We start from the raw sequence: 115,343 nt of genomic DNA on the forward strand, positions 1-115,343 counted from the left end.
AGAAATTTATTTATAATGATTTTTAAAAGAATATTTAGAGATGATAAGGTCGTATCAGAAGCTTTAATGAGAAACATGATGTATTCCATTTCTACAATAGAAAGGTTAAATCATAATCTTTATAAAGATGTCAGTAAAGAAAAATTCATTCCATTAATTGCAGATGCTGTGGATGATAACTTTGAAAGATTATTTCGAGTCCTTTACTACAAACCAGAACTATGGCAATTAGCAGATGACGCGATAAAAAATAGGCTTGAACAATTATTAAAAAATATGAATGTAAACAGCTTATTAGAAAATAAAGTTAATGCTATTGTTGATTTAACTTCAGATATGACTAGTTCGTTTTTATACAATATAAATAGACTTGATTTTAATAACAAAAAGCTTATTTATAAAGCTCTTCCCTGCAAAGCATTGGCTTTAAATGTTGTTGATTTATTTATAGAATCAAGCAGCTTCAATGAGGCATTTAATAACGGTTTAATTTTATTGGAATATAGCCAATACTTTACAGATGAACTTCTAAATAAAACTTTAAATGGGACACTTGATAATTCAGCTTTTGCTGGTATTAACCAAATAATATGGGCTACAGGAATAGATGATATATTATCTAATTTATATAACAAAACAAAGAAAAGTAATGTTTCTAATCACTCAAGTATTTGGATAAAGTTCAGAGGTGAACTTGAAGAAAAAGGAGCTAACACAACCAAAATTGATCAATTAATGACTGATGATGGTTTGATCACTATATCCGAGTAATTATTCATCATTTTAATTCTACCTTCTAAGTACAAAGCGTGATTATAAATTCCACGGATGGAATTTTTATCAACATGAGCAAGCTGTAATTCAATCCATGCACTATTAAAGCCTTTCTCATGCAAAATTGTGCTCATCATATGCCTAAACCCATGACCTGTTAGTCTACCTTTGTAGCCAATTTTAGCGATAACCTTATTTATGCTAGCTTCGCTAATAGGTTTTCTAGCATCATTCCGACCCGGAAAAAGTATTGGATAGTTACCCGTAATCACTTGTAGCTTGCCAAGGATCTCTATAGCTTGTGGTGACAGGGGCACTAGGTGAGGTCGACGCTTTTTCATGCGCTCTTTAGGTATTTCCCAAATTGCATTTTCAAAATCAAATTCTGACCATTCAGCGAGCCTCAATTCTACAGTTCTAACACCAGTAAGCATTAATAGCTGGGTAGCATATTTAGTTACTTTGCTGCCTTGGTAGTTATTCAGCGCTTTGACAAATTCAGGAATTTCATTTTCACGTAGGAACGGAAAGTGTTTAGTTTCTGGCTTGTTCATAGCTCCGGCTAAATCGGGAGCAGGATTATATTTTACTCTTCCTGTAATGACTGCATATCTAAATACTTCACCACAACGGCGACGAATCTTGCTTGCTTGTTCAAGTGCGCCACGCTTTTCTATCTTCTGTAGAACGGCAAGTAATTCTAATGGCGCTATTTGGTCTATCGGTCTACTTCCAATATAAGGAAAAACGTCATTTTCAAAGCAACGCAATATTTCACTTGCATAGCCTTTTGTCCAAGTAGAACATTTGGAGGAGTGCCATTCCATTGCAACAGCTTGGAATGTATTCTCTGTGGCATATTTAAGGGCTATCTTTTCTGATTTACGTGCATCACTAGGATTGATGTTTTCTGATAGCTGTTTTTTTGCTTCGTCTCTTTTTCTTCTGGCATCAGCTAAAGATACTTGGTCATAAGTACCTAAAGAGATCATCTTGGGTTTGCCTGCAAATCGATAACGAAAACGCCAGCCTTTAGAGCCATTTGGCTCAATAAGCATTGATAAGCCGTTACCATCATTCAAGGTATACGCCTTATCTTTAGGCTTTGCTTTACGAATTTGGATGTCTGTTAGCAGCATAATGTGTATAGTTTTCCCATTGAACCTAGACCTATACTCAATAATATACACATTAGCACTTAGATTCCACTAAACAATACAAGACAACACTAGACAATGAAAGTGTTTAACTTACTGGTTTTAATGTGAAAATTAGATGTTATAAGATATTTTTAGAAGTAGTCATGGTGTCCCCTGCAGGAATCGAACCTGCAACTAGCCCTTAGGAGGGGCTCGTTATATCCATTTAACTAAGGGGACTTTTGGTGTCAAAATTACGACAGCGAGGGCATTTTACTGTTCAGACCTAATTGAATCAAGTTGTTACGGGCAAATAATCGAATTTATCTGCCATAAATGTTTTTTTGACTGTTTTTTATTCGAAAGTAGGGGGGTTGTCATTTTTAAAATTGAGTGAGGGAGTATTTCTGTTTTGTACTAATTGTTCAATTTTCTTATAATAAGAATATGATTAAATGGCTTATAATTAGTCTTTAAGATAATCAAATAACTCAAAAGGATTAACATAATTCTTTTTTTAGCCTTACTATAAGCAAAATATTTATTACAGTGGAAAGTACCGTAGTAGGACGGTGCAGGGAATGGAGAAATGTTATGAAGTTTCGCATGACGGGTGTTTTTCTGGCAGGGGTGCTGATTGCAGGTTGTGCTAGTAGCATTGACCCAGAAACACATGAGCGTTCAGACCCTTTAGAGGGGTTCAACCGAGCAATGTTTAATTTCAACTATAACGTCCTTGACCCTTATGTCTTGAGGCCTGTAGCGGTTGCTTGGAATGATTATGTCCCGATGCCTGCCCGAAATGGATTAACCAATTTTTTCGTTAACCTTGAAGAACCTGCAAGTATGTTAAATAGTTTTTTGCGTGGTGAAGTGACTCAAGGTTTCAAACATTTTAACCGCTTTTTCCTTAATACCGTCTTTGGTATGGGAGGCTTGATTGATGTTGCATCAATGGCCAATCCTCAGCTAGTTAAAGAAGAACCCAAACGCTTTGGTAATACCTTGGGTTATTACGATGTGGGCTATGGTCCCTATGTGGTGCTACCGGGATATGGTAGTGCAACACCAAGGGAACAAGGTGGTGATTTAGTTGATGATTTATATCCAATGTTAAGTTATCTCACATTCTGGATGTCAGCAGGTAAGTGGGCACTGGAAGGAATTGAAACTCGTGCAAGGTTGTTAGATTCAGATGGATTGCTGAAAAACTCTTCAGATCCGTACTTAATGATGCGAGAAGCCTATTTCCAACGTAATGACTTCTTATCAAGTGGTGGTGCGTTAAAAGCAACAGAAAACCCAAATGCAGCAGCGATTGAAGACCAGCTTGATTCGATAGATTAGTAAATTGAATTGTTTTGGAAGGTTTATCACTCTCTTGCATTAGAACAATACTAGAGAGTGATAAATAGAAAGCTAATCATTGTCTCTTTTTCCTCGTTGGGAGATAGTGTCAATCAGGGCGATTACCCCTAATACACCAATAAAACCTACAGTAAACAGTGTTCCCATAAAACCTCCTAAGTTTTCGTCATTGTTGCCTCTTTTACATGCCTTTACGGCCGTAGCCAATAATAGAATATAGCGTGATTAATACAGTTTGATGAAAAGCCATATATTAGTGGGTGTCATCAGTATAAATTATGCTATTGGGTTGTAGTTGCAAATAAGAACATTCAGAGAATGAATGATAATCTAATGAAATATAAAGCAAATTATCTCAAAAATGAGGTTGTATCTATTTTATAAAGAAATGGTAAAGTGAATTATATGCTTAACATTTAATTTACATATGATGTGGGTTAGGGTCAAGAAAATTTATGTTAAGTTTTGAAAATTAGTGGGATGAGATAGTTGAAGTTGAAAATAGTATCAGGGAGGGAACTCCCTGATACTGAAAATTCAATTAATTAGAATGTATAGTTGAAGTTCACACCATATAACCAAGCAGAACCTTCAGATTTGAAATGATATGCAGGAAGAACACTTTCAGGAACATCTTCACTTAACCGTTCCTTGATATCAACTTTCTTACCGTGCATGTAGGAGATACCGACATCAACAGAAGCATTTTCATTGAATGCATAAGTGGTACCAGCACTTAACCAGTAACGATCTTGGTCAGGTATAGAAATTGAACGGTAATCAGAGCGTACAGGTGTTTGGTCGTAGGCAATACCTGTACGGAATGTCCAGTTTTCATCATAGAAATAAGTGGTACCCAGTGCTAAACGCCATGCATCTTTAAAGTGTTCAGGTTTATGGAATAACTGCTCACCGTCACTTTTTCTGTAGGCGGTTAATTCTTTAAATTCACTCCAGCCAGTATAGGCAACGCTGTAGTGTAGAGCCCACTTAGGTGCAACTTTATGGTAGCCAGAGAATTCCCAGATATCAGGTAAATTAAGGTCTAACTTACCTTTGATTTTTTCACCACCTGTACCATTTAATTGAGTTATTGCTTTTGGTATGTCATTGGAATATTTGCCATCTTCAAACTTAACTTTAACTTTTGAACGGTAACTTAGGCTTAAACGGTTATCATCATTGATTTCATATAAAATACCCGCATTCCAACCATAACCCCAGTCATCGCCTGTTAATTTGGCCATGGTAGTGCTAGCTGGGAATTGAGGTAAACCTAATTTAGGCGCTAAAGTACCTAGATCTCCCGCATGACGGGTAATTTCAGCATCGGCATACACGGCATTCACGCCCAAGCCAAAACTAAAATTATTATTTACACGGTATGCTCCACTTAAGTTTAGATTAACTGTTTTTAAGTCTGTCTTACCGCCTATAGGGCCTGCTGCATAATTTTTATTAAAATCAGTGGCTAAACCAAAGTTGGTGGTCATTGACGTACCGACTGCCCATTTGTCATTAACTGGGAATATAAAGTGTGCATTGGGTACAACAGCACTTGGCGCAATGTCATTTGCGGTGGTATTGCTACCGAGAAGTGAACCGCCTTTGCCTTTAATATCAACACTTGGGTCAATATAAACGGCACCAATAGAAAGAGAAGGGCGATCAAACAACATCATGGCAGCAGGGTTTCGACTTCCCTCACTTGCGTTGTCGCCCATCGCACCAGCTCCCGAAAACGCGCGTCCCAGTGCGGATGTAGAATATTCATTAAGCAAAAAACCAGCCGCGCCTGCGTTGGATGATACAATTGCCACTGCTATTGCTAAAGCTGATCTAGAGAACAGGTTTTTCTGGCTCATGACCAAAACCCTCTTATGTTTTATTTTGAATAAAGCGACTTCTATCGCAAGAAGCGCAGAATTGTAGGGTCCCTTGCCGTTATGACAAATCAGACCAGTTACTAGAGTATAGGTCTGACCACCTGATATGTTGCAAGCTTGTTTTGCTATTATTGTGATATTGTTTTCAAAAATGCGACATATTTAACAAAATAGCAACATGAGCGGATAAATTGAGAACAATAAGTATGCGAATACGGGGTAAGATCAAACTTATGTTTAATTATTAGCGATATATTTTGATACACACTAGTTTTTAGCACTTTTTCAGCGTTATGATAGCGACTTAACAGTTTGTTTATTTGGAGAGTAAAATGACTGATGCGATTAACCGTTGTAGCGCGGATGAAACCGCAGCCTGCTGCTGTGTAGATGTGGGAACAGTATTGGATAATAAAGACTGTACTGCGTCGTATCAGCATGTTTTCGCTACACAAGGTGAAGCTGAAACCATGCTGAAAACACTCACAGAAAAAGCAAAATCTGTTGAGTCTGATCCTTGTGTCATAACCCATTCTATTAAGCCTGTAGAGGGTGGTGTTGAGCTGACGGCTGAATTTAGTTTTAGCTGTGAAGCAGAAAGCTTAATTTTTCAGTTAGGCCTTCGTTAATCAAACGTTTGAATTTGCTCTGATTTGCCTTTTATCGCTAAAACAGTGGTCTGATTAACACTCAGTGATAAAAGGCTTCCTTCATCCCCCTCGTTTTCCCTTACTGCAATTTGTTGCATTTTTACTCTATGTTGCGTACCTGCTCGCATTTTTTATTAATACCCATTGATAATTGTGAATTTTATGTTAACAATCATTACAGGTCAGACCTCTTTATCCGGTTAGTGAGTGAGTTAACTATAATTTTCATTTTTGCTTTAGCAGGAGCGACCATGAATCAACATCTCCACCATGGTGAAAATACAGATAAAACAAATGAAAGGATCGCCATTGTCAGTGGTCTACGCTTGCCTTTTGCAAAGCAATCTACGGCATATGCAGGAATTCCAGCAGTCGATTTAGGTAAAGCGGTAGTTGCTGAGTTATTAGCCCGTAGTGATTTAGACAAAAACCTCATTGAGCAACTGGTATTTGGGCAAGTGGTACAAATGCCAGAAGCGCCTAATATTGCGAGGGAAATTGTTCTCGGAACAGGTATGAGCGTTTCGACGGATGCTTATAGTGTATCTCGAGCGTGTGCAACTAGTTTTCAAGCAATTGTTAATGTTGCACAAAGCATGATGGTAGGTGATATTTCTATCGGTATTGCTGGCGGGGCGGATTCATCTTCTGTGCTTCCTATTGGCGTATCAAAAAAATTGGCAGAGACATTGTTAGCTTTAAGTAAAGCAAAGTCTGTTGGACAAAAATTATCACTGTTAACGAAATTACGCTTGAAGGATTTAGCGCCTGTCGCACCGGGTGTTGCGGAATACTCTACGGGGCTACGCATGGGGGATACCGCGGAGCAAATGGCGAAAAGTTATCAGATCAGCCGAGCCCAGCAAGATGAACTCGCTCATCGTTCGCATATGTTAGCGGCAAAAGCTTGGGAAAATGGCGCTTTAAATGATGAAGTTATGACTGCCTATATGCCTCCCTTTAAGCAAGCATTTTCCCAAGATAACAATGTGCGTACAAACTCAGTTTTGTCTTCTTATGCGAAATTAAAACCCGCATTTGACCGCAAGCACGGTAGCGTTACTGCAGCAAACAGCACGCCGTTGACGGATGGCGCCGCTGCGGTATTGATGATGACAGAGTCTCGAGCGAAATCACTGGGTTATACACCGCTTGGCTATATTCGAAGTTATGCGTTTTCCGCAATAGACGTATGGGAAGATATGCTATTAGGGCCTTCTTATGCCACTCCACTCGCTTTAAAACGTGCAGGGTTATCGTTGCAAGATCTATCCCTGATTGACATGCATGAGGCCTTTGCTGCGCAAACACTTGCTAATTTACACATGTTTGGTAGCCGTAAATTCGCACAAGAGAAACTGGGAATGGATCACGCCATTGGCGAAGTGGATATGGACAAATTTAATGTCTTAGGCGGTTCTATTGCTTATGGGCACCCATTTGCGGCTACAGGCGCACGAATGGTGACACAAACTTTAAATGAGTTACGTAGACGCGGTGGTGGGTTTGGGTTAACAACAGCTTGTGCTGCGGGTGGTTTAGGTGCAGCAATGATTTTAGAGGTGGAATAATGGCTCAAAATTCTGCTATAGAAGTTACAAGAGAAAAAACACAACAGGCCTTTAGCTTAAAAATTTATGACGAAAATGTGGGGGTTATCTTCATTGATGTCCCCAATGAAAAAGTAAATACACTAAAAGCGGAGTTTGCGGAACAATTTTTGGCGATTTTACAACAAGCGCAGTCTACTTCAGGTTTGAAAGGGCTAGTTATTACCTCAGGAAAAAAAGACAATTTTATTGCAGGCGCTGACATTAGCATGATAGCAGGCTGTGAAAATAAGTCCCAAGCCAGTGAATTGTCAAAAGCAGGTCATGTACTGTTTGATAAAATCGATAACTACCCATTGCCTATTATTGCTGCGATACATGGTGCGTGTTTAGGGGGTGGGCTAGAGCTTGCTTTGGCATGTCATGCGCGGGTTTGCTCCAATGATGATAAAACGAAATTAGGCTTGCCTGAAGTACAATTGGGGCTATTACCTGGCTCCGGGGGAACTCAGCGTTTACCTCGGTTGATTGGTATTCCGCATGCATTGGATTTAATGCTGACAGGCCGCCAGCTAAAAGCTAAACAGGCGCTGAAAATAGGGTTGGTTGATGATGTGGTTCCAGAGCCTATTTTACTCGACGTTGCGGTGAAAATGGTGAAAAAAGGGGGCGTTCAGCGTCCAGCTATCCATTGGCAACAGCGTTTATTAAGCAGCAAATTACTACGTAATAAAGTGTTTGAGAGTGCCAAACAAAAAACACTCAGCAAAACTAAAGGCCATTATCCAGCCCCAGAAAAAATTATTCATGTCGTAAAAACAGGTATGAATAAAGGTTTGCAAGCAGGCTATGCGGAAGAAGCGAAAGCTTTCGGTGAGCTCGTGATGACACCAGAGTCTACTGCATTACGTAATTTATTTTTTGCGGTTACCGCATTAAAAAATGACACAGGGGCACAAGCAACGCCATTGAAGATTAATCAAGTTGGTGTGCTTGGTGGCGGGTTGATGGGCGGTGGAATTGCTTATGTCACCGCTTTTCAAGGTAAATTACCCGTCCGCATAAAAGATATTTCAGACAAAGGCGTCACACAGGCCTTGCGCTATAGCTGGGATCTACTGACCCAGCGAGTTATCAAGCGGCGGTTATTAGCCCGAGAACGTGCAGCTGTTATGGCTAAGGTATCAGGCACATTAAATTATCAAGGGCTTGAAAATGCGGACATCGTGATTGAAGCGGTATTTGAAGATTTAGCACTGAAACAAAAAATGGTTGCTGAAGTTGAGAAGATGTCGAAACAGCAAGTTATTTTTGCTTCTAATACATCATCTTTACCTATTCACCAAATTGCACAGAAAGCAATTCATCCCGAAAAAGTGATTGGCTTACACTATTTTAGTCCCGTCGATAAAATGCCTTTAGTTGAAGTGATCCCTCATCAACAAACAGATGAAACTACAATTGCGACAGTGGTTGCTTTAGCAAAACGCCAAGGTAAAACAGCGATTGTTGTGGGGGATGATGCAGGTTTCTATGTAAATCGCATTTTAGCGCCATTCTTATGTGAAGCAGCGCAATGCCTTGTTGAAGGTGAATCAATAGAACACATTGATCGTGCTTTAGTTGAATTTGGCTTCCCTGTTGGGCCATTTAATTTGTTGGATGAAGTGGGCATTGATGTAGGAACAAAAATTTTACCGATTTTAGTTGAACGTTTTGGTGAGCGTTTTAAGGCGCCTGATATCCTCGACAAAGTGGTTAAAGATGACCGTAAAGGTAAGAAAAACGGCAAAGGTTTTTATGAATATGGTCATCACACCAATAAGTTGTGGTTTTGGAAAAAAGCCAGTAAACGTCAAGTTGATAAAACCATTTATTCACTAATTGAAATGGTTCCCAACAATAAACTGACTAAAGCGGATATTGCACAGCGCTGTGTCATGATGATGCTTAACGAAGCTGCCCGCTGCCTTGATGAAAACATCATTAGAAATGCTCGTGATGGGGATGTGGGAGCGGTATTTGGTATCGGTTTCCCGCCCTTCTTTGGTGGTCCGTTTAGGTATATGGATAGCCTAGGGATTGCAAAAACGGTGGAAACTCTGAATAACCTCGCCGTGAAATATGGTGATAAATTCCAGCCTTGTGAATTGCTATGTGACATGGCAGAGAATAATCGAACCTTTTTTTCTACCAATGTAGAAGGTGGGGTTGATGTAATAAAACCAAGTAATGAACAATAATGGCGCGGTAAGCTAGCCTATTAGCTGTTTGTTGCTTTTTTAATAAAACCAATCAATGCCTGATACCAAACATATTTTTGGTTATCAGGCTCTTTTACGTAAAGCTCGTATGATTAGAATAAATCATTATATTAAATTTAACTAATTGATAATAAATACTAAAATTTAACATGCGACATGGACTGCTAAAAAAACATACACAAAAATTTACTCAAATCATTTTCTTTGTTGATCATTTCATGCAGAATCACATTTCACCCCAACTGATGGTTACTTTTACAACAATTAGCTTAACAACAAAAGAATAACCTCCTTAATCAGGTAGGTTACTCAGATGGTGGATTATGCAAGTTTATATTATGCGTCACGGTGATGCAGCGATACACGCGCCTAGCGATGCTGAGCGCCCATTGACACAAAAGGGAAAAGACGACTCAGTATTGATGGCTCAATGGCTACAGAATCAAGGTATTAAAATTGATTCGGTGTTAGTGAGCCCCTATTTAAGAGCAGAACAAACTCGGCAAGTTGTGAGCCAGCACCTTGATTTGCCAGCAAAGTCAGAAGTTTTAGGGCAATTAACGCCAGGAGGGAATGCCGCATTTGTGGCTGACCATATTCGGGATATTGCTGTGCTAGGCGCAAATGCGATATTGGTTGTATCTCATTTGCCACTGGTTGGCTATTTAGTGTCGGAGTTGTGCCCACATAAAGAACCACCGATGTTCACGACATCAACAGTGGCATGTGTTGACATTGATGTGGCTCATCAAAAAAGTCAGTTTGAATGGATGTTGAGCCCATCTCAATTGCTATTTGCTAAATAATACAGAACAAGATGAGCGCTTAGCGGCGAGCGCTCTCAGCAGTTTCTATAAGCAGCAATAAGGCTGCATTACCGCCCCATTCTTTAGGTGCTTGGTGAAAAGCAATAATATCAGGATGTTGGGCAAGCCAAAGTGGTGTTTGCTGCTTTAAAACATGTTTACCATGGCCGTGCATAATGCAGGCGCAATAGACATTTTCTCGCTTACAGGCCGCAATGAGCGCGCCAATTTCTTGCTTTGCTTCCATTTGTGTTAAGCCATGTAAATCTAAAAACAACTCCGGAGCGTAATCACCGCGGCGAAGTTTTTTTAATTCATAAGGGTTAGCATCGGGCCTTAAATAACGCGTTGGGCCTTCATTTTCAAGTTGAGGTTGAAATTCATCTGAAAAATAAAAGGAGGCGTCAACCTGTTCCTGTATGACTTTTTTATTAGATGGTTGTGTCACTTTGGCGCGGACAGGTGCGTGCAGGACTTGGTCCTGACGGATTTTTTTTGCTCCATTAATGGCTTCTTTGAAAAGACGAATATCTTCATCTTCTAGACCAAATTTTTTCTTCATAATTTTACTAATATGTTTTTGTGATTAATTTTTCTGGTTGGTAGTGTAACTCATTTTTGATGAATGGTCATAATCGTAGATTGTTCGTGCGAAGTAACATATTTATAACCTTTTTACAGGTAAGCATTGACAAAAGGGGACTTGCTAGTCTAATTGTATATACATATCTATACGATTTATTAATGCAATGAATAAAACTGAATTCAACAACAATAGGAAAAACGATGGTATTCAAAACACACTCTCGGGATGTCGTTTGGCGTAATGGCCGTATTGCCACTATGGACCCAGTACTATCAGCTCCTTATGGACTGATTAATCACCATGATTTAGTTGTTCGTGATAATAAAATAGTTGCAATTGTTCCTACTCAAAATATTGAATTGAATGACTGCGAACTTATTGATGTTGAAGGTAAATTAATAACCCCTGGATTAATCGATTGCCATACACATTTAGTTTTTGGCGGTGACCGAGCTTCTGAATGGGAACAGCGAATGAATGGGGTTTCTTATGAAACTATTAGTGCGCAAGGTGGCGGAATTAATTCGACTGTACGTGAAACCCGCAAAATGAGCGAGAACGAATTATTTGAGCGGGCAAAGCCAAGGCTCGAAGCATTAATTCAAGAAGGTGTCACAAGTATTGAAATGAAATCAGGCTATGGGCTCGACTATGAAAATGAAGAGAAACAATTATTAGTCGCAAAGCAGTTATCTGCACAATATCCTATTTCAGTCAGTTCAACATTGCTTTCTGCTCACACCGTCCCCGCTGAATATAAAGATAAACCTGATGAATATATTGATTTGATTTGCCAAAAAATCATGCCTGAATTATGGGAAAAAGGCTTGTTTGAGGCAGTAGATGTCTTCTGTGAAAGTGTGGGGTTTTCCCTCGCTCAAAGTGAAAAGTTATTTTCAGCGGCTCAGAAATTAGGGATCCCAGTAAAAGGGCATGTGGAGCAGTTATCAAACTTAGGTGGGAGCGAACTGGTTGCCCGCTACAAAGGTTTGTCGGTTGACCATATTGAATATTTGGACCTAGAAGGGATTAAAGCACTTAAAGCGAGCGGAACCGTAGCCGTCTTATTACCGGGGGCATTTTATTTTTTACGGGAAACCAAACTACCACCAATTGAGCTGTTACGGGAACATGACGTTCCTATGGCGGTTTCAACAGATTTTAACCCAGGAACCAGTCCTTTTGCCTCATTGCGTATTATTATGAATATGGCGGCCGTATTATTTAAACTGACACCTGAAGAGATATGGGCTGGGGTGACACGTAACGCGGCTAAAGCGTTAGGCCGTGAAAATAGCCATGGACAATTGAAAGCGGGCTTTATTGCAGATTTTGTTGTGTGGAATGCGCAAGAGCCCGTAGAAATGATTTATGAACAAGGGAGTAACCCACTGTTCATCAGAGTACATGAAGGCAAAATTACCCATCGTAATGGGTGAAATGGGTGAGTCGCAGTTTTAACTATAACAATAATGAATAGCGGTGAATGAGGTTGTTTGCCGCTTTTGACCCTAAAAGTTTGCTGTTTTTTGTTTGTTTTTATTAAAATTGCATCGTTTAATTATGTTAATGCTTAATAATTAAGCATGATGTTTTTATTCGCGACTGTCAGGATAAAAAATGTCCGATAGCACTAAGGTCGTGTTGTATGCTATTCAACGAATAGCATATTAATACTTAAGATTTTAATCATTAAATTGGAAATGACTGTGACAGCCGATAAAAAGGATAAACAAGGGGCACCGCTCCCGCTATATTTGCAAGTAAAACAATCAATAATTGAAAAGATCCACACCGCAGAATGGCAAGCAAATGACCGTATTCCATCCGAGTCTGAGCTCGTGACACAGTTTCAATGTAGTCGAATGACGGCTAACCGGGCACTACGTGAATTAACCGCTGAAGGGTTATTGGTTCGCTTGCAAGGTGTGGGAACCTTTGTGGCTGAGCCAAAAGGGCAATCTGCACTATTTGAAATACACAGTATTGAAGCGGAAATACTGGCAAGAAACCACAAATACAGCTGTAGGATAATTAAGCTCGAAGAAATTCAAGCGTCACCTGCGCTCGCAAATGAGTTAAATATCAGCCCAGATACCATGGTGTTTCATTCGATTATTGTCCATTTAGAGAATGATGTTCCTGTTCAAATTGAAGACAGATATGTCAATGCGTTAGCGGCTCCGGATTACTTACAGCAAAATTTTTTATCGATTACACCACATGATTATTTGTCTCAAGTTGCTCCTTTAACACAAGGGGAGCATATTGTGGAGGCCGTGGAGGCAGATGAACGTTCCGCGAGGTTATTGCAAATTAATACAGGTGCATCTTGCTTGTTAATTACAAGACGTACTTGGTCTCAGTCCTTTACGGTGACAAGTACAAAATTATTGTTCCCGGGTCATCGATATAAGCTGAAAGGCAGTTTCACGTCATAAGTTTTTTTCACCACGTCAAAGTATGGGCGGAACGATATAAAGCATATTTTCCGCTTATCATCTCGAGTGCATGCCTTCTTTACCTATTTTGTGTGAATTTATTGTAAATCAAATGTGATCTGGCATGCAGATTTAGAATAAAGAAAATACAGCAAAATATCAGGTGATTTATTTATTCCATTGTTTTATTTGATTAAAAATATTTTTATATCATATTTTTTTAATCTTTATGTTAAAAGATTAATTGATCGTACATGTATATACAACTATATCTATAGGAACAAGAAAGGTAGCTAATGGACAGATAAAAGAGGGTATACAAGTGACAGCATTGAATAATAAATATCGAAATATCGAAATTAGGGCACCGAGAGGGAATACATTAAATGCCAAAAGTTGGCTGACAGAAGCCCCATTACGCATGTTAATGAATAACCTTGACCCAGATGTTGCAGAAAACCCTCATGAATTAGTGGTATATGGCGGTATTGGGCGTGCAGCACGTAATTGGCAATGCTATGACCAAATTGTCGAGTCCCTGAAGCAGCTCGAGAGCGATGAAACACTACTGGTTCAGTCAGGTAAGCCTGTCGGTGTTTTCAAAACCCATGAAAATGCGCCACGTGTTTTAATCGCCAATTCAAATCTGGTACCACATTGGGCAAACTGGGAGCATTTCAATGAATTAGATGCGAAAGGCCTTGCCATGTATGGGCAAATGACAGCAGGTAGCTGGATCTATATCGGCAGCCAAGGCATTGTTCAAGGGACGTATGAGACCTTTGTGGAAGCCGCTCGCCAGCACTTTAACGGTGATTTAACTGGGCGTTGGGTCTTAACTGCAGGGCTTGGTGGAATGGGGGGAGCCCAACCTCTTGCTGCCACACTGGCGGGGGCCTGCTCATTGAACATTGAGTGCCAACAAAGCCGTATCGATTTCCGTTTAAGAACTCACTATGTGGATGAACAAGCGACTGACCTTGATGATGCGTTAGCGCGTCTGAAAAAATACACATCGGAAGGAAAAGCCATTTCTATTGCACTATGCGCCAATGCCGCTGAAATTCTTCCTGAGCTTGTCAAACGTGGGGTGAAACCGGATATGGTGACCGATCAGACAAGTGCTCATGACCCTTTGAATGGTTACTTACCCATTGGTATGAGCTGGGAAGAGTACCGTGAACGCAGTGTTCAAGACCCGCAAGCCACTGCATTGGCTGCAAAAAAATCTATGGCTGAACATGTTAAAGCGATGCTGGCATTTAAACAGCAAGGCATTCCCACCTTTGATTATGGAAACAATATCCGCCAAATGGCACTGGAAATGGGCGTAGAAAATGCGTTTGATTTCCCCGGTTTTGTACCTGCTTATATCCGCCCGCTATTTTGTCGCGGTGTTGGTCCATTCCGCTGGGTTGCGTTATCAGGAGATCCTGAAGATATCTATAAAACAGATGCGAAAGTGAAAGAGCTGCTGCCGGATGATAAGCACTTGCATCGCTGGTTGGATATGGCTCGTGAACGTATTAGTTTCCAAGGTTTGCCAGCGCGTATTTGCTGGGTTGGCCTTGGGGATCGCGCTAAATTAGGTTTGGCATTCAATGAGATGGTAAGAAGCGGTGAGGTTTCAGCGCCGATTGTTATCGGCCGTGATCACCTAGATTCAGGTTCAGTGGCCAGCCCAAATCGTGAAACGGAATCAATGAAAGATGGTTCTGATGCAGTTTCAGACTGGCCATTACTCAATGCGTTATTAAACACAGCCAGTGGGGCGACGTGGGTATCTTTACATCACGGTGGTGGCGTAGGTATGGGCTTCTCTCAGCATTCTGGAGTGGTAATTGTGTGTGATGGAACGGATGAAGCAGCAGAGCGCATTGCCCGAGTACTGCACAATGACCCTGCAACTGGTGTCATGCGCCATGCCGATGCAGGCTATGACATAGCTATCGCATGTGCGCAGGAAAAAAATCTTAATTTACCGATGATTAAAACACGTTAAGGAGTGCCATTAATGACTAAGTTAACTATTCACCCAGGAAAAATGACACTCGAAGACCTGCGTATTGTTTTCCAACAATCGGTAACAGTGGCATTAGATAAACGCGCTCACGGTGCTATCGAGAAAAGTGTTGCGACGGTCAATAAAATTATTGAAGAAGATAGAACCGCTTATGGTATCAATACCGGCTTTGGTTTACTTGCTAATACGCGTATTGCGACTAAAGATTTGCAATCATTACAACGATCTATTGTGATGTCTCACGCTGCTGGTGTGGGTGAACCGTTAGATGATGACCTCGTGCGCTTAATCATGGTACTCAAAATTAATAGCTTAGCTCGTGGTTTTTCAGGGATCCGCCTTGAAGTTATTAATGCCTTGATCGCATTAGTGAATGCGCAAGTTTATCCATTTATTCCTGCGAAGGGGTCAGTGGGGGCTTCTGGCGACTTAGCACCATTGGCTCATATGAGTTTAATTCTGTTAGGCGAAGGAAAGGCGCGTTATGAAGGCAAATGGATTTCAGCGAAAAAAGCGTTAGAAAAAGCGGGGTTAGCACCTCTAAAATTGGAAGCCAAAGAAGGTTTAGCCTTATTAAACGGCACGCAAACATCGACGGCTTTCGCGTTGAAAGGGTTATTTGAGGCAGAAAAATTGCTGCTATCTGGCATTGTTTGTGGTGCGCTGAGTGTTGAAGCCACACTGGGCTCTCGCAAACCCTTCGATGCTCGAGTTCAAGAGGTTCGAGGACAAAAAGGGCAAATTGATGTTGCGGCGATGTTCCGTGATGTTTTATCACCGACCAGTGAATTGGCGAAGTCCCATGAAAACTGTGTGAAAGTGCAAGACCCCTATTCATTACGTTGTCAGCCGCAAGTGATGGGCGCTTGTTTAACCCAAATTCGCCAAGCTGCTGAAGTGATATTAATTGAATCGAATGCTGTGTCGGATAACCCGTTAGTCTTTACTGATAATGGCGATATTATTTCAGGCGGTAACTTCCATGCAGAACCTGTTGCTATGGCAGCCGATAATATTGCGCTGGCATTAGCAGAAATCGGTGCGTTATCCGAACGTCGCATTGCATTACTGATGGATACCCATATGTCACAGTTGCCACCTTTCTTAGTGAATAACGGAGGGGTTAACTCAGGATTTATGATAGCTCAAGTCACTGCGGCTGCATTAGCGAGTGAAAACAAAGCATTAGCCCACCCTTCGAGTGTTGATAGCCTGCCGACATCAGCCAACCAAGAAGACCACGTATCGATGGCGCCTGCGGCGGGTCGTCGTTTATGGGAAATGGCAAAAAATGTCACGGGTATTTTAGCTATTGAATGGCTTTCAGCGTGTCAGGGAATGGATTTCCGTGAAGGTTTGAAGTCGAGTGAAACCTTGGAGAAGGCACGTAAAACACTGCGTGACCAAGTGGCTTACTATGATAAAGACCGTTATTTTGCCCCTGATATTGAAGCGGCAATTAATTTAATTAACCAATATAAACTGTCTGCGCTGTTCAAGGCTGGCGCTGTTTTCCCTAACTAGTTTATCAAGCAAATAAAAGGTGGTCGGCAATGTACTGGCCACCTGAAGTATTTATCTGCACGACAATAAAATAATACGAAGGATAAATCATGCAAAGCACATCACAACTTGCGCGAGGGCTTTCTGCGCGTCACATTCGATTTATGGCTTTAGGTTCTGCGATTGGTACAGGTTTATTTTATGGTTCAGCTAAAGCAATAGAAACCGCTGGGCCTGCGGTATTACTCGCTTATATTATCGGCGGTGCCGCTGTATTTATGGTCATGAGAGCACTGGGTGAAATGGCCGTCCACCGGCCACTTGCGGGATCGTTCTCACAGTACGCTAGCCATTATTTAGGGGCTAGAGCCGGTTTTTTTGCGGGTTGGACTTATGTTTTTGAAATGCTCATTGTTTGCTTGGCGGACGTGACAGCATTTGGTGTGTATATGAAACTGTGGTTTCCTGAGGTTGCGCAGTGGATCTGGGTATTGAGCATTATTTTCTTTATTGGTGCAATAAACTTATGCCATGTGAAAACTTTCGGCGAAATGGAATTTTGGCTGTCAATCATTAAAGTTATCGCGATTATTGCGATGATTGTTGGTGGTGCCGCTATTATGATGTTTGGTTTTGGCCAAGCGGCTGATCATGCGGTTGGGGTATCAAACTTATTTATTCACGATGGGTTTATGCCAAATGGTATTGGTGGGGTGATTGCGTCCTTTGCCGTGGTGATGTTTGCGTTCGGGGGAATTGAAGTTATTGGCATTACAGCGAGTGAAGCGAAAAACCCTGAAACCACGATTCCAAGAGCGATTAATGCCGTGCCAATTCGTATCTTACTGTTTTATGTCCTGACTTTATTTGTCTTGATGTGCATTTACCCATGGAACCAAATTGGGCAGCAAGGTAGCCCGTTTGTGCAAATTTTCGATAGCTTAGGTATTCAATCTGCAGCGAATATCTTAAATATTGTGGTGATCACTGCGGCAATTTCGGCAATTAACAGCGATATCTTTGGTGCTGGGCGTATGATGTATGGCATGGCACATGAAGGACAAGCACCGAAAGCCTTTACTAAGCTGACAAAAAATGGTGTGCCTTGGATGACGGTATTAGTGATGGTCGCGGTATTGCTGGTGGGTGTGGTATTGAACTATGTCATCCCTGATGATGTGTTTGTGGTGATTGCGTCAATTGCGACTTTTGCAACGATTTGGGTATGGTTGATGATCTTACTGTCGCAGTTTGCAATGCGCAAAAAAATGTCGCCAGAAGAAATTAGCCAATTAAAATTTCCTGTACCTATGTGGCCTGTTGCTCCTATTTTAGCCATCGCATTTATGGTATTTGTTTTTGGTGTTTTGGGATATTTTGAATCGACACGAATTGCATTATATGTCGGCGTTGTTTGGTTAGTATTGCTGACTATCGCCTATGCACTTTGGGTAAAAAAGCCAGCGAAAGAGGCGGAAGTGGTACTGCAAAACGAAAGTTAGTATCGTGACTTCTTTACTGAACTGGTTATTTTTCTTCACGCCCTTTAGCTAAAATAAAGGGCGTTTTTACGACCAAAGATGCTTCAATAAGCGCGATAACCAGATTTCCTCAGCAAATTTTATTACATTAATCTGCTGATTTGTCTTTCACTTCGTGGCAAACTTTAGCTATTCATATATTCCCTTTCAAAATACAGGCTGGAGAACCCCTTCTTGGAAAAGATTTTCGTTGATGAAGCCGTTGCAGAACTTCATACCATTCAAGATATTTTACGTTGGACAATGAGCCGCTTTAATGCTGCCAATGTGTACTATGGTCACGGTACAGATAACCCATGGGATGAGGCGCTACAATTGGTGTTACCAACACTTTACTTGCCTCTAGACCTGCCCGATGAGCTATTAACATCCCGCTTAACGCCAACAGAACGCCACCGCATTATTGAGCGTGTCTTGCGACGTATTAATGATCGTATTCCGGTTGCATATCTGACTAATCGCTCATGGTTCTGTGGCCATGAATTTTATGTTGATGAACGAGTGCTTATCCCTCGCTCGCCAATTGGTGAATTAATCAATAATCACTTTGTTGGCTTAGTGGCGGATGAACCTCAAACTATTCTTGATTTATGTACCGGAAGTGGTTGTATTGCGATTGCTTGTGCTTATGAATTCCCTGATGCAGAAGTCGATGCGGTTGATATTTCAAGTGATGTGCTAAGCGTTGCTGAGCAAAATATTGCTAATCATGGTTTAGATCACCGGGTGATACCGATTCGCTCTGACTTATTCCGTGATATGCCAGAGGTCAAATATGACCTGATCGTGACAAATCCACCGTATGTTGATGCGGAAGATATGGACGATTTACCAGAAGAGTTTCGTGTCGAACCTGAATTAGCACTTGCTGCCGGAAGTGATGGTTTGAAACTGGTGCGTCGTATTTTAGCGAATGCACCGCGTTTTCTGACGGAAGAAGGGGTGTTAGTGTGCGAAGTGGGTAACAGCATGGTTCATCTGATTGAACAATATCCTGAAATTCCATTTATTTGGCTGGACTTCGAATACGGCGGTGATGGTGTGTTTATGTTAACTCGTGAACAACTTGTTGAGCATCACGCACATTTTGAGCTTTATATCGATTAATCAACAGTTGCGTGATGTTCTAAGATCATGTAATCAATAATAACGACACAACGATATAATAATTAACAACCAAAATTCTTGATAAAACAAGAATGGCTTAGAATAGGAAACTCCGATGGCAGGAAATTCAATTGGGCAACTGTTTCGTGTGACCACATTTGGCGAGTCACATGGCATTGCATTAGGTTGCATCGTCGATGGGGTTCCCCCAGGTTTAGCATTGACAGAAGCCGATTTACAAAAAGATTTAGACCGTCGTCGCCCGGGAACATCACGTTATACGACTGCGCGCCGTGAACCTGATCAAGTGAAGATTTTATCGGGTGTCTTTAATGGTGTGACAACCGGAACTAGCATTGGCTTACTCATTGAAAACACTGACCAACGTTCGCAAGATTATGGTGCAATCAAAGACGTGTTTAGGCCCGGCCATGCAGATTACACATATGAACAAAAGTATGGTCAGCGTGATTATCGTGGTGGTGGTCGCTCATCAGCACGTGAAACGGCAATGCGTGTTGCAGCAGGTGCGATTGCGAAAAAGTATTTACAAGAAAAGCTTGGCGTGCAAATTCATGGATGCTTAACACAAATGGGATCAGTCGCATGTGAAATTAAAGACTGGTCAACTGTCGAAGAAAATCCATTCTTTTGTCCAGATCCTAGCAAATTAGAGGCTCTTGACGAGTTATTGCGCGGTTTAAAGAAAGAAGGTGATTCGATTGGCGCTAAAATTACCGTTATTGCAGAGCATGTGCCTGCGGGCTTAGGTGAGCCGGTATTTGACCGTTTAGATGCCGATCTCGCTCACGCGTTGATGAGTATTAACGCAGTGAAAGGTGTGGAAATTGGTGATGGCTTCGGTGTTATTGCGCTCAAAGGCAGTGAAAACCGTGATGAAATTACCCGTAATGGTTTCACATCAAACCATGCAGGCGGTATCTTAGGCGGTATTAGCAGTAGCCAGCCTATTATTGCGCATATTGCGTTAAAACCGACATCCAGTATTACCGTTTCAGGTAAAACACTCAACCGTGATGGCGAAGAAGTTGAAATGATCACCAAAGGGCGTCATGACCCTTGTGTGGGAATTCGTGCAGTGCCGATAGCAGAAGCAATGATGGCGATTGTTCTAATGGACCACTATTTACGTCATCGTGGTCAGTGCTCGGATGTAACGCCAGCAATGAAACCGTTTGAATAATCGGTTTTACTGTGTTTTATGTAGTGACAACGGAGCGGCCTAGTAGGTCGCTTTGTTGATGATGAAGGTTCGGATGAAGCCTCCTAAAAATACCTCATCTAGGTTGTGATATTACCAAAGCTGTTTGGCGATATATTCACATCAACATCATGATATTTCTTCTCTTTGGATAGTAAAATGGATTGGCTAACAGCCGTTGCTCCTGAAGTTTACGCTTTACTCTTCTTTGTTGCGCTATTTGCAGGGTTTATTGACTCCATCGCGGGTGGTGGTGGGCTATTAACGATCCCAGCTCTGTTATCCGTGGGAATCACACCAGTTGAAGCGTTAGCAACCAATAAATTGCAAGCTGTTGGCGGTTCGTTTTCTTCAACACTCTATTTTGTCAGGCGCAAAGCCATAGATTTACGAGAACAATTGTTTCCGTTCATTATGACCATGATTGGTGCCATGTTGGGTGCGATTGTCATTCAAATGATTGATACCGCGTTCTTAAAACAACTGTTGCCTATCTTGGTGATTTGTGTCGGTTTATACTTTTTATTAACGCCATCAATCGGTGTGCAAGACCGCCAACAACGTATCAGCATGCCATTTTTCGGGGTGGCAATTGGGATGACACTGGGTTTTTATGATGGTGCATTTGGCCCCGGAACCGGTTCATTTTTGGCGTTAGGCTATGTTCTGCTGCTCGGCTATAATCTTGCTAAAGCCACCGCCCACGCGAAGTTACTTAATTTTGCCTCTAATTTTGGCTCTTTAGTATTCTTTATTATCGGGGGTCATGTTCTTTGGGCCTTAGGTTTTGTTATGCTAATCGGCCAAATGGTTGGCGCTCGTTTAGGTGCGCGTTTGGTCTTAACCAAAGGACAAAAACTGATCAGGCCAATGATCGTGGTGATTTCGTTACTGATGAGTATTAAGTTACTCCATGATAGCCATGGTGACGTGATTAAAGCTTGGTTTCTCTCATTATTTTAAGATGATTTAAATTATTCATGAGTACACATAATTATCAGGATCTAATCAATATCTTTGATGAATGTTTTGGTGTGACATATAACACCAGGCTGGTAAAAGGGGATGATGAACCCATTTATTTACCTGCTGATGAGGCTGTGCCTTATCACCGTATCGTATTTGCACACGGTTTTTTCACCAGTGCGCTGCATGAAATCTCACATTGGTGTATCGCAGGGGAAGCAAGGCGCCAGCAAGTCGATTACGGCTATTGGTATTGCCCAGACGGTCGAGATGAAAAAACACAGTGTGAGTTTGAAGTGGTAGAGATTAAACCTCAAGCGCTAGATTGGCTGTTTTGTGTTGCTGTTGGCATTCCATTTAATGTCAGTTGTGACAACTTAGAAGGGGATTTTGAGCCTGACCGCATTGCGTTTATGCGCAAAGTTCATGCGCAAGTGATGCTTTATTTAGAAAATGGTATCCCTGAACGCCCATTACGCTTTATTAATGCGTTACAATTGTTTTACAATACGCCACCTCTTTGTGCAGAAGCTTTTCCTTATCCGGAAGATATTTTTGCCTAATGAACACATTTAAGTAAGGATTAAGCATGCTTGCGGATTTAGAAACACGCATACTAACGAAGATTGATGATATGGTTGAGCACGCGAGTGATGATGAACTCTTCGCTGGCGGCTATTTGCGTGGTCACTTAACCCTTGCTGTGGCTGAGCTGGAAGAAGAAAACGAAACCAGCTCTGAAGCATTATATCAACGTGTCGAAGTCAGTATTCAAAATGCCATCAAAGCTGGCGAATTGACACCACCAGACCAAGTACTGGTATTAGATATGTGGAAAAACTTATTAAATAACGCAATTTAATTTGTAATGTTATACATTGAAAGCGGGGAAACCCGCTTTTTTGTTAGCTAAATTTTGTTGTGAGTAAAAATTATGGCGAATATTCGTTTAGCAACCCCCTTCGATGCCAAACATCTTCCTGCCGTGGAAATTTCTGCAGGGCAGACATTCACGAGTATCGAAAAATATCAATGGCTTGCCGAAGGTGATGGGCAAACAGAGCAAGACCACCTCGATTTTATTTCCGAGCAATTAGAATGGGTTGCGGTGAATGATTGCGATGAACCAATTGGTTTTATCAATGCTGAAGATCATCATACTAGCCTACATATTTGTGAGGTTTCTGTCTGCCAGCAATGGCAAGGGCAGGGTTTGGGTAAAAAGCTGATTAAGCAGGTTCTTGATGCCGCTTTGGCACGGAATATCACGGTAGTGACATTGACCACTTGCCGTGATGTGCCTTGGAATGCACCTTATTACCAACGCTTAGGTTTTAAAATTCTTGCAATTAATGAGTTAACCACCGAGTTACAGGCTATTTTACAGTCTGAAGTCGAGGCGGGGTTTGCCGCTGAAGACCGTTGTGCAATGGCTATCTCATTAACATAAGGTATTAATAAGGGAGTTTAATAGGGCGACCTAATAATAATTTCCTTACCCAAAAACGGTTTGGGTTCAATTCTGCAAGGGTTTCATCGTCGAGCGGGAGTATTTGCCCAAAAATTTGAGCAGCCAGCAATTCCGCACAAAGGGGGGCAGTGGATAACCCTCTTGACCCTAATGCCCCAAAAATAAATAAATTTGGGTGCACAGGCGCTAGTGCAATAGGCTGCTCTTTGGCAATTTTGCTGGGTAAATCATGGTAATGCGCCAGATGTTGTTCAAAATCAGGCACATTGCCTAATAAGGGAAAGTGGTCGCGAATAACACAACGAATACCTTGGCGTGAATGTTGTTGTGAGATGTCGATATCCCTAGGCCAAGTTACATCAGGTAGGTTATCAATCAGTTTTTGGCGGTTTCCTTGTTGCTCTTCCTCACTATAATCTAAATCGAGTCGCTCACGTTGGTAGCTAGCACCTAAGCAATGTTGTGTACCAGAGGCATCGGCAGGGGTTAAATACCCTTCAAAGCACAGAACATTTTTCAGTTGTTGTAGGGTGTGATTGGTAGGAATGTGGCTCACTTGCCCACGCACAGGTGAGATAGGTAAATTGATGGTTTGAGCAAATTGGCGCAGTTTGTGCCCATTGGCAATAATGACAGTTGAGTGAACACGTGTTAGCTCTTTTTGCGGCGCTGTTTCAATCAATAATTGCCAATCTTGTTCAGTTTGTTTTAATTCCACCACATTATGTTCAAAACAGAAGGTAACGCCTTTCTGCTGCAAATATTGCTGCAAACTCTCACAAAATTGGGCAGGGCAAAGCCATCCTCCAGACGCATAATGAATGCCATCATGGTTGACATCAACACCGCAAATATCACTCAGTTGTAGACGATTCTTACCAATAGCAAAATCGTCAGGCCACTCAGTTTCTAACATTCCCGCTATTTTACGAGCTACTTTGTCGTTATACGCTAATTGGCTGACACCGCACCATTGCCCCTCAAATACGATCCCCTGTTTCGCCAATTGATGGTAAAAGCGAGAAGCAAAAGGGAAAGCGCTGACAAAAAAGCGCTCAAGTGGATCGTTATTGCCTGTGAGTAAGGGATAAATAGCCCCTTGGCGATTGCCTGAAGCATTTTGTGCAACTTGGGCATCTTGGCAGTATAAGGTGACTTTAGCACCGCGCTTATGAAGTGCGTAGGCTGCCGTTAAACTGGCGAGCCCACCGCCAATGATAGCAACATCCGTTGGGTTGTCTGCTTTTCGTCTTGCGAACCAAGGGGTTGGGATATTAATTTCTTTTTCAGCTAATACTCCGGTTAACATTTCTCGCTTGTTACCAAAGCCTTTGACTTTTTTAAGGGTGAAACCAGCTTGTTGCAGGCCTCTCTTGACCGCACCTGCCACGGTAAATGTCGCAAAAGTCCCATTAAGGCGAGCTAATGTTGCCATGTTAGTGAACAGCTGTTCACTCCACATTTCGGGATTTTTTGAGGGTGCGAAACCATCTAAAAACCAAGCATCTATCTTATTGTTTAAATTGCTTTTTAGTAAAGATATTTGCTCATTAACATCGCCAAACCATAAATCTAATATGATATGGCCATTTTCTAAAATGATCCGCTGATTACCCGGTAAGGCTTGTGGCCAACTTTCACAAAGGATTTGCGATAAACTAGCAAGTTCAGGCCAGCAGCGATGTGCAGCGATTAAATCTGTTTTTGTTAAAGGGTATTTTTCGAAACTGATGAAATGTAATTGCTGTAATGTTGCGTTTGGGTTTTCGGTTTTAAACTGCTTAAAAGATTGCCACAATGCTAAAAAATTCAAACCCGTACCAAACCCTGTTTCGGCAATCACACAGGTTGCAAGAGGGTGCGTCGCAAAGCGGTCAGGAAAATGATTTCCTTGCAAAAAAACATGGCGAGCTTCTTCTAAGCCATTTTGGTTAGAAAAATAGATATCTGCAAACTGTTCAGACATAGGAGTGCCTTCGTCATTCCAACTTAGGCGTGCGGTTTGTACAGCGTTCTTTTTCACGATAAGCCTACATTGTTTATATAATTCCTAAATTTTACCGCTGATATCGGTGTAAGGCTACCGTCATAAAAAAGACTCATTCCCGTCACAAAGAAAAAAATACAAATATTTACCCTGATCGGACTTGTTCAGCGTACAAGTGTAAGCTAAAGTGACAACCTGTAATCCCGCAATCATATAATTATAGTCATGAGGTAACGAATGAAGCGTGCAGTCATCACTGGTCTAGGTATTGTTTCCAGCCTTGGTAATAACCAGGAAGAAGTACTGGCTTCTTTGAAGGAAGGTCGTTCCGGGATCACTTTCTCAGAAGAATTCAAAGAGGCAGGGCTACGTAGCCATGTCTGGGGTAATGTCAAAAATTTAGACCCGAAAGACTTAATCGACCGTAAAATTTTCCGTTTTATGAGTGATTGCTCCGCCTATGCTTATTTATCAATGGAACAAGCGGTTGCGGATTCAGGTTTAACAGAAGAACAAGTTTCAAATTTACGTACAGGTATCGTTGTTGGTTCCGGTGGTGGTTCTCCACGTAATCAAGTTGCGGGTTCTGACGGTATGCGTGCTAAAGGTTTACGTGGTGTAGGCCCATATATGGTGACTCGTGCAATGGCATCGGGTATTTCTGCTTGTTTAGCAACACCGTTTAAAATCAAAGGCGTAAACTACTCAATTAGTTCTGCTTGTTCAACATCAGCGCACTGCATCGGCCATGCCGTTGAATTGATCCAATTAGGCAAACAGGATGTGGTTTTTGCGGGTGGTGGTGAAGAACTGAGCTGGGAAATGACCTGTGAGTTTGATGCGATGGGCGCATTGTCCACAAAGTATAATGAAACGCCAGACAAAGCATCAAGAACTTACGATAAAGACCGTGATGGTTTCGTTATCGCAGGTGGTGGCGGTATCGTCGTCGTTGAAGAGTTAGAGCATGCGTTAGCACGTGGTGCGCATATCTATGCTGAAATCGTTGGCTATGGTGCTACATCTGACGGTGCAGACATGGTTGCGCCATCAGGAGAAGGTGCTGTGCGCTGTATGCAAATGGCAATGCAAGGTGTCGATAAAATTGATTATATCAATACACACGGTACATCAACGCCAGTGGGTGACACCAAAGAGTTAGAAGCTATCCAGGAAGTGTTTGGTGCTAACTCTCCTGCAATTTCTGCAACGAAAGCGATGAGCGGTCACTCATTAGGTGCTGCGGGTGTCCACGAAGCAATTTACAGCTTGCTGATGTTAGAACACGGCTTTATTGCACCAAGCATTAACGTCGAAAATCTAGATGAGAAAGCTGCGGGGCTGAATATCGTGACTAAACCAACGGAGCAAGCGCTGGAAACAGTCATGTCTAACAGTTTCGGTTTCGGTGGAACTAACGCCACATTAGTGATGAGCAAATACAAAGCATAATTTGTATCAGATTAACTAATTGAATAAACGAGAACTTCGGTTCTCGTTTTTTTGTTTAATCACTACCTCCGCCATCACCTCCCCCTGAATCGGATGATGAACAATCAGAACTTGAGTTATCATTAGAACAATAATGGCTACTTGAGCGGTGGTTATCATCACTGGATGCGCTGTCATAATAAGGGGGCTTGTAGCTTGAACTCGAATTATTTGAATTCACTCGATATGCAGTTTCTTTCACATTTTTACGCACTTCAAATATTTGACTTTTGCCTTTCGACCAACCAATAGTCACCAAAGTGGTATTTTTCTTTACGCTGATATGCAGCATTTTACCACAAAAAATATGCATTTTACCCAGCGCTTTTATTTGGATATAACCGCTGTCTTTTTCCGTGATAGTTACGGGTTTTTGGCTATGAATGGTGTAACGGTCGCCATAGACATCAATGGTACGCGTATACGCTAACGGTTTCGGCTGGATATTAAAAAGGGCGAAAAGTAATCTATCGAACATTGTGTTTTATGTTTTAATAAATGAGATGACTAAAATAATTGATTGACGCTATTCAATATATCGTCATTATCTTAATCAATGATTTATTAATGACTGAGTGAATATACATCATTTTATTAAATTTTTTTATCCAAAACAGTGACATGATATTAGCTCAATTTTTAGTTGAATAGAGGAAATTATATGAGTGTAACAAGGTTTCATGCGGCTATTTGGATGCAGGATTTTAAAATTTTAGGCAAGGCATTATCTCGTTATATCCGCAGTAAATTTAGTGGGATGATTAGTAAAATACATAATACTGAAAAAATATTTCCACTGCATAGTTATGACCAAAAGAGAACGAACACAACCACTAGTTTGCAATCAAAACATGTCTATTATGGCGCAGGAGCTCATGATAAATCAGTAGTTTTATTAAGTTATATAAAGCTCCCTATTTATTAATAAAAAATGCCCCAAAATCACACTGGGGCAAAGTGTTACAGAGGTTGTATGAACAACAGATATCGTATGAACAACCGTGAATTATGAAATAGTGGAATGTTTACGTTTACGAATGCGTTTTACAATAGGTGGAAGAATTAGCACTAATACCGCCAGTGTTAATAAACTTTGAGAAATCGTACTGCTCCAAAGAATATCGAAATTTCCATTACTGATGGATAATGAACGGCGTAAGTTTTGTTCTAGCATTTCACCTAATACAAACCCTAAGATTAATGGCGACAATGGGAAGTTCATTTTTCGTAGAATAAACCCAAATACGCCAAGCCCCATCATGAGTAACAAATCAAATGTCGTACTGTGAACGGCATATACCCCGACAGCAGAAATGCAAGCAATAGCAGGGACTAAAAACCACAGCGGAACCGTTAGCATACGCGTGAATAAGCCAATTAATGGAATATTCATGATGAGCAGAACTACGTTAGCAATTAATAAAGCCGCAATTAACCCCCACACAATATCAGGTTGCTCAGTAAACATACCTGGGCCTGGGGTGATATTATAGAGCGTTAGCGCCCCCATCATTACTGCAGTTGTCCCCGACCCCGGAACGCCAAGGGTTAACATTGGGATAAATGAGCCACAGGCAGAGGCATTATTGGCTGCTTCTGGTGCAGCGACACCGCGAACATCGCCATTACCAAAATCGCCTTTTTCGCCACTGATTTTCTTTTCAGTCATATAGGTTATGGCACTGGCAATGGTGGCGCCGGCACCTGGTAAGACGCCAACAAAGAACCCAATAAAAGAGGAGCGTAAAGCAGGGCCAGCACACGCTTTGGCCTCTTTGCGATTAAACAGCATTCTGCCTGTTTTACGGATCAGCCCTTGTCCTGTTGCCGTGCCTTCGAGCATCAATAAAATTTCGCTAACAGAGAACAAACCAATAACCACGACGATAAATTGCACGCCATCCGATAAATGTACGCTATCAAAGGTAAAACGATATTCCCCAGAGTTGGCATCTACGCCCACAGTAGCAAGTGATAAGCCAATTAATGCCGCCAATAGTGATTTGATTGGGTTTTGGCTCATCATACTGCCCAAACAGGCAATAGCAAAAACCATCAAAGCGAAATACTCAGCAGGCCCGAAAGCCAAAGACCATTGCGCTAATAAAGGAGCAAATAAAATAATACCCACAATCGCAATCGTTGAGCCAAGGAATGAACTCACTGCAGAAATTGACAGTGCAACACCACCTTTACCTTGTTTTGCCATTGGGTAACCATCTAGCGTGGTCATGATTGCAGCGGCATCACCAGGGACATTGAGTAATATGGATGAGATACGTCCACCATATTCACAACCTAAATAAACTGTGGCGAGTAAGATTAATGCAGACTCGGCCGGTAATTTAAGTGCAAAGGCCAGCGGTAGCAAAATAGCGACACCATTAATTGGGCCGAGGCCGGGAAGCATCCCAACGATAGTACCGATAAAACAGCCAATTAAGGCGATCAAGATATTTTGAGGAACAAGAGCAACCTCAAAACCTTGTGATAGGTACATCCAAGTTTCCATGATTTCGTTCCTTAATTAAGCAAGCTACCAATAGGTAAGGTTACATCTAGCCATTTATCAAAGGCATAGAATAGAAAGATACCTAAGACGGGGCCGGAAATAACCGCGGCGATAGGTGTTGCGCCAAATAGCAGGGCAATACTAATGGTGAGCAAACTGGTGGCAATCGGGAACCCCAACCATTCAAAAGCCCATGCATAGATAACAAGTGCAACGACTAATAAAACTAAACGACGTAATACATAGGGTTTTGGCCACTCAACGGCTTCTTGCTTGCCAAATAATAAGGCAAGGGCACAAAGCGCCATTAAAGAGAGTATGACAACCGGAAAAGGGCGGGGGCCCAGTGGTTCATAACTAAACTCACTCTGGATCCCCCAACCAATATAAATTCCGATAGCACACAGTATTAGCCAAACTATGGCAAATATGCGTTGGCTCATCGTTCACCCCATTATTTGGCTAAACCGAAGGCACGGGCTTGTTCACGGTATTGCTCGATTTCTTTTTTGACATAACTATCGAGTTCTTGCCCGGTTAAGTTGTATTCAAATAAGCCGCGGAGTTCGCGTTGTTTTTTGAATTCGTCGGTTTGTTGCAGTTTTTGGAAGGCTTCAACCCATTGGTTATAATCGGCATCAGACACTTTGGGGCCCATATAGAAGCCGCGGATGATTGGCCAGACAATGTCATAGCCTTGTTCTTTGGCTGTTGGGATGTCAGATAAACCATCTTCAAGGCGTTTATCTGAGTAGACAGCAAGGATACGAATTTTACCTTCATTGATATATGGCGTCATTTCGCTGATATCCCCTGAAAGGACTTGAATATGGTTGCCCAGTAGTGCCGTTAAGGTTTCACCGCCCCCTTCAAAAGCTACGTAACGCATTTTGCGAGGGTCAATATCAATGGCTTTGGCTAACAAGGCCGTTTTCATCCAATCTTGGCTACCAATCGACCCTCCAGCACCAAAGACGATGCTGTTCGGATCCTTTTTGAAGGTATCCATTAAATCTTTCAGAGTCTTATAAGGTGAATCTGCACGCACGGCAATCATACCGTAATCGCTTCCTACACTAGCCAGCCAACGCACATCGTTTTCGTTATAGCGACCAAACTTACCTTGAGCAAGATTGAGTAAAGAACCGCCGGAGAAAGCAACAATGGTGCCGGGTTCAGCAGGGCGTTGAGCGACTATGGCGTTATAAGCGACCGCGCCAATACCGCCAGGCATGTAGGTCACTCGCATTGGTTTTTCGATTTCTTTGGTTTCTAATAGGGAAACTTGGACTAATTTACAGGTTAAATCAAAACCACCGCCGGGTTTGGCGGGAGCAATACATTCGGTGCGCTCAGGTAGGGCATTTGCTTGGTTGATGCCAACTAAAAATATTGCTGTTGCTAAGGCCTTCAGTGTGAATTTTTTCATTCTTTTTTCCTTACTAAGACAATAATTAGAGGTATATATTGTTTACTTCTTGTTTTGTTGGTATGGCATCATTGACCGACGAAGCTTTCATTTACCTTTCATTAACAAATATTATTATTTTTATGTGATATATATCAGATTGTTTTGTATTTTTGCTTTTTTGTTATGTTAACTTAATGTTGAATTAATCACGTTAATAGTGTTTATTAACAATAGTTGTGATGAACACAGTAAATATGCGCACATTTGCTTTCCATTCATTCAATGGAATGCCAACGTATACTGATAAATAATTATAATGAGTATGCGGAATGAGAATTTTATTGGTTGAAGATCATGACGAATTGTCATTATGGTTACAGAAGGCTTTGTCGTCATCTGGGTTTGCAGTTGATGTTGCTAGTGATGGCGCGATAGCAGACCAGCTATTACAAACTGAGCACTATGAATTAGTCGTGTTAGATGTATCACTTCCGAGAATGAGTGGGCTTGAGGTATTAGCGCAAATGCGCAAACGTCATCAAGAAACCCCAGTCTTGTTATTAACGGCGAATTCAGACGTGGCCGATCGAGTTCAAGGGCTAAATGCAGGGGCTGATGACTACCTGACTAAACCTTTTGATATTGCGGAATTAGAAGCACGTCTTCGCGCTTTATTGCGACGTAGTCAAGGGCAAGTGAATGAATCACAACAGTTTGGTTTGCTTAGTTACCATGAGGACGGTTATTTCTTATTAGGACAAGAACCACTTGGCTTGACGCCAAGAGAATATGCGGTGTTAAACACCTTATTTCATCGACGAGGGCGCCCTGTTTCTAAAATGCAATTATTTGAGCAGGTGTTTTCGTTGTCAGATGAAGCCAATTTACAAAGTATTGAGTTATATGTTCACCGTGTTAGAAAAAAACTTGCTGGTTCGGATGTTAATATCAATACCTTACGCGGATTGGGATACCGATTAGAGCAGTGTAGTGTATGAAATTAGTCTCTCATCCACGCTCTCTCTTTCATCAGTTGCTGCTCTTTTTCGGTATCCCCCTCATTTTATTGGGGAGTTTTTCGGTTTATACGCACTACTACAGTGCAAAAAATGCCGCAAACTTAGCCTATGACCGCACATTATTAGCTTCAGCTCGAACCGTCGCGGAGCGCTTGCAAGTTGTCGATGGGCACCTCTCAGTCAGTGTGCCTTATGTGGTGCTTGATAGCTTCGAGCTAAATAATAATGACCGAATTTTTTATCAAGTTATTTCTCCCGGTGGTGAAACTATTTCTGGTTATGATGACTTACCGCCGATTCCCCCGTATTGGATGCGCTCACAGCATTATACTGCGCTAGTTTATTTTTATGATGCGCAGTACAAAGGCTTGCCTATCCGTATTGCTGCATTTTATCAACCGATTAATGAAGGCGGTATCACTGGGATGGTTGAAATCCGTGTGGCGGAAACAGTTTATTCGCGACAAGATCTTGCTAATCAATTATTAATTTCTGCCCTGATGAGCCAAGGTACTGTGGTGTTTTTAACTTTGGTACTTGCCTATATTTTACTTAGTAAGTTATTGGCACCGCTAAAAAAATTGTCCCATTTAATGTTAAGCCGTTCCGCTAATGATTTAACCCCTTTGCCTGATTTGCTGCCGTGGTCTGATTTATCACCATTAATTGATGCATTAAACCGCTATATTTCCCGCCTAAAGCGGATGGTTCGACGGCAAGAACGGTTTAGTGCGGATGCCTCTCACCAACTTAAAACGCCACTAACTGTCCTCAAAACACAGGTTTCTGTTGCGATTAATAGTCAGGATGAAACCCAACGGCAACAGAGTTTACAAGCTATCGATAAAACTCTTGATAACACGATCAATTTGACGGATAGGCTTTTGCAGTTATCACGTTTAAAAGCCCATGAGAAAGAAGCCATTATACAGTATCGTGCTATAAACTTAGTGGATATTGTTCACCAGGCTTGTTTTACTCGGTTACCCCAAGCAGAAAGCCAAAATATTGACTTAGGTTATGAAGGCGCGGAAACAGCATGGATTAAAGGTGAACCTATTTTATTAGCAGAGATGTGTGCAAATTTAATTGATAATGCTATTAAATATACCCCTGCAAATGGGGTGGTCACCGTTCGGGTGGTCAGCAGTGATGACCATCTTCATTGGGTTTTGGAGGTCGAAGATTCAGGCCCTGGGATCCCAGACGCTAAAATTAGCCGTTCTATGGAAGCTTTTACTCGATTAAATAACGCGTTAGGAAAGGAAGGTGCAGGACTAGGTCTCGCTTTAGTGAAAGATATTGCCAGTTATCATGGTTCTGAACCACAGTTATTAAAAAGTGAGTTACTTAATGGATTGTTGGTTAAAATTGCATTTAAAGCAAGCCAAGCGCCACACTGAAAAGAACGCCCTAATTAGGGCGTTCCATTAGTGACAAAGTTTAAGAATAATAAAACTTGATGCACTTAGTTTCGTATTGGTACTAACACCTGTGGTAGTGTGTTATTTGAAGTCTCCGGATTAAAATTACTGCTTATCATTTGTTGTGAGAATCCGGCTATGAATCGGACTAATGTATCTGCTAGATTATAATAATCGTTAGTATTTGTAAGTCCGTTATGTATGCCCAGTAGGTGTATTTTTCCTTTTTGTTCCATAAGTAATTTTTTTTCTCTTATTTTTGAGTCAGTTTGGTATATTTCCTTAACCAAAGAAAGTGTGTCTCTATGGGGCCACTTTCTATCGCTATAGTCCAAATTCTGATAAATAAATTCTGTTAGATTTATTTCTTCATCTTTTTGTTGAATTATTAGTGTATTTCGTTTATCAATGTCTATTGACATATCTGGGTTTTGTTTCAAGTCAATCTTTTCATTAAGGGATTCAATTAAAGCAGTAGTATTTCGTAATGCATTTATTTTATCGCTAATCGTTTGGTAATAATTTCTCTCACTGGTTTCAGAGGAAACTGATTTTAATGGAACAAAATTATGAATCTGCGAAATATAAGTATCTGCTTTCATATTTAGATTTTCATATTCTATTGCTATATTAACGTCTTCTTCATTAAAATTAATAATGAAAGGCATCGGACTAGAAGATTGAGAAGATAAATATAAATTATTATTTAATTCTAAATTAATGAGTCTCAGGGAAACCTTTGTTTTTATTAGTAAATCATAATGCTGAGATATTAAATATTCAATGTCTTTACGGATTTTTTTTGGGTTTTTCAGTATTGTATTTTCAGCGAGATAATTAGATAAATTATCCTTTATGATAGACATGTCGTTTTCTAATTTATCTATTTCGTATAAGAATATCTGTTTATTTTTATATAGACCCGCTTCATTTTTTAATTCAATTTGAATTCGTTGGTAAATTAGGTTAAATAATTCGTCTAATTTATTATCGATGTTTTCATGATGTCTGTCTTTATCAACATAAATAAATGGAGGCATTAGTTCGGAAGTTAATATTTGATTTTTTATTGTTAATTCAATGTTCATTTTAAATCTATCAAACGATTTTAATGACTCAGTAAGCAAACTAAAATTATTATTATTTGATTGGCTTTCGATAAAAGCATTCCTGTCGAATTCTTTATAATTTTCAAAGTGTTCAATGGTATGATTTAAGTTTTTGTGTTTTTTTATTTTTTTCATATTTAAAATCAAATATTGAATTTCTGCGTTATCAATATTTAGTTCTGAAATATATTTACTTATTTTATTAATAGTGTTTTCATCTTTATGATAATTAGAGTTCTCATTATTTAGGCTTTCTAGTAATTCTTTGATTTTATTTGTTGTATCCCTGTGGGTTATAGCTAATTGTTTTGCTTTTAATTCAAGTTGGTACGTTTTATCTATAATAGATAATCTTTTATCTTGAATATCGACTGTTTTTTTTAAGTATTCTTTGAATAAAACATCGATATCATCTGAAACGCTATTAAAATTATTGACTTCTATATTTATAGATTTTAAAAGGTCATCGATTTCTTGAGGTGTTTTTTGTTCTTTTGAAGTAAATGTGTTGCGTACCTGAACATTTAGCTCTAATAACCTTGCAAAATCTAAATTCGATACCTCTGTAGCATTAAATTGAGATAATTTTTTTTTTAATTGGCTGGTTAATTCTAAAATGAGTTCTTTATCACCTATCGAAGAATCTTTAGTTGTATTGTTTTGGGGGCTTTTCTTATATTCATTATTTAATTTATTTAGTATATCTAATTTATCCATTTGTTTTATTAATAGGCTTCTAACTTCAGTTTCTATATATTGTAAATTAAACCATTCTACGCTTGTATATTTCACGTGAGTTTGTAGTTTGCCAATTTTATTTAGTAGTTTAATATAAATATTATTGTTTTCTTTTAAGTTTTCATGGGAATCTTTGACCATCTTTTCTAAAAGAGATGCGTCATTGAATGGTTTTTCAAAAATTGATAGGGTTGCAGAATGATTAGTTTCCTGAGATATATTGTGGTTGTTTATGTTACCTTGTGGTTTTTCTTTTTTGTTTAAAGTTGATATTTGGTTTGCATTCATAGTAAACACTCCATGTTAATGATTATTAGACCTGCATGTAAACAGGTTTAATATAATCTAACAAAAGGAGAGGGACTAATTTTTATTTTATATGAAAATACGATTAATATAATTTAAATTATTAGCCAATAATTTTTTAAATTATATTATAGATGGGTGCTATGAAATGTTTTTGTCTGGTTATAAAAATGATAATTGTAGATAGGTTAAGGCGCTAAAGGAAATTAGCGCCTTCATAATTCAATTATTTATTAATTAGATTGAAATCCCACTCTTTGAGAGCTTTCATGGAATCCTTATCTTGGTACTTAGCACCCAGTTCAAGGTAGTCATGGGCTTTTTGGATATCTTCTTTGGTTTTGTTACCTACCCAGCCATTATAGTACATATAAGCAAGCTTATATTTTGCCATAGCGTGGTGGTTACCTTGTTCAAGGTCTGTCATATCGTAATATTTCGCTGCGCGGACATAATCTTTTGGCATATCTTGGCCAAAATAGAGCATATCCCCAGCTAAATGTGCAGTATTACTGTCATTTTGTTGCGCACCTAAATCAAAATAATAAAGCGCTTTCGGGAAGTCTTTTTCAATGCCACGTTTATTATCTTTACGGTAAAGATTGCCTAAAATATTATAGGCGCGAGGGTAGCCATTTTTTCCTGCTAATTCATAGTAGTAGATCATCTTTTGTGTATCTTCGGGGACACGTTCTCCACGTGCGTAGGCGATACCTAATGCAAAGGCTGACATTTTGTCTCCTGCCTCAGCTTCGACTCGCTGCTTTTCAATTTGCTCGGCAAAACGGCCATATTTCTCGTAGGCTTTTTCATCGGCAACTTGTTTTTCAATCTCTTGTTTATCTTGAGCTGAAAGTTTATCCATTAGCTCAATAGAACTTGGTTTTTTATCAAGTTGCAATGCGTAGTAATAGGCTTGTTTGGCATCACCTTTTTCTACATATGCTTCATAAATTGCGTCAAGTGCATATGTTGGGTGGTAATATAACGAAATTTTATACCATTCGATGGCTTTGTCGATATTGTTATCAACATTACAATCACCTTTTAAATAGGTGGTTCCCATCTCTTCAGAAAGACTTTCTGGGTAATGAATATAGTGTTTGTCGGTATTTTTCTGGAAATTGCTTTTTTCAATCCACTCCTTCAAATATCGGCTTGCTTTATCCATATCTACATTATCGCTATTGCTACAATATTTACCGGGGTAATAGATTTGATAGAGCTTTTTGGTTGCGGCTAAATCGCCTTTATCATAAGCCTGTTGTAAATAAGTTAAGGCTTGAGTGTTATCACTATTGACATAATAGTGATACAAGTTCACCAGTGCTCCGGTTCGATTGTTTTTTTCACTGAGTAGCAACGCTAAATATTTTTGTTCATCTTTGGGGCGGTTGAGCTTCCTTTTTTCATCTTTAATCCCATCTCGATACAAATCCACCAGTGCATTGAAGGCATTATTAGAAAGCTTCTCATCGGTTGATTTCATACCTTCTTGTAGATATTGAATGGCTAAATCATATTCAGGAGAGCCAGAAACAATTTCGCTATCATATAAATAAGTTTGGGCTAATTGAACTTTAGAAAATAGGTTACCTTTCGCTGTGCCATCAGTATAATTTTGACGTTTTGCTTGGCTATCTTCAGTCACGGAATCAAGCGGTTGATAAGCGGCTAAATTGCCAGCCTTGATACTTTTCTTATACCAATCTTGCGCCGCAAGATCTCTACCGCGTGAACTATACCAATCCCCAAGTTTAATATAAGCGGCCGTATCGCCTTTTTTGGCAGGAACAACCAGGGTTTCATAAACTTCAATATAATCATCAACCCGTTTTGGATTAGAATGTTTGCGTAAATAAATGATGGCTTCATCCCAATCAGGTGCCATTAACCAAGCGTTTTTTTCGTCATTTAGCACGCCCATATAGCGCATCTCACTATAGAGAGCGATGGCGTAGTCATTACCTTCATCACTCGCTTGTTTTAGGTATTTAGCCGCTTCAAAACGATCTTCCTTGACACCTTGGCCATAGAAATAAGCTCGACCTACTTTGTATTTTGCTGAAGGACTATTATTGAGCGTTTTCATGCCAATTTCATAATCATCCATGTACTTGATGAATTCATTGCCCCAACTACCTGATTTAAGGTAATACTCACGTGCTTTTTGTCGATTAGGCTCAACAAGCTGGCTACCTTTTAAATATTGATGTGCCAGTTTACGGGTATAGTCTTTGCTGCCAAGGGCGGCTAATTGGTCGTAATAACCTAATATTTTCGCTTTATTGGCATCAAGATATTGATCTTGTTGGTAATAATCAATGAGCTCTTCAAGTGCGCTTTCTTGATTGAATTTTGCACTTTTCTCTAAATATTCAAGCCATTTTTTCTGATCGACTTTCTGTCCATAATTACCATATTTATATGCATTGGCCAGTGTGCGTAATGCGTCAGGGTCATTTTGCTTCGCTTTTACTTGAATATTGGCAAACGAGGCTTTGGATTTTTCAATTTCTCGTTTACGCGATTTTAAAAAGCTATAATCAGGATCAGAAATCTGGTTGTAATAGAAAAGGGCGGTATCATAATTAGCATCTTCCCCGTAGTTACCTTTTTGGTAAATTTCCCCTAACTCATATAAGCAGCGGTTGTTTTTAAGTGCCGCACATTTTTTATATTGAGGAATTAAATCTTTTTGAGTCAGTCCAGTAATTTGTTGGAAGCGAGATTTATAATACGCCTTATCATTGTGATAAGTGACGCTATCAAGGTTTTGTGCGATATATAAATAAGCGGATGCACTGCCTAATTCTGCCGCCTTTAAAATATAATCGTATATTGGTTTTATTTCAGCATCACTTAACGTGTCAACTTGAGTTAATTGAGTCAGTTTATTGATCCCATATAAATAGGTGATATCGGCATCATGATTAATGAGTGGTTCAATTAATTTTTGTGCCTCAGCATGGTTATCATATAACGCCATTTTTACCAATATTGCTTTTGTATCAGCGCGATTTAAACCAGTTTTTAACAAAACACCTTGAGCGATTTGTAGCTCATGTGGGCGTAATTCAGCTTGTGCTTGAGGCGAATGGAGTACATTGACAACCAAATTAGCGATTTTATCGGTTTCTGTTGGTCGGTATGTTAATAATGCAGCGGCATAATTAACTTGGCTGTTAAAATTACGTTTAATTGATTTTTCATATAAATCAAAAGCTTGTTCGCTATTTTTTTCTGCATCTTCTTTGAGTAGATAATCAGCATATAAATAGGCTAAGGAATAATTTTCGCGTTTAATTACATCCTCTTTGAGGATATCGATAACCGTTTTTTCATCGATAAGTGCTTTAATATCATAACGATAATATAATTGAACTAATAGGCGCTCAGCGGTTGATGGATAACCGTTTGCATTAAGGTTGTCGATGAGTAACTTAGCCGCTTTTTGCACATCCTGCTTAGTACCAAATGCAATAATATAATAACGTGCTAATTGAATTTGAGCATCATAAGTGGGGTCTATGCGATTTGCTTTTTCTAAAGCCGCGAAGGCTTTCTCTGGTGAAAACAACGGACTACCTTTAACACTATAAACATCACTGGCTACCACTAACGCTTCTGCGGAGTTCGGGTATTTTTCCACTAAGATAGGTGTGTATTTAGCGACAATATTACTGAGTTTTTGGGTTGGAAACTCGTAACTGGAAATCGCTCGTTGGTTGATGGTAACGAGCGCGTCTAAATCACCGAGATCTGCTGCAGCGGTGAGATATTTTTCAGCTAAAGCGTCATCACGCTTAACGTCGCTAAATGTACTGCCTGAATAGACTTTATAAGCCTGATACATTGCGGGAGGATATTGGCCTTCGGCGGCATCAGTTAAATCCTGAATACGATCTTTGTCGGCTAGGTAATTTAAATACAAGGCTTTAGGTTGTTTGGCCTCAACAAGCGGCCGGATATAAGCCATCGCACGGTTTTTATTTCTCCGCACGTCATCGCCAGTCATATATTTTTGGTACAGAACATAGATAGCGTTCTCGTCACCACGGCTAGCACGCTCTTCTAAATTAGTGATGACTTTTTGTTTTTCTTCTTCTGTTTGTGAACCATACAATGATAAAGCCCCAGGTTCTAATTCACTTGCGTCAGAAATGTATTCTAGTGCGGAGGAAAAAGAGAGGCGTTCGTACTTTTTGGCTAGCAATGGGTTCGGTGGTACGCCGTTACCGCCATCTTCATAAATTGATGCGAGTAACATCGCGGGTAAAGGAAAGTCGTTGCTGACAAGCGGTGTTAATATTTCAACGGCTTTTTTACTGTCATTCTCAATGTCATGAGCGATATAACCCAAGGCAAATTTGGCCAATCTTGAGCCTTGGTCAGAGGCCAACGTAAAATATTGGCGAGAGAGTTCGATATTTTGCGGAACCTCTTCATATTTATCAGCTAGATAAATACCTCCAACCATTTCTTGTGCTTCTTTTACACCGAGATCAGCGGCTTTAGTTAAAGAGGTTAAACCGTTTTCATCAGTGGAAGTGTCTTCTATTAGGTGTTTATAACGGAAAAAACCAAGGTTATATAACGCATTTTTATTGTTAGATTCCGCCGCTTTAATTAGCCAGTTTTGAGCTGCCACATCATCGGCTTTCGTGCCAATACCGTCTTTATACATCATCGCTAAGGCAAAAGCAGATTGTGAGTCTTTCTCTGCAGTTTTTTGGAATTGTTCAAACGCAGCTTGAGATTCACCTTGTTGATATAAATCATAGCCTAATTGTGAGGGAGAAGATGAGTTGGTGGCATTGACGAAATAAATGCCAATGGCTACAGCAATTATTATCAATACGAACAACCCAACTTTAAACGGCTTAGCCATTGTCATTCCTTATCATAGTGGTTACTTGCCACGATCCATTTAGATTTATCGCGCTATAACGGCTTATTGAGTGGAGTTAATACTCCTAAAGGGGTATTTGATTTTGCTTAAGTCTAATTGGAATTCCAGAAGATTCAATCGGATTATCCTTCATCTGAAAAACGGTAATCCGATAAATGATACCAATGATGGGCGAACTAAAGGTGAATTGAGTGATTTTAAAATGTCACAAAGTATTAATAATGAGAAATATTAAAGGAAAATAAACGAAAGAATGAAGAGGATTTCAAACATAGCCCCACAAAGTGGGGCATATGAGTGACGACATTGCATTTATTGCTTTTGTAATTCTATTCTACTGGCAAGAATCTTCTTGAACCACCTTTTTTTCACGGCGGAATAATTCTGTCAGTGGCGTGCGTAATTGTTGCGCTAACATTACCCCGAGTAAAACCACGCCACCACCGATTAAATGGTAACTTTTGAGTTCTTCACCTAAGGCAAAAATAGCGATAATAGCGGTGAAAACGGGGGCTAGGTTCATAAAAATGGAGGTTGTATTCGCCCCAAGGCGCATAACTCCTTGGATCCATAATGCAGGAGCAATAATGGAAGCCGCAATACCAGCAAATACCACTAAACCGATATTTTGGCTGTTCAGCGAGACATCTTCAGCTAATAAGAAATTAGGGAATAGCATGATAACGCCAAAGAAAACTTGAACGTAGAGTGAGTCCCAACTGGATAACTGGATTGACCAACGCTTAGTAAGCACACCGTACAGGGCATATGCTGCAGACGCAACTAACATCATGGCTTCCCCTTGGCCTAAGCCTTGTGAGAATAATGCGCTTGGGCTTCCTTGGCTCACTAACCACACTAACCCACATAATGAAAGAATTGAACCTAGCACAATCCCCACGGTAGGAATAACGCGTAGTACAAAGATACTAATAATCACTGTTAATAATGGGATCATGGAGTTCATAATTCCCATAAAAGTAGCGCTCACGCTGTGTGCGGCATAATAAGCTAAACTTTGGTAAAGCATCATCCCTAAAGCGCCCAAAATGGCAAGTTGCCACCAATGCTTCCTGACCATTTTAAAATTTCGAAGCACAGAACGTAATACAAAAGGCGTCATGACAAGCAAGGCCAGCGCCCAACGGTAAAAAGAGATTGCCGCAGGGTCAATAGCGGTTGATGCCGCTTTGTTTACAATGGCATTAATTGACCATAATAAAACCGCAATCAGCGGAAAAAGAAGATTTTTCATTAAAACACTCTCCCATATTGAATGGGCGCTAGTATACATCTGTCCGATTTTTTATATATACTGATAACCAGACAATCGATAACGCTTTTCAGACAGGTACCATGGAAAATTTAAAATCAGACATTTGGCAAATCAGCGAATGTAATATCGCAGAGCCTGAATTGGTTGCTTTTCGGCATGAGCAAACTGCCGCCCTCACTGAGTATAAATCCCATTCGCATCCTTTTGGTCAAATGCTGTATGTAGTGTGTGGCATCATGGAAATGGAGGTGGCTGGTCAACATTATTTAGCACCGCCAGAATTTTGCATTTGGATCCCTGCGAATATTCCCCATGCTAGCTTTAATAAAGAAAGTGTCAAATTTCGAATTATAGATTTTGCTCATGAATACAACCAAGTGCTGGCTCAACGGCCGTGTGTGATTAAGCTTAGCCCGATATTTCAATCAATTATGACGGACATGTATCAACGCGGTATTGTTCAGCCCGAAACAGAGCAAGACTTGCGTTTGGCTCATGTGCTTATTGATCAATTTCCATTGTCTCCCTGCCAAGACACCTATTTGCCTGTTTCAAAAGATAAATTTCTTGCTCCCATCTTATTAGAGTTACAAGGTGACCCAGCAGATAACACGACGTTAGCACAATGGGCAAAACGCTATTATACATCGGAACGCACGTTATCAAGGCGTTGCCAGCAAGAGTTAGGAATGTCGTTTAGTGAATGGCGTCAACGTTTACGCTACCTACATGCCGTTGCCGGGCTAGAAAAAGGAAAAAGTGTACATGAAGTTGCATTGGATGTCGGATATAGCTCGGCATCCGCCTTTATTGCGATGTTCCAACAAATATCAGGTGTCACACCAGATCGCTTTCGAGCGAAAGAATTTACAGTAGAAGGTAACCTCTCATAGGCATCTGGCTTAAACCGTGGCAAAATATTGCCCCACTTATCTATATAACGACACACAACAAACAAGTGATTGATTGGGATAACAGCGTGAAAATTTTAGTCGATGAGAATATGCCATATGCTCAAACTTTATTTAGTGAGCTTGGTGAAGTGAAAGCGGTACCGGGGCGTCCTATACCAGAACAAGAATTAATTGATGCAGATGCATTAATGGTACGTTCTATCACTAAGGTTAATGAATCACTGCTCGGTAATACACCGGTTAAATTTGTTGGAACCGCGACAGCCGGTTTTGACCACATTGATACCGAGTGGTTATCAACCGCAAATATTGGTTTTTCATCAGCACCGGGTTGTAATGCGATAGCGGTCGTTGAATATGTCTTTTCCTCACTATTACTGCTAGCGGAACGCGACAACTTTGATTTGCGTGATAAAACAGTAGGAATTATTGGTGTTGGTAATGTCGGAGGGCGTTTAGCGGCTAGGTTATCGGCTTGGGGAGTCAAAACATTACTCTGTGACCCACCGCGTGCAGCCAAAGGGGACGACGAGCTATTTGTTTCTTTTGAAGATGTGCTCAAGCAAGCTGACGTGATAACCTTCCATACTCCGCTGAATATGTCTGGGGAATATCAAACTTTCCATTTAATGGATGAAACGGGTTTAGCAAAATTACGAGATGGCACCATTTTAATTAACGCAAGTCGAGGTGAGGTGGTTGATAATAAAGCATTATTATCTGTGCTTAATCGCGGGAAAAAAATGAGCGTTATCTTAGATGTGTGGGAGCCAGAACCTGATTTAGACACCGCACTTTTAGCATTAGTGGATATCGGTACTCCGCATATTGCGGGCTATACGCTAGAAGGTAAAGCACGAGGAACGACGCAAGTTTATGAAGCTTACTGCCAGTTTCTCGGTAAATCGTCACAAATTTCCCTTTCATCCTTACTGCCTAAGCCAGATATCAATCAATTGACTTTCAATGGTAAATTAACGCAAAACCAGCTCAAAAGGTTAGTGCATCTCGTGTATGATGTGCGCCGAGATGATGCAGCATTAAGAGCGGTTGCAGGGGTAACAGGCGAATTTGATAAACTGCGCAAAAATTATCAAGAACGTCGTGAATGGTCATCCCTTGAAGTGATTTGTGATAATGAACAAACGGCATCAAAACTCAATGCACTTGGTTTTAAGGCAAGTTTAGTTAGCACAAAATAAATGAGTTAAAATGATCACCTGTTAAATAGCGCCAATTGGGGCTATTTAATTTTTTATTTTTTAGAGGAATAGCCATGACTGAAGGTTGGAATATTGCAGTATTAGGCGCAACCGGTGCTGTAGGTGAAGCTATTATTTCACTGTTACAAGAAAGAGAATTCCCAGTCGGCGAACTGTATTTACTGGCCAGTGAGCGTAGTGCAGGGGAGAGCGTACGTTTTAATGGTAAAAGTATTCAAGTTGAAAATGTGACTGATTTTGATTGGTCACAGGCACAAATTGCCTTTTTTGCAGCTAATGAAGGTGTAAGCCTACAATACGCTGAATTAGCGGCGCAGGAAGGGTGTATTGTCATTGATACTAGCGGCGTATTTGCTCAAGAACCGGATGTGCCACTGATTGTCCCAAATGTGAATCCGCAAGTACTCGCTGATTATCGCAACCGTAATATTATTTCATTGGCTGACAGCTCAGTGAGCCAATTATTAACGGCAATCAAACCGCTGGTGGACGCGGCAGGGTTAGGGCGTATTACTTTAACCAATATGTTGTCGGTTTCCAGTTATGGTAAAGCCGCTGTCGATGAGCTAGCAGGGCAAAGCGCACGTTTATTAAATGGTATCCCTGCGGAAGAAGGCCGTTTTAGTAAGCAATTAGCCTTTAATATGTTGCCATTATTGGCTGACATGGAAGGCAGTGTCGTTCATGAACGTCGCTTGGTTGAGCAAGTGCGTAAGGTACTGCAAGATGATGGCTTACCCGTGGCCGTTAGCTTTATTCAATCCCCTGTTTTTTATGGGAATGCGCAAGTCGTTCATTTAGAAACGTTGCGCCCAATGAGCGCAGAAGAAGCTAACGAAGAACTTGAACGTTTTGAAGATATTCAGGTCTCAGAAGAGGGTGATTATCCTACCCAAGTGACTGAAGCGTCAGGTCATGACCAATTAAGCATTGGTTGTGTACGTAATGACTACGGTATACCCGAAATTTTACAATTTTGGTCAGTGGCTGATAACGTGCGTTTCGGTGGCGCATTGATGGCGGTAGAAACAGCAGAAAAACTGGCTCAGGAGCTGTTTTACTAATGTCTGAGTCTACACAGTTGTATCGAATCGCATTAGGTATTGAATACAACGGCAGTCGTTATTTCGGTTGGCAACGTCAGCAAGAAGTTAAAAGTGTTCAAGGCTGTTTAGAGGACGCTTTGTCAAAAATTGCCGCGGAGCCAATTAGCGTGTTTTGTGCAGGGCGTACTGATGCTGGTGTCCATGCTACGGGGCAAGTGGTGCATTTCGAAACCTCTGCCATTCGTAAAGAAGCGGCTTGGACCATGGGGGCGAATACCCATTTACCCGCGGATATCGCTGTTCGCTGGTGTAAACCGGTGGCTGAAGAGTTTCATGCACGTTTTAGTGCAACAGCGCGTCGATATCGTTACGTGATTTTTAATCATCGTTATCGGCCAGCGATTTTATCGAGTGGTGTAACGCACTTTCATTACCCACTCGATGAAAAAAGAATGCATGAAGCGGCACAGGCACTATTGGGTGAACGTGATTTTACCTCATTCAGAGCAGTCCAGTGTCAGTCGAAGTCGCCATGGCGTAATGTGATGCATGTGAATGTCAGCCGCCACGGTAATTATGTGGTGGTAGACATCAAAGCCAATGCATTTGTTCACCATATGGTGAGAAATATTGTCGGAAGTCTGTTGGAGATTGGTTGTGGCAACCAAAGCATTGATTGGATGGCACATCTTCTTGAATTAAAAGACCGTACAAAGGCAGCTGCAACTGCGAGAGCTGAAGGGTTGTATTTGGTGAGTGTCGATTACCCAGAGAAGTTTGAGCTACCTCAGAATGTGATGGGGCCGCTTTTTCTGGCAGATGAACTGATGTAAAGCGAATTTTTATTTATCTCATAATTATTGCAAATAGCATGGATGCTATTATTGATGAGGATTATATGGAATTTATCACTTTTATTATCGACTTTATTTTACACATCGATGTGCACCTTGCTGAACTGGTCAGAGATTATGGTACGTGGGTCTATGGTATCCTGTTTCTGATCCTATTTTGTGAAACAGGGTTAGTGGTCACACCATTTTTACCGGGAGATTCGTTATTATTCGTTGCTGGCGCGATTTCGTCATTAGACAGCAATGACCTGAATGTTCATTTAATGGTCGCGTTGATGATTACGGCGGCGATTATTGGTGATGCGGTAAACTACACCATTGGGCGTATTTTTGGTGAAAAATTATTCAAAAATCCGGACTCGAAGATTTTTCGTCGCGTTTATTTAGATAAAACCCATGCTTTTTATGAAAAACATGGCGGTAAAGCGATTATACTGGCGCGCTTCGTGCCGATCGTCAGAACTTTTGCACCATTCGTTGCAGGAATGGGTAAAATGTCTTATCGTCACTTTGCTTTTTATAATGTGACGGGCGCGTTTATTTGGGTATTATTATTCACTTATGCGGGTTATTTCTTTGGTGAATTACCGTTCGTACAAAAGAATTTGAAATTACTGATAGTCGCGATTATCTTTGTTTCAATTTTGCCGGGCGTTGTTGAAATTATTCGTCATCGCCGAATAGCTGCGAAAGAAAAGCGTGCGGCAGCGCAAAAAATCGATAACCACTAGATGGTTTAACAAGTTTTTATCCACAGTGAGATATCATTGTGGTTTAATGGCAAAAAATTACATACTGGTGATAACCAGAGTGAATCAGACAAAAAGGTCCATTAATGAGCTGGATTGAAAAAATTTTAAAGAAAGGTAACTTGACCCAATCACACAAAGCCAACATCCCAGAGGGAGTTTGGACTAAATGCGATAGCTGCGGGCAAGTATTATATGGTGCTGAATTAGAGCGTAATTTATCCGTGTGTCCAAAATGTGACCACCATATGCGAATTCACGCCCGTCAGCGCTTAGAAACCTTCCTTGATGAAAACTCAACAACAGAATTAGGCAGCGAACTTGAGCCTAAAGATATTCTGAAGTTCAAAGATTCAAAAAAATATAAAGATCGTATTGTTGCAGCACAAAAAGAAACGGGTGAAAAAGACGCGATCGTCGTGATGAAAGGCACGTTGAAAGGCATGCCAGTAGTGGCTGCAGCGTTTGAATTCGCCTTTATGGGCGGTTCAATGGCTTCAGTTGTCGGTGCACGTTTTGTCCGTGCTGTCGAACAAGCTTTGGAAGATAACTGCCCGTTGGTATGTTTCTCTTCAAGTGGCGGTGCGCGTATGCAAGAAGCACTGTTATCATTAATGCAGATGGCCAAAACCAGTGCCGCATTAGCAAAATTGCAAGAGCGTGGCTTACCTTACATTTCAGTATTAACTGACCCAACCATGGGTGGGGTGTCTGCAAGTTTGGCAATGTTAGGTGATATTAACGTGGCAGAGCCGAAAGCGTTAATTGGTTTCGCAGGGCCACGTGTTATCGAGCAAACTGTTCGCGAAAAATTACCGCAAGGCTTCCAACGCAGTGAATTCTTACTTGAGAAAGGCGCGATTGACATGATAGTTCGCCGCCCTGAGATGCGTGACCGTTTAGCTGAAATATTGGCGATGTTAACCAATAAACCAAGCTTTAATGAGACACCAATCATCGTAGCGGAAACGGTTGAAATCGACATCGATGCCGTTGATGAACTTGATGCCCAAGAGCCAAAAAAGGATTCTGAAAAGCATAAAAAAGATGATGAGTAATCTAATCATTCCTAATGCCAAGTCTCCATTGGAGGCTTGGCTTTCTTATCTCACCGACTTACATAGCCAAAATATTGATATGGGGTTGGAGCGAGTCGGTCAAGTTGCTAGGAAAATGAACCTAACGCAGCCTGCTCCCAAAGTTATCACTGTGACGGGAACCAACGGGAAAGGGACAACTTGTCATACACTAGAGTCCATATTTATGGCGTCTGGGTTAAAAGTTGGGGTATACAGTTCACCGCATCTTATCCGTTATACCGAACGCGTTCGTATTCAAGGCCAAGAACTTCCCGAGTCTGATTTCTGCGAGGCATTTGCCATAATTGAAGCTCAGCGAGCAGATATTTCTCTCACCTATTTTGAATATGGCACTTTGGCGGCGTTACAGCTATTTAAACAAGCTAAACTCGATATTGTGATTTTAGAAGTCGGTTTAGGTGGGCGGTTAGACGCGACAAATGTCGTTGATGCAGATATAGCCGCAATCACCAGTATCGCACTTGATCACACTGATTGGCTTGGTTCAGACCGTGAACATATTGGTTATGAAAAAGCTGGTATCTTCCGTGCTGGCCATTATGGTGTGGTTGGTGAGCCGGATATGCCAGCTTCAATCAGTCAAGTGGCTGAGCATTTAGGTACGAAGCTATTTCGTCGTGGGACGGATTGGCAATACAGTGAGCAAGCAAATAGTTGGTCATGGCAAAGTTCACAGCGTGAATGGCATAATTTACCGTTACCGAATGTGCCTTTAGCGAACGCAGCAACAGCGCTAGGTGTGGTGAGTTGCTTATTGGAAATTGATGCTGATTTTGCCCAAAAAGTGACTGAGTCCGCTATTCATCAAGGTTTGAAATCAGCTCAATTACCGGGGCGCTTCCAAATTGTCGGTGAAAAACCGTTGATGATCTTGGATGTGGCGCATAACCCTCATGCAGCAGGGTACTTAGTTAGTAAATTGGCTGCCTTGCCTGAAACTAAAGGTCGTCATATTCGTGCGGTTGTCGGGATGCTAGGTGATAAAGACATCAAAGGTACGCTTGAGTGTTTATCACAACAAGTCACCGATTGGTACCTTGCGCCATTAACTGAGTTTAGGGGGGCTGATGTGGCTCAACTGAGTCAACATTTACCGACAGCTAACCAGTTTGACAGCGTAGAAAAAGCGTGGCAGCAAGCTTGCATCGATGCAAACGAGCAAGATGTGATTGTGGTGTGCGGGTCATTTCATACCGTTGCTCACGTCATGATGTTATTGGAAAATCAAGAAGGATAGTGCCGGTGGCTAGTAAATTTCAGAATCGACTTGCTGGCGCCATTGTGCTTGTTGCAGTGGGAGTTATTGTGCTTCCTGCTCTGCTTGATGGCGATAAGAAATACAATGAAAATGAATTTGCGGCCATTCCTATTATCCCTAAACCGGGTGATGAAGAAGATATTGAAGCAATAGCGCCTATTGTGAGTACGACTACCACCGCTTCTTCAGAAGGTGCTTCTGAAGCCATGTTGTCAGAAGCCATTACGCAGCAACAGAATGAGCAGGTTGAAACCCGTCCATCGACGACAACTCCTGCGCCGAGCGTAGTTGAACCCGTCAAGCCGGAGCCTAAGCCTGAACTTAAAGTTGAGCCGAAACCACAACCAAAACCCGAGCCTAAGCCAGAACCTAAGCCTCAACCACAGGGCAAAGCGTTTGTTGTGCAAGTGATTGCATTGAACAATGCAAGTAAAGTTGAAGAGATTGTCGCTAAACTAAGGTTGTCCGGTTACCAAGTTTATACGGTTCCTGCCAAACCAGTGAATAATAAACTTACACGGATCTACGTTGGGCCTGAGGCTTCAAGGCAGAGGCTAGAAGCAGCTTTACCAGAACTGAATAAGATTACGGGGACGAAAGGGATAATCCAAAGCTATAAACCTTAAAATAGAATTTAAATAATCCCTAAAAGGTAAGGGGATTTAGTAACTTACTGCGGCGATTATGATTTTTTATTTTCGCCGCTATTTTTTTAAATTTGATAGAAAAATGGTTACGCAAACGTTTTCGTTTTCTGTTAGAATGCACTCCGCTGATGTCGTGAGTGCGAATTTTGGAATGAAATATGGTCTGGATAGATTACACAATTATCGCCATTATTGGCTTCTCGGCACTAGTTAGCTTGATCCGTGGTTTTGTACGAGAGGCGCTCTCTCTGGTTACATGGGGCTGTGCTTTTTTTGTTGCGAGTACGTTTTATCCTTACTTAGCGGGCTACTTTACTCGTTTTGAGGATGTGCTGGTTAGAAATGGCATTGCTATCGCTGCACTGTTTATTGCCACATTAATTGTTGGCGCGGTGGTGAACTATGTGATTAGCTCGTTAGTACAAAAAACCGGGTTATCAGGTACAGATCGAGTTCTGGGGATCTGCTTCGGTGCGCTGCGTGGTGTGTTAATAGTTTCGGCATTACTGTTTTTTCTCGACACATTTACACCATTACCTCAAAGTGAGGATTGGCAGCGTTCGGAACTTATTCCGCAGTTCAGTCATATAATCAGGTGGTTTTTTGACTACCTGCAAAATGCGTCAAGTTTCCTACCGGAGAACATTTCTCCGTCTGGCTGATGAGGAAAGACTAAATGTGCGGTATTGTCGGTATCGCCGGTGTTACACCGGTAAACCAATCAATTTATGATGCTCTCACGGTGCTTCAGCATCGTGGGCAAGATGCAGCAGGTATTGCCACGATTGATGGCAAAAACAACATTCGTTTACGCAAAGCAAATGGTCTTGTTAAAGATGTGTTTGAAACACGTCATATGTTGAGATTACAAGGCTGCATGGGGTTAGGGCATGTCCGTTATCCAACAGCCGGTAGCTCGAGCGCTTCTGAGGCGCAGCCTTTCTACGTAAACTCACCTTTTGGTATTACACTTGCACATAATGGTAATCTGACAAACGCTCATGAGCTCACTCGGAGTTTATTTGAAACAGCGCGTCGCCATGTGAATACTACTTCTGATTCTGAGATATTACTGAACGTATTAGCGCATGAGCTTGATAGGTTTGATCATTTTCCTCTTGAGCCAGACAATGTTTTCAGTGCGGTGTCAGCCATGCACAAAAAACTACGTGGCGCATATGCTTGTGTGGCACTAATTATCGGTCATGGAATGTTAGCTTTCCGTGACCCTCATGGTATTCGCCCATTAGTACTAGGGCGCCGCATTACTGAAAGCGGTGAGCATGAATATATGGTCGCTTCAGAAAGTGTTGCGCTTGATACTTTAGGGTTCGAATTTTTACGCGATGTTGCTCCAGGTGAAGCGGTCTATGTGACAGAAAAAGGGCAATTATTTACACGCCAATGTTCTGATAACCCGCAATTGACCCCATGTATCTTTGAATATGTATATTTTGCTCGCCAAGACTCCTTTATTGATAAAGTGTCTGTGTATAACGCAAGATTACGCATGGGGCAAAAATTGGGCGCCAAAATTGCTCGAGAATGGGAAGATTTAAACATCGATGTGGTAATTCCTATTCCAGAAACATCGTGTGATATCGCACTAGAAATCGCACATATTCTGGATAAACCTTACCGCCAAGGTTTTGTGAAAAATCGTTATGTTGGTCGTACGTTTATCATGCCGGGTCAACAAGAGCGTCGCAAATCAGTCCGTCGTAAGCTCAATGCGAACCGTGCAGAGTTTCGTGATAAAAACGTTTTACTCATTGATGACTCCATTGTTCGCGGCACAACATCTGAGCAAATCGTTGAACTCGCGCGGGAAGCGGGAGCAAAAAATGTTTACTTTGCTTCAGCGGCACCGGAAGTGCGTTTTCCGAACGTATATGGCATTGATATGCCAAATGCAAATGAGTTAATAGCACACGGTCGCGAAGTGGATGAAATTCGCAAACTTATCGGTGCAGACGGGCTAATTTTCCAAGATTTAACCGATTTAGTCGCTGCCGTCCGTGAAGAAAACCCTGAAATCACCGAATTTGAGTGCTCCGTATTTGATGGCATATATGTGACCAAAGATATCGACCAAAGTTATTTAGACTACCTAGAAAACTTACGAAAAGACGATGAGTTAAAATTGAAGGATCAGAGTGAGGTTGAAGACCTAGAGATTTATAACGAAGGCTAAATTTTCGTCAATTTTCGTCATAGTTTGGGCTACAGCGTTGTTGGCTTCACAAATTCGCCCTAGTCACGTAGTTTTCTACGCTCCTAGGGTCTCTTTGCTAGCCGCCTAGCTGTAACCCTAACTATATAGAAAATCCACAGTGATTCTGATTTTTCCCATCTTTAATCTGTAGCCTAAAATATCAAGAAAACTATGACGTCAAATGAAGGCCTAAGTTACAGTTATATCTGATTTAAAATACGTAAAAATCGAGTAAGCTAGAGGGACATTAACTGCCTATTTGGAGCGATATATGGCTGATTTCAACTCCCTTCCTGATGTGATTAAACCTTTTGTAGATAAAATCAAATCCACTAAAAAATCCCTTGTTGAAATGACGTTAACCCCAGTTGAAGACTATATTTTATGGGATAGTCGTGTCGGGGGAATGCCGTATTTGCCAATAAATGAAAAGTATCCGACGAATAGCGCAGGAACGCCGCTCAAGTTACTTGCCCAAATTAACTTTGCACAAATGCCTAAATTAGAAAATTACCCTGAAAAGGGTATTTTACAGTTTTTTATTGGTGGTGATGACTTATATGGAGCTGACTTTGAACAAAGGCAAAAACAGGAAGATTTCCGCATTATTTATTGGGAAGATATTATTGAAGATGCCAGCCAATTAACTCAAGATTTTTCTGCCGTGATTGCGGCTCATTCCGATGATTACTATACCCCTATAGATCACCAATACAGTATTGAATATACGCCTGCGGAACAGTTCATCAGCATCGATGATTTCCAATTTGGTCAGAAAATATTAGGGGTTGATAACCTCTATGATTATGAGGACCAATTTGACGGTGAAGACTTTTACGACGAATGGGTTGAGCCTTACAGTGATACTTTTGAATCAGGGGCACATTGCATAGGCGGTTATCCGTTCTTCACTCAAACCGACCCAAGAGAATACGAAAAAGATATTCAACAATATGAATTACTTCTCCAAATAAATACCGATTATGAAATAGGAATTATGTGGGGAGATATGGGAGTGGGTAATTTCTTTATTCACCCTGATGACCTGAAGAAAAGAGATTTTAGTCGAGTCGTGTATAATTGGGATTGTGGCTGATGGCTTAAATTTTCGTTATAGGTAGGATTGCAGCATTGTTGGTATCTGCAATTTTAGTGAATATTGTATATAATGCGCTGAGTTATCGTGAATAGGGCAGCGAAATGAAAAAACTGATCATTGGGTTAACAGGGGCGAGTGGTGCTATTTATGGCGTCCGTTTGCTTGAAGTGTTGAAGCCTGTCAAAGAGGTAGAAACCCATTTGGTGATGAGTGCAGCTGCCCGCCAAACATTAGCATTAGAAACTGACTACAGTGTAAAAGAGGTTCAGCAGTTAGCTGACCATAACTATGATAGTCGCGATATCGCCGCTGCAATTTCTTCAGGTTCGTTTCGCACTGCTGGAATGGTGATCATGCCCTGCACCATGAAGACACTGTCTGGCATTGTTCATAGCTACACGGATACATTAGTCACAAGAGCTGCCGATGTGGTCCTCAAAGAAGGCAAAAAGCTAGTGCTGGGTGTGCGTGAAACGCCTTTGCATGTTGGCCATTTGCGTTTAATGGTACAAGCGGCAGAGATGGGAGCCGTGATCATGCCTCCGATGCCAGCGTTTTATCACCAACCTGAAACAATCCAAGATATTGTAGACCAAACGGTGAATCGCATCCTTGATCAGTTTGATATCGAACTGGAACAAGACCTATTTCACCGCTGGCAAGGGGTGAAATAACCCTTATTCATCTGTATGTGGAATAAGCAAGTCAGTAAGTGCTTCTTTTAATTCTATATGTTCAAACTGGAATCCTGCTTCTTCCAACCTTTTGGGAATTGCCTGTTGACCACCCAATACCAACGCTGCAGATTCCCCCATGATGGCCTTAATCACAAAAGCGGGTGTTCGCACAAATGAAGGGCGATTGAGAACATCACCTAACGTGGCAGAAAATAAGTCATTATGGACTGGATAAGGTGAGGTCATATTAAAGGGCCCAGAAAGAGTAGGGCTATCCAATAGAAAACAAATTGCCCGAACCATATCGTTGATATGTATCCATGGCATGTATTGTTTTCCGTCACCTATTGGACCTCCCGCTCCCATTTTGAAAATGGGGAGAATTTTAGCCAGTAAACCGCCATTCGCCGATAGCACTAGGCCAGTGCGTAGTAAACAAACGCGAGTTTTTTCCGATTGTGCATTAACGGCTAATGCTTCCCAATGCTGTGTGAGTTGGTGAGTAAATTCATCGTGGGGTTGTTCGTCTTCAGTTACGACTGACTGGCCTTGGTTACCATAATAACCAACAGCAGAACCCGATAAAAATACCTGTGGTGGCGTTTCACTGGCGAGGATTAATTCGCTTAGCTTTTGTGTCAATTTCCAACGACTATCACACAATAACTTTTTTTGTTCTTCGGTCCAGCGCTTATCAGCGATCGGTTCGCCAGCAAGATTAATAACAGCATCAAAGTCATTCAGGTGAGTTTGCTCATTAAGAGACGTCCAGCACTCAACAGCCTTACAAAAATGGCTATAAACTTTTTGCGGAGAACGGCTTAACACAGTAACCTGATGCCCAAGAGAAATCAGTTTTTGGATAAGTGGTGTTCCGATTAGCCCGGTGCCGCCTGTTATGAGTATTTTCATCGCCATCCCCGTCATATTTCAAACCGCAGCGTTGTTGCTTGCGTTCTATCACCTTAGTCACATACTTGTGTATGCTCCTAAAGATGCCATCTCTTAGCGCCTAGCTGCAATTTGAACTATTTAGGGGATATCCCTGAGATCAGTAACAAACTACAGCGTTATGATTTAACTATAGCATTTGTGAATACAATTTGTATGATTTGCTTGGAGTATCATAAAGAAACCTGGCTTCATTATCATTGCAATAAAGAAGTGCTTTTTATGATGGCAACTAATCACAAATTCAGCTAGGATCATCTCCATAGGTGCGGATCAATGCGGATTGGTATTGTCTGGCATACAATAATAATCAGTCTAATGATATAAGCATTTTTAGCTTAAAAATAAAAGGTTTACAGGATGGAACAACCAACCGAAGTCGTTGAATGGGTCGATATTGTTGATGAAGACAATACGGTGATTGCTCAGGCAACACGTAGCCAAATGCGGGCAGAAAACCTACGCCACCGTGCAACTTACATTGTTGTTCATGACGGAATGGGCAAAATATTGGTTCAACGACGCACTGATATTAAAGATTTTCACCCTGGTTTCCTCGACGCAACAGCAGGTGGAGTCGTGACAAAAGGGGAAAACATCCTTGATTCTGCAAAGCGCGAAGCTGAAGAAGAGCTGGGTATTGCAGGCGTTCCTTTTGCGGAACATGGCCATTTTTATTTTGAAGATGCGCATTGTCGTGTATGGGGTGGGTTGTTTAGCTGTGTTAGTCATGGTCCATTTGCTTTACAAGAATCTGAAGTTGTTGAAGTCAGTTGGTTGACCCCTAAAGAGATCAGCGCGCGCTGTGATGAATTTACGCCAGATTCACTCAAAGCACTTTCCTTATGGTTAACTCGCAATAATGAGTTAGAAAAAACCATCACTTGTGCTGAAAATTCATAACCGATCAGATTTAAATTATTAAAGGGCTGTTTTATTTAGCCCTTTAATTTTTTTCTCCCAAAATCAAATCTCTAGCAAAGTTAATTTCTGGCTAATATATAACGATTAGTTATAACCAACTTGCATGCTAAACGATGTATTCATTTCCACACTAGATATAATGTGACAGAACTTAACATTTATCGTTTGCGATATGATGCACTGCTTGATGTATATATAACGCTTCGAGAGAATAAAAATGACAATTGATAAACAGAATACTTTTTTGAAACAACAACACCTTGAGAACGTAACCAATAAAGCTCGTGAGATTATGGAGCGTGAAGGAATTGAAGCATTAATCGCAACCGTGGGTGATAACTTCTATCACCTAACCGGTTTTGCGAGCTTCTTTATGTATACTTTCAGGCAAACAGGCTCTGCGATTGCGGTTATTTTTCGCGATCCTTCCATAGAATCATTGGTTATTATGAATGAATTTGAAGCAGCAAACTTGTCACTTCAAATGCCTAATGCAAAGATTAAAACATTTCCAATTTGGGTGGATGTAGACGACCCTTACAACCCGGAAAATGGCAAAGTGGTAAAACCAAGGCCAATTAATAGCCCAATAGAAACAATTTTCAATTTACTCAAAGAAGCGTTGTCTGAAGCGGGGGTTTATGGAAAACCGGTTGCGATTGAATTAAACCAAATTACACATACCGGTAAGGTATGGTTGGATAAGGTTATTCCTGGTTTAAATTTGGTTGATTCTTCGCCGTTATTTAATGAATTACGCATGATTAAAAGTGAGTGGGAAATTGCTCATCTCAGAAAATCCGCACAAATTACAGAAGCCGGTATCGCTGCTGCGAGTAAATTAATCAGGATTGGCTGTACTTCAGCGGAATTAACCGCTGCTTTTAAAGCTAAAGTGATGGAATTCCCTGAAACGAACTATAGTCGCTTCAATTTAATTTCAGTGGGCAGTGATTTTTCACCCAAAATGATCCCAGATGATCAACCAGCAAAAGAAGGTGACTTAATTAAATTTGACTGTGGTGTAGATGTGGCTGGTTACGGTGCTGATATTGCAAGGACATTTGTGGTTGGTCAACCGAATGAAAAAGTCGCTGATATTTATCAAACTATCTTAAAAGGTCATCAATATATGTTAAGCCGAGTTGCACCTGGCGTTGCATTAAGTGATGTTTTTAATGAAACAATGGCTCTCATTCGTTCTTCAGGTTTGCCTCATTATAATCGTGGGCACCTAGGCCATGGTGATGGGGTGTTCGTTGGGTTAGAAGAAGCCCCTTTTGTGAGCGCTGCGACGACAGAAATATTTAGAGCTGGGATGGTGATGAGTTTAGAAACGCCGTATTACGGGATTGGTGTTGGTGGCATTATGATTGAAGATATGCTGCTTATTACTGAAGACGGAGTAGAAATGTTAAGTCATTTGCCTCGTGAATTAATTTCTTTCGGGCCAGTGGAATAAGGGGTGGTATATGAAGTGGTATCATTATTTAGTTATTTTTCCAATCCTCGCATTAACCATAGGTATCTATTATGCCAATCAAGTAGAGCCTTTTGTTATGGGCTTGCCATTTTTAATGTTCTGGATTGTCTCATGGGTGATTGTTACAGCCTTAGTTATGTTATTAATCAATGTATTAGATAATAAAAATACGAAGGAAACATCATGAGTTCCGCATTAATTATTATTACAATTTTTTTCCTATTTAGCATTTATCTTGCTATCCGTGCTAAAAAGGGCAAAACGATGGATCACGAAGGGTGGTCTGTCGGTGGGCGCAGCTATGGTGCATTGCTGGTTTTCCTTCTAAGTGCAGGGGAAATATATACCACGTTTACTTTTCTTGGCGGAAGCGGCTGGGCTTACGGTAAAGGACCTGCAATTTTATATACCTTAGCGGTCAATGCTTTTATGGGGATCTTTTTATACTGGGTACATCCAAGAGTATGGCGCTTTGCAAAAGATAATGATGTCAGAACGATTTCTGAGTTATTTACCAAGAAATACCAAAGCCCGGGGTTAGGGTTATTAATTAGCTTGATTTCTATTGCTGCGATGGTGCCTTTATTTGTTTTGCAGCTTAAAGGATTAGGCATTATTGTTTCACAAGCGTCTTATGGCGCAATTCCTGCAGATATTGCCATATGGATTGGAATTATTGCAGTGACGTTGTTTGTGATGATCTCCGGTATTCATGGGTCAGCTTGGACATCAGCACTGAAAGATTTAATGATTTTAATTGTGGTCGTATTTATTGGTATTTATATCCCACTTCATTATTACGGTAGCTTTGGGGAGATGTTTAAAGCGATAGATACGGCGATGCCAAGCTTTTTAACATTCTCCGAAACGGGTCTAAATATCCCTTGGTATATTTCCACAATATTCTTATCTGTGGTTGCCTATTTCTGTTGGCCACATTATATGGCTGCGGTATTTACGGCTAAAGATGAAAAATCCTTAAAACGCAATAGTATTTTAATTCCTGCCTATAGCTTAATTATGTTATTTGCATTTTTTGTGGGTTATGCGTCTATATTACAAATTCCGCATCTTGAAGGTTCAGCTGTGGATTTATCGTTGTTTGAGATATCTAAAAGCACCTTCTCACCTATTGTGGTCGGTTTTATTGGTGCTGCTGGAATGTTAACGGCACTCGTCCCTGGTTCAATGTTGCTACTAACCACCTCTAATATGTTAGCGGGAGTTGTACAAAAAGCGATGGGGGTGAGTGAAGAAAAACGCCAGTCTGGTGTTTATGCACGCTTTATGGTACCTGTCGTTGCGTTAGTCAGCTTGTATTTTATTTTCCACAGTAACGATACCTTGGTGGCTATTATGTTACTCGGGGTCAATATTGTTGCGCAGTTTTTCCCAGCTTTGTTGATGAGTTTTAAACAGAAAAATCCAATGACCCCTGCGGGCGCTATTTGTGGGATTTCCGCGGGGGTTTTATTTCTCGCGGTAACCTATATCGAGAAAATTTCTTTAGCGCAATTGTTCCCTTGGTTAGGGGAAAGTTTAAGTTTCATGAATATCGGTATTGCTGCATTTATTCTGAATATTATTGTGGCGGTAATAATTTCATTATTTAGCAAAACAAAGTAACAAGTGATATTTTAATTTTTTATTAATATTGCACCTTGTGATTATATCGCAGGGTGTATTTTTTTATTTGATTAGTTTGAATTTAAATTCATTTAATAATTAACAATCGATTGATGAATATTATTATCTTATTTATCTTGTCAGCAATAAATTTAACCTTATAGTAATTTAAGCTACTTATATGAATCTTCCTTTAGGCTAATTTCTTACTGTTTTAAAAGGTGGATTTCTTAAGTTTTTACACGCTTAAATATTATTTGATATGAAGGATTCTTATTATGAAAAAAAATGAGTCAGTTGAATTATTGAAAAATCAGAAAGGAAAAGATAAATGCCCACCTAATAAATTAGCACTCTATACAAATATTGATTATAACAATTCAGAAATTGGCGATATTCTTTTAATATCTCCAGATATTCAACTTGATCAGAAGGAACTTGAATCATATGGATTTGATGTGGGGCATCATGATGGCGTTTCCTGTGTTGTCAACAATATGTCTAAAGCAGCTACGCTTGTCGCAGGTCTTAATCTTGATGGTGAAATATTACGAGTCCCTGCATTGTCTTCAATCGCGTCACTGGTTGGTTTAGGTTGGAATGATCTAACACGTTCTGTTGTTGCTGCCCCCGTTGAGTTAGTTACTTTAGAAATATCTTCTGAAAGCCCTCTCCAAAGTACATTAGGTAAAGTTAATAATATTGAAATTGATATAGTTAATAAAGGCAATGTTGCTGTTTATGGTGTCACATTAGAGATAACCACAAAAAATAGTGATGTAGCCAATGTCATTTCATACCCTGAATTAATTGATCTTCACTCAAATATGATCACCACAATCCCTGTATCTCTTGAAGGGAAGAATACGGGTAAAACACTATTAAGTGTTCGGATCCACACTCCGATTGGTGTTATTAATCAGGGAAGTAATACTTATGATGTAAAAGTCGAGGTAAAAGCTAGGGTTGAATTAAATTTAACGATAGATACACAAGTTACGTTATTAACCGGAGAGTCAAAGTCAGTCCCACTTAAGATCACGAATAACAGTGATACATTGGTTCGTAGTGCGATTATAAATGCGAATTCAGGGAATAGCTCTCTTGTTATAGTGGGTGAATTTGGCTCAACGGTTGATATAGACCGAAATAGTTCAAAGGTTGTTAATATTCCATTAAATGCAAGCTTAACGACAGTAGGTGATACGCAATTAGCCTGTAGCCTGACACTACCGAAAGGCTATGAAAATGAAGGTAATAATAATGCAATTTCTGCGATTACGGTGACAGCAGAAAGAGAATTAGAAGTTTTACAACAGTATCAAGCTAGTTGGGCTGGGGAAGGTGGTTATCTTTACAGCTACATGTTGACATTAAAATCACAAAATACACGCGTTAATAAATGGCAACTCACATTCCAATTACCAGCTGGCGCTAAAGTTTCTGAAAACTGGTATGAAAGCCAAAAAAACTGGTTGACGAAGGAAGAAGTGGGTGGAAATGTTATTTTAGGTAATACGAGTGGACATACTATCGACCCGGGTATTGAACTTCCATTGCAAATACAGGTAGTTTATCTTGAGCAGGCAAAGGTGAATGAGTACATCTATGACTTGCACCTTCGACAAATAGGATAATATTTTTAAGTGATAATTCAGTCTTTATCATCATAAAAAAAATGCCAATCAGTTTGAACTGGTTGGCATTTTTTACTTATAAAAGATAAATGAAATTTTAGTTAAGCGTTTTCGTTTTGTACTGCTTGGATAGCGGTTAACGCAACGGTATAAACGATGTCATCAACTAACGCACCACGAGACAAGTCATTGACTGGTTTACGCATACCTTGCAACATTGGACCGATGGAGACAAGGTCAGCAGAACGTTGTACGGCTTTATACGTGGTGTTACCAGTATTTAAGTCTGGGAAGATAAATACGGTCGCTTTACCTGCAACTGGCGAATTAGGCGCTTTGGATTTAGCCACATCAGCCATTACCGCGGCATCGTACTGTAATGGGCCATCAATCATCAGATCTGGGCGTTTTTCTTGCGCTAAACGGGTTGCTTCACGCACTTTCTCAACATCACTACCAGCACCTGAATCACCTGTAGAGTAAGAAATCATCGCAACGCGTGGGTCAATACCGAATGCTTTTGCAGAATCAGCAGATTGGATAGCGATTTCTGATAATTGCTCTGCAGTTGGGTCTGGATTGATAGCACAGTCACCATAAACAAATACTTGTTCAGGTAATAGCATAAAGAAGACGGAAGAAACTAATGAGCTGCCCGGCGCTGTTTTAATTAATTGCAGCGGTGGACGGATGGTATTTGCTGTCGTATGAACAGCACCAGAAACTAGGCCATCAACTTCGCCTTTTTCCAGCATTAATGTCCCTAATACGACGTTATCTTCTAACTGCTCACGAGCAACAACCTCTGTCATTCCTTTGCTCTTACGTAATTCAACAAGGCGAGCAACGTATTCTTCGCGTACTTTAACTGGGTCAACAATTTCAATGCCAGTACCGAGTTCAATACCTTGTGCGGAAGCAACACGACGAATATCTTCTGGGTTACCTAACAGTACGCAAGTTGCAATGCCGCGCTCTGCACAGATAGATGCAGCTTTAACTGTGCGTGGTTCATCGCCTTCAGGAAGAACAATACGCTTGCCCGCTTTACGAGCTAACTCTGTTAACTGATAACGGAATGCAGGAGGTGATAAGCGGTTAGGGCGCTCAGAGTCTGCAACCAATGATTCAATCCAGTCGCTACTAATATGACGAGCGACATAGTTTTGAATTTTTTCAATACGCTCATGGTCATCCGCTGGAACTTCTAAGCTAAAGCTTTGTAAATTCAGCGATGTTTGCCATGTATTGCTTTTCACCATGAAAACAGGCAAGCCAGTTTCGAAGGCTTGTTCACAAAGTTGGCGAATAGGCGCATCGATGTTATAGCCACCAGTTAGTAGAACTGCACCGATTTCAACTCCGTTCATTGCCGCCAGTGATGCAGAAACTAATACATCAGGACGATCCGCTGAGGTCACTAATAATGAGCCTGGACGGAAGTGTTCAAGCATGTGCGGGATGCTACGTGCGCAGAAAGTCACAGATTTAACGCGACGAGTTTTGATTTCGCCTTCATTAACAATCTCTGCACCTAAGTGTTTTGCCATGTCAATTGCACGGGTGGCAATTAAATCGAAGTTCCATGGAATCGATGCCAGTACAGGCAGATTCAGCGCGGAAAGTTGCTTAGTATCAAGGTTAGCTACAGTCGCCTTAGTTGAATCGTCAAAAATTTCAGATAGGTCAGGGCGAGTACGACCTTGTTCATCAACGGGTGCATTCACCTTGTTGATGATCACACCAATAATATTTTTATTACGTTGGCCACCAAATTCGTTACGTACTAACTCTAAACGCTCTTGCATTTGTGGGATAGAGCTGTTGCCTGGTGCAGTGACGAAAACAATTTCTGCACCTAATGTTTTAGCAATCTCATAGTTTAATGATTGAGCAAATGAGTGTTTACGCGTTGGCACTAAACCTTCAATTAAAATTACTTCCGCATTTTTTGTGTGGTCATGATAGCGAGCTACGATTTCTTCCATTAACACATCTTTTTTAGAAGAGGTCAGTAGCGATTCAACGTATTCCATTGTCAGTGGTTCAACAATGGTGGTAATACTTGAATGAGAACGCAGGACTTCAGTGGTTTGGTCTTTATTGCCAGAGACGCGTGGCTGTGCGATAGGTTTGAAAACGCTTAATTGAACACCTTTTTGTTCCATTGAGCGAACGACACCTAGGCTAACGCTAGTTAAGCCAACGCTGGTGCCAGTAGGTATTAACATAATTGTACGGGACACGGGAACCTCTTTCTTTCGGTTACTCTAATGACAAAACGATACCGCCAGCAAGTTGCTGGCGGTAGAAGTTACTTATGCGGTTAAGCGCGCAGTATCTTGGGCGATAACCAACTCTTCATTGGTTGCGATAACCAGCGCTGGGCGGCTGTTATCGGTAGTGATTAAACCTTCTTTACCGAAGCGTGCCGCTAAGTTACGTTCGTGGTCATATTCGAAACCAAGGATAGCCAGTTTCTTCAAGGTGATTTCACGAACTTGTGCTGAGTTTTCACCAATACCACCGGTGAAGATGATAGCATCAAGACGGCCTTCCATCAGTGCACTATATGCACCAACGTATTTCGCTAAACGATGGCAGAAAACATCCATTGCGCGAGTTGCGTCTTCTTTAGCGCCGTAGTTATCTTCAACATAACGGCAGTCGCTTGTTACACCAGTTAAGCCTAATAACCCCGATTCTTTGGTTAGCATTTTGTTGATTTGATCAACGCTCATACCTAAAGAATCATGTAAATGGAAAATAATTGCAGGGTCGATATCACCGCTACGTGTTCCCATTACCAGGCCTTCTAATGGCGTTAAGCCCATTGAAGTATCAACACATTTACCGTTAACAATGGCAGTAACAGAACCACCGTTGCCTAAGTGGCAAGTGATAACATTGAGCTCATCAACAGGTTTGTTAAGCTTTTTCGCAGCTTCACGGGAAACATAGTAATGGCTTGTACCATGCGCACCATAGCGACGGATACTATGCTCTGAATATAATTCGTATGGCAGTGCATACAGATAAGCTTCCTGAGGCATGGTCTGATGGAATGCGGTATCAAAGACAGCGACATTTTTGTTGACCAGATGCGGGAAGGATTTTCTTGCTTCTTCAATACCGATGAGATGAGCAGGGTTATGCAATGGCGCGAATGGAATAGCCGCTTCAATGCCTTCGATCACTTCGTCTGTAATTAATACAGAGGAGGTAAACTTCTCACCACCATGAACAATACGGTGACCAATGGAGGTGATTTGCTCTGATAGCTCAGGTTTTTCAGCAAGAATAGTGTTAACAATGAAATCCAATGCTTCGCTATGCGCTGCACCAGCACCTAAAGGCGCTTCTTTCTTAGCACCATCCATTTTCCACTTAATACGGGCTTCCGGGAGGTTAAAGCACTCAGCTAATCCAGATAAAAATTCATCGCCATTAGTTGGGTCGATGATGGCGAATTTCAGTGAGGAGCTACCGCAGTTTAGAACCAGTACCAGCTTACTTGACATGGAAATACCTATCGTTAATTGTTGTTGTGAAGCCTTTTAAACAACATGAAAAGACTCAGATTAAAAATATACTGCTAGAGCCTAGCGTATTTATGACCTGAAACATCATGATTGATATCATGTTAAAGGCGAAAAAGTTAAAGATCGTGAGACCTCTAGGGGTTTGATAAAACAGGCGCTATCTTTTTTGCCAAGGTATATAAAAGTAAACCTTCGCACCTAGTGTTGAAATAACGACCAAAAACCCCAATATATATAACTGTTGTCTATCTTCAGTTTCGAAAATGGATAAAGCTACAAAGTAACAAATGCAACAGCAATTCTAAATGTGGCAGATTCTACTAAAAATATTTTATATTTTATACGTTTTTTTTAAAAATAGGGACTTTGATTGATTAAAATCATAAGTGACGTATAAAGTGGTGTTATAGCACAGGGTTACATTGCTATTAGAATAGCTGATATTTAGTAAAGTGACTTAACTTAAGGTAAATGTAATGAAATAATTTCGTTATCTTAAATGTGCTATCATTTTACTATGGCGCAATCTATAAATTATTGCCTCAGTTTTTAAGAAGTCGATAGGAAACGTTTCATGAGTACATTACAAAGTACACCGCCCGGTTTTTTTAAACGCTTTAGATTAGGTAACCGCTATCTGAAGACCTTTCCTATGGAAAAAAAACTGTCGCCAATCTTCCCCGAAATTCGCATCAACAAAGCTGTCCGCTTTGGTATTCGTTTTATGCCACCGATTGCAATTTTCACATTAGCATGGCAAATCGCGTTAGGTGGGCAATTGGGACCCGCCATTGCTACGGCACTTTTTGCCTGTAGTTTGCCAATGCAAGGTCTATGGTGGTTAGGAAAGCGTGCTTCGACGCCTCTGCCATCTAGCTTATTGAGCTGGTTTTATGAGATCCGTGATAAGTTTACAGAGGCGGGGATCGCTATGGCGCCGGTTGAGCACCAACCCGATTATATGGCGTTAGCTGACTTGCTAAAACGTGCATTTAACCAGTTAGACCGCTCTTTTATGGAAGATATCTAAGGGATGATTTCCACTAAAAGGTAGATTTAACAATAAGTAATGCAAAAAGCATGTTTAGATCAATAAAAGCGATGTTTTCACTGTCTATGATTGATGTTGAATGCGAAGATAAGCCATACTTTTTAGTGGGAGAACCATGATGGAAATGACTAACGCACAACGCTTGATCTTATCTAATCAATATAAAATGATGACCATGCTTGACCCCGATAATGCAGAACGTTATCGCCGCCTACAAACCATTATTGAACGTGGCTTTGGTTTACAAATGCGTGAGTTAGACAGAGACTTCGGTCATTTAAGTGAAGACACCTGCCGTACTGTTATTGATATCATGGAAATGTACCATGCACTGCAAGTCTCCTACAGTAACATGGCTAACAAGGAAGACATTGATGGCCGACGCGTGCAATTTTTAGGTTTTGATGCTGCAACAGAAGCACGTTATTTGAGCTACGTTCGCTTTATGGTTAACACAGAAGGGCGTTATACCCACTTCGACAGTGGAACGCATGGCTTTAATTCGCAAACACCGATGTGGGAAAAATACAATCGTATGTTAGCGATTTGGCATGCGTGCCCGCGTCAGTATCATTTATCAGCGGTGGAGATTTCCCAGATCTTAAACGCCTAATGCTCGTCATTCTTCGCGCTGTCGCGTTGTTGACTGCGTTCGGCTACTCGGGTCACATACTTTTGTATGCTCCCCGAGATATCCTCTCTAGTCGCCTAGCGACAACGCGAATAATTTAGAGCAAGTTTGCTCGTCATACTTCACCTTGTCTCGTTGTTGGCTGCGTTCGGCTACTCGGGTCACATACTTTTGTATGCTCCCCGAGATATCCTCTCTAGTCGCCTAGCGACAACGCGAATAATTTAGAGCAAGTTTGCTCGTCATACTTCACCTTGTCTCGTTGTTGGCTGCGTTCGGCTACTCGGGTCACATACTTTTGTATGCTCCCCGAGATATCCTCTCTAGTCGCTTAGCGACAACGCGAATTATTTAGAGCAAATAGAGTATAAAAAGTAAATAAAGTTTTAAAAAATCCCAATTTCAAATCAACATTCCTTTCCTGTTTTAACTCTCAAGTGCATTCAAATCTAAGTTATTAACGCAAATCTTGATTATTTTTGTTATTGAGGTTGCGCATTGGCGTCTGTTTAGCGTTAACTAGTGGGCCAGAATCGATTCAATTATTACGTGAATAGCAAATAAAGGGGTAGACGTGAAATTAAAGGCAAAAGGGTTTCTATTTGATTTAGATGGCACATTGGCAGATTCCTTGGCTGTGGTTGAGCGCTGTTGGTGTAAGTTTGGCGAACGAATTGGTGTAGACTCAGCCGAAGTCATTAATTTTATTCATGGAAAACCCGCGTTAACCAGTTTGCGTCACTTTTTACCCGAGGCGAGTGATGAAGAAATTATGGGGTATTTTCGCTGGTTAGAAAAAATGGAAAGCGAAGATGTGGAGGGCGTGGTTGCCCTGCCTGGCGCGATTGCCTTGCTGTCACGTTTAAATGAAATTGGGGCACCGTGGGCAATTGTCACTTCTGGCACCGTACCGATTGCCCATGGACGCCAGCAAGCGGCGGGTTTACCAGAACCTAAACATTGGGTGACATTTGAAAAAGTTACGAAAGGAAAGCCGGACCCAGAACCGTTCTTGCTTGGAGCCCAAGCACTTTCGCTTCCTGCAAAATCCTGTATTGCCTTTGAAGATGCGCAGGCAGGTATCCATTCTGCATTAACGGCAGGTTGCCAAGTGGTCGCAGTCCATGCACCAGAAGGCATGCCACGTCGTGATGAAATTCAAGTAATTGTAAGTTCATTGGCTCAAATTTCTGTTATGGGGCCTGACAATAATGGTGATTATGAACTTTTCGTGTCTAATTTGACTTAATGGTGATTTAATCAAAGAAATTCTCCGTAAAACATGCTTAACTGAATAAAATTCTTAGCAATGTTTTTTTTCGTCGAAAGGGGATATTTTGAACGGAGAATTGCTGTGGGTCTTAACCCTCCTATTAATTGCGATAGTTCTGTTTACCACAAATAAGATTCGCATGGATGTGGTCGCATTGCTTGTCATTGTCGCGTTTGTGTTGAGTGATACCTTAACATTAGAGCAAGCTACCGCAGGTTTTGCAGATCCTAACGTTCTGCTAATTGCAGCATTATTTGTTATTGGTGATGGGCTTGTTCGCACAGGCATCGCTTACCAAATGGGAGACTGGCTTGTTCGCGTTGCAGGAAGCAGCGAAAGCAAAATGCTGGTTTTCCTAATGCTTACCGTCGCTGGGTTAGGCGCTTTTATGAGCTCCACTGGCGTGGTGGCTATTTTTATTCCCGTCGTTTTAAGTGTCGCATCACGCATGAAAACATCGCCTAGTCGGTTAATGATGCCACTAGGCTTCGCGGGGCTTATCAGTGGGATGATGACACTAGTGGCCACGCCACCTAATATGGTGGTGAACAGTGAATTGGTACGTGAAGGGATCAAAGGCTTCCAATTTTTCTCTATTACCCCGATTGGTATTTTAATTTTATTCGCAGGTATTGCCTACATGTGGCTGACAAGGCGTTGGCTAGGCAGTAACGAACCAGACAAACTCCCTGAGCGCTATCGACGCACTTTCCGTGACTTAATTCGTGATTATAAATTGACAGGTAGAGCTCGCCGTCTTGCTATCCGCAAGGGGTCACCACTCATTGGCCATACACTTGACGAACTGCACTTGCGTTCCCGTTATGAGGCCAACGTGGTAGGGATTGAGCGTTGGCGTAAATTTCGTCGAGTGATGGTGAGTGCAACTGGGGGAACAGAGTTACGCGAGCGAGATGTCTTATTAGTCGATATTTCGGTGAGTGATGACGATTTACGTCAATTTTGTAGCGAACAACTCCTTGAACCGATGATTTTACGGGGAGATTATTTTTCAGACCAATCACGTGATGTGGGAATGGCTGAAGTATCGATGAATCCAGATTCTGAACTCTTGGGTAAATCTTTAAGAGACATTAAATTTCGTACTCGTTATGGCTTGAATGTGGTTGGTATTCGTCGAGATGGCAAAGCGTTGGACGGCAAGTTGGTAGATGAACCGCTTCGATTGGGTGATATTTTATTAGTCATTGGGGATTGGAAATTAATTCGCATTTTATCGACTAAGCCACGGAACTTCATTGTATTGAATCTGGCTGCTGAAGTAGAGGCGGTGGCACCTGCTGCATCTCAGGCTCCTCATGCCTTATTTTGTTTGGCATTAATGGTCGCAATGATGGTGACCAATGAAATTCCTAACTTTATTGCAGCACTTATTGCCTGCTTGTTAATGGGGAAATTTCGCTGTATTGATATGGAAAGTGCCTATAAGTCAATTCACTGGCCGAGTATTATATTAATTGTTGGGATGATGCCTTTTGCACTAGCACTGCAAGAAACGGGAGGGATTGCCCTTGCCGTTGATGCGTTAATGAAAGTTGCTGGTGGGTTAGGGCCACATGTGATGCTATTGTGCCTGTTTATTCTGTGTGCCACGATTGGGTTATTTATTTCCAATACCGCAACTGCAGTGCTAATGGCTCCGATTGCCATTGCTGCGGCTCGCCAAATGGATGTCTCACCGTTGCCTTTTGCGATGATTGTTGGCATTGCCGCATCCGCAGCCTTTATGACCCCCGTTTCATCACCAGTTAATACCTTAGTTTTAGGGCCTGGAGGTTATAAATTTTCGGACTTTTTGAAAGTGGGTGTGCCATTCACTATTATTGTGATGTTTATTAGTATTGCAGTTGTGCCTATTTTATTTCCATTCTAAGAAATTACATTAATGGTTAATTGATATTTTTAATTAACCATTCCTCTTTTATTTATCAATTAAACGATATTAATTATAATTTACTCTCCTGTATTTTAACTTACCATTAATTTCGAATCAAAATACATAATATTAATTCAATTATTAAGAGGTGAATTTATGGTTCAAGTCAAAAATATACAAAAAAGGTATTATTATGGTTATGCAACATTTGAGAATTTTTGGGGAAAAGATATAAAAATATGATTCTAACACATCTCGCGTCTGTTCTTTGGATGAATACGAAAGATCAGTAACATATTGAACATGTACCGAATAAAGGTATTTTAGAAAATTGTTTTGGGTTCAAATACTATATAGGTGTAGGGTCTGATATTTGGCATATTAAATTTTGGACTTACGAACGTGAGGTTTATGAATGTAAACATGATGTTAGTTGTAATATAACATCTGGGGATGGTGGTGGAGTTATATTAGGAATTAATGGCGAGTCTAGAAAACTATACGCACATTTTTCTTCATCTTCAGATTGTTCGACGGGTATCAGTTCGGCATAAAAAACTGAATAATTACATCAAAATATAAAGTTATCGAGTGTTAAAATAAGGAACGATACGCTCATTCCTTATTTTAAATTAATTACTAATTTCATCTAATGATAGGGTAAAACTTGGCACAAACGTTTTCATAAAATACTCCATTTCTGGACTATTTCTTTCCGCAAGCATTTTTTCTAACCGTCTTTTGGCTAATTTAAATTCACTATTGCCCGCGGACAGTTCTTCTAAACATTTTAAGTAGGCACACAGTGTATCGGCTTGTTTAACAATAAAATGCTCTTCTTCTGATTGTATATCTTCAATTAGTAGCGCTTTAAAATCCGCTTGTAGTTCTTCTGGGAGCATATCGAGTAGTTTTTGCTGAGCAAATTTTTCTATTTTTTTGTATTCATGAGCAATTTGCTGGTTGTGATACTTAATTGGGGTTGGTAAATCCCCTGTAATCACTTCACTAGCATCATGGTACATCGCATACAAAGCAATTTTTTCTGCGTTGACGTTCCCTGCGAACTTACGGTTTTTAATGATAGCGAGCGCATGGGCAACCATAGCTACTTGGAGACTATGTTCAGAGACATTCTCTGTTCGGACATTACGCATTAACGGCCAGCGGTGGATTAACTTCATTCTAGCAAGATGGGCGAAAAAGTAGCTCATAAGTCCTCTTCTTTAGTGTCTGCAAACGAAAAAAATTATAACGGAAATAATGTAGCAGCGATATAATTTTATTGTTTTTTAATAAGTTACTCTCTAGTAATTATGTTCTAATATCTATTTTGCATATTAAGATAATCATAATAATATAATCAATTTTAGATTATAACTTGACTGCTATTTTAATTGTGTTGAATTATGTAATCAAAAAAATATAATGGATGTTCAATCCGGAAATAAAGAGGCAATATGAAATATTTTCCATTTATATTATTGGGCTTTTTCCTTGTGGCAATTTATTTTATTTCTATTCTTTGATTATCAAAATAATACAGTCTATTAATGATGGCTAAATTTAGAATAAAAAAAGCCTCCGGAATTAGGAGGCTTTTTATTATTTTGAATAAATTTTTATTGGCGATAGCCTTCAAGGAAGCGGCCGAATTTATTAATCGCCATTTCAAGGTCATCCGCATAAGGTAGCGTAACGATGCGGAAATGGTCAGGTTCAGGCCAGTTAAATGCGGTACCTTGAACTAACAACACTTTTTCTTGTAGTAACAGGTCTAAAATCATTTTTTGGTCATCATAGATATTAAATCGTTTAATATCTATTTTCGGGAACATATACAGGGCACCTTGTGGTTTTACACATGAAACGCCGGGTATTTGGTTGATCAATTCCCATGCACGATTACGTTGCTCATATAAACGGCCGCCTGGTTGAATGAATTCACTAATACTTTGGTAGCCACCCAGTGCAGTTTGAATGGCATGCTGCATCGGCACGTTTGCGCATAGGCGCATAGAGGCTAGCATTTCTAAACCTTCAATATAGCTTTTCGCATGTTTTTTCGGGCCGTTTAATACCATCCAACCTTGGCGGAAGCCAGCGACGCGATACGTTTTAGATAATCCATTAAATGTAATGGTTAATAAATCAGGGGCGAGGGCGGCAATAGAGTGGTGCACTGCATCATCATAAAGAATTTTATCGTAAATCTCATCAGCATAAATAATAAGATTGTGCTGGCGAGCCAATTCGACAATTTCCATTAATAGGTCTTTGCTGTAGACCGCACCCGTTGGGTTATTGGGGTTAATGACCACAATACCACGTGTTCTTGGTGTGATTTTTTTGCGAATATCTTCAATATCAGGCATCCAACCTTGCTGTTCATCACACATATAATGAACTGCTTTTCCTCCCGAAAGGGAAACTGCAGCAGTCCATAATGGATAATCAGGCGCTGGTACTAACATTTCATCACCATTATTAAGCAGTGCTTGCATGGCTTGTACGATTAATTCGGAAACACCATTACCAATGTAGACATCTTCTACTGTCATTTCATGAATGCCACGAGCTTGGTAATGCTGCACAATCGCTTTACGGGCAGAATACAAGCCTTTTGAGTCGCAATAACCTTGAGAACTTGGCAGATTACGCAAGACATCCACAAGGATTTCATCTGGAGCTTCAAAACCAAACGGGGCCGGATTACCAATATTGAGTTTGAGGACTTTGTTGCCTTCTTCTTCTAGGCGCTTCGCTTCTTTTAATACGGGCCCACGAATGTCATAGCAAACATTATCGAGCTTACTGGATTTAGTTAGATTATTCATAGTTCTCTCATTACCCTAAGGGTTGCATTGGTCGGGCCGACGTTATTCCTTTACTGTACTCCTCCCTCAGAAGCTTTTGAAGATGCAAGGTTATTTTTGGTGTAAAAGGTTGGTTTACGCTTAAATGTAATGTTTGGTATCTTATTATTTATTTTAGGCTAGCTGTATATTCTTATAATATTGAACTGGTTGAATTATAATATCGACATTCTTTGATGTTTTGGAGTATAAAAAGTAAAAAAGCATAAAAATAGCGGAAAAAAAGAAAATTGTATCAAAATGTAATATTAAGCATTGAATCATTAAATCAGACATGATTTTTTTTGCTGTAATAGCCTTTTTTTATAATAATCAGGGCGATTTTGTTAGTAATATTGATTGTTTCAAGCTGCTTTCTTTAACCAAAAGTGCTGATTAAAATTATAACCATTTGATATTTTTGACTATATAAAAATAGTGAAACGAATTTTATAATGTGCTTACATTAAAATAATTGTGATTACATTAAATATGTTACTATTTAAGCGTAACCTATCAAGCGCGTTTTAGCGTGTTTTTTAGGAAATCATCCCACTTTTATTAAAATTATTTGATTTTTGGAAGTATGCTATTTGTACCCTGCTCTATCGTTAGCGATTAATGAGCTGGATGCAAAAAAGTAAAATAATGAGAAGTCATTGCAGATCTATGGATTAGAAATGCACTCACTTAGTAGTCTTAGTAGTCGCTATAAACTCGCTGATTCTCATGGAGGAGAGCAGAAACACCAGGTAACATAAAATTATATAAGAGAATGAACGATGATAAATTCCAATCGTCCCATCATGAACCTAGATCTTGATTTGCTACGTACTTTCGTCGCTGTCGCAGATCTTAACACATTTGCAGCCGCAGCTGCAGCCGTTTGTCGAACACAATCTGCTGTGAGCCAGCAAATGCAACGTTTAGAGCAATTAGTCGGCCGTGAGCTTTTCGCTCGCCATGGGCGAAATAAACTGCTCACCGCGCACGGATTACAATTACTTGGCTACGCAAGGCAAATACTTCGCGCCAATGATGATGCTACAGCGTCATTAACTTATAATGACGCTGATGGTGAATTGCGTATTGGCGCATCCGATGACACCGTCGATATCTTATTACCTTTCTTACTTAATCGTATCGCGTCTGTTTATCCAAGAATTGCCGTAGAAGTGCGCATTAAACGAGCACAATTTATTGAGTCAATGCTTGATAATCATGAGATAGACCTTGCTTTAACAACAGCAAGAATTAGTCACCACCCTAAAACAGCGTTAAGAACAGTGCCTGTTTTGTGGCACAGTGCACCTGATTTTCAATTGCGTCCCAATGAGCCAGTTCCATTAGTTGTTATGGATGAAACCAATCCATATCGTAAACTTTGTACTAGTGCTCTTGATGATGCAGGTTTGTCATGGCATGTTGCGTATGAAGCAGCTTCTTTACCTGCTGTTCGTGCGGCAGTCAATGCAGAGGTTGGGGTAACCGCTAGACCAATGGAAATGCAAAATGCAGATTTACGTATTTTGAATGAATCAGATGGGCTACCACGCTTACCAGATATTCAGTATTGGTTGTATAAGAATGCAGACGAGCAAAAAGATTTTGTTCTGACAGTATTCAGTGCGATTGAAAACAAAAAAATCCCTTATGTTGCAGCCTCAGCAAGTGAGTTGATGGATAGCAGCGAGGAAGGTAATTAAGTTAATCGATTCATCTGGTTATCTTAACGCCAATACTTAATTAATTTATTGTAATGACGGTAATCCCAATACGTTTGGGATTACCGTTTTTTTATGTCATTTTTGCCAATCTATTACGGGATCACTTGTTTGTGATCAATGCGTTATTGGCTATGTACAAATAAAATCAACATGTTAATCGCAGTCTAAATAAGACGTGAGCAGCGGTTGAGGTGGTTATCTCAATTAAATGGCTAACGTACAGACTAATTGAGCGGTTAGATAACAGATAATGTGAATTGATATGGATGACTGAAACGATTATTTCAAAGTATGGAACTCATTTTTCAATATTGGGGATCGGTATCGAGAAATTGGTTTTTATACATGTTTAAATAATGCTCAGTGATATTTTTAATCGGTTATCAAATTCAAATTTATCGATTTTTTATCAATATCCGCTCATAAAAAAAGCAATTAACCACTTAATAAGTATGGTTAAATGTGAAAGACCATGAAATAATTGTGATGTAGCTGGCATAACCTGAATTTCATTGTTTAGTTAACAGTTTGTTATGTTATTAACAATGTTTTTTTATTGAAGAGATAAAATAGCGCTTGAATGTCAGTTAGTTACTTGAAGTTATGCGTTAAAAAGAGTTACAAAGACTTAAAGTGAAATTGAATGCTATGTAAACAAATTGAGTACTTTTTCAATAAAAGTGTGCGTTAGATCAAATAAAAAGCGCAATTTTTCATCTGTTAAGACAGGTTTTTCCTGAGATAATGGTGTAGTAAAAACGAATAATCAGTTAAACTAGTTTGCGTGTTTACTTGAGTATCATTACACTGACACGTTTTAGCAGATTATGGTTACTTTTTGTTGTTCTGTTGTTTTCAAAGTGTGAAGTTTTTGTAACAAATACGGGTTATTTTACTTAATTTAAGTAAAATAAATTGTAATGAGAGAGGACAAACCAAACGCAGTCAACAGACTGATTTAAGTTTGGGGATATTTTAGTTTGTGATCAATTTTGGTCTTTCTTCTCGATTAACTGGGCAATTGTGGTGCAACTCTGCCGTGATGTAAAAAAGAGCAGTTAACACACCATAAGTAATGAGTAAGCAACGAGTATGTCTACATCAATCCTAGCGTTAGCCCATAACTGGGCGTTTGCGATATTCCTTATCGGCACTATCGGTCTTTGTGCTTTCATGTTGGTCGCAGGTCACTTTTTAGGTAGCCGCGCCAAAGCCAGAACAAAACATGTTCCTTATGAGTCCGGTATCGACTCGGTCGGTAGTGCACGTCTCCGCATGTCTGCTAAGTTTTACTTAGTCGCCATGTTTTTCGTTATCTTCGATGTTGAAGCCATGTTCTTATTTGCATGGTCAGTTGCCATCCGCGAAGCCGGTTGGGTAGGTTTCATCGAAGCCGCGATCTTTATTTTGGTATTGTTGGCGGGACTGTTTTATCTCGTTCGCGTAGGAGCATTGGATTGGACTCCAGTCCGTTCCCGCGGAAAAGTTAAGCATCCTAGTGAAGTTATTAAAATCAGCAATCGTCATCCGCAGTAAAAAGCGAGGCATTATACAATGGATTATACGCTCACCCGCATAGATCCGAACGGTGAGAACGACCGTTACCCACTGCAAACCCAGGAAATCGTCACTGATCCACTGGAGCAGCAAGTTGAAAACAGTGTTTACATGGGGAAACTTTCTCATGCACTTCACGATGTGGTTAACTGGGGGCGCAAAAACTCTCTCTGGCCATATAACTTTGGTCTTTCATGTTGCTATGTAGAAATGGTGACTTCGTTCACGGCTGTTCATGACGTCGCCCGCTTTGGTGCAGAAGTACTGCGTGCTTCACCTCGTCAAGCCGATTTCATGGTAGTAGCAGGTACCTGTTTCACTAAAATGGCGCCTGTTATTCAACGTCTGTATGACCAAATGCTTGAACCAAAATGGGTAATCTCCATGGGTTCATGTGCCAACTCTGGTGGCATGTATGACATTTATTCTGTTGTACAAGGCGTCGATAAATTTATTCCTGTGGATGTGTATATTCCAGGTTGCCCACCGCGTCCAGAAGCCTATATGCAGGCTCTGCTTCTGTTGCAAGAATCTATCGGTAAAGAGCGTCGACCGCTGTCTTGGGTTGTTGGAGACCAAGGGGTTTACCGTGCCAATATGCAATCAGAAAGAGAAAGAAAGCACGGTGAACGTATTGCAGTGACTAACCTGCGTACACCAGACGAAATTTAAGGCTTAAAGCCATACAGCGTAACAGAGCAATGTTGTTGCGAAATAATAAACCTGATCAAGCGTTATGGTGAAGAATGATGACAGATCAGATAGCGCAAGCGAGTAGTACCCAGCCAGGATGGCAGACACAGGATCATTTAAACGACCCTGTGCTTCTGGAACTGCGCAATCAATTTGGGCCGGATGCCTTTTCTGTTCAAGCAACTCGTACTGGCATGCCAGTGGTTTGGGTGCGTCGTGAACAGTTACTGGAAGTGGTCGATTTCCTAAAGAAATTACCAAAACCGTATGTCATGTTATTTGACTTACATGGGGTAGATGAGCGTCAACGAATTCACCGTCAAGGTCTGCCAGAAGCAGACTTTAGTGTTTTCTACCACTTCATCTCTATCGATCGTAACCGCGATATCATGTTAAAAGTCGCTCTTAATGAGAAAGACTTAAACGTGCCTTCGATCGTTTCACTGTTCCCGAATGCGAATTGGCATGAACGTGAAGTGTGGGATATGTTCGGTATCACCTTCCAAGGTCACCCAAATTTACGTCGCCTTTTAATGTCTCCAAGCTGGGAAGGTCACCCACTGCGTAAGGATTATCCTGCGCGTGCGACTGAGTTTGACCCTTTTGTGCTGACTAAGCAGAAACAAGATCTGGAAATGGAAGCTTTGACTTTCAAACCAGAAGAGTGGGGCATGGCACGTGGAAATGAAAACGAAGATTTCATGTTCCTGAACTTGGGGCCAAACCACCCATCCTCACACGGTGCGTTCCGTATCGTGCTGCAATTGGATGGTGAAGAAATTATCGACTGTGTGCCCGATATCGGCTACCACCACCGTGGCGCTGAAAAAATGGGTGAACGCCAGTCGTGGCATAGCTACATTCCTTACACTGACCGTATCGAGTACCTCGGCGGTTGTGTGAATGAAATGCCATATGTGTTGGCCGTTGAAAAACTGGCTGGCATTGAAGTGCCGGATCGCGTGAAAACCATTCGTGTCATGTTGTCTGAATTATTCCGTATCAACAGTCACTTACTGTACATCAGTACGTATATCCAAGACGTTGGTGCGATGACCCCAGTCTTCTTTGCGTTTACCGACCGTCAAAAAGTCTACAACGTCATTGAAGCAATTACCGGTTTCCGTATGCACCCCGCATGGTTCCGTATCGGTGGTGTTGCGCACGACTTACCGCGTGGTTGGGAAAAACTGCTTCGCGAATTATTAGACTGGTTGCCAAAACGTTTAGAGTCTTATGTGACTTCTGCACTGAAAAACTCCATCTTAAAAGGTCGCTCTATCGGTACTGCAATGTACTCAAAAGAAGAGGCGTTGGCATGGGGTGTGACAGGAGCTGGATTACGTGCAACAGGCGTTGATTTTGACGTACGTAAATGGCGTCCATATTCAGGCTATGAAAACTTCGAGTTTGATATTCCTATCGCTCATAACGGTGACTGTTATGACCGCGTGATGATCAAAGTGGAAGAGATGCGTCAGAGTATCCGTATTCTTGAGCAATGCTATAAGAATATGCCAGAAGGCCCATTCAAAGCTGACCATCCACTGACAACTCCGCCACCAAAAGAACGCACGTTGCAGCACATCGAAACCTTGATCAACCACTTCTTGCAAGTGTCTTGGGGGCCGGTGATGCCAGCAAATGAGTCATTCCAGATGGTTGAAGCTACGAAGGGTATCAACAGCTACTACTTAACCAGTGATGGTAGCACCATGAGCTACCGTACGCGTATTCGTACCCCGAGCTATGAGCACTTACAGCAAATTCCTGCGGTGATCAGAGGTAGTTTAGTTTCAGACTTAATCGTCTATCTGGGTAGTATCGATTTTGTAATGTCGGATGTGGATCGCTAACCATGCATAATGAACATAACGAAAATGAGAAGCACAATGAGCTCAATGTCGTGAATGTGTTTGAACCGCAAGTCAATCATGGCTTTGTCTTAACAGAGAAAGAGCGTGAAGAGATTGAAGGTGAGAAACACCATTACGAAGATGCACGTGCTGCCTCAATTGAAGCACTGAAAATTGTGCAAAAAAACCGCGGTTGGGTTGAAGATGGTGCGATCCATGCTATCGCTGACGTCTTAGGCATCCCAGCCAGTGATGTTGAAGGTGTGGCGACATTCTATAGCCAAATCTTCCGCCAGCCAGTGGGTCGCCACATTATTCGCTATTGCGACAGTGTTGTTTGCCATATTACAGGTTATCAGGGCTTAGAAGCTGAAATCATTAAACAGCTGAATATTCGCCCGGGCCAAACAACAGCCGATGGTCGCTTTACGTTGCTGCCAACCTGTTGCTTGGGTAACTGTGACAAAGGTCCTACGATGATGATCGATGAGGACACTCACAGCTACGTGCAGCCTGAAAATATTCAAAAATTACTGGAGCAGTATCCATGACAAATTCTGTTAATCCAGTGATCCGTACTGCTGAAACTCATCCTCTAACATGGCGTTTGCGTGATGACAATCAGCCTGTTTGGTTAGATGAGTATCGCAGTAAGAACGGATACAAAGGTCTTGAGCGTGCGCTCAAAGGCATGGCTCCCGATGAAGTTGTGAATCTTGTAAAAGACGCTGGCCTGAAAGGGCGCGGCGGTGCGGGTTTCTCAACGGGTCTGAAATGGAGCCTGATGCCAAAAGACGAAAACATGAAACTGCGTTACTTCTTATGTAATGCGGATGAAATGGAACCGGGCACCTATAAAGACCGTTTATTGATGGAGCAACTCCCTCACTTGTTAGTTGAAGGGATGATCACAGGCGCTTATGCACTTAAAGCCTATCGTGGTTATATCTTCTTACGGGGTGAGTATGTTGAAGCTGCGCAAAATCTGCGCCGTGCCATCGAAGAAGCCAAAGCGGCGGGCCTGTTAGGCAAAAATATCCTCGGTTCAGGTTTTGATTTCGAACTATTTGTTCACACCGGCGCTGGGCGTTATATCTGCGGTGAAGAAACTGCACTGATTAACTCCTTAGAAGGCCGTCGCGCTAACCCACGTTCTAAGCCACCATTCCCTGCAACATCAGGTGCTTGGGGTAAACCAACTTGTGTCAATAACGTCGAAACTATTTGTAACGTGCCAGCAATTTTAGAGCACGGCGACCAATGGTATATCGATTTAAGCGCAGGTAAGAGTAAAGACGCGGGCACGAAATTGATGGGCTTCTCTGGCCGCGTGAAAAATCCGGGTTTATGGGAATTGCCATTTGGTACCACGGCACGTGAAGTGTTGGAAGATTACGCAGGTGGTATGCGTGATGGACTGAAATTAAAAGCATGGCAGCCAGGTGGGGCAGGGACAGATTTCCTGACCAACGACCACCTCGACTTACCGATGGATTTCGAAAATATTGCTAAAGCAGGTAGCCGTCTTGGTACTGCATTAGCGATGGCGGTTGATCATGAAATCAACATGGTTTCTTTAGTGCGTAACTTAGAAACCTTCTTTGCCCGTGAATCCTGTGGTTGGTGTACGCCGTGCCGCGATGGTCTGCCATGGAGTGTGAAAATTTTACAAGCGCTGGAAAAAGGCGAAGGGCAACCGGGGGATATTGAAACCCTAGAGCAGCTGTGCCGTTTCTTAGGGCCGGGTAAAACTTTCTGCGCTCACGCACCGGGTGCGGTCGAACCGCTACAAAGTGCCATCAAATATTTCCGTGATGAATTCGAAGCGGGTATCTCGCAAAAAGATCTGCGTAACATTGTGCAGATTGCGGGTATCCAACCCAACCTGCTGAAGCAGCGCTGGTAATTGTTTAGCGATTGAGCAACCGCTAAATAGATTTTTCACGAAGAACGTATTTTTGATTAACGCCTGCTTTATGCGGGCCTTTGGGAAGCATGCTGACTATGGCTACAATATATGTAGACGGCAAAGAATATGACGTAAACGGGTCTGAAAACCTGTTACAAGCCTGTCTTTCTCTAGGGCTAGATATTCCTTATTTTTGCTGGCATCCGGCGCTGGGAAGCGTTGGCGCTTGCCGCCAGTGTGCGGTTAAGCAGTATCAGAACGCAGATGACACACGCGGTCGCCTAGTAATGTCTTGTATGACACCCGCAACGGAAGGGACTTACATCTCTATTGATGATGAAGAAGCCAAACAATTCCGTGAAAGTGTTGTGGAATGGCTGATGACCAACCATCCTCATGACTGTCCAGTCTGTGAGGAAGGGGGAAACTGTCACCTACAAGATATGACGGTGATGACCGGTCATAACATGCGTAAATATCGTTTTACGAAACGTACTCACATTAACCAAGACCTCGGTCCATTTATTAGTCATGAAATGAACCGTTGTATCGCGTGTTATCGTTGTGTTCGTTACTACAAAGATTACGCAGATGGCACAGACTTGGGTGTGTATGGTGCACATAACTATGTGTATTTCGGTCGTACTGAAGACGGTACACTGGAAAGTGAGTTCTCCGGTAACTTAGTTGAAGTTTGTCCTACTGGGGTATTCACTGATAAAACACATTCAGAGCGCTATAACCGTAAGTGGGATATGCAGTTTGCACCCGGTATCTGCCAACAGTGCAGTATCGGTTGTAACACGAGTCCGGGTGAGCGTTATGGTGAAATCCGTCGTATCGAAAACCGTTATAACGGTTCGGTAAACCACTATTTCCTGTGCGACCGTGGTCGTTTTGGTTACGGATATGTCAACCGTAAAGATCGTCCTCGTCAAGCGGTACTCAATAAAAATGGCGTCAAACAAGTCATTTCGGCTATCGAAGCAATGCAAAGTGGTGCGCAAATTATCAATCAAGCGAAAAAAGTGATTGGTATCGGCTCTCCACGCGCGAGCGTTGAAAGCAACTATGCATTGCGCGCATTAGTCGGAGCAGATAACTTCTATTCAGGTATTTCTGCGGGAGAGCAACGCCGCTTAGCGCTGATGCAAAACATCCTGCAAAACGGCGGTATCTATACGCCAACATTGCGTGAAGTAGAAGGCTATGATGCGGTACTGGTACTGGGTGAAGATTTAACTCAGACAGGTGCACGTATGGCGTTATCTGTTCGCCAAGCGGTGAAAGGTAAAGCACGTGAAATGGCCGCAGCGCAAAAAGTCGCTGACTGGCAAATCGCCGCAATCATGAATATTGGTCAACATGCAAAATATCCGCTGTTTATTACCAACGTTGATGATACGCGTTTAGACGATGTGGCTGCCTTTAATTATCGTGCACCAGTAGCTGACCAAGCACGTTTCGGTTTTGCTATCGCCAATATGATTAACGGCGAAGCCCCTGCGGTGAATGATTTACCCGCAGACTTAAAAGCCAAAGTTGAAACCATTGCTCAGGCATTAGCTGGCGCGAAAAAACCATTAATTATTAGTGGTAGCCATAGTGCCAGCGAGGCAATGATCCAAGCGGCCGCTAACGTGGCATTTGCGTTAAAAGCCAAAGGCGCGAATGTTGGGTTATCTTACTTAGCATCTCATGCCAATAGCTTCGGTCTGGCAATGATGAACGCACAGCCATTAGACAGCGCTTTAGCTCGCATTGAAGCGAACGAAGCGGATGTGGCTATCGTTATCGAAAATGACCTGTACCGTCACAGCAGCGTGGATGCTGTCAATAGCGCATTAGCGAAATTGAGCCACTTGATTGTTGCAGATCATCAGCAAACCGACATCATGGATAAAGCAACATTGGTTCTGCCAGCAGCAAGCTTTGCTGAAGCAGACGGTACGTTGATTAACCAAGAAGGTCGTGCGCAGCGTTTCTTCCAAGTCTTTGACCCAACTTATTACGACAAAGCTATCGTGATGAACGAAAGCTGGCGCTGGATGCATTCACTGCAAACTGAAGCGCAAGAGCGTGATGCGGATTGGTCGCAACTTGATCACGTTATCGCAGATTGTGTTGCCGCAATGCCACAATTCTCGGGTATGGTAGATGCTGCACCAAAAGCGTCTTTCCGTATTCGTGGTCAAAAACTGGCGCGTGAACCACATCGTTACAGTGGTCGTACAGCGATGCTAGCAAATCAATCTGTTCATGAACCTCGTCAACCGCAAGATATTGACTCTCCATTTGCTTTCTCAATGGAAGGGAACAACAGCCCAACCGCGCCACGCCAGCAAATTCCATTTGCATGGGCGCCGGGTTGGAACTCACCACAAGCCTGGAACAAATTCCAAGCCGAAGTGGGGGGGCACCTGTTATTTGGTGACCCGGGTATCCGTTTGTTCAATTCAACACAGAGCAAATTGGCTTACTTCACTGAAATTCCAGCGGCTTATCAAGCCAATGAAGCTCAGTGGGTTGTCGCACCTTATTACCACCTGTTCGGCAGTGATGAAATGTCACAGCGGTCAGAAGTAATTCAAGAGCGTATGCCTGAGCCTTATATCATGCTGAACACGCAAGATGCTGCGTCACTCGGCCTGTCAGCAGGAACTAAAGCGGAGTTTAGCCATGCAGGTCAAGTGTTTAACTTGACTGTCCGCCTAAGTAATCACCTGTCTACAGGTCAAATTGGCTTACCGTTAGGAATGCCAGGTATCGCACCTTCAATGGCTGGCGTGTCAGTCAATAATCTGCGGAGGGGAGCATGATGGATTGGATTTCTCCTGAAGTGATGGAAGTGTTAATTTCCATCCTTAAATCTGTCGTCATATTATTGGTTGTTGTGACTTGTGGGGCATACATGAGTCTGGGAGAGCGCCGTATTCTCGGTCTGTTCCAGAACCGTTATGGCCCTAACCGCGTGGGTCCGTTTGGGATGGGCCAGTTAATCGCGGATATGTTCAAAATGCTGTTTAAAGAAGACTGGATCCCGCAGTTTGCTGACAAGAAAATCTTTACGCTTGCACCAGTGATTGCGTTTTGTTCACTGTTCTTAGCATTTGCCATCGTCCCTGTTAGCCCGACTTGGCATGTTGCAGACCTCAATATCGGGATTTTATTCTTCCTGATGATGGCGGGTCTCGCTGTCTATGCGGTGTTATTCGCAGGTTGGTCAAGTAACAACAAATACTCATTATTAGGTGCGATGCGTGCGTCAGCACAAACCGTGAGTTACGAAGTGTTCTTAGGCCTTTCTTTAATGGGTGTGGTTGCACAAGCAGGTTCATTCAACCTGATTGATATTGTGAACTCCCAAGAAGGCATGTGGAATATTATTCCGCAGTTCTTTGGTTTTGTGACTTTTGCGATAGCGGGCGTTGCGGTATGTCACCGTCATCCGTTTGACCAACCGGAAGCAGAACAAGAGATTGCGGATGGTTACCACGTTGAATACTCAGGTATGAAGTTTGGTTTGTTCTTCGTCGGTGAGTATATCGGTATCGTAACGGTTTCTGCACTGATTGTGACGCTGTTCTTTGGTGGCTGGCATGGTCCATTCCTGCCGTCATTCTTGTGGTTTGCTATCAAAACTGGCTTCTTCATGATGATGTTTATCTTGATCCGTGCCTCTTTACCGCGTCCACGTTATGACCAAGTGATGTCTTTCGGTTGGAAAATTTGTCTGCCGTTGACACTGCTTAATCTGCTGGGTACTGCAGCAGTGATTTTATACAACGCTCAGTAAGGGGTGATTGAACCATGACATTGAAAGAGTTATTGGTCGGTTTCGCCACCCAAGTACGTAGTATTTGGATGGTCGGCCTGCATGCGTTCGATAAACGCGAAACGCAAATGTATCCAGAAGAGCCGGTTTATCTGCCACCCCGTTACCGTGGGCGTATCGTGTTAACACGCGACCCTGACGGTGAAGAGCGTTGTGTTGCGTGTAACTTATGTGCGGTTGCTTGCCCTGTGGGATGTATCTCACTGCAAAAAGCTGAACATGAAGACGGCCGCTGGTACCCTGAATTTTTCCGCGTTAACTTTTCGCGCTGTATTTTCTGTGGTCTGTGTGAAGAGGCTTGCCCAACCACGGCAATCCAATTAACACCTGATTTTGAAATGGCCGATTGGAGACGTCAGGATCTGGTTTACGAGAAAAATGACCTGTTGATTTCAGGTCCGGGTAAATATCCTGATTATAACTTTTACCGTAAATCGGGTATGGCGATTGCAGGTAAAGACAAAGGTGAAGCGGATAACGAAGCGAAACCGATTAACGTCAAAGACCTGTTGCCATAAGGAGCGATATTCATGGAATTTACATTTTATATCGCCGGTCTAGTTGCCATTTTAGCAACTTTAAGGGTGATAACGAATACAAATCCGGTGCATGCACTGTTGTATCTGGTTGTTTCTCTGCTGGCTCTGTCAATGGTGTTTTTCTCCCTCGGCGCGTATTTTGCTGGGGCGTTGGAAATCATCGTATATGCAGGTGCCATTATGGTCCTGTTCGTGTTCGTCGTGATGATGCTCAACTTAGGGCGTTCTGTTCAAGAACAAGAGCGCGCTTGGTTGACGCCGAAAAACTGGATTGGCCCTGCGGTGTTATCCGCGGTTTTATTGGCTATCTTAGTTTACGGCATTACCTCGTTGTCTTATCAAGAAGGCATTGAGGGAACCATCATTGGGGCGAAAGAAGTGGGAATTAGCCTATTTGGGCCGTATGTTCTGGCTGTCGAATTGGCATCTTTGTTATTACTCGCAGGTTTAGTGGTAGCATTCCACGTTGGACGTGACCGTAAAGAAAACGGCGCTGACCTTGTCAGCATCGAGAAGGCGGAGGAACAAAAATGATACCTCTAGAACACGGTCTGATTTTAGCGGCGATTTTATTTGTGATGGGGCTCAGTTGCCTTGTTATTCGCCGTAATCTGCTTTTCATGCTGATCGGACTGGAAATCATGATTAACTCAACTGCACTGGCATTTGTGGTTGCAGGGAGTTTTTGGGGGCAGCCAGACGGCCAAATTATGTATATTTTGGCAATCGCATTGGCTGCAGCGGAGGCGAGTATTGGATTGGCGTTGTTACTGCAACTCCATCGTCATCGTCAGAACCTGAATATTGATAAAGTCAGTGAGATGCGCGGATGAACCTACTCTATTTAACTATTCTGTTGCCTTTACTGGGGTCGGTGCTGTTAGCCTTCTCTCGTGGACGCTGGTCAGAAAACGTTTCGGCCATTATTGGTGCGGGGTCGGTTGGCTTAGCGGCCGTCGTCGCATTCTATGCTGGCAATGAATTTTTAGCTCAAGACGCAGGTAGCGTATTCATCCAGCCACTTTGGACTTGGATGTCTGTCGGTACCTTTAATATCCCATTCACTCTAATGTTAGATGGCCTGTCATTGACCATGTTAGGTGTGGTAACGGGTGTGGGCTTCCTTATCCACGTATATGCATCTTGGTATATGCGTGGCGAGGAAGGTTACTCACGTTTCTTCGCTTACACTAACTTGTTTATCGCAAGCATGGTGGTTTTAGTCCTCGCTGACAACATGATGCTGATGTATCTCGGTTGGGAAGGGGTAGGGCTGTGCAGTTACCTGTTGATTGGTTTCTATTATACCAATCCAGAAAACGGCAAAGCGGCGATGAAAGCGTTCTTTGTAACGCGTATCGGTGATGTGTTCCTCGCAATTGGTATGTTTATTCTGTGGAATGAGCTTGGCACACTGAATTTCAGCGAAATGGCGGTGTTAGCACCTCAAAAATTTGCGGAAGGTTCAAGTGCGATCAACTGGGCAACCTTGATGTTATTAGGTGGTGCAGTCGGTAAATCAGCACAGTTACCATTGCAAACGTGGTTGGCAGATGCGATGGCGGGTCCAACGCCAGTTTCTGCACTGATCCACGCCGCAACCATGGTAACCGCGGGTGTGTACTTAATTGCTCGTACCCATGTTCTGTTCCTGTTAGCGCCTGAAGTATTACATTTAGTCGGCGTTGTGGGGGCTGTGACATTAGTACTGGCTGGGTTTGCTGCACTGGTGCAAACCGATATCAAACGTGTGCTTGCATACTCCACGATGAGCCAAATCGGTTATATGTTCTTGGCACTAGGTGTACAAGCATGGGATGCAGCCATTTTCCACCTGATGACGCATGCTTTCTTTAAAGCGTTGTTGTTCCTGTCAGCAGGTTCAGTCATTTTGGCATGTCACCACGAACAAAATATCTTCAAAATGGGTGGGCTGCGTAAGCAAATTCCATTCATCTACGCTGTGATGTTAATCGGCGGAAGCGCGCTGGCAGCATTGCCACTGTTTACCGCAGGTTTCTACAGTAAAGATGCAATTTTGTGGGGTGCACAGCTTGATGGACAAACTGTGTTGTTGTGGGCAGGTATCCTCGGTGCATTAATGACCGCAATTTATACCTTCCGTATGATTTTCATCGTGTTCCACGGTGAAGCGAAAATCAAAGCGCACAAGGTTAAAGGCATCACTCACACATTACCACTGGGCATTTTGGCTATTCTTGCAACGTTTGTTGGTGCATTAATCCACCAACCACTCGAAGGGGTTTTCCCAGCCGAAGCCGCAGGCAGTGAAGACGGTAAAGTCTTACTCGAAGCGATTTCTGGCGGGTTTGCTATCGCAGGTCTATTAATTGCGGTATTCCTCTATCTGTTCAGACGTTCAATAGTCGATGCTATCGCGAAAACTGCAGTGGGTCGTTTCTTCAGCGCATGGTGGTACCAAGCGTGGGGATTCGATTGGCTGTACGATGTAGTCTTTGTTAAGCCATTTAAAGGTATAGCATGGCTACTAGAAAGCGATCCGGTTAACTCTCTGATGAATATCCCTGCACATCTTTCACGTTGGGCAAATAAAGGGCTTGCAGTGAGTGAAAACGGCCAAATTCGTTGGTATGTTGCCTCGTTGGGGCTGGGTGCAGTGCTGATTCTTGCTCTGCTGCTTTTGGTTTAATTAAGGGACACATTGCGCCATGCTATTACCCTGGCTAATACTCATTCCCTTCATCGGAGGCCTGCTAAGCTGGCAGGCTGACCGGTTCAGTCATCGCGCACCGCGTTGGATTGCACTGGCAACGATGGGAATAACATTGATACTTTCCGTACAATTGTGGTTACAAGGGAGCTACTCCCTTGTCAATCCACAAGGTATTCCACAATGGCAATCTGTTTTCTTTATGCCGTGGATCCCGTCACTGGGAATTGACTTTCATTTAGCAATTGACGGTTTATCACTGCTGATGGTCGTGTTAACGGCTATCATGGGGGGCTTCTCAATTCTGAGCTCTTGGAGTGAAAACCAGAAAAACCAAGGTGCGTATCACTTTAACCTGTTGTGGATTATCACAGGTGTGATGGGGATTTTTACCGCGGTTGACCTGTTCTTATTCTTCTTCTTCTGGGAGATGATGCTGATCCCAATGTATTTCCTAATTGCCAATTGGGGACACAAAGGGTCAGAAAACAGACAACATATCAAAGCCGCGACTAAGTTCTTCATCTACACGCAAGCAAGTGGTTTGATCATGCTAGTGTCCATCATTGGCCTAGCGTTGGCGAACTACAATACTTCAGGTGTATTAACATTCGACTATAACCAATTGCTGGGTGCAGAACTCTCTAGCAATGTCGCGTTTATGTTGATGTTAGGTTTCTTTATCGCCTTTGCCGTTAAAATGCCACTGGTCCCTTTCCATGGTTGGATGGCAGATACCCAAGAGCAATCGCCAACAGCGGGTTCAGTGGATATCTCCGGTATCATGCTAAAAACCGCAGCATACGGTCTGTTACGCTTTACCTTGCCTCTGTTCCCAGAAGCGTCTATCCAGTTCACTCCAATAGCGATGACACTGGGTGTGATCAGTATTTTCTACGGGGCATGGTTAGCGTTCAAACAAACGGATATCAAACGTCTGGCGGCGTACAGTAGCTTATCCCACATGGGGTTTGTGACAGTCGCTATTTACGCGGGTTCAACCTTGGCTTACCAAGGTGCGGTGATTCAAATGATCACCAACGGTTTGTCCGGTGCGGCACTGATTATCATCAGTGGTCAACTGTATGAACGTACACAAACTCGTGATATGCGCATGATGGGTGGATTATGGAAACGCATTAAATGGTTACCAGGAATGTCCCTGTTCTTTGCTGCGGCAACGTTAGGAATGCCAGGTACAGGTAACTTCATTGGTGAATTCATGATCCTGTTCGGTAGCTTCAGCCAATTCGCGTTAGTGACCTGCATTATGGTCTTTGGTGTGGTGTTTGCGTCTATCTATTCACTGTGGATGATGCAACAGACCTACTACGGTACACCTAAGTCTGAAAAAGAAATGAAAGGGTTAACGGCACGTGAATTTGGTGTGCTGCTGGCTCTGGCTGCTTTACTGGTTATTATCGGTTTCTACCCACAACCAATTTTAGATACCTCAATTGGTTCGATGGAAACATTGCATAACCTGTATTCTGCTTCACTTACAACATTAGGGCTGTAATTCGCCATGACAATAACTCCTCAAGAACTGATCGCAATACTACCACTGATGATCGTCGGGTTGACGGCGGTGGTTGTGATGCTGTCCATTGCGTGGCGACGCGATCACCTGACTAGTGCCGCGCTGACAGTATCAGGCTTTATTATTGCGTTGCTTTCACTCATTTGGGTAGCCGATGGCTACCTAATGGATGTGACTTCGCTTATTCGTGTTGATGGCTTTGCACTGTTCTATAGCGCATTAGTCCTGATTGCAGGTATTGGAACGTCTATCTTTGCTTACCACTGGTTAGAAGGTTTTGGTGATAATAGAGATGAGTTCCATTTACTTGTTGCTATCGCAGTAGCGGGCGGTGTGCTGTTATCTATGTCAAACCATATGGCATCAATGTTTATCGGTATTGAGCTGATTTCATTGCCTCTGTTTGGTCTAGTTGCCTATACCTTTGAGCGCAGTCGCACATTAGAAGCCGGGATCAAGTACATGCTGTTATCTGCAGCCGCGTCTTCATTCCTGTTATTCGGGATTGCGTTACTGTATGCAGAATCGGGTAGTTTAAGCTTTGCTGCTGTTGGTCAAAGCCTTTCCGATAGCCAAATTCACGCACCATTGGTGATGATTGGTTTCGGTATGCTGATTGTAGGTTTTGGCTTTAAACTGTCACTGTTTCCATTCCAACTGTGGACACCAGACGTTTACCAAGGTGCGCCAGCACCAGTGTCAGCCTTCTTAGCAACCGGTAGTAAAATCGCTATCTTCGCAGTATTAGTGCGTATTTTTCTGGAAGCGCCAATCGCCAATAGCAATACGTTAGCGATTGTGATTTCTGTGATTGCTATTGCATCTATCCTGTTTGGTAACTTACTGGCTATCACACAAAAAAGTGCAAAACGCTTACTGGGTTACTCATCTATCTCACATATGGGTTATTTACTGGTCGCTCTTGTTGCGTTACGTATCGACCCTGTTGCGTCACAAGTCACTATCGCAATCTACTTAGTGGGTTACTTGTTTGCGAGTTTAGGGGCATTTGGTGTTGTGAGTATCGTTTCAAGCCCTTACCGTGGTGATGATCAGGATGACTTTAGTGCATTCCGCGGGCTATTTTGGCATAAGCCAATTCTTGCAACGGTAATGACGGTAATGATGCTTTCATTAGCTGGTATTCCAATTACATTAGGGTTTATTGGTAAATTCTATGTGATTGCATCCGCAGTGAATGCAGAGTTATGGTGGCTAACGGGGGCTGTAGTGGTAGGTAGTGCTATTGGTTTATATTACTACCTAAGCTTTATGGCTAGCCTATATAGTCGTGATGCAGAACATGCAGAACGTTATACAGGCCCTGAAAAAGCAACGTTAGGAACTGTTGTTGCTGTTATTTGCGCCATTGCTGTTATCGTCTTTGGTGTATGGCCACAACCACTTATTGATATGACATCAACAGCGCTTGCTGTGATTAACTAATAGGCCAAAATTTCCTATTGCTAATAAACCGGTTACTTCTAAGTAGCCGGTTTTTTTTAATCGGGTAACTGGCGTTGATATTGATATTCCATATCGTCTAAGAAAGACATGAGTACCTGACTTGCTAAGTTAATTTTTTGAATATTCAACATTTTTTCAGACGATTTTTCATTAATAAAATGACACCATTGCAACCAATAATCTTTAATTAAGCTTATCTGAGTAATAATTGACAATTTATGCGAATCTATAGTGGTTATTTGGTCAGCTAATAGCATGAGCTGAGAAAGCTTAAATATTGTTTTATCAATATGGTTAACTTCTTCTTTTAATTCTAAAATTTGATTGCCTAAATCTAATCTGACCTCGACAAGTTGCGCAAATTCCAAACCATCATCAATGACTGATAATAAATTTTTAATAAAGGCAACGGCTGATTTTAATATTTGTTTTTTATTTGTTGGCATATCAATTGAGTCAATTAATTCGTCATTTAACAAATGTTTCTTTAAGAAATCGGTAATTTTAGATTTTAATATAATATCTTCTGCTGCGATGATAACGGAGTGCTGTTGATTGATTTCATCTATTTTTAGAGTTTTGCTATTTTTGGATGTGACTAGAAGTTCTTTCTGCTCAGTATATTGATGTAGTTTGTGCTGATTGCTTTCTTCTAAATGAATGAGTGATAAAGAATCAGTGGTATAACTGAATTTGGTAATTATTCTTTCTAATTCTAACTTGAAATCAATTAAATCTTCAATGAAGCTTTTAACTAAGATTTCATCAGGTATGTTGATATTTTCATTATTTAATTCGCTTTTTAAAATATAATTTAATTTTATTTTAAGTTTCGGTATTGAGTTTCTGATTATTTCATTGATATTAAAAGATTTACTGGCTATTTTTTGTATTTTTCCATGGATAATAAAATCATAATGTATTATGTTTTTATTAAATGCGGAAATTTCGTTTGACATATGCCTCAATTGATAAATATCAATAGGGGGGAGTATGGGTAAATCAAGCTTATCTTGCATATTAGTACCTTTTATTGAGGGGGAGTGTTATTTGGTTGAATTTCATCAAATAACTTTATTAAATGTGTCGAGTATTCTTGAATGGTATACCAAGATGTAATAGCACGTTTAAAATGAGTAATGAACTGAATAAGTTTTTCAGCGTTATTGATTTTTTTGAAAACCTCGATTGATTGAGTTATTTCGGTTAGGAGGACTAGCCACATATAATCTAAGTGGTCAACGGCTAACCGGGCATCTTTAAATAAACTATCAATTTTATGGAGATTGATTTGAATATCAAAAATAACTTTTTGGGCAAATTTTTCTTTGTTGATTTGGTCACTAATTGATTTTATTTCTGTTAATGTTTCATTCTTTTTTGCCCGAATTTTTTCAGCCTTTGAGCCAAAAATCCCTCCAGTGATAATGAGGCCGATGACACCACCAACTAAACCCGTAAAACTGAGTTTCACAAAGTGTGAATACTCGAGTTCTAATTGCTGGAGTTCTTGTTTTTTCATTTTAAGTGATTCTTGTAAATAGGAATCGGTTGTTTCATTATTAGTGGGATCAAGTTGTTTATATAACCCTTTAACATTGAATAGCAATGATTCAACATGTTGATAATTAGATAAATAACCTCCTGTAATATGTACGCGGAAATCAGAAATGATATTTTTAATATTACTTGTCTTAATAGATTGGTCTTTAATATCATCCCTAATTAATTGTAAGATATTAGTTAGCTCGGTAGCTATTTGCTGGTCATCATTTTGATAATATATTTCATCTAGTTCATGTTCACTAATATCATTCAAACTCTCAGACACTTTTTTCAAAATAGGCATATGGTTTATATATTCAATAATTTGCCCACCTGTTTGTATAATGTTTCGGCTAACTAGAGATAGATTGACAGATTGTTCTTTAACATGTTGTTCAACGTTATCCCAGCTATTGGCATGTTCACGAATATTGATAATGGTACCAATTAGTTCATTTGTATCGATTGGCAAGGTTGTTGATGAGGTAATACCAAACCATTTTAGAATATCATTTTTTTTCCAAGGCAAAGAAAGAGAAAAGTAAACGTGGCGATGTATGCTAATTAAATCATCTAATGTGAAAATACCGACTTCACGGGCTGAAAGTGTGTCTTGATTAGTTAATAAAGCTAAGGTTGTATGGCCTATATGTTCTTTTTCAATAATTCTGTCGTAATTATCTTTTGTATTCATTTTAAATTCCACATTGATTAAGTTAAAGATTGAATGCTTATTTTTCTTAGTACTGTTGTATGGTTAAATTACCTATTTATTGCAAATAAAAATATAAAGTTCATATTTGTTAACCTACTAGAAATTGACTGAAAGTTTTATATTAAAAAATGAAAATCAGAGCTAAAAAATAGCATTTTGAATAATTTAATATGTGTTTTAAATATTATTCTCTATTATTTTTATTTGAAAATCATCTATAGTAGTGCTAAATAAAATAACTAATAAGAATATGATATTAATTAAAATATACGATAATTTTTTTGTTTTGAATTAAAAAGGCTTGCAATGGAACATGGGTTTAAAGCTGACATATCACTATGTTTCAAAATGAAATTTTCATTGGGTAAAAATGATGCAGTTTCGAGAAAGAAGCAAAGATTAAAGAGGATAAAATCACATTTTCTATTAATTAAATGAATGGAGTGCTATGTAATATACATAATAAGCTATACTATCAACAGCCTGAAGGTCACTATTAGTGAGTGATAACAGGTTTATTTTGACACAGCTGCTCTTGGCTATCGTCATTTGAGCCATAAAAAATAATTATAGCGAAGTACTAAAAGCAATCTCTTAATTGCAGGTAATCTACTTTTAGTGCTGAATGGGCGGTATAGCATTTACTGTTAGTCATCAATGTATTAAAAAATTGTATTGCGCTATATAATAACCGTAGTGAATTTGTGTGATGTAGCAGTGGGAATCTAAAGTGAACTATAAAAAAATTGATCAATTGATAACTGAAATTTTGGACCATTTGTCTACATTGACACTAAAAAATCAAGAGTTTACTCGTTTAGTTTGGCAATTAGATGCACAAACCTCTTTTCCTGGCCTTTCATGGCTGTCGGCACAGCAAAGTTATCCTCAATTTTATTGGTATCAACGCACTGGCGCCGAGGAATGCAGTGCTCTTGGTATGGTGAAATCCTTTGATTCGATAGATACGGCACAAGTTTTTTTATCCCAGTATCCTGATATGCCAGAGATGCGCCTATGGGGGCTTAATGGCTGGAATGCGGTTGGAACGGGCATTCCTGAAGAGATAAAACGCCAAGCAACTTTTTGTTTTTTGCCCCGCATTGAAATTCATCGATTACGTTCGACAATTAGTGTTAGCGTCAATATTGAGGGGGAAGAAGACCGCTTGAATGCTATTCATCTTTTACAGCAATTGAAGCCGGCTTCTCATGTGAGATTGACATTGAATGCCAATATTACTGCACAAGAACATATTCCTACGCATGATGAATGGTGTCGTTTATTAAATTGCGCTATTGATGACATGAAGTCAGGGAAGATGGAAAAAGTGGTGATGGCAAGGGAAACAAAACTCACCCTGTCTAAACCCATTGCGGTTGCTGAGTTTTTAGCCCAAAGCCAGCAGGTGAATCATCATTGTTACCATTTTATGATGGCCTTCAACGCACAGTCAGGGTTCATCTCTTCGACTCCGGAACGTTTATATTTACGGCAAAATGAACAACTGAATTCTGAGGCCTTAGCGGGAACTGTCGCTAATGACCCTGATGACGCCGTCGCTGCGGAGTATGCTAAGTGGTTGATGGACGATAAAAAGAACCAACACGAAAATTTAGTCGTTGTGGATGATATTTGCCAACAATTACAAGGTGCAGTGACGGGAGTTGACGTATCATCAGCAAAAGTGATCCGCTTGAGAAAAATCCAACACCTTTATCGCTCTATTGTTGCGACATTAATCAATCCTTCTGATAGCGATTGCTTACAACGTCTTCAACCTACCGCTGCCGTATGTGGTTTACCTCGCAAAGTTGCACGGCAATTTTTAGCAAGTAATGAACCCTTTTCTCGTGGCTGGTATGCAGGAACTGGCGGGTTTATTAGCTTAAATAAAAGTGAATTTGCGGTATCTCTACGTTGTGCACAAATAGAAGGTGCGCATGTCTCATTATATTCAGGTGCGGGCATTGTCAGTGGCTCAGACCCAGAGCAAGAGTGGATAGAAATTGAAAATAAAGCGGCGGGGCTTAAATCTTTGTTTGGAAATAACGAAAAACCATAAAGTTAAAATGGTTATTTTCTTTTATTTCAATTAGTTCACCAAAAATTGTTCTGAGATCAAGAAATTTATTTCAGCCAGTCTAAACTAGTTGATAACTAATAATTTGCTGAGCATATTATGTCGAATTCTGCTTTTAATCTCCGTTGGGCTGAAGTGATTATTGAAGCACTATCTCGCCACGGAATGAAACATATCTGTATTGCGCCAGGCTCTCGTTCGACGCCTTTGACTCTGGCTGCCATCAATAACGCCAAATTACATTGTCACACCCATTTCGATGAGCGTGGTTTGGGTCATCTGGCACTTGGATTGGCAAAAGCCAGCAATGAGCCAGTAGGTGTCATTGTGACGTCAGGGACTGCGGTTGCAAACCTTTATCCATCATTGATAGAAGCTGGACTAACTGGAGAAAAAGTTATTTTTCTCACCGCAGATAGGCCCCCTGAATTGATTGATTGCGGTGCTAATCAGGCTATTCGGCAGACGCATATTTTTGCATCTCATCCTGCTCAATCATTAATGTTGCCAAGGCCGACACAAGATATTTCAGCTAAATGGTTGGTAACCGCTATTGATAATGGCATGAACCAGTTACGCCATGGTGCATTTCATATCAACTGCCCATTTGCTGAGCCACTATATGGTGATATGGATGGGGAACATGAATGGCAGAAAACCCTTGGGGAATGGTGGAATTCGAGCCACCCGTGGCTCACTGAACCGTTAACTCATTCTGTCGCTCTAGTGGCAGATTGGTATTTTTGGCGGCAAAAAAAAGGCGTTGTGCTTGCCGGTAGAATGAGTGCGAGTGAAGGGGAGCTCGTTGCTAAATGGGCTCAAGAACTCGGATGGCCAGTTATAGGTGATGTGTTATCTCAAACAGGGCAGCCATACCCTTGCGCAGATTTATGGCTTCAGCATCCCGATGCTCAACAGGTTTTAAAACATGCAGAATTAGTTGTCCAGTTTGGTTCAAGCTTAACAGGAAAACGGCTATTACAATGGCAAGCCAATTGTGAACCGCAAGAGTATTGGATTATCGACTCGATACCTCAACGGCTAGACCCAGCTAATCATAGGGGAAGAAAGTTAACCTGTTCAATTAAAGGTTGGCTGGACAACCATCCTGCACAGCCGAGAAGTTTGTGGTGTGAATCTCTGCAGACGTTAGCGCAAAAAGCCCAACACCATGTACACCAACAGTTACATGACCAGTTTTCCGAAGCGGCGGTTGCATTTCAATTGCCAGAACTACTCTCACCACGAGGTCAACTATTTGTTGGAAATAGCTTAATTGTTCGTTTGGTGGATGCACTCGCACAACTTCCATTAGGCTATCCGGTATATAGCAACCGCGGCGCAAGTGGTATTGATGGTCTGATTTCTACCATGGCGGGAGTGCAACGAGCAACAGCTCGTCCAACATTAGCTATTGTTGGGGATATTTCTGCCTTATACGATTTGAATAGTTTGGCGCTGTTGCGAGAACCTTCAGCACCGACAGTCCTAATCATCGTGAATAACAATGGCGGGCAAATTTTCTCTATGCTCCCCACACCAGACGAAGCAAGGCAAAATTATTACTGTATGCCGCAAAATGTCAGTTTCGAGCCTGCTGCGAAAATGTTTGGCTTACAATATTGTGCGCCGACAGATTGGGGAACACTAAAAAATACTGTTCAACAATTTTGGCATAGTCAGCAAGGAACATTGTTGGTGGAATTACAGGTGGCAAGCGATGAAGGCGCGCGTACTTTAAAACAGCTGCTTAATGAAGTTGTGGAATTGTAATGTTATCCGCTCATCGACATCATTCTACCTCATCGGCTCCTTGGATCATTTGGTTGCATGGTTTGTTAGGCAGTGCGGATGACTGGTCACCCGTGATTGATCAAACACGGACTTTTCCATCATTAGCTGTGGATTTGCCAGGTCATGGCGGTTCTCATTCAGAGCCATGCCAGAGTTTTTCACATTTTGATCAACAACTCAGCGAGCTTTTACAGTATCATCAAATTAATGAATACTACTTGGTTGGCTATTCACTCGGTGCTCGGCTCGCAATGCATTTTGCCTGTCACTATCAGCCTAACGGGCTATTAGGTTTAGTAATTGAAGGCGGGAATGTGGGGTTAGCCAATGAACAAGAACGTGTTGCTCGAGCTGCTAATGATGAGGCATGGGCGCAACGTTTTCGTTCAGAACCCATTGAAAAAGTGTTAGATGACTGGTATCAACAAACTGTATTTGCTGATTTGTCGGCCACTCAGCGCCAACAGTTAATTCAGTTACGTGGACAAAATAACCCGCACAGCATTGCTGCTATGCTAGAAAACACATCATTAGCAAAGCAACCTTTTTTGGCGGACAAATTGCATCAATTAATCTGTCCTTATCGTTATTTTTGTGGCGAAAAGGATCAAAAGTTTCGAAGCGTTTCGCAACAATATGTTTTGCCGTTAACGCTGATTGAAAATGCAGGGCATAATGCACATCGGGAAAACCCCATGGGCTTTGCAACTGCACTACACCATTTTTTATCACACTGTGGTTAAAGGAATCTGATAATGATTTATCCAAGCGAAGAAAAATTATACGCACCAATTGAATGGCAAGATTGCTCTACAGGGTTTGAAGATATTCGCTATCATAAATCTCCTGAAGGAATTGCTAAAATTACGATTAACCGTCCAGAAGTGCGTAATGCTTTTCGTCCACAAACCGTGAAAGAAATGATCCAAGCACTGTCAGATGCACGTTATGATGACCACATTGGTACTATCATTCTAACGGGTGAGGGCGAAAAAGCTTTCTGTGCAGGCGGCGACCAAAAAATCCGTGGTGACTACGGCGGGTACCGTGATGAAAGCGGTACGCATCACCTTAACGTATTAGATTTTCAACGCCAAATTCGGACTTGCCCAAAACCTGTGGTTGCGATGGTCGCAGGTTTCTCAATTGGTGGTGGCCATGTGTTACATATGATGTGTGACCTGACTATTGCTGCGGATAACGCAATATTTGGTCAAACTGGGCCAAAAGTCGGTTCATTTGATGGCGGCTGGGGCGCATCCTATATGGCGCGTATCGTTGGACAGAAAAAGGCGCGTGAAATCTGGTTTTTATGCCGCCAATACAATGCACAAGAAGCATTAGATATGGGCTTGGTTAACACAGTTGTCCCATACGCAGATCTTGAAAAAGAAACCGTGCGTTGGTGCCGTGAAATGCTAGAAAATAGTCCAATGGCATTACGTTGCTTAAAAGCGGCATTAAATGCGGATTGTGATGGTCAGGCTGGCCTGCAAGAATTAGCCGGTAATGCCACTATGCTGTTCTATATGACAGATGAAGGGCAAGAAGGTCGTAATGCCTTTAATGAAAAACGTGCTCCAGACTTCTCTAAATATAAGCGTAATCCATAATGCGTAAAGCCCGTATTTATTCGTTCAGCCTGCCAATGGAGGCAGGCGTTATCCTTCGTTATCAGCGACTAAAAACTCGTGATGGGCTTTTAGTGTGTTTACAAGATGGGGATAATGAAGGTTGGGGAGAAATTTCGCCTCTACCTGAATTCAGTCGTGAAACATTAGAAGAAGCAACCGCCGAAACTATTAAGCGAATGAATGAATGGGTGAAAGAAGGCAAAATTTCTAATAGTCTACTACCCTCTGTTGCTTTTGGCTGTAGCTGTGCTCTAGCGGAGTTAACAGGGGAGCTACCAAAAGAGGCTGACTATCGCAAAGCACCACTGTGCAGTGGTGACCCAGATGACCTCATTTTGAGCCTTGATGCAATGGAAGGCGAAAAGGTTGCAAAGGTAAAAGTTGGGCTCTATGAAGCTGTGCGTGATGGCATGGTGGTTAACTTATTACTAGAGGCCGTTCCAGAACTGAAACTGCGCTTGGATGCGAATCGCAGTTGGACTCGAACAAAAGCTGACGGTTTTGCTAAATATGTTAACCCAGACTACCGTGACCGTATCGCATTCTTAGAAGAGCCGTGCAAAACCCGTGAAGAGTCACTGCAATTTGCAGCGGATACCGGCATTAGTATCGCTTGGGATGAAAGTGTACGAGAAGAAGGCTTTATGGTTGAGGCGCAGGAAGGCGTTTCTGCGATTGTAATTAAACCAACACTGACAGGCAGCTTATCTTATTGCCGCTACTTAGTAGAAGAAGCGCATCGCTTAGGATTACAAGCCGTGATCAGTTCATCCATTGAAAGTAGCTTTGGTTTAACGCAACTTGCTCGTGTAGCACATTGGCTAACGCCAAATACCATTCCAGGCTTAGATACGGTATCACTTATTCAATCTCAATTGATACGGCCTTGGCCTCAATGTGATATTCCGCTCCAGCAGTTAGATGATTTAACGCTTGTATGGCAGAACTAGATAACTTTAAAGATTGGCCTTGGCAACACTGGGCCAATCTTCGTCCCAATGCGATCGCCCTTGTAACTGAGTCCCAAAGTATGACTTGGGAAAGTGTAAGCCAACAAGTTACTGACCTTAAAACTTACTTTTTAATGCAAGGTGTAACACAAGGGCAGTGTATCGTTTTGCGTGGGAAAAATTCAGTTGAATTATTATTGAGTCAACTGGCACTTATTGCGTGTGGCGCTCGTGTCTTACCGTTAAATCCCCGCCTCCCAGAACGGTTATTAGCAGAATTACTGCCTCATCTTAATGTTAGCGCAGCCATTGATTTTACTGATGAATCAAATTTATTAGCCAATTATCGCCATTTAGATTATCAACTCTATTATCATTTTATTGGTGATGAAAAGGTTGCTCCGGTTGTTTTTCAAGAGGCTATTCAGCAGCCTGCTACGTTGATTTTAACATCGGGGTCGACAGGTCTACCTAAAGCCGCCGTTCACAGTGTTGCAGCTCACCTCAATAGCGCTGCCGGTGTTGTTAATATGATGAATTACCAGCAAGATGATTGTTGGTTACTCTCGCTGCCGTTATTCCATGTATCTGGTCAGGGTATTGTTTGGCGTTGGCTTTTGCAAGGCGGCGCACTTGCGGTAAAAAATCTCTCTTTAGCCCAGGCATTACATGGGGTGACTCATGCCTCTTTGGTGCCGACCCAGCTATGGCGTTTATTGAATGATAACTCAATGGCGAATATAGCGTTGAAAGCCGTTTTATTGGGCGGAGCCAGTATCCCTTCAACACTCACGGACTTGGCACAACAACATGGAATTGCGTGTTGGAGTGGCTATGGGATGACAGAAATGGCTTCTACAGTTTGTGCTAAACGGGCAGATGGCAAGAAAGGCGTTGGTTTACCCTTAAAAGGTAAGCAAATTCGTCTTGTGGGTGGTGAAATTCAAATCCAATCAGACAGCCAAGCGCTTGGTTATTGGTTTGATGGGCAAATTCACCCTTTAAATTGCCTAGATAACTGGTTTAAAACCAACGATAAAGGAGCATTTATTGATGGCGAGTATCAGATCCTTGGTCGTTTAGATAATTTATTTATCAGTGGTGGGGAATGTGTTCAACCAGAAGATATCGAGTCAGTCATCAATTCATACCCTGATATCAGCCAAAGTTTTATTATCCCCATTGATGATGTGCAATTTGGGCAACGCCCTGTCGCGGTTATTGAAGCAAATGAGTCCGTAGGTTTACATCAGCTGGCGGATTGGCTAAAAGATAAACTCGCACCATACCAATATCCTATGGCCTTTTATTATTTAGACCCTGAATTGAAAGCTGGGGGAATAAAAGTGTCGAGACAACAACTGAAAAAGTGGTTGTTAGCTAGAATGCAGGAATAGGGTGAAATAGTGGTGGGGTTATCCCCACCACTTAATAAATTACACTATTTTAGTGCTTTTAATGCTTTTTCAACACCAGCGCCGTATTCTGGGTGAACTTGTTTAAATAACTCGATTTGGCGCACTTGAGTGGCTTCTGTCGCGTCAATCAGTTCGCCCGCAATACGTTTAAACATACGTTGGTGCTCGGCATCATCTAATAACTCATATAATGCACGTGGTTGGCTGAAGTAATCTTGGTCTTCGCGGTGATCCCAATGGTCAGCGGCACCTTCAATAGATAATGGCGGTTCGCTAAAGTCAGGTTGCTCTTGGAATAAGCCGGCTTCATTTGGCTCATAGGTCACATGGTTGCCGCTATTACCGTCAACGCGCATTGCGCCATCACGGTGGTAATTATGGAATGGGCAACGTGGGGCGTTCACTGGGATTTGGTGGTGGTTAACCCCAAGGCGATAACGATGGGCATCTCCATAGGAGAATAAACGGCCTTGTAACATTCTATCTGGTGAGAAACCGATACCCGGAACCACGTTAGCTGGGCTAAACGCCGCTTGTTCTACGTCAGCAAAGTAGTTGTCTGGGTTACGATTAAGTTCAAAATAACCGACATCAATTAATGGATAATCTTTGTGCGGCCAAACTTTGGTTAAGTCAAATGGGTTATAAGGAACTTGAGAGGCTTCTTTCTCTGGCATAATTTGCACTTGCAAATTCCAGCGTGGGAAATCCCCTTTCTCAATGGATTCAAACAGATCGCGTTGTGAACTTTCTCTATCTTTACCGACTAATTGCTCTGCTTGTTCATCAGACAGATTCTGAATACCTTGTTGGCAACGGAAATGGAATTTAACCCAGAAGCGTTCATTATTACTGTTGATGAAACTATAAGTGTGGCTACCAAACCCGTGCATATGACGGTAACTTTGTGGTATGCCACGGTCACTAGCATCAATGGTTAACTGGTGTAAAGATTCTGGTAACTGAGAGAAAAAGGCCCATTTATGTTCCATTGTACGCAGGTTAGAGCGAGGGTCGCGCTTAACTACGTGGTTTAAATCAGGGAATTTTAATGGGTCGCGGAAATAGAACACAGGGGTGTTGTTACCCACCATATCCCAGTTGCCTTCTTCAGTATAAAATTTTAATGCGAAACCACGAATATCACGTTCTGCGTCGGCAGCCCCGCGCTCACCTGCAACGGTAGAGAAGCGAGCAAACATTTCAGTTTTTTTCCCTACTTCAGAGAAAATTTTTGCGCGAGTATAGCGGCTAATATCATGAGTTACAGTAAACGTACCGAAAGCGCCAGAACCTTTTGCGTGCATGCGTCTTTCAGGGATCACTTCACGGTCAAAATGGGCAAGTTTCTCTAAAAACCAAACATCCTGTAATAACATTGGGCCACGTTTACCTGCTGTCATCACATTATTATTATTGGCGACCGGGGCGCCCGAGGCGGTAGTAAGGCCTTTCTTTTTCATCACAATGCTCCTTTGTTTGGATTAATGGACTACACAAACCTAACTAATAAGTTAATATTTTGTAAAAAATAAAAAACAGGACTACAATAAACTTGTAATTCAGTATAGTTATTATGGAATTGATTATCTAATTAATATAACCAATTACTGTGATTACCCGTGAAAAAAACGGTATTCATCGCACTTTTTCGCACTAAAATTTTTGATTTGTGAAATTTTGTAATGAATAAAGTCGGCTTTTATAAAGGCTATAGCGTAAATCTAGGTAAGAATGGCTGAAAATAGGGTAAAATTCGCGTAGTATCCATAGGTAATAATATCAAGAGGATAAAATAATGCGCAAACTATTATTATTAGCAGCAGCGATGTCACCATTGTTCGTAGGTACTGCCCATGCAGTTTCAGTCAGTGCACAAGCGGGTGAACATTTTACTGAGCTGTCTGCAGGGTTAGGTAACCAAAATGCAGGGTTAGCATTTAACGGTTCTTGGGCTCGTAGTGACCATGATGGGCAAACGGGTAGTATTGGTGCCACATTTGGTTTACCTGTTGGGCCTTTCTCTGCATTTGTCGGGGGTAAAGGGTTATATTTATCACCGGATCACAATAGTAGTGGTGCTGCATTAGCGGTTGGTGGTGGGTTAAATTGGCAGGCTATGCCTTCATTAAATATTTATGGTGAAGCCTATGGTGCTCCTGAGTCATTGACCTCAGGTAGCAAGTCTTATGTCGAAGCGAAAGCGGGTGCACGTTATACCGTATTTAAACCTTTATCTATTGATGCAGGTTATCGCTTGATTGAAATGAAAGGGACTCATGGCAATAGTAGCGATAAAGTTGCCGATGGCTGGTATGTAGGGGCTGGCCTTTCATTCTAAGATTATTAAATTTATCATTTATTAGATTTAACCGTTTGAATCTCGAAAAAACCGCCAAATACTACGCTTGGCGGTTTTTTTATATCTTTAGAATATTATTAATAAGCGAATAGTTTAGCCAACGTTTGGTAAAAATCCGGCAACAATCGAAAATTGGATAGCGATTACTGCCACACCACATGCCAACACTAAGGCTAAAATAGGTGTACCGCCTTTAACTTGATACCCACCTTGAGTTTCTAATTTACGTACACGTAGGGTTAACAGTGCAGGAATAATCAGTGCTAAGACTGAGAGCGCGACAGCGGCATAAGTTAATGCTTGTACGAAACTACTAAAGAATAGGGCGGCCAATAATGGCGGAACAAAGGTAAGCAAGCCTGTTTGTGCACGACCGATAAAATGGTTGCTACGCTTGAACAAATCTGCGAGGTAATCAAATAAGCCCAATGCAACACCTAAGAAAGACGTGGCTAACGCTAAATCCATAAATAGGCTGACGGCAATATTGACTCGAGGTGTAGCAACAACATCGCGAATTGCGGTGAGTAACCCATTAAGGCCAGACTCCTGCGCTAGGATCCCGATAAAGGTGTGTGATGGAATAGAACCTAACGTAGCGATTTGCCATAGAATATAAGCTACTAAAGGAATTGCACTTCCGGTAATGAAAATCATACGTAATTTACGTACATCTCCATTCATATAGTTAACTAAACTCGGTACGCTACCATGAAAACCAAAAGAGGTAAAAATAACGGGCACTGCGGCCAAAACAAGGCCTTTTTCAATCGGCATAGTGCTTAAGTTTACCGCTTCAGCATGTGGCATCATCACAACGAGCATGATGACCAAAAAAATCGTTTTTGCTGTAAATAAAATACGGTTAATAAAATCGACTGAATGTGTGCCAATGCACACGACTGCACCACCAATAATAGTAAATGCGATAATGGCAGTGTTGGTTGAAATGTTAATTCCCCACCAAGAAGACAGGCTATCTGAAATTAATACGCCTGCACCACCGATGTAAGCGGTTGTTAATGCGTACATTAATAGCAGCATACTGAGCCCAGTCACTATTTGGCCAACAGGACCCAGATATTTTTTAGCGACGGAGCCTAGGCCCATATTTGTAGGGTTATGCTGATACACTTCGACTAATAGTAATGAGGTATAACTCATTAACATCCATAATCCAACAAGCAAGCAAACGATGCCTGTGAAACCGACTCCTGCAGCGGCAAGTGGCATTGCCAACATCCCTGCACCTATTGTTGTCCCTGCAACGATTAACACACTGCCAAGCGTACGATTCTTCACAAGTTCCTCTGATTGAATTTCAATAATTAACAAGTGATGCAGATTATGCGATCGAAAGTTCGCTGTCAAATGTAAATTACAGCTGGTGTAATTATAAGTTTACACTGATAATCAAGTAGATAGCGAAACTAAAGACAATAATCAGGGTTAATTAAGTGAAGAAAAAATGATGATTTATAGTGACTAAAGGTAAATTTAAATGGGGTGGTTTGTTAAAAAAGGTGTGGTAATTAGTTGATTTTTATTAAAATGGCAGCTAACTGTACAGTATGTCAGTTACTTAATGTAAATTATGTGATGAGGTCAAAATAAAAGCATAAAAAATAAAACTAAATTGATTTTGAAGTTATCATAAATCAAATTAATGCTTGAAAATCATCCCGATAATATATGCAAACATATATATAAAGGATGGAACTATGGACTTTATGATTCAACTCGCCATTATCCTTGTTTGCTTATTCTATGGAGCAAAAAAAGGGGGAATGGCACTCGGGCTATTAGGTGGTGTTGGCCTAGTTATCTTAGTTTTTGGTTTTGGTTTACCGCCTGGAAAACCGCCTGTTGATGTTATGCTTGTTATCATTGCTGTTGTTGCCGCATCAGCGACGTTACAAGCATCAGGCGGTTTAGATGTCATGCTGCAAATTGCAGAACGACTACTGCGGAAAAACCCTAAGTACATTTCTATTGTGGCACCTTTTGTGACATGTATCTTAACCATTTTGTGTGGTACAGGGCATGTGGTATATACGATTTTACCTATCATCTACGATGCGGCGATTAAAAATAATATCCGTCCAGAAAGACCGATGGCCGCGAGTAGTATTGGCGCGCAAATGGGGATTATCGCCAGTCCGGTTTCAGTCGCGGTTGTTTCACTAGTAGCAATGCTAAATGGTGTGACAATCAATGGTAAGTCACTCGAATTTTTGGATTTATTAGCAATTACTATCCCATCAACGTTAATTGGTATTTTAGCTATTGGTATTTTCAGTTGGTTTAGAGGTAAAGATCTCGATAAAGACCCTGTATTCCAAGAGTTTATCTCAGTCCCTGAAAACCATGATTATGTTTATGGTGACAGTGTGACACTGCTAAATACAAAGTTACCGAAAATTAACTGGGTCGCGATGTGGATTTTTTTAGCCTCTATCGCAGTTGTTGCACTACTTGGCGCATTCTCTGAACTAAGGCCGTTAGTTAATGGTAAGCCGTTATCTATGGTTTTAGTCATCCAGATGTTTATGTTATTAGCGGGTGCGCTAATTATCATTATCTGTAAGACCAATCCTGGGCAAATTTCAAAGAATGAAGTATTCCGTTCAGGGATGATTGCTATCGTGGCGGTGTATGGTATCGCTTGGATGGCGGAAACCATGTTCGGCGCACACATGGATGAAATTAAAGGAACGTTAGGTTCTTTAGTGAAAGATTTCCCTTGGGCTTATGCTGTCATCTTGTTATTAGTTTCTAAGTTTGTTAACTCTCAAGCCGCTGCACTAGCCGCTGTTGTGCCAATTGCATTAGGTATTGGTGTTGACCCTGCCTATATTATCGCTTCTGCGCCTGCGTGTTATGGTTACTACATTTTACCGACTTATCCAAGTGATCTTGCGGCAATTCAATTTGACCGTTCTGGAACAACGCGTATTGGTAAATTTGTTATCAACCACAGTTTCATTCTACCGGGGTTAATTGGGGTGGGTGTGTCTTGTGTGTTTGGCTGGGTATTTGCAGGTTTGTATGGTTATTTATAATCAATAAAGTAAGTGAATAAAAAGTGATTGCACAGGTAACGGATAAACCGCTGTGCAATCACCTATTTTAGATTAACCGATTTCAATATCCGATAGCGGATGGCAGCAGCAGGGAAGGATCTCGCCATCTTGTACAAATGCGATGGGTTTTTGTTTATAACCCACTTTACCATGCAATAATGTCACTCGGCACGAACCGCAGTAACCTTCACGACATTGATATTCTACAGGAATACGGCTGTCTTCTAAGGCTTCCAGCAAACAGGAGTGAACTTCGGTATGGTAGGGGACTTGAACACCCTGCGTTAACCGCAGGGTGATTTTATGGCTTGCCATACTTACAGTTCGAAGTCGCTCAAATCGTCGGTATCGACTTGAGAGTCAATTTGGCCGACTAAATAAGAACTCACTTCAACCTCTTGAGGCGCAACTTGTACGTTATCAGACACCAACCATGCGTTGATCCATGGAATTGGGTTTGAACGTGCTTCAAATGGCAATTTCAGGCCAACAGCTTGCATGCGAATGTTAGTAATATATTCAACATATTGGCATAAAATATCTTTATTTAAACCAATCATAGAGCCTTCGCTGAATAAATAGTCAGCCCACTCTTTTTCTTGCTCTGCTGCTTGAACGAACAGGTCATAACACTCTTGTTCGCACTCTGCCGCGATTTCGGCCATTTCTGGGTCATCTTGCCCTGAGCGCAACAGGTTCAACATGTGTTGTGTTCCAGTTAAGTGCAGCGCTTCATCACGTGCGATTAGCTTGATGATTTTAGCATTTCCTTCCATCAGTTCGCGTTCAGCAAACGCAAATGAACAGGCAAAGCTAACATAGAAACGGATGGCTTCGAGCGCATTGACGCTCATTAGGCACAGATACAGCTGTTTCTTCAATTGACGTAGAGAAACAGTGACTTGTTTGCCGTTACAAGTATGCGTGCCTTCACCAAACATATGATAGTAATTGGTCATTTCGATCAGGTCATCGTAAAAACCAGAAATATCTTTAGCACGTTTTAAAATTTCTTCATTTTCAACGATATCGTCAAAAATAATGGCTGGGTCATTTACAATATTACGAATAATGTGTGTATATGAACGTGAGTGGATAGTTTCAGAAAACGCCCACGTTTCAACCCAAGTTTCCAGTTCAGGAATCGAAATCAGCGGCAATAATGCCACATTAGGGCTGCGGCCCTGAATAGAGTCCAGCAGCGTTTGGTATTTCAGATTACTGATAAAAATATGTTTTTCGTGGTCTGGCAACGCGTTATAGTCAATACGGTCGCGAGATACGTCAACTTCTTCAGGGCGCCAGAAAAACGACAATTGTTTTTCAATCAGCTTTTCAAAAATAGGGTACTTTTGCTGATCATAGCGTGCCACGTTAACTGGTTGGCCGAAAAACATCGGCTCCAGCATTTGGTCATTTTTTTTCTGTGAAAATGTTGTATATGTATGTGACATAACAATTCCTATTAAATTTTACACGCGCCGCCTTCGCAATCGGAATCCGCTGACTCAACAACTTCTTCCAGATCGCCCTGAACATCTTCCGCCCCATCGCGGGTGTTGTGGTAGTAAAGTGTTTTCACACCAAACTTATAGGCGAGCAATAAATCTTTTAGCAATTGGTTCATTGGTACTTTGCCGCTCTCAAAACGAGTCGGGTCATAGTTTGTGTTAGCAGAAATCGACTGGTCGATAAATTTCTGCATGATACCAACGAGTTGTAAATAGCCACTGTTTGAAGGCATTTGCCATAGTAGCTCGTATGCGCCTTTCAGATTTTCGTAATCTGGCACTACTTGACGCAAAATACCATCTTTAGAGGCTTTAATACTGATATAACCACGTGGTGGCTCAATACCATTGGTTGCGTTAGAAATCTGTGATGATGTCTCTGAAGGCATCAATGCAGACAGTGTCGAGTTACGCAGACCATGTTGTTTAATATCTTGGCGTAAAGCTTCCCAATCGTAATGCAAAGGTTCATTAGTTAACTTATCGAGCTCTTTTTTATAGGTATCGATAGGTAAAACGCCTTGTGCATAAGTTGTTTCATTGAACCATGGGCAAGCACCTTGCTCTTTTGCTAACTCATTCGAGGCTTTTAATAGATAATACTGAATGGCTTCGAATGTTTTGTGCGTTAAATTGTTCGCACTACCGTCAGAATAACGAACACCGTGCTTCGCGAGATAATAAGCGTAGTTAATCACCCCAATACCGAGTGTACGACGCCCCATTGAGCCTTGCTTCGCCGCAATGATTGGGTAATCTTGGTAGTCAAGCAGTGCATCAAGAGCACGAACAGCTAATATTGCCAGCTCTTCTAATTCATCTAGGCTATCAATCGCCCCTAAGTTAAATGCCGATAATGTACACAGCGCAATTTCACCGTTCTCGTCATTAATGTTATTTAATGGCTTAGTTGGCAGTGCAATTTCTAAACATAAGTTTGACTGACGAACAGGGGCAACCTGTGGGTCAAATGGGCTATGTGTATTACAGTGGTCAACGTTTTGAATATAGATTCGGCCAGTAGACGCACGTTCTTGCATCATTAATGAAAATAGCTCAACCGCTTTAACACTGGATTTGCGAATATTTTCATCTTGTTCGTATTTCACATATAAACGTTCAAATTCGTCTTGATCAGCGAAAAATGCATCATAAAGACCTGGAACGTCTGATGGACTGAATAATGTAATATCTTGGTTTTTAATCAAACGCTCATACATTAACTTGTTGAGTTGCACACCGTAATCCATATGGCGAACACGGTTACCTTCAACCCCACGATTATTTTTCAGTACCAATAAACTTTCAACTTCAAGGTGCCAAATAGGGTAGAACAAGGTTGCAGCACCACCACGAACACCACCTTGCGAACAAGATTTCACCGCAGTTTGGAAGTGTTTATAGAACGGAATACAACCAGTGTGGAACGCTTCACCACCACGAATTGGGCTGCCTAATGCACGAATGCGGCCTGCATTTACCCCAATACCTGCACGCTGTGAGACATATTTCACAATTGCGCTTGAAGTGGCATTGATGGAATCTAAGCTGTCACCACACTCAATCAGTACACAAGAGCTGAATTGACGTGTAGGAGTACGTACCCCCGCCATAATTGGCGTAGGTAATGAAATTTTGAATGTTGAAACGGCGTCATAGAAACGGCGAATATAATCGAGACGCGTCTCTTTTGGGTAATGTGAAAACAGGCAAGCAGCAACTAAAATGTATAAAAACTGTGCGCTTTCATAAATTTCACCGGTAACACGGTTTTGAACTAAATATTTTCCTTCAAGCTGTTTTACCGCAGCATAGGAAAAATTCATATCACGCCAATGGTCTATAAAGCTATCCATTTGCTCGAACTCTGCTTCAGAGTAGTCTTCCAGCAAATGCTTGTCATATTTCCCCATTTCGACGAGGTGTTTAACATGCTTATATAATGCAGGCGGTTCAAACTGGCCATAGGCTTTCTTGCGTAAGTTAAAAATAGCAAGACGTGCAGCTAAGTATTGGTAATCAGGTGTATCACCCGTAATTAAATCTGCTGCTGCTTTGATCATCGTTTCGTGAATGTCAGAAGTTCTGATCCCATCATAAAACTGAATCTGTGAACGTAACTCCACTTGAGAAACGGATACGTTACTTAGGCCTTCCGCGGCCCAGGTTATTACCTTGTGGATTTTGTCGAGATCAATGCGTTCTTTATGTCCATCACGCTTTGTGACTAACAGACTCTGGTTCATGAGCAAGTACACCTTGGTTGAACTACAAATGGGTTAAAAAAACATAAAAAAGCTCATGGTGTAATGCCATGAGGCTAGTAGTGTTATGTTTGCTTGTACCACTATATGTAGTAGTTTGTTTAGAATACCATAACAAGATAATGTTAATATGTGATTTTATCAAGTGAACAAATTAGAGGGATCTTGTGGATAACTGGTTGGATAAGAAAACAGATCATGTCGGTAAGCTGCATGGTAAAAGGCATTAATAAAAAAAATGCTTCCGACATGAGGACTAAAATAAATTTTGTAAACTGCGATCGTTTGCTGCTTTCTTAAACGTACTGCTTGTGATTTATTCTTTTCACGACTGAATGACTATTCGCTCACAGTATGCAGCATATAATTTACATCAACATTTGGCCCTAGCCAGAATTTATCCGTTAATGGGTTGAAGTGTAACCCTATGATATGTTTATCTTTCAGTGGTGTTCCGTCAATCCAGCCAATTAACTCAGAAGGGCGAATAAATTTGTTGGCATCATGAGTCCCTTTAGGCACGATTTTCATAATATATTCAGCTGCGACAACAGCCATTAACCATGCTTTTTTGTTACGGTTAATGGTTGAAAAAATCACGTGTCCACCCGGTTTCACTAATTTAGCGCAAGCTCTAACGACAGACTGAGGGTCCGGAACATGTTCAAGCATCTCCATACATGTGACAACATCATAGGCTTGAGGGTGCTTGTCTGCGTGCTGTTCGACGGTTTCTTGGACATATTCAACCGGAATACCTGACTCAAGAGAATGTAAGCGTGCGACCATTAAGGGTTCAGCCCCCATATCAAGGCCGGTGACTTCTGCACCTTCACGCGCCATACTTTCGGATAAAATGCCACCGCCACAACCAACATCAAGAATTTTTTTACCGAAAACACCGTCTACACGCTGCATAATATAACCTAAACGTAAAGGGTTGATGCGGTGTAGTGGGGCAAATTCACCTTCTAAGTCCCACCAACGCGAAGCGATGGACTCAAATTTCTCGATCTCTTGCTTATCGACGTTAAGGTACGTTGGGGTTTGGGTGTCATTCATACAAAGAAGCTCCTATTTTTAACCTATTCCCTAAAGCCTATTAACGATAATTATATTTAAACTATGTTCAGTAGGGGGAGATAGCGGTCCGATAAGAATTGATGGCTAAAATATAAACAACAATGCAATTATTGCAGTTATTAATTGATAAACCCTCAAGTTTCGGACACATAAACTTAATTTTCCGCTATTATACATAGCTTGGAAGACAAATACCCGTCTCTTATTTTTATTAAATTGGCGAATTGTGGTATAGTTCTACTCTTTGAATCCGAAGTTATGAGGGACAGTGGTTCCATGAGCGAGATTGCCAGAGAAATCACACCAGTTAATATCGAAGAAGAGCTTAAAAGTTCGTATTTGGATTATGCAATGTCCGTTATTGTCGGCCGTGCACTTCCAGATGTTCGAGATGGACTGAAGCCAGTACACCGCAGAGTACTGTTTGCGATGAATGTATTGGGAAATGATTGGAATAAACCCTATAAAAAATCTGCCCGTATTGTTGGGGACGTCATCGGTAAATACCATCCACATGGTGATAGCGCTGTTTACGAGACAATCGTTCGTCTAGCACAGCCTTTCTCAATGCGTTACATGCTGGTTGATGGTCAGGGAAACTTCGGTTCAGTTGACGGAGACTCCGCAGCGGCAATGCGTTATACGGAAATCCGTATGGCGAAAATTGCCCATGAGCTACTGGCTGACCTTGAAAAAGAAACCGTTGATTTCGTTCCAAACTATGATGGAACAGAGCAAATTCCTGAAGTTATGCCGACGAAAATCCCCAACCTTTTGGTTAATGGGTCGTCAGGTATTGCTGTTGGGATGGCAACCAATATTCCACCTCACAATTTAGGGGAAGTGATTAACGGTTGTCTTGCCTATATAGAAGATGAAGACATCAGTATTGAAGGCTTAATGGAACACATTCCAGGGCCTGACTTCCCTACAGCGGCGATTATCAACGGCCGTCGTGGGATTATTGATGCATATCGTACAGGGCGTGGCAAGGTCTATATCCGTGCAAGCGCTGAAGTGGAAGTCGATGAGAAAAATGGTCGTGAAACCATTATTGTCAGCGAAATCCCTTATCAAGTGAATAAAGCTCGCTTGATTGAAAAAATTGCAGAATTAGTTAAAGACAAACGCGTTGAGGGTATCAGTGCACTGCGTGACGAGTCGGATAAAGACGGTATGCGCATTGTTATTGAAGTTAAACGCGATGCGGTGGGTGAAGTTGTACTAAACAACTTATATTCATTGACCCAATTGCAAGTTTCTTTTGGTATCAATATGGTAGCTCTACATCAAGGGCAACCCAAAATACTGAATTTAAAAGATATCATTGCTGCTTTTGTGCGTCACCGTCGTGAAGTTGTCACTCGTCGTACGATTTTTGAATTACGCAAAGCGCGTGACCGTGCTCATATCCTTGAAGCATTAGCAATCGCTCTGGCTAATATTGACCCAATTATTGAACTGATCCGTAAAGCACCAACGCCTGCCGAAGCAAAAGCAGGGCTAATTGCACGCTCTTGGGATCTGGGTAATGTTGCTGCGATGCTAGAACGCGCGGGTGATGACGCCGCTCGTCCTGAGTGGTTAGAGCCTCAGTTTGGTGTGCATGAAGGGCAATATTTCCTGACTGAACAACAAGCCCAAGCTATTTTGGACTTACGCCTCCAAAAATTAACGGGCCTTGAGCACGAAAAATTACTGGAAGAGTACCGTGAACTTCTAGTGCAAATTGAAGCTTTACTGTTTATTTTACGCAGCCCTGAACGTTTGATGGAAGTGATTCGCGAAGAGTTAGAAATTATTCGTGATACCTACAACGACCCTCGTCGTACAGAAATTACAGAAAATACCGCAGACATCAATATTGAAGATTTGATCAACCAAGAAGATGTAGTGGTGACATTATCTCATCAAGGTTATGTGAAATATCAGCCTCTGTCTGATTACGAAGCACAGCGCCGTGGTGGTAAAGGTAAGTCTGCGGCAAGAACTAAAGACGAAGACTTCATTGAACGATTATTGGTCGCCAATACACATGATACCATCTTGTGTTTCTCAAGCCGTGGTCGGTTATATTGGATGAAAGTTTACCAATTACCAGAAGCGAGCCGTGGCGCTCGTGGTCGCCCAATTGTTAACTTATTACCACTAGAACAAGATGAGCGTATTACGGCCATCTTACCTGTACGTGAATATGAAGAGGGTTACAACGTCTTCATGGCAACGGCGAGTGGTACTGTGAAGAAAACGCCTTTACAAGAGTTTAGTCGCCCAAGAAGTGCCGGTATTATTGCGGTGAACTTGAATGACGGTGATGAACTGATTGGTGTTGATTTAACAGATGGTTCAAACGAAGTCATGCTGTTTTCAGCTCAGGGTAAAGTTGTGCGCTTCGCTGAAGATGCCGTTCGTCCTATGGGACGTACCGCAACAGGTGTACGTGGTATTAAATTAATGGATAACGACAAAGTCGTTTCTTTGATTATTCCACGTGGAGAAGGGCATATCTTAACTGTGACAGAAAATGGTTACGGTAAACGTACTGAAGAAGCTGAATACCCAACTAAATCTCGTGCAACTCAAGGTGTTATCTCCATTAAAGTGAGTGAGCGAAACGGGAATGTAGTTGGCGCGATTCAGGTTGATGAAACAGACCAAATCATGATGATCACGGATGCCGGCACATTAGTTCGTACACGGGTGTCTGAAGTGAGCGTCGTTGGCCGTAATACTCAAGGTGTTACCTTGATTAGAACCGCTGAAGATGAAAAAGTTGTTGGTTTGCAGCGCGTTGCTGAAACAGATGACGATGAAAACAATGATGATGAGATTGCAAATGAAAACACTGAAGAAAATGGTGTTGATGATGCAAATATCGACGATCAAGAGTAATCATCGCGTTTAATTTAATGAACGGGTAGCGTAATTAGCTGCCCGTTTTAGTTTCTAACCTTAATGTCTTAATTTTAATACTTTTCATGTTAGTCGCTTTTTTATCATGTAATCGAGTATAATTAGCGGTCATAGTATCGAATATACAGGAAAGCGCTTGAGATATTTACCCTCGTTTAAAACATCACTTAGACTTTCTCGGGATTTATTTCGTATCCTCGGCTTGATGTTGTGGGGTATGGGCGTTTTTATTACTTTATTCTTCCTTTATTCGCAATTTAATGAATACAAATCGGACATTCGTCAACAGTTCTATTCGGGTTATGAAAACCTGCAAGCCTATATTCAACAAACCGGAGCGACACTTAATTCTATCCAGTCAATGACTGAGCTATATCGAGTAAAGCTACAAGAATCGACAGAAGTAAAGAATCTTCCAAGTAAATTTCTCGAATTACCGAACGCATCTAATTACTCTTTCTATAAATTAACGCCGAATACGGATTGTGATTATTTTAGGGATAGAGCAGAGAATTACTTGCAGGCTTTTGAACAACTGAATTACTTTTGGAAAGAGAGTATTGCTGCACCTCAAGCTTTAAACCATGTCTTTTTAGTTGGTTCAAGAAGTTATTGTATGGTGGATTATCCGATCCGCTCAACAATATCTGATATCGAAATACTCAAAAAAGTCAGCTATGAAAGTGTGCGGACTTACCAAGGCTTGAGGTTACAAGGAAAAGAGCGCAATTTATTTACAATTATGCATGGTGCACAGCCAGATTATGGGCAAGTTTACTTAATTCAGGCAATCAAGCACGATAACATGCTGCCTGCGTTTATTGGGTTAGAACGTTCAATTAACTTGAATCAATTCAATATACGCCGAAATAAAGCTATCGAAATACTAATAATTAACGACTATAACCAGCCTGTTTTATATTCTCCTATCGATATCAACCCTAAGAGCTCAGCGTTACTCAATATTTCAGAGCCTTCATTCTTTGGTTTTAACTCAGATTATTCAAAATTAATCTTCAAAAAACGCTTACTGCCCTCTCAAATTACGGTCATTTTCTCCATTGCGACGTCTGAAATATTAACTAGTTTAGAAAATACTATTTTTTACGGTATTGTCCTTAATATTTTTACGGGTGGGCTAATTTTCTTTTTAATTTGGTTACTTGAAAGGAAAATGCTAGAACCTGCAGAGAACACCGCGATACGGCTTGAAGAGCATGAACAATTCAATCACAAAATAGTGGCATCAGCACCTGTCGGTATCATCATTTTAAGATTAACCGATGGAGGTAATATCCTTAGTAATGAATTAGCTCATGACTATTTCCGGCTATTAAATGAAGATGATAAACAGCGAATATTAACAATCATTCGCCAAAAAACGAGCAATTATATTGATGTGGTGACAACCAATGGCACACATTTACAAATTAGCTTTGTAAACTCTCGTTATCAGAATGAAGATGTCGCTATTTGTGTATTAGTGGACATCAGTATTCGTGTTCAAATGGAAAAATCGTTGCAAGATGTAGCCGATGCAGCGGAACAAGCGAACCATGCTAAGTCGATGTTCTTAGCGACAGTAAGCCATGAATTAAGAACACCGTTATATGGCATTATTGGTAACATAGAATTGCTACAACGTTATGAGTTATCTGAGAAAGCGACACGTTTGGTTTCCACTATGGATAACTCATCGTCGCTTTTATTACAGATTATTAGTGATATTTTGGACTTTTCAAAAATTGAATCTAAGCAGTTGAAAATAGAAAGCAAACTGTTTAATTGTCGTGAAGTTTTTGAGTTCGTATTAGCGAACTACTTGCCATTAGTGTCTAAGAAAAAAATATCATTATATTCTTATATTGAACCTAACATTCCTGATCTCATTTTGAACGATTCTGTGCGTTTACAACAAGTGGTTTCTAATATTGTTAATAACAGTATTAAATTTACAGAATCAGGCTTTGTATTGCTGTATGTTTGGAAAGATGAGAATTATTTAAAGATTGAAATACGTGATTCAGGAATTGGAATGACCCATGCAGTGGTCATGCAGTTGTTTGACCCATTTTTTCAAGTTCATGACCAAAATAATATCGGTCATAAAGGAACAGGGTTAGGATTAGCGATTTGTGAAAAACTGATTAACCTCATGGATGGTGATATTGAGGTCAATTCCCAAATTGGGCTTGGTAGCTCATTTACTATTCGTATTCCTTTATATGGTCAAGAATATATTAAGAAAAACATTCCAGAATATCGTGCACATTATCGTATTGCTATCTCGTGCCGAAATGAATTTTTAATGAATTTTCTTTTACGCTTGTTAAGTCATGAGCAATTTACGGTTGTGGGTCATCACTCGATTGATAAAACACAAAATTATGACCTGCTAATAACCGATTATGAGTATACCGGAGGTATAACCTGTGAAGATCATATCCAGTTATCAAGTTTTTATGCCGGTGAACTTCACGAAATAAAATCACACCAATGGATTTATAATACATATCAATTAGATAAGTTTCCTGTTTTAATTGATAAAGTCATCATGAAAACGATTGAGCAATCGCAGAAAAATAATATAGCAAATCAACCATTGGTTGCTGATAATTCGTTAGGTGAATGCCATGTGTTAATTGTCGATGACCACCCAATTAACCGAGCATTATTGAGTGAACAATTAGCGTCTATCGGTTTTACTACAGGCACTGCAATAGATGGATTAGATGCACTAAAATATCTAAATAATCATCACGTTGATATTGTTTTAACGGATGTAAATATGCCAAATATGGATGGTTATCAGCTGGCAAAAGAACTGCGGCGCTTAGAGTTTAGCTTACCCGTTATCGCATTAACTGCTAATGCAATGGCAGAAGAAAAGCAACGCTGTATTAATGCAGGAATGAATGATTGTTTGTCAAAACCAACAACAATTGCAATTTTACGAGAGACCCTGACGCGCTACTGTTAAATATACTTAAAGATGAATGCAAAAATAAAAACCCATAACTGGGTTTTTATTGGTGTAGT

The 115,343-nt window shown here is 41.2% G+C and carries 91 protein-coding genes and 1 tRNA gene (1 of these 92 only partly in view); 66 read left to right on the forward strand and 26 right to left on the reverse strand.

The features are described from left to right. Positions 1-771 carry the 3' portion of a hypothetical protein gene (locus FVA69_RS08000; protein WP_164528654.1) on the forward strand. Its footprint begins 597 nt before the window's first position, so 771 of the gene's 1,368 nt are visible here — the last part of the coding sequence; its start codon lies off the left edge, out of view; it ends in the stop codon at positions 769-771. On the opposite strand, the gene FVA69_RS08005 is transcribed toward FVA69_RS08000, so the two are convergent. After that, positions 729-1,913 (reverse strand): tyrosine-type recombinase/integrase, encoded by a 1,185-nt coding sequence (locus tag FVA69_RS08005; RefSeq protein WP_164528655.1) that lies wholly within the window; start codon positions 1,911-1,913, stop codon positions 729-731. The two genes, FVA69_RS08000 and FVA69_RS08005, sit on opposite strands and share 43 nt — an antisense overlap. 165 nt (positions 1,914-2,078) lie before the next feature. Further along, positions 2,079-2,153, reverse strand: a tRNA-Arg gene (locus FVA69_RS08010). A 354-nt stretch (positions 2,154-2,507) separates the two neighbouring features. On the opposite strand from FVA69_RS08010, the gene mlaA reads away from it, so the two are divergent. Then, positions 2,508-3,260, forward strand: coding sequence for a phospholipid-binding lipoprotein MlaA (gene mlaA, locus FVA69_RS08015; RefSeq protein WP_004912414.1), 753 nt, complete (start codon positions 2,508-2,510; stop codon positions 3,258-3,260). Between the two features lie 566 nt (positions 3,261-3,826). On the opposite strand, the gene fadL is transcribed toward mlaA, so the two are convergent. Continuing rightward, the gene (gene fadL / locus FVA69_RS08020; protein ID WP_164528656.1) at positions 3,827-5,146 is read right to left on the reverse strand and encodes a long-chain fatty acid transporter FadL; all 1,320 of its coding nucleotides are present in this window, start codon (positions 5,144-5,146) and stop codon (positions 3,827-3,829) included. A 353-nt stretch (positions 5,147-5,499) separates the two neighbouring features. Between fadL and FVA69_RS08025 the strand changes: the two genes are divergently transcribed. Then, positions 5,500-5,796, forward strand: a complete 297-nt coding sequence (locus FVA69_RS08025; RefSeq protein WP_004912408.1) for a YfcZ/YiiS family protein — start codon at positions 5,500-5,502, stop codon at positions 5,794-5,796. Here FVA69_RS08025 and FVA69_RS21460 read toward each other — a convergent pair. After that, the gene (locus FVA69_RS21460; protein ID WP_255456667.1) at positions 5,793-5,915 is read right to left on the reverse strand and encodes a hypothetical protein; all 123 of its coding nucleotides are present in this window, start codon (positions 5,913-5,915) and stop codon (positions 5,793-5,795) included. The two genes, FVA69_RS08025 and FVA69_RS21460, sit on opposite strands and share 4 nt — an antisense overlap. A gap of 153 nt (positions 5,916-6,068) precedes the next feature. On the opposite strand from FVA69_RS21460, the gene fadI reads away from it, so the two are divergent. The 3 genes from fadI to sixA all read left to right on the forward strand — a co-directional run bounded on the left by fadI (position 6,069) and on the right by sixA (position 10,437). Then, the gene (fadI, locus tag FVA69_RS08030) at positions 6,069-7,388 is read left to right on the forward strand and encodes an acetyl-CoA C-acyltransferase FadI (protein ID WP_164528657.1); all 1,320 of its coding nucleotides are present in this window, start codon (positions 6,069-6,071) and stop codon (positions 7,386-7,388) included. Then, positions 7,388-9,610, forward strand: a complete 2,223-nt coding sequence (gene fadJ / locus FVA69_RS08035; RefSeq protein WP_164528658.1) for a fatty acid oxidation complex subunit alpha FadJ — start codon at positions 7,388-7,390, stop codon at positions 9,608-9,610. Before fadI ends, fadJ begins: the two co-directional genes overlap by 1 nt. A gap of 344 nt (positions 9,611-9,954) precedes the next feature. Further along, entirely contained in the window at positions 9,955-10,437 is a 483-nt protein-coding gene (gene sixA / locus FVA69_RS08040) for a phosphohistidine phosphatase SixA (RefSeq protein ID WP_109911525.1), read from the forward strand. A 19-nt stretch (positions 10,438-10,456) separates the two neighbouring features. Here the strand turns inward: sixA and smrB are convergent, their stop codons facing one another. Continuing rightward, positions 10,457-10,999 (reverse strand): endonuclease SmrB, encoded by a 543-nt coding sequence (gene smrB / locus FVA69_RS08045; RefSeq protein ID WP_004912393.1) that lies wholly within the window; start codon positions 10,997-10,999, stop codon positions 10,457-10,459. 224 nt (positions 11,000-11,223) lie between these two features. Here smrB and hutI point away from each other — a divergent pair, with 224 nt between their 5' ends. From hutI to FVA69_RS08100, 11 genes are all read left to right on the forward strand, one after another. Further along, positions 11,224-12,462, forward strand: a complete 1,239-nt coding sequence (gene hutI, locus FVA69_RS08050; RefSeq protein WP_117162401.1) for an imidazolonepropionase — start codon at positions 11,224-11,226, stop codon at positions 12,460-12,462. A 264-nt stretch (positions 12,463-12,726) separates the two neighbouring features. Beyond that, positions 12,727-13,464 carry a histidine utilization repressor gene (gene hutC, locus FVA69_RS08055; RefSeq protein WP_042851623.1) on the forward strand — a complete coding sequence of 246 codons (738 nt, stop codon included), beginning with the start codon at positions 12,727-12,729 and terminating at the stop codon, positions 13,462-13,464. A gap of 322 nt (positions 13,465-13,786) precedes the next feature. After that, positions 13,787-15,466 carry a urocanate hydratase gene (gene hutU, locus FVA69_RS08060; protein WP_109911527.1) on the forward strand — a complete coding sequence of 560 codons (1,680 nt, stop codon included), beginning with the start codon at positions 13,787-13,789 and terminating at the stop codon, positions 15,464-15,466. A gap of 12 nt (positions 15,467-15,478) precedes the next feature. Beyond that, positions 15,479-17,011 (forward strand): histidine ammonia-lyase, encoded by a 1,533-nt coding sequence (hutH, locus tag FVA69_RS08065; protein ID WP_109911528.1) that lies wholly within the window; start codon positions 15,479-15,481, stop codon positions 17,009-17,011. 89 nt (positions 17,012-17,100) lie between these two features. Then, a complete protein-coding gene (locus FVA69_RS08070; RefSeq protein WP_004912378.1) occupies positions 17,101-18,492 on the forward strand; it encodes an amino acid permease in 1,392 nt (463 codons plus the stop codon). Between the two features lie 213 nt (positions 18,493-18,705). Beyond that, positions 18,706-19,638, forward strand: a complete 933-nt coding sequence (prmB, locus tag FVA69_RS08075) for a 50S ribosomal protein L3 N(5)-glutamine methyltransferase (protein ID WP_004912375.1) — start codon at positions 18,706-18,708, stop codon at positions 19,636-19,638. 115 nt (positions 19,639-19,753) lie between these two features. Continuing rightward, entirely contained in the window at positions 19,754-20,842 is a 1,089-nt protein-coding gene (gene aroC / locus FVA69_RS08080) for a chorismate synthase (RefSeq protein ID WP_164528659.1), read from the forward strand. Between the two features lie 177 nt (positions 20,843-21,019). Further along, positions 21,020-21,823 carry a TSUP family transporter gene (locus FVA69_RS08085; protein WP_004912371.1) on the forward strand — a complete coding sequence of 268 codons (804 nt, stop codon included), beginning with the start codon at positions 21,020-21,022 and terminating at the stop codon, positions 21,821-21,823. A 17-nt stretch (positions 21,824-21,840) separates the two neighbouring features. After that, entirely contained in the window at positions 21,841-22,389 is a 549-nt protein-coding gene (locus tag FVA69_RS08090) for an elongation factor P hydroxylase (RefSeq protein ID WP_109911530.1), read from the forward strand. Between the two features lie 26 nt (positions 22,390-22,415). Then, the gene (locus tag FVA69_RS08095; RefSeq protein ID WP_004257217.1) at positions 22,416-22,688 is read left to right on the forward strand and encodes a YfcL family protein; all 273 of its coding nucleotides are present in this window, start codon (positions 22,416-22,418) and stop codon (positions 22,686-22,688) included. Positions 22,689-22,760: 72 nt separating this feature from the next. Next, positions 22,761-23,276 carry a GNAT family N-acetyltransferase gene (locus FVA69_RS08100; RefSeq protein ID WP_109911531.1) on the forward strand — a complete coding sequence of 172 codons (516 nt, stop codon included), beginning with the start codon at positions 22,761-22,763 and terminating at the stop codon, positions 23,274-23,276. A 4-nt stretch (positions 23,277-23,280) separates the two neighbouring features. Here the strand turns inward: FVA69_RS08100 and mnmC are convergent, their stop codons facing one another. Further along, positions 23,281-25,320 (reverse strand): bifunctional tRNA (5-methylaminomethyl-2-thiouridine)(34)-methyltransferase MnmD/FAD-dependent 5-carboxymethylaminomethyl-2-thiouridine(34) oxidoreductase MnmC, encoded by a 2,040-nt coding sequence (gene mnmC, locus FVA69_RS08105; RefSeq protein ID WP_164528660.1) that lies wholly within the window; start codon positions 25,318-25,320, stop codon positions 23,281-23,283. A 201-nt stretch (positions 25,321-25,521) separates the two neighbouring features. Between mnmC and fabB the strand changes: the two genes are divergently transcribed. Continuing rightward, positions 25,522-26,736, forward strand: a complete 1,215-nt coding sequence (gene fabB, locus FVA69_RS08110; protein WP_109911533.1) for a beta-ketoacyl-ACP synthase I — start codon at positions 25,522-25,524, stop codon at positions 26,734-26,736. 55 nt (positions 26,737-26,791) lie between these two features. On the opposite strand, the gene FVA69_RS08115 is transcribed toward fabB, so the two are convergent. Continuing rightward, positions 26,792-27,253: a hypothetical protein gene (locus FVA69_RS08115; RefSeq protein WP_109911534.1), complete on the reverse strand. Its 462-nt coding sequence runs from the start codon at positions 27,251-27,253 to the stop codon at positions 26,792-26,794. Between the two features lie 183 nt (positions 27,254-27,436). On the opposite strand from FVA69_RS08115, the gene FVA69_RS08120 reads away from it, so the two are divergent. Continuing rightward, the gene (locus tag FVA69_RS08120) at positions 27,437-27,700 is read left to right on the forward strand and encodes a hypothetical protein (protein ID WP_109911535.1); all 264 of its coding nucleotides are present in this window, start codon (positions 27,437-27,439) and stop codon (positions 27,698-27,700) included. A gap of 81 nt (positions 27,701-27,781) precedes the next feature. Here the strand turns inward: FVA69_RS08120 and FVA69_RS08125 are convergent, their stop codons facing one another. Genes FVA69_RS08125 through FVA69_RS08135 form a run of 3 tightly spaced genes read right to left on the reverse strand, consistent with a single transcriptional unit; the run spans position 27,782 to position 30,716 of the window. Continuing rightward, positions 27,782-29,287: a tripartite tricarboxylate transporter permease gene (locus FVA69_RS08125; RefSeq protein WP_004912355.1), complete on the reverse strand. Its 1,506-nt coding sequence runs from the start codon at positions 29,285-29,287 to the stop codon at positions 27,782-27,784. An 11-nt stretch (positions 29,288-29,298) separates the two neighbouring features. Then, on the reverse strand, positions 29,299-29,730 hold the full coding sequence (locus FVA69_RS08130) for a tripartite tricarboxylate transporter TctB family protein (RefSeq protein ID WP_109911536.1): 432 nt from the start codon (positions 29,728-29,730) through the stop codon (positions 29,299-29,301). An 11-nt stretch (positions 29,731-29,741) separates the two neighbouring features. Further along, a complete protein-coding gene (locus FVA69_RS08135) occupies positions 29,742-30,716 on the reverse strand; it encodes a Bug family tripartite tricarboxylate transporter substrate binding protein (RefSeq protein ID WP_004912350.1) in 975 nt (324 codons plus the stop codon). A gap of 311 nt (positions 30,717-31,027) precedes the next feature. Between FVA69_RS08135 and tctD the strand changes: the two genes are divergently transcribed. After that, a complete protein-coding gene (gene tctD, locus FVA69_RS08140) occupies positions 31,028-31,696 on the forward strand; it encodes a transcriptional regulator TctD (RefSeq protein WP_109911538.1) in 669 nt (222 codons plus the stop codon). After that, the gene (locus tag FVA69_RS08145) at positions 31,693-33,120 is read left to right on the forward strand and encodes a sensor histidine kinase (protein ID WP_164528661.1); all 1,428 of its coding nucleotides are present in this window, start codon (positions 31,693-31,695) and stop codon (positions 33,118-33,120) included. The genes tctD and FVA69_RS08145 overlap by 4 nt, the downstream gene beginning before the upstream one ends. 65 nt (positions 33,121-33,185) lie before the next feature. On the opposite strand, the gene FVA69_RS08150 is transcribed toward FVA69_RS08145, so the two are convergent. From FVA69_RS08150 to FVA69_RS08160, 3 genes are all read right to left on the reverse strand, one after another. Beyond that, positions 33,186-35,276: a hypothetical protein gene (locus FVA69_RS08150; protein ID WP_164528662.1), complete on the reverse strand. Its 2,091-nt coding sequence runs from the start codon at positions 35,274-35,276 to the stop codon at positions 33,186-33,188. Positions 35,277-35,520: 244 nt separating this feature from the next. Further along, positions 35,521-40,185 carry a tetratricopeptide repeat protein gene (locus tag FVA69_RS08155; RefSeq protein WP_238789293.1) on the reverse strand — a complete coding sequence of 1,555 codons (4,665 nt, stop codon included), beginning with the start codon at positions 40,183-40,185 and terminating at the stop codon, positions 35,521-35,523. A gap of 355 nt (positions 40,186-40,540) precedes the next feature. After that, entirely contained in the window at positions 40,541-41,461 is a 921-nt protein-coding gene (locus tag FVA69_RS08160) for a DMT family transporter (RefSeq protein WP_004912327.1), read from the reverse strand. A gap of 101 nt (positions 41,462-41,562) precedes the next feature. Between FVA69_RS08160 and FVA69_RS08165 the strand changes: the two genes are divergently transcribed. The 12 genes from FVA69_RS08165 (at position 41,563) to FVA69_RS08220 (ending at position 53,261) form a co-directional block, all read left to right on the forward strand. Continuing rightward, entirely contained in the window at positions 41,563-42,375 is an 813-nt protein-coding gene (locus tag FVA69_RS08165; protein WP_004912323.1) for a helix-turn-helix transcriptional regulator, read from the forward strand. 86 nt (positions 42,376-42,461) lie between these two features. Then, complete coding sequence (gene pdxB / locus FVA69_RS08170; RefSeq protein ID WP_164528664.1) at positions 42,462-43,598, forward strand: 4-phosphoerythronate dehydrogenase PdxB; 1,137 nt, start codon at positions 42,462-42,464, stop codon at positions 43,596-43,598. A gap of 74 nt (positions 43,599-43,672) precedes the next feature. Further along, the gene (locus FVA69_RS08175) at positions 43,673-44,683 is read left to right on the forward strand and encodes an aspartate-semialdehyde dehydrogenase (protein ID WP_004912316.1); all 1,011 of its coding nucleotides are present in this window, start codon (positions 43,673-43,675) and stop codon (positions 44,681-44,683) included. Beyond that, complete coding sequence (gene truA, locus FVA69_RS08180; RefSeq protein WP_109911543.1) at positions 44,683-45,498, forward strand: tRNA pseudouridine(38-40) synthase TruA; 816 nt, start codon at positions 44,683-44,685, stop codon at positions 45,496-45,498. The genes FVA69_RS08175 and truA overlap by 1 nt, the downstream gene beginning before the upstream one ends. A gap of 65 nt (positions 45,499-45,563) precedes the next feature. Further along, positions 45,564-46,250, forward strand: a complete 687-nt coding sequence (locus FVA69_RS08185; RefSeq protein ID WP_042851864.1) for a DedA family protein — start codon at positions 45,564-45,566, stop codon at positions 46,248-46,250. Positions 46,251-46,354: 104 nt separating this feature from the next. Beyond that, the gene (gene accD, locus FVA69_RS08190) at positions 46,355-47,326 is read left to right on the forward strand and encodes an acetyl-CoA carboxylase, carboxyltransferase subunit beta (RefSeq protein WP_004912308.1); all 972 of its coding nucleotides are present in this window, start codon (positions 46,355-46,357) and stop codon (positions 47,324-47,326) included. Continuing rightward, positions 47,316-48,605, forward strand: coding sequence for a bifunctional tetrahydrofolate synthase/dihydrofolate synthase (folC, locus tag FVA69_RS08195; protein ID WP_042851620.1), 1,290 nt, complete (start codon positions 47,316-47,318; stop codon positions 48,603-48,605). Before accD ends, folC begins: the two co-directional genes overlap by 11 nt. Before the next feature lie 5 nt (positions 48,606-48,610). Next, on the forward strand, positions 48,611-49,252 hold the full coding sequence (dedD, locus tag FVA69_RS08200) for a cell division protein DedD (RefSeq protein WP_164528665.1): 642 nt from the start codon (positions 48,611-48,613) through the stop codon (positions 49,250-49,252). 179 nt (positions 49,253-49,431) lie between these two features. After that, positions 49,432-49,935 (forward strand): colicin V production protein, encoded by a 504-nt coding sequence (cvpA, locus tag FVA69_RS08205; protein WP_004912301.1) that lies wholly within the window; start codon positions 49,432-49,434, stop codon positions 49,933-49,935. Positions 49,936-49,949: 14 nt separating this feature from the next. Further along, positions 49,950-51,467 carry an amidophosphoribosyltransferase gene (gene purF, locus FVA69_RS08210; protein WP_004912298.1) on the forward strand — a complete coding sequence of 506 codons (1,518 nt, stop codon included), beginning with the start codon at positions 49,950-49,952 and terminating at the stop codon, positions 51,465-51,467. Between the two features lie 292 nt (positions 51,468-51,759). Next, positions 51,760-52,584 (forward strand): YwqG family protein, encoded by an 825-nt coding sequence (locus tag FVA69_RS08215; protein WP_004912295.1) that lies wholly within the window; start codon positions 51,760-51,762, stop codon positions 52,582-52,584. 104 nt (positions 52,585-52,688) lie between these two features. Next, a complete protein-coding gene (locus FVA69_RS08220; protein ID WP_004912293.1) occupies positions 52,689-53,261 on the forward strand; it encodes a UbiX family flavin prenyltransferase in 573 nt (190 codons plus the stop codon). 3 nt (positions 53,262-53,264) lie between these two features. On the opposite strand, the gene FVA69_RS08225 is transcribed toward FVA69_RS08220, so the two are convergent. After that, positions 53,265-54,176 (reverse strand): TIGR01777 family oxidoreductase, encoded by a 912-nt coding sequence (locus tag FVA69_RS08225; RefSeq protein ID WP_109911545.1) that lies wholly within the window; start codon positions 54,174-54,176, stop codon positions 53,265-53,267. 399 nt (positions 54,177-54,575) lie between these two features. On the opposite strand from FVA69_RS08225, the gene yfcD reads away from it, so the two are divergent. The 5 genes from yfcD (at position 54,576) to FVA69_RS08250 (ending at position 59,885) form a co-directional block, all read left to right on the forward strand. After that, positions 54,576-55,118, forward strand: a complete 543-nt coding sequence (gene yfcD, locus FVA69_RS08230) for an NUDIX hydrolase YfcD (RefSeq protein ID WP_004912292.1) — start codon at positions 54,576-54,578, stop codon at positions 55,116-55,118. Positions 55,119-55,356: 238 nt separating this feature from the next. After that, the gene (locus FVA69_RS08235) at positions 55,357-56,601 is read left to right on the forward strand and encodes a M24 family metallopeptidase (protein ID WP_117162388.1); all 1,245 of its coding nucleotides are present in this window, start codon (positions 55,357-55,359) and stop codon (positions 56,599-56,601) included. A gap of 10 nt (positions 56,602-56,611) precedes the next feature. Further along, on the forward strand, positions 56,612-56,809 hold the full coding sequence (locus FVA69_RS08240; protein WP_164528666.1) for a DUF3311 domain-containing protein: 198 nt from the start codon (positions 56,612-56,614) through the stop codon (positions 56,807-56,809). Beyond that, complete coding sequence (locus FVA69_RS08245; RefSeq protein ID WP_109911547.1) at positions 56,806-58,248, forward strand: sodium:solute symporter family protein; 1,443 nt, start codon at positions 56,806-56,808, stop codon at positions 58,246-58,248. The genes FVA69_RS08240 and FVA69_RS08245 overlap by 4 nt, the downstream gene beginning before the upstream one ends. Before the next feature lie 278 nt (positions 58,249-58,526). Further along, complete coding sequence (locus FVA69_RS08250) at positions 58,527-59,885, forward strand: hypothetical protein (RefSeq protein WP_164528667.1); 1,359 nt, start codon at positions 58,527-58,529, stop codon at positions 59,883-59,885. A 101-nt stretch (positions 59,886-59,986) separates the two neighbouring features. Here FVA69_RS08250 and pta read toward each other — a convergent pair whose 3' ends face one another. Next, the gene (pta, locus tag FVA69_RS08255; protein WP_181937056.1) at positions 59,987-62,116 is read right to left on the reverse strand and encodes a phosphate acetyltransferase; all 2,130 of its coding nucleotides are present in this window, start codon (positions 62,114-62,116) and stop codon (positions 59,987-59,989) included. Between the two features lie 87 nt (positions 62,117-62,203). After that, positions 62,204-63,406 (reverse strand): acetate kinase, encoded by a 1,203-nt coding sequence (gene ackA, locus FVA69_RS08260; protein ID WP_004912276.1) that lies wholly within the window; start codon positions 63,404-63,406, stop codon positions 62,204-62,206. Positions 63,407-64,001: 595 nt separating this feature from the next. On the opposite strand from ackA, the gene yfbV reads away from it, so the two are divergent. The 4 genes from yfbV to FVA69_RS08280 all read left to right on the forward strand — a co-directional run bounded on the left by yfbV (position 64,002) and on the right by FVA69_RS08280 (position 68,276). Continuing rightward, complete coding sequence (gene yfbV, locus FVA69_RS08265) at positions 64,002-64,457, forward strand: terminus macrodomain insulation protein YfbV (RefSeq protein WP_004912272.1); 456 nt, start codon at positions 64,002-64,004, stop codon at positions 64,455-64,457. A gap of 139 nt (positions 64,458-64,596) precedes the next feature. Further along, positions 64,597-65,091, forward strand: a complete 495-nt coding sequence (locus FVA69_RS08270; protein ID WP_004912269.1) for a YfbU family protein — start codon at positions 64,597-64,599, stop codon at positions 65,089-65,091. 592 nt (positions 65,092-65,683) lie between these two features. Then, positions 65,684-66,358, forward strand: a complete 675-nt coding sequence (locus tag FVA69_RS08275; protein WP_004912267.1) for a sugar phosphatase — start codon at positions 65,684-65,686, stop codon at positions 66,356-66,358. A gap of 88 nt (positions 66,359-66,446) precedes the next feature. Beyond that, positions 66,447-68,276, forward strand: a complete 1,830-nt coding sequence (locus tag FVA69_RS08280; RefSeq protein WP_117162387.1) for an SLC13 family permease — start codon at positions 66,447-66,449, stop codon at positions 68,274-68,276. Between the two features lie 635 nt (positions 68,277-68,911). On the opposite strand, the gene yfbR is transcribed toward FVA69_RS08280, so the two are convergent. Next, on the reverse strand, positions 68,912-69,493 hold the full coding sequence (yfbR, locus tag FVA69_RS08285) for a 5'-deoxynucleotidase (protein WP_109911551.1): 582 nt from the start codon (positions 69,491-69,493) through the stop codon (positions 68,912-68,914). Positions 69,494-69,901: 408 nt separating this feature from the next. Then, entirely contained in the window at positions 69,902-71,116 is a 1,215-nt protein-coding gene (locus FVA69_RS08290) for a pyridoxal phosphate-dependent aminotransferase (RefSeq protein ID WP_004259802.1), read from the reverse strand. 800 nt (positions 71,117-71,916) lie between these two features. Here FVA69_RS08290 and FVA69_RS08295 point away from each other — a divergent pair. The 14 genes from FVA69_RS08295 to nuoN all read left to right on the forward strand — a co-directional run bounded on the left by FVA69_RS08295 (position 71,917) and on the right by nuoN (position 88,928). Further along, positions 71,917-72,840, forward strand: a complete 924-nt coding sequence (locus FVA69_RS08295) for a LysR family transcriptional regulator (RefSeq protein ID WP_004912258.1) — start codon at positions 71,917-71,919, stop codon at positions 72,838-72,840. A gap of 1,113 nt (positions 72,841-73,953) precedes the next feature. Further along, entirely contained in the window at positions 73,954-74,397 is a 444-nt protein-coding gene (locus tag FVA69_RS08300; RefSeq protein ID WP_004259806.1) for an NADH-quinone oxidoreductase subunit A, read from the forward strand. An 18-nt stretch (positions 74,398-74,415) separates the two neighbouring features. After that, positions 74,416-75,090, forward strand: coding sequence for a NuoB/complex I 20 kDa subunit family protein (locus FVA69_RS08305; protein WP_004912254.1), 675 nt, complete (start codon positions 74,416-74,418; stop codon positions 75,088-75,090). Positions 75,091-75,164: 74 nt separating this feature from the next. Further along, entirely contained in the window at positions 75,165-76,967 is a 1,803-nt protein-coding gene (gene nuoC, locus FVA69_RS08310; protein WP_375372756.1) for an NADH-quinone oxidoreductase subunit C/D, read from the forward strand. Positions 76,968-76,969: 2 nt separating this feature from the next. Further along, positions 76,970-77,518 carry an NADH-quinone oxidoreductase subunit NuoE gene (gene nuoE / locus FVA69_RS08315; RefSeq protein WP_004912250.1) on the forward strand — a complete coding sequence of 183 codons (549 nt, stop codon included), beginning with the start codon at positions 76,970-76,972 and terminating at the stop codon, positions 77,516-77,518. Continuing rightward, positions 77,515-78,873: an NADH-quinone oxidoreductase subunit NuoF gene (gene nuoF / locus FVA69_RS08320; protein ID WP_004259820.1), complete on the forward strand. Its 1,359-nt coding sequence runs from the start codon at positions 77,515-77,517 to the stop codon at positions 78,871-78,873. Before nuoE ends, nuoF begins: the two co-directional genes overlap by 4 nt. An 89-nt stretch (positions 78,874-78,962) precedes the next feature. After that, on the forward strand, positions 78,963-81,695 hold the full coding sequence (gene nuoG, locus FVA69_RS08325) for an NADH-quinone oxidoreductase subunit NuoG (RefSeq protein WP_164528668.1): 2,733 nt from the start codon (positions 78,963-78,965) through the stop codon (positions 81,693-81,695). Next, a complete protein-coding gene (gene nuoH / locus FVA69_RS08330; RefSeq protein WP_004912244.1) occupies positions 81,695-82,672 on the forward strand; it encodes an NADH-quinone oxidoreductase subunit NuoH in 978 nt (325 codons plus the stop codon). Before nuoG ends, nuoH begins: the two co-directional genes overlap by 1 nt. Before the next feature lie 14 nt (positions 82,673-82,686). Further along, the gene (gene nuoI, locus FVA69_RS08335) at positions 82,687-83,229 is read left to right on the forward strand and encodes an NADH-quinone oxidoreductase subunit NuoI (RefSeq protein WP_004259834.1); all 543 of its coding nucleotides are present in this window, start codon (positions 82,687-82,689) and stop codon (positions 83,227-83,229) included. A 12-nt stretch (positions 83,230-83,241) separates the two neighbouring features. Next, positions 83,242-83,784 (forward strand): NADH-quinone oxidoreductase subunit J, encoded by a 543-nt coding sequence (gene nuoJ, locus FVA69_RS08340; RefSeq protein ID WP_004912236.1) that lies wholly within the window; start codon positions 83,242-83,244, stop codon positions 83,782-83,784. Next, positions 83,781-84,083 (forward strand): NADH-quinone oxidoreductase subunit NuoK, encoded by a 303-nt coding sequence (gene nuoK / locus FVA69_RS08345; RefSeq protein WP_004912233.1) that lies wholly within the window; start codon positions 83,781-83,783, stop codon positions 84,081-84,083. Before nuoJ ends, nuoK begins: the two co-directional genes overlap by 4 nt. Further along, positions 84,080-85,921, forward strand: coding sequence for an NADH-quinone oxidoreductase subunit L (gene nuoL, locus FVA69_RS08350; RefSeq protein WP_004912230.1), 1,842 nt, complete (start codon positions 84,080-84,082; stop codon positions 85,919-85,921). Before nuoK ends, nuoL begins: the two co-directional genes overlap by 4 nt. A gap of 19 nt (positions 85,922-85,940) precedes the next feature. Then, entirely contained in the window at positions 85,941-87,461 is a 1,521-nt protein-coding gene (gene nuoM, locus FVA69_RS08355) for an NADH-quinone oxidoreductase subunit M (protein ID WP_004912225.1), read from the forward strand. A gap of 6 nt (positions 87,462-87,467) precedes the next feature. Beyond that, on the forward strand, positions 87,468-88,928 hold the full coding sequence (gene nuoN / locus FVA69_RS08360; RefSeq protein ID WP_004912223.1) for an NADH-quinone oxidoreductase subunit NuoN: 1,461 nt from the start codon (positions 87,468-87,470) through the stop codon (positions 88,926-88,928). Positions 88,929-88,984: 56 nt separating this feature from the next. Here nuoN and FVA69_RS08365 read toward each other — a convergent pair whose 3' ends face one another. After that, positions 88,985-89,968: an alpha-xenorhabdolysin family binary toxin subunit B gene (locus tag FVA69_RS08365; RefSeq protein ID WP_164528669.1), complete on the reverse strand. Its 984-nt coding sequence runs from the start codon at positions 89,966-89,968 to the stop codon at positions 88,985-88,987. Positions 89,969-89,979: 11 nt separating this feature from the next. Next, a complete protein-coding gene (locus FVA69_RS08370) occupies positions 89,980-91,188 on the reverse strand; it encodes an alpha-xenorhabdolysin family binary toxin subunit A (protein WP_164528670.1) in 1,209 nt (402 codons plus the stop codon). 751 nt (positions 91,189-91,939) lie between these two features. Here FVA69_RS08370 and FVA69_RS08375 point away from each other — a divergent pair. The 6 genes from FVA69_RS08375 to menE all read left to right on the forward strand — a co-directional run bounded on the left by FVA69_RS08375 (position 91,940) and on the right by menE (position 99,067). After that, the gene (locus FVA69_RS08375) at positions 91,940-93,274 is read left to right on the forward strand and encodes an isochorismate synthase (protein WP_164528671.1); all 1,335 of its coding nucleotides are present in this window, start codon (positions 91,940-91,942) and stop codon (positions 93,272-93,274) included. 117 nt (positions 93,275-93,391) lie between these two features. Next, positions 93,392-95,065 (forward strand): 2-succinyl-5-enolpyruvyl-6-hydroxy-3-cyclohexene-1-carboxylic-acid synthase, encoded by a 1,674-nt coding sequence (gene menD, locus FVA69_RS08380; protein WP_109911558.1) that lies wholly within the window; start codon positions 93,392-93,394, stop codon positions 95,063-95,065. Next, positions 95,065-95,829 carry a 2-succinyl-6-hydroxy-2,4-cyclohexadiene-1-carboxylate synthase gene (gene menH / locus FVA69_RS08385; protein WP_123382590.1) on the forward strand — a complete coding sequence of 255 codons (765 nt, stop codon included), beginning with the start codon at positions 95,065-95,067 and terminating at the stop codon, positions 95,827-95,829. The genes menD and menH overlap by 1 nt, the downstream gene beginning before the upstream one ends. Before the next feature lie 12 nt (positions 95,830-95,841). Next, complete coding sequence (gene menB, locus FVA69_RS08390; protein ID WP_004912212.1) at positions 95,842-96,699, forward strand: 1,4-dihydroxy-2-naphthoyl-CoA synthase; 858 nt, start codon at positions 95,842-95,844, stop codon at positions 96,697-96,699. Then, complete coding sequence (gene menC, locus FVA69_RS08395) at positions 96,699-97,670, forward strand: o-succinylbenzoate synthase (RefSeq protein ID WP_004912210.1); 972 nt, start codon at positions 96,699-96,701, stop codon at positions 97,668-97,670. The genes menB and menC overlap by 1 nt, the downstream gene beginning before the upstream one ends. Then, positions 97,658-99,067, forward strand: a complete 1,410-nt coding sequence (gene menE / locus FVA69_RS08400) for an o-succinylbenzoate--CoA ligase (RefSeq protein WP_164528672.1) — start codon at positions 97,658-97,660, stop codon at positions 99,065-99,067. Before menC ends, menE begins: the two co-directional genes overlap by 13 nt. A gap of 44 nt (positions 99,068-99,111) precedes the next feature. Here the strand turns inward: menE and FVA69_RS08405 are convergent, their stop codons facing one another. Next, positions 99,112-100,551, reverse strand: coding sequence for a catalase (locus FVA69_RS08405; protein WP_004259872.1), 1,440 nt, complete (start codon positions 100,549-100,551; stop codon positions 99,112-99,114). A gap of 335 nt (positions 100,552-100,886) precedes the next feature. Here FVA69_RS08405 and FVA69_RS08410 point away from each other — a divergent pair, with 335 nt between their 5' ends. After that, on the forward strand, positions 100,887-101,429 hold the full coding sequence (locus FVA69_RS08410; protein ID WP_004912202.1) for a YfaZ family outer membrane protein: 543 nt from the start codon (positions 100,887-100,889) through the stop codon (positions 101,427-101,429). 114 nt (positions 101,430-101,543) lie between these two features. Here FVA69_RS08410 and tyrP read toward each other — a convergent pair whose 3' ends face one another. After that, a complete protein-coding gene (gene tyrP / locus FVA69_RS08415) occupies positions 101,544-102,692 on the reverse strand; it encodes a tyrosine transporter TyrP (protein ID WP_238789294.1) in 1,149 nt (382 codons plus the stop codon). Positions 102,693-103,171: 479 nt separating this feature from the next. Here tyrP and FVA69_RS08420 point away from each other — a divergent pair, with 479 nt between their 5' ends. After that, positions 103,172-104,512, forward strand: coding sequence for an anaerobic C4-dicarboxylate transporter (locus FVA69_RS08420; RefSeq protein ID WP_109911562.1), 1,341 nt, complete (start codon positions 103,172-103,174; stop codon positions 104,510-104,512). A gap of 72 nt (positions 104,513-104,584) precedes the next feature. Here FVA69_RS08420 and yfaE read toward each other — a convergent pair whose 3' ends face one another. The 4 genes from yfaE to ubiG all read right to left on the reverse strand — a co-directional run bounded on the left by yfaE (position 104,585) and on the right by ubiG (position 109,370). Further along, complete coding sequence (yfaE, locus tag FVA69_RS08425; RefSeq protein WP_109911563.1) at positions 104,585-104,848, reverse strand: class I ribonucleotide reductase maintenance protein YfaE; 264 nt, start codon at positions 104,846-104,848, stop codon at positions 104,585-104,587. Between the two features lie 2 nt (positions 104,849-104,850). Beyond that, positions 104,851-105,987, reverse strand: coding sequence for a class Ia ribonucleoside-diphosphate reductase subunit beta (nrdB, locus tag FVA69_RS08430; protein ID WP_004912195.1), 1,137 nt, complete (start codon positions 105,985-105,987; stop codon positions 104,851-104,853). A gap of 11 nt (positions 105,988-105,998) precedes the next feature. Beyond that, on the reverse strand, positions 105,999-108,290 hold the full coding sequence (gene nrdA / locus FVA69_RS08435) for a class 1a ribonucleoside-diphosphate reductase subunit alpha (protein WP_004912194.1): 2,292 nt from the start codon (positions 108,288-108,290) through the stop codon (positions 105,999-106,001). Between the two features lie 357 nt (positions 108,291-108,647). Then, positions 108,648-109,370: a bifunctional 2-polyprenyl-6-hydroxyphenol methylase/3-demethylubiquinol 3-O-methyltransferase UbiG gene (gene ubiG / locus FVA69_RS08440; RefSeq protein ID WP_004912192.1), complete on the reverse strand. Its 723-nt coding sequence runs from the start codon at positions 109,368-109,370 to the stop codon at positions 108,648-108,650. Between the two features lie 297 nt (positions 109,371-109,667). Here ubiG and gyrA point away from each other — a divergent pair, with 297 nt between their 5' ends. Together gyrA and rcsC are read left to right on the forward strand one after the other, a co-directional pair. After that, the gene (gene gyrA / locus FVA69_RS08445; RefSeq protein WP_004912190.1) at positions 109,668-112,283 is read left to right on the forward strand and encodes a DNA topoisomerase (ATP-hydrolyzing) subunit A; all 2,616 of its coding nucleotides are present in this window, start codon (positions 109,668-109,670) and stop codon (positions 112,281-112,283) included. Positions 112,284-112,497: 214 nt separating this feature from the next. After that, positions 112,498-115,284, forward strand: coding sequence for a two-component system sensor histidine kinase RcsC (gene rcsC, locus FVA69_RS08450; protein WP_238789310.1), 2,787 nt, complete (start codon positions 112,498-112,500; stop codon positions 115,282-115,284). The last annotated feature ends 59 nt before the right edge of the window (positions 115,285-115,343 follow it).

The organism is Providencia sp. PROV004 (genome assembly GCF_011045615.1).
GTDB lineage: Bacteria > Pseudomonadota > Gammaproteobacteria > Enterobacterales > Enterobacteriaceae > Providencia > Providencia rettgeri.

Bases quoted from the DNA above. Each gene is read 5' to 3' on its own strand.
- FVA69_RS08135 (WP_004912350.1), bottom strand. From the start codon at position 30,716: ATGAAAAAATTCACACTGAAGGCCTTAGCAACAGCAATATTTTTAGTT.
- nuoN (WP_004912223.1), top strand. From the start codon at position 87,468: ATGACAATAACTCCTCAAGAACTGATCGCAATACTACCACTGATGATC.
- menH (WP_123382590.1), top strand. From the start codon at position 95,065: ATGTTATCCGCTCATCGACATCATTCTACCTCATCGGCTCCTTGGATC.
- FVA69_RS08305 (WP_004912254.1), top strand. From the start codon at position 74,416: ATGGATTATACGCTCACCCGCATAGATCCGAACGGTGAGAACGACCGT.
- FVA69_RS08420 (WP_109911562.1), top strand. From the start codon at position 103,172: ATGGACTTTATGATTCAACTCGCCATTATCCTTGTTTGCTTATTCTAT.
- menD (WP_109911558.1), top strand. From the start codon at position 93,392: ATGTCGAATTCTGCTTTTAATCTCCGTTGGGCTGAAGTGATTATTGAA.
- FVA69_RS08245 (WP_109911547.1), top strand. From the start codon at position 56,806: ATGAGTTCCGCATTAATTATTATTACAATTTTTTTCCTATTTAGCATT.
- menE (WP_164528672.1), top strand. From the start codon at position 97,658: ATGGCAGAACTAGATAACTTTAAAGATTGGCCTTGGCAACACTGGGCC.
- FVA69_RS08175 (WP_004912316.1), top strand. From the start codon at position 43,673: ATGACTGAAGGTTGGAATATTGCAGTATTAGGCGCAACCGGTGCTGTA.
- hutI (WP_117162401.1), top strand. From the start codon at position 11,224: ATGGTATTCAAAACACACTCTCGGGATGTCGTTTGGCGTAATGGCCGT.
- FVA69_RS08290 (WP_004259802.1), bottom strand. From the start codon at position 71,116: ATGAATAATCTAACTAAATCCAGTAAGCTCGATAATGTTTGCTATGAC.
- FVA69_RS08365 (WP_164528669.1), bottom strand. From the start codon at position 89,968: ATGCAAGATAAGCTTGATTTACCCATACTCCCCCCTATTGATATTTAT.
- FVA69_RS21460 (WP_255456667.1), bottom strand. From the start codon at position 5,915: ATGCAACAAATTGCAGTAAGGGAAAACGAGGGGGATGAAGGAAGCCTT.
- fadL (WP_164528656.1), bottom strand. From the start codon at position 5,146: ATGAGCCAGAAAAACCTGTTCTCTAGATCAGCTTTAGCAATAGCAGTG.
- nuoI (WP_004259834.1), top strand. From the start codon at position 82,687: ATGACATTGAAAGAGTTATTGGTCGGTTTCGCCACCCAAGTACGTAGT.
- FVA69_RS08235 (WP_117162388.1), top strand. From the start codon at position 55,357: ATGACAATTGATAAACAGAATACTTTTTTGAAACAACAACACCTTGAG.
- nuoG (WP_164528668.1), top strand. From the start codon at position 78,963: ATGCTGACTATGGCTACAATATATGTAGACGGCAAAGAATATGACGTA.
- FVA69_RS08100 (WP_109911531.1), top strand. From the start codon at position 22,761: ATGGCGAATATTCGTTTAGCAACCCCCTTCGATGCCAAACATCTTCCT.
- FVA69_RS08025 (WP_004912408.1), top strand. From the start codon at position 5,500: ATGACTGATGCGATTAACCGTTGTAGCGCGGATGAAACCGCAGCCTGC.
- cvpA (WP_004912301.1), top strand. From the start codon at position 49,432: ATGGTCTGGATAGATTACACAATTATCGCCATTATTGGCTTCTCGGCA.
- mlaA (WP_004912414.1), top strand. From the start codon at position 2,508: ATGAAGTTTCGCATGACGGGTGTTTTTCTGGCAGGGGTGCTGATTGCA.
- folC (WP_042851620.1), top strand. From the start codon at position 47,316: ATGATGAGTAATCTAATCATTCCTAATGCCAAGTCTCCATTGGAGGCT.
- FVA69_RS08160 (WP_004912327.1), bottom strand. From the start codon at position 41,461: ATGAAAAATCTTCTTTTTCCGCTGATTGCGGTTTTATTATGGTCAATT.
- aroC (WP_164528659.1), top strand. From the start codon at position 19,754: ATGGCAGGAAATTCAATTGGGCAACTGTTTCGTGTGACCACATTTGGC.
- FVA69_RS08085 (WP_004912371.1), top strand. From the start codon at position 21,020: ATGGATTGGCTAACAGCCGTTGCTCCTGAAGTTTACGCTTTACTCTTC.
- nrdB (WP_004912195.1), bottom strand. From the start codon at position 105,987: ATGTCACATACATATACAACATTTTCACAGAAAAAAAATGACCAAATG.
- FVA69_RS08070 (WP_004912378.1), top strand. From the start codon at position 17,101: ATGCAAAGCACATCACAACTTGCGCGAGGGCTTTCTGCGCGTCACATT.
- FVA69_RS08120 (WP_109911535.1), top strand. From the start codon at position 27,437: ATGAGTGTAACAAGGTTTCATGCGGCTATTTGGATGCAGGATTTTAAA.
- FVA69_RS08410 (WP_004912202.1), top strand. From the start codon at position 100,887: ATGCGCAAACTATTATTATTAGCAGCAGCGATGTCACCATTGTTCGTA.
- sixA (WP_109911525.1), top strand. From the start codon at position 9,955: ATGCAAGTTTATATTATGCGTCACGGTGATGCAGCGATACACGCGCCT.
- nuoF (WP_004259820.1), top strand. From the start codon at position 77,515: ATGACAAATTCTGTTAATCCAGTGATCCGTACTGCTGAAACTCATCCT.
- FVA69_RS08185 (WP_042851864.1), top strand. From the start codon at position 45,564: ATGGAATTTATCACTTTTATTATCGACTTTATTTTACACATCGATGTG.
- hutH (WP_109911528.1), top strand. From the start codon at position 15,479: ATGACTAAGTTAACTATTCACCCAGGAAAAATGACACTCGAAGACCTG.
- tyrP (WP_238789294.1), bottom strand. From the start codon at position 102,692: ATGTTGGCAATGCCACTTGCCGCTGCAGGAGTCGGTTTCACAGGCATC.
- smrB (WP_004912393.1), bottom strand. From the start codon at position 10,999: ATGAAGAAAAAATTTGGTCTAGAAGATGAAGATATTCGTCTTTTCAAA.
- FVA69_RS08295 (WP_004912258.1), top strand. From the start codon at position 71,917: ATGATAAATTCCAATCGTCCCATCATGAACCTAGATCTTGATTTGCTA.
- FVA69_RS08090 (WP_109911530.1), top strand. From the start codon at position 21,841: ATGAGTACACATAATTATCAGGATCTAATCAATATCTTTGATGAATGT.
- nuoM (WP_004912225.1), top strand. From the start codon at position 85,941: ATGCTATTACCCTGGCTAATACTCATTCCCTTCATCGGAGGCCTGCTA.
- yfaE (WP_109911563.1), bottom strand. From the start codon at position 104,848: ATGGCAAGCCATAAAATCACCCTGCGGTTAACGCAGGGTGTTCAAGTC.
- ackA (WP_004912276.1), bottom strand. From the start codon at position 63,406: ATGTCAAGTAAGCTGGTACTGGTTCTAAACTGCGGTAGCTCCTCACTG.
- FVA69_RS08125 (WP_004912355.1), bottom strand. From the start codon at position 29,287: ATGGAAACTTGGATGTACCTATCACAAGGTTTTGAGGTTGCTCTTGTT.
- fadJ (WP_164528658.1), top strand. From the start codon at position 7,388: ATGGCTCAAAATTCTGCTATAGAAGTTACAAGAGAAAAAACACAACAG.
- FVA69_RS08370 (WP_164528670.1), bottom strand. From the start codon at position 91,188: ATGAATACAAAAGATAATTACGACAGAATTATTGAAAAAGAACATATA.
- nuoJ (WP_004912236.1), top strand. From the start codon at position 83,242: ATGGAATTTACATTTTATATCGCCGGTCTAGTTGCCATTTTAGCAACT.
- FVA69_RS08405 (WP_004259872.1), bottom strand. From the start codon at position 100,551: ATGAAAAAGAAAGGCCTTACTACCGCCTCGGGCGCCCCGGTCGCCAAT.
- FVA69_RS08095 (WP_004257217.1), top strand. From the start codon at position 22,416: ATGCTTGCGGATTTAGAAACACGCATACTAACGAAGATTGATGATATG.
- FVA69_RS08220 (WP_004912293.1), top strand. From the start codon at position 52,689: ATGAAAAAACTGATCATTGGGTTAACAGGGGCGAGTGGTGCTATTTAT.
- FVA69_RS08250 (WP_164528667.1), top strand. From the start codon at position 58,527: ATGAAAAAAAATGAGTCAGTTGAATTATTGAAAAATCAGAAAGGAAAA.
- FVA69_RS08225 (WP_109911545.1), bottom strand. From the start codon at position 54,176: ATGAAAATACTCATAACAGGCGGCACCGGGCTAATCGGAACACCACTT.
- purF (WP_004912298.1), top strand. From the start codon at position 49,950: ATGTGCGGTATTGTCGGTATCGCCGGTGTTACACCGGTAAACCAATCA.
- FVA69_RS08300 (WP_004259806.1), top strand. From the start codon at position 73,954: ATGTCTACATCAATCCTAGCGTTAGCCCATAACTGGGCGTTTGCGATA.
- fadI (WP_164528657.1), top strand. From the start codon at position 6,069: ATGAATCAACATCTCCACCATGGTGAAAATACAGATAAAACAAATGAA.
- tctD (WP_109911538.1), top strand. From the start codon at position 31,028: ATGAGAATTTTATTGGTTGAAGATCATGACGAATTGTCATTATGGTTA.
- FVA69_RS08005 (WP_164528655.1), bottom strand. From the start codon at position 1,913: ATGCTGCTAACAGACATCCAAATTCGTAAAGCAAAGCCTAAAGATAAG.
- gyrA (WP_004912190.1), top strand. From the start codon at position 109,668: ATGAGCGAGATTGCCAGAGAAATCACACCAGTTAATATCGAAGAAGAG.
- ubiG (WP_004912192.1), bottom strand. From the start codon at position 109,370: ATGAATGACACCCAAACCCCAACGTACCTTAACGTCGATAAGCAAGAG.
- menB (WP_004912212.1), top strand. From the start codon at position 95,842: ATGATTTATCCAAGCGAAGAAAAATTATACGCACCAATTGAATGGCAA.
- nuoL (WP_004912230.1), top strand. From the start codon at position 84,080: ATGAACCTACTCTATTTAACTATTCTGTTGCCTTTACTGGGGTCGGTG.
- yfcD (WP_004912292.1), top strand. From the start codon at position 54,576: ATGGAACAACCAACCGAAGTCGTTGAATGGGTCGATATTGTTGATGAA.
- nuoC (WP_375372756.1), top strand. From the start codon at position 75,165: ATGATGACAGATCAGATAGCGCAAGCGAGTAGTACCCAGCCAGGATGG.
- FVA69_RS08150 (WP_164528662.1), bottom strand. From the start codon at position 35,276: ATGAATGCAAACCAAATATCAACTTTAAACAAAAAAGAAAAACCACAA.
- yfbR (WP_109911551.1), bottom strand. From the start codon at position 69,493: ATGAGCTACTTTTTCGCCCATCTTGCTAGAATGAAGTTAATCCACCGC.
- FVA69_RS08240 (WP_164528666.1), top strand. From the start codon at position 56,612: ATGAAGTGGTATCATTATTTAGTTATTTTTCCAATCCTCGCATTAACC.
- pta (WP_181937056.1), bottom strand. From the start codon at position 62,116: ATGTTAATACCTACTGGCACCAGCGTTGGCTTAACTAGCGTTAGCCTA.
- nuoE (WP_004912250.1), top strand. From the start codon at position 76,970: ATGCATAATGAACATAACGAAAATGAGAAGCACAATGAGCTCAATGTC.
- FVA69_RS08155 (WP_238789293.1), bottom strand. From the start codon at position 40,185: ATGGCTAAGCCGTTTAAAGTTGGGTTGTTCGTATTGATAATAATTGCT.
- nuoK (WP_004912233.1), top strand. From the start codon at position 83,781: ATGATACCTCTAGAACACGGTCTGATTTTAGCGGCGATTTTATTTGTG.
- FVA69_RS08115 (WP_109911534.1), bottom strand. From the start codon at position 27,253: ATGTTCGATAGATTACTTTTCGCCCTTTTTAATATCCAGCCGAAACCG.
- FVA69_RS08165 (WP_004912323.1), top strand. From the start codon at position 41,563: ATGGAAAATTTAAAATCAGACATTTGGCAAATCAGCGAATGTAATATC.
- accD (WP_004912308.1), top strand. From the start codon at position 46,355: ATGAGCTGGATTGAAAAAATTTTAAAGAAAGGTAACTTGACCCAATCA.
- nuoH (WP_004912244.1), top strand. From the start codon at position 81,695: ATGGATTGGATTTCTCCTGAAGTGATGGAAGTGTTAATTTCCATCCTT.
- truA (WP_109911543.1), top strand. From the start codon at position 44,683: ATGTCTGAGTCTACACAGTTGTATCGAATCGCATTAGGTATTGAATAC.
- FVA69_RS08215 (WP_004912295.1), top strand. From the start codon at position 51,760: ATGGCTGATTTCAACTCCCTTCCTGATGTGATTAAACCTTTTGTAGAT.
- FVA69_RS08270 (WP_004912269.1), top strand. From the start codon at position 64,597: ATGGAAATGACTAACGCACAACGCTTGATCTTATCTAATCAATATAAA.
- yfbV (WP_004912272.1), top strand. From the start codon at position 64,002: ATGAGTACATTACAAAGTACACCGCCCGGTTTTTTTAAACGCTTTAGA.
- nrdA (WP_004912194.1), bottom strand. From the start codon at position 108,290: ATGAACCAGAGTCTGTTAGTCACAAAGCGTGATGGACATAAAGAACGC.
- FVA69_RS08145 (WP_164528661.1), top strand. From the start codon at position 31,693: ATGAAATTAGTCTCTCATCCACGCTCTCTCTTTCATCAGTTGCTGCTC.
- fabB (WP_109911533.1), top strand. From the start codon at position 25,522: ATGAAGCGTGCAGTCATCACTGGTCTAGGTATTGTTTCCAGCCTTGGT.
- hutC (WP_042851623.1), top strand. From the start codon at position 12,727: ATGACTGTGACAGCCGATAAAAAGGATAAACAAGGGGCACCGCTCCCG.
- FVA69_RS08130 (WP_109911536.1), bottom strand. From the start codon at position 29,730: ATGAGCCAACGCATATTTGCCATAGTTTGGCTAATACTGTGTGCTATC.
- menC (WP_004912210.1), top strand. From the start codon at position 96,699: ATGCGTAAAGCCCGTATTTATTCGTTCAGCCTGCCAATGGAGGCAGGC.